Annotated in this window: 98 protein-coding genes (1 of these 98 only partly in view); 58 read left to right on the top strand and 40 right to left on the bottom strand. The window is 72.2% G+C overall.

Annotation, left to right across the window (positions count from 1 at the left end; all coding sequences use genetic code 11):
• Positions 1-738 carry the 3' portion of a glycosyl hydrolase family 18 protein gene (locus tag ACGF3I_RS14460; RefSeq protein WP_393131692.1) on the top strand. 324 nt of this gene lie to the left of the window's left edge, so 738 of the gene's 1,062 nt are visible here — the last part of the coding sequence; the start codon falls outside the window, past its left edge; its stop codon occupies positions 736-738.
• A 7-nt stretch (positions 739-745) separates the two neighbouring features.
• On the opposite strand, the gene ACGF3I_RS14455 is transcribed toward ACGF3I_RS14460, so the two are convergent.
• Genes ACGF3I_RS14455 through ACGF3I_RS14440 form a run of 4 tightly spaced genes read right to left on the bottom strand, consistent with a single transcriptional unit; the run spans position 746 to position 4,589 of the window.
• The gene (locus ACGF3I_RS14455; RefSeq protein ID WP_393131690.1) at positions 746-1,516 is read right to left on the bottom strand and encodes a succinate dehydrogenase/fumarate reductase iron-sulfur subunit; all 771 of its coding nucleotides are present in this window, start codon (positions 1,514-1,516) and stop codon (positions 746-748) included.
• Entirely contained in the window at positions 1,513-3,441 is a 1,929-nt protein-coding gene (locus ACGF3I_RS14450; protein WP_393131688.1) for a fumarate reductase/succinate dehydrogenase flavoprotein subunit, read from the bottom strand. The genes ACGF3I_RS14455 and ACGF3I_RS14450 overlap by 4 nt, the downstream gene beginning before the upstream one ends.
• Positions 3,442-3,443: 2 nt before the next feature.
• Positions 3,444-4,274, bottom strand: coding sequence for a hypothetical protein (locus tag ACGF3I_RS14445; protein ID WP_393131686.1), 831 nt, complete (start codon positions 4,272-4,274; stop codon positions 3,444-3,446).
• An 18-nt stretch (positions 4,275-4,292) separates the two neighbouring features.
• Positions 4,293-4,589 carry a hypothetical protein gene (locus ACGF3I_RS14440; RefSeq protein ID WP_393131684.1) on the bottom strand — a complete coding sequence of 99 codons (297 nt, stop codon included), beginning with the start codon at positions 4,587-4,589 and terminating at the stop codon, positions 4,293-4,295.
• Positions 4,590-4,956: 367 nt separating this feature from the next.
• Between ACGF3I_RS14440 and ACGF3I_RS14435 the strand changes: the two genes are divergently transcribed.
• The 12 genes from ACGF3I_RS14435 (at position 4,957) to ACGF3I_RS14380 (ending at position 21,637) form a co-directional block, all read left to right on the top strand.
• Entirely contained in the window at positions 4,957-7,290 is a 2,334-nt protein-coding gene (locus ACGF3I_RS14435) for an ABC transporter substrate-binding protein (RefSeq protein WP_393131682.1), read from the top strand.
• Positions 7,291-7,600: 310 nt separating this feature from the next.
• Positions 7,601-9,508 (top strand): translational GTPase TypA, encoded by a 1,908-nt coding sequence (typA, locus tag ACGF3I_RS14430; protein WP_393131680.1) that lies wholly within the window; start codon positions 7,601-7,603, stop codon positions 9,506-9,508.
• A 502-nt stretch (positions 9,509-10,010) separates the two neighbouring features.
• Positions 10,011-11,642, top strand: a complete 1,632-nt coding sequence (locus ACGF3I_RS14425; RefSeq protein WP_393131678.1) for an ABC transporter substrate-binding protein — start codon at positions 10,011-10,013, stop codon at positions 11,640-11,642.
• 135 nt (positions 11,643-11,777) lie between these two features.
• Positions 11,778-12,704 carry an ABC transporter permease gene (locus ACGF3I_RS14420; protein ID WP_393131676.1) on the top strand — a complete coding sequence of 309 codons (927 nt, stop codon included), beginning with the start codon at positions 11,778-11,780 and terminating at the stop codon, positions 12,702-12,704.
• Positions 12,697-13,632, top strand: coding sequence for an ABC transporter permease (locus ACGF3I_RS14415; protein WP_393131674.1), 936 nt, complete (start codon positions 12,697-12,699; stop codon positions 13,630-13,632). The genes ACGF3I_RS14420 and ACGF3I_RS14415 overlap by 8 nt, the downstream gene beginning before the upstream one ends.
• Positions 13,633-13,643: 11 nt before the next feature.
• On the top strand, positions 13,644-14,702 hold the full coding sequence (locus tag ACGF3I_RS14410; protein ID WP_393131672.1) for an ABC transporter ATP-binding protein: 1,059 nt from the start codon (positions 13,644-13,646) through the stop codon (positions 14,700-14,702).
• A complete protein-coding gene (locus ACGF3I_RS14405; protein ID WP_393131670.1) occupies positions 14,695-15,843 on the top strand; it encodes an ABC transporter ATP-binding protein in 1,149 nt (382 codons plus the stop codon). Before ACGF3I_RS14410 ends, ACGF3I_RS14405 begins: the two co-directional genes overlap by 8 nt.
• Positions 15,844-16,022: 179 nt before the next feature.
• Positions 16,023-17,651, top strand: a complete 1,629-nt coding sequence (locus tag ACGF3I_RS14400) for an ABC transporter substrate-binding protein (protein ID WP_393131668.1) — start codon at positions 16,023-16,025, stop codon at positions 17,649-17,651.
• Positions 17,652-17,733: 82 nt separating this feature from the next.
• Positions 17,734-18,657, top strand: a complete 924-nt coding sequence (locus ACGF3I_RS14395; RefSeq protein ID WP_393131666.1) for an ABC transporter permease — start codon at positions 17,734-17,736, stop codon at positions 18,655-18,657.
• Entirely contained in the window at positions 18,650-19,624 is a 975-nt protein-coding gene (locus ACGF3I_RS14390; RefSeq protein WP_393131664.1) for an ABC transporter permease, read from the top strand. The genes ACGF3I_RS14395 and ACGF3I_RS14390 overlap by 8 nt, the downstream gene beginning before the upstream one ends.
• 11 nt (positions 19,625-19,635) lie before the next feature.
• Positions 19,636-20,610 (top strand): ABC transporter ATP-binding protein, encoded by a 975-nt coding sequence (locus tag ACGF3I_RS14385; protein WP_393131662.1) that lies wholly within the window; start codon positions 19,636-19,638, stop codon positions 20,608-20,610.
• On the top strand, positions 20,603-21,637 hold the full coding sequence (locus tag ACGF3I_RS14380) for an ABC transporter ATP-binding protein (protein WP_393131660.1): 1,035 nt from the start codon (positions 20,603-20,605) through the stop codon (positions 21,635-21,637). Before ACGF3I_RS14385 ends, ACGF3I_RS14380 begins: the two co-directional genes overlap by 8 nt.
• 336 nt (positions 21,638-21,973) lie before the next feature.
• Here ACGF3I_RS14380 and ACGF3I_RS14375 read toward each other — a convergent pair whose 3' ends face one another.
• From ACGF3I_RS14375 to ACGF3I_RS14350, 6 genes are all read right to left on the bottom strand, one after another.
• The gene (locus ACGF3I_RS14375) at positions 21,974-23,068 is read right to left on the bottom strand and encodes an ABC transporter ATP-binding protein (RefSeq protein WP_393131658.1); all 1,095 of its coding nucleotides are present in this window, start codon (positions 23,066-23,068) and stop codon (positions 21,974-21,976) included.
• 20 nt (positions 23,069-23,088) lie between these two features.
• Positions 23,089-24,165 (bottom strand): ABC transporter ATP-binding protein, encoded by a 1,077-nt coding sequence (locus ACGF3I_RS14370; RefSeq protein ID WP_393131656.1) that lies wholly within the window; start codon positions 24,163-24,165, stop codon positions 23,089-23,091.
• Positions 24,166-24,193: 28 nt separating this feature from the next.
• Positions 24,194-25,171, bottom strand: a complete 978-nt coding sequence (locus ACGF3I_RS14365; RefSeq protein WP_393131654.1) for an ABC transporter permease — start codon at positions 25,169-25,171, stop codon at positions 24,194-24,196.
• Positions 25,172-25,240: 69 nt separating this feature from the next.
• Positions 25,241-27,022, bottom strand: a complete 1,782-nt coding sequence (locus tag ACGF3I_RS14360) for an ABC transporter substrate-binding protein (protein WP_393131652.1) — start codon at positions 27,020-27,022, stop codon at positions 25,241-25,243.
• 29 nt (positions 27,023-27,051) lie between these two features.
• Positions 27,052-28,089 carry an ABC transporter permease gene (locus ACGF3I_RS14355; RefSeq protein WP_393131650.1) on the bottom strand — a complete coding sequence of 346 codons (1,038 nt, stop codon included), beginning with the start codon at positions 28,087-28,089 and terminating at the stop codon, positions 27,052-27,054.
• Between the two features lie 228 nt (positions 28,090-28,317).
• On the bottom strand, positions 28,318-30,489 hold the full coding sequence (locus ACGF3I_RS14350; protein WP_393131648.1) for a prolyl oligopeptidase family serine peptidase: 2,172 nt from the start codon (positions 30,487-30,489) through the stop codon (positions 28,318-28,320).
• Between the two features lie 191 nt (positions 30,490-30,680).
• On the opposite strand from ACGF3I_RS14350, the gene ACGF3I_RS14345 reads away from it, so the two are divergent.
• The 8 genes from ACGF3I_RS14345 (at position 30,681) to ACGF3I_RS14310 (ending at position 38,297) form a co-directional block, all read left to right on the top strand.
• Complete coding sequence (locus ACGF3I_RS14345; protein ID WP_120721566.1) at positions 30,681-30,875, top strand: hypothetical protein; 195 nt, start codon at positions 30,681-30,683, stop codon at positions 30,873-30,875.
• Between the two features lie 82 nt (positions 30,876-30,957).
• Positions 30,958-31,845 (top strand): N-acetyl-1-D-myo-inositol-2-amino-2-deoxy-alpha-D-glucopyranoside deacetylase, encoded by an 888-nt coding sequence (gene mshB / locus ACGF3I_RS14340; RefSeq protein WP_393131646.1) that lies wholly within the window; start codon positions 30,958-30,960, stop codon positions 31,843-31,845.
• A complete protein-coding gene (locus ACGF3I_RS14335; RefSeq protein ID WP_393131644.1) occupies positions 31,842-32,252 on the top strand; it encodes a DUF6113 family protein in 411 nt (136 codons plus the stop codon). Before mshB ends, ACGF3I_RS14335 begins: the two co-directional genes overlap by 4 nt.
• A 168-nt stretch (positions 32,253-32,420) precedes the next feature.
• Positions 32,421-34,505 (top strand): hypothetical protein, encoded by a 2,085-nt coding sequence (locus ACGF3I_RS14330; protein ID WP_393131642.1) that lies wholly within the window; start codon positions 32,421-32,423, stop codon positions 34,503-34,505.
• A gap of 309 nt (positions 34,506-34,814) precedes the next feature.
• The gene (locus ACGF3I_RS14325; protein WP_393131640.1) at positions 34,815-35,753 is read left to right on the top strand and encodes an ABC transporter ATP-binding protein; all 939 of its coding nucleotides are present in this window, start codon (positions 34,815-34,817) and stop codon (positions 35,751-35,753) included.
• Positions 35,750-36,490 (top strand): ABC transporter permease, encoded by a 741-nt coding sequence (locus ACGF3I_RS14320; protein WP_393131638.1) that lies wholly within the window; start codon positions 35,750-35,752, stop codon positions 36,488-36,490. The genes ACGF3I_RS14325 and ACGF3I_RS14320 overlap by 4 nt, the downstream gene beginning before the upstream one ends.
• Positions 36,491-36,561: 71 nt before the next feature.
• Positions 36,562-37,695 carry a sensor histidine kinase gene (locus tag ACGF3I_RS14315; protein WP_393131778.1) on the top strand — a complete coding sequence of 378 codons (1,134 nt, stop codon included), beginning with the start codon at positions 36,562-36,564 and terminating at the stop codon, positions 37,693-37,695.
• Positions 37,692-38,297 (top strand): response regulator, encoded by a 606-nt coding sequence (locus tag ACGF3I_RS14310; RefSeq protein WP_393131636.1) that lies wholly within the window; start codon positions 37,692-37,694, stop codon positions 38,295-38,297. The genes ACGF3I_RS14315 and ACGF3I_RS14310 overlap by 4 nt, the downstream gene beginning before the upstream one ends.
• A gap of 42 nt (positions 38,298-38,339) precedes the next feature.
• On the opposite strand, the gene ACGF3I_RS14305 is transcribed toward ACGF3I_RS14310, so the two are convergent.
• The 3 genes from ACGF3I_RS14305 to ACGF3I_RS14295 all read right to left on the bottom strand — a co-directional run bounded on the left by ACGF3I_RS14305 (position 38,340) and on the right by ACGF3I_RS14295 (position 41,208).
• Positions 38,340-38,831, bottom strand: a complete 492-nt coding sequence (locus ACGF3I_RS14305; RefSeq protein ID WP_393131634.1) for a hypothetical protein — start codon at positions 38,829-38,831, stop codon at positions 38,340-38,342.
• 540 nt (positions 38,832-39,371) lie between these two features.
• Positions 39,372-40,202, bottom strand: coding sequence for a tetratricopeptide repeat protein (locus ACGF3I_RS14300; protein WP_393131632.1), 831 nt, complete (start codon positions 40,200-40,202; stop codon positions 39,372-39,374).
• Positions 40,192-41,208, bottom strand: coding sequence for a GNAT family N-acetyltransferase (locus ACGF3I_RS14295; protein WP_393131630.1), 1,017 nt, complete (start codon positions 41,206-41,208; stop codon positions 40,192-40,194). Before ACGF3I_RS14295 ends, ACGF3I_RS14300 begins: the two co-directional genes overlap by 11 nt.
• A 141-nt stretch (positions 41,209-41,349) precedes the next feature.
• On the opposite strand from ACGF3I_RS14295, the gene fdxA reads away from it, so the two are divergent.
• A complete protein-coding gene (gene fdxA, locus ACGF3I_RS14290) occupies positions 41,350-41,670 on the top strand; it encodes a ferredoxin (RefSeq protein ID WP_018845645.1) in 321 nt (106 codons plus the stop codon).
• Between the two features lie 104 nt (positions 41,671-41,774).
• Positions 41,775-42,875, top strand: coding sequence for a succinyldiaminopimelate transaminase (gene dapC / locus ACGF3I_RS14285; RefSeq protein WP_393131628.1), 1,101 nt, complete (start codon positions 41,775-41,777; stop codon positions 42,873-42,875).
• A gap of 72 nt (positions 42,876-42,947) precedes the next feature.
• Here the strand turns inward: dapC and ACGF3I_RS14280 are convergent, their stop codons facing one another.
• Both ACGF3I_RS14280 and ACGF3I_RS14275 read right to left on the bottom strand, forming a co-directional pair.
• Positions 42,948-43,400: an ATP-binding protein gene (locus tag ACGF3I_RS14280; RefSeq protein ID WP_393131626.1), complete on the bottom strand. Its 453-nt coding sequence runs from the start codon at positions 43,398-43,400 to the stop codon at positions 42,948-42,950.
• Between the two features lie 314 nt (positions 43,401-43,714).
• Positions 43,715-44,671: a hypothetical protein gene (locus tag ACGF3I_RS14275; protein WP_393131624.1), complete on the bottom strand. Its 957-nt coding sequence runs from the start codon at positions 44,669-44,671 to the stop codon at positions 43,715-43,717.
• Positions 44,672-44,729: 58 nt separating this feature from the next.
• Between ACGF3I_RS14275 and dapE the strand changes: the two genes are divergently transcribed.
• Positions 44,730-45,809 (top strand): succinyl-diaminopimelate desuccinylase, encoded by a 1,080-nt coding sequence (gene dapE, locus ACGF3I_RS14270; protein WP_393131622.1) that lies wholly within the window; start codon positions 44,730-44,732, stop codon positions 45,807-45,809.
• Between the two features lie 146 nt (positions 45,810-45,955).
• Complete coding sequence (locus ACGF3I_RS14265) at positions 45,956-46,717, top strand: TIGR00730 family Rossman fold protein (RefSeq protein WP_393131620.1); 762 nt, start codon at positions 45,956-45,958, stop codon at positions 46,715-46,717.
• A 19-nt stretch (positions 46,718-46,736) separates the two neighbouring features.
• Here the strand turns inward: ACGF3I_RS14265 and folP are convergent, their stop codons facing one another.
• The gene (gene folP / locus ACGF3I_RS14260) at positions 46,737-47,621 is read right to left on the bottom strand and encodes a dihydropteroate synthase (protein ID WP_393131618.1); all 885 of its coding nucleotides are present in this window, start codon (positions 47,619-47,621) and stop codon (positions 46,737-46,739) included.
• A gap of 110 nt (positions 47,622-47,731) precedes the next feature.
• Here folP and ACGF3I_RS14255 point away from each other — a divergent pair, with 110 nt between their 5' ends.
• Positions 47,732-48,220, top strand: coding sequence for a cell division protein DivIVA (locus tag ACGF3I_RS14255; RefSeq protein ID WP_393131616.1), 489 nt, complete (start codon positions 47,732-47,734; stop codon positions 48,218-48,220).
• Positions 48,217-48,798: a DNA-3-methyladenine glycosylase I gene (locus ACGF3I_RS14250; protein WP_393131614.1), complete on the top strand. Its 582-nt coding sequence runs from the start codon at positions 48,217-48,219 to the stop codon at positions 48,796-48,798. Before ACGF3I_RS14255 ends, ACGF3I_RS14250 begins: the two co-directional genes overlap by 4 nt.
• A 24-nt stretch (positions 48,799-48,822) precedes the next feature.
• On the opposite strand, the gene ACGF3I_RS14245 is transcribed toward ACGF3I_RS14250, so the two are convergent.
• Positions 48,823-49,623 carry an enoyl-CoA hydratase/isomerase family protein gene (locus ACGF3I_RS14245; RefSeq protein ID WP_393131612.1) on the bottom strand — a complete coding sequence of 267 codons (801 nt, stop codon included), beginning with the start codon at positions 49,621-49,623 and terminating at the stop codon, positions 48,823-48,825.
• Positions 49,624-49,942: 319 nt separating this feature from the next.
• Here ACGF3I_RS14245 and ACGF3I_RS14240 point away from each other — a divergent pair, with 319 nt between their 5' ends.
• The gene (locus ACGF3I_RS14240; RefSeq protein ID WP_003966491.1) at positions 49,943-50,110 is read left to right on the top strand and encodes a DUF3117 domain-containing protein; all 168 of its coding nucleotides are present in this window, start codon (positions 49,943-49,945) and stop codon (positions 50,108-50,110) included.
• Positions 50,111-50,264: 154 nt separating this feature from the next.
• Here ACGF3I_RS14240 and ACGF3I_RS14235 read toward each other — a convergent pair whose 3' ends face one another.
• The gene (locus ACGF3I_RS14235; RefSeq protein ID WP_393131610.1) at positions 50,265-50,930 is read right to left on the bottom strand and encodes an O-methyltransferase; all 666 of its coding nucleotides are present in this window, start codon (positions 50,928-50,930) and stop codon (positions 50,265-50,267) included.
• A 162-nt stretch (positions 50,931-51,092) separates the two neighbouring features.
• On the opposite strand from ACGF3I_RS14235, the gene sigE reads away from it, so the two are divergent.
• The 5 genes from sigE to ACGF3I_RS14210 all read left to right on the top strand — a co-directional run bounded on the left by sigE (position 51,093) and on the right by ACGF3I_RS14210 (position 56,232).
• Complete coding sequence (gene sigE / locus ACGF3I_RS14230) at positions 51,093-51,869, top strand: RNA polymerase sigma factor SigE (protein WP_382598511.1); 777 nt, start codon at positions 51,093-51,095, stop codon at positions 51,867-51,869.
• The gene (locus tag ACGF3I_RS14225; protein WP_393131608.1) at positions 51,866-52,834 is read left to right on the top strand and encodes an anti-sigma factor family protein; all 969 of its coding nucleotides are present in this window, start codon (positions 51,866-51,868) and stop codon (positions 52,832-52,834) included. The genes sigE and ACGF3I_RS14225 overlap by 4 nt, the downstream gene beginning before the upstream one ends.
• A gap of 196 nt (positions 52,835-53,030) precedes the next feature.
• A complete protein-coding gene (locus ACGF3I_RS14220) occupies positions 53,031-54,800 on the top strand; it encodes a trypsin-like peptidase domain-containing protein (protein WP_393131606.1) in 1,770 nt (589 codons plus the stop codon).
• Positions 54,801-54,958: 158 nt separating this feature from the next.
• Positions 54,959-55,408, top strand: a complete 450-nt coding sequence (locus tag ACGF3I_RS14215) for a sec-independent translocase (RefSeq protein WP_393131604.1) — start codon at positions 54,959-54,961, stop codon at positions 55,406-55,408.
• Between the two features lie 143 nt (positions 55,409-55,551).
• Entirely contained in the window at positions 55,552-56,232 is a 681-nt protein-coding gene (locus ACGF3I_RS14210; RefSeq protein ID WP_393131602.1) for a hypothetical protein, read from the top strand.
• 123 nt (positions 56,233-56,355) lie between these two features.
• On the opposite strand, the gene ACGF3I_RS14205 is transcribed toward ACGF3I_RS14210, so the two are convergent.
• The 3 genes from ACGF3I_RS14205 to ACGF3I_RS14195 are packed head-to-tail and all read right to left on the bottom strand — an operon-like array spanning position 56,356 to position 59,373.
• On the bottom strand, positions 56,356-57,489 hold the full coding sequence (locus ACGF3I_RS14205; protein ID WP_393131600.1) for an Mrp/NBP35 family ATP-binding protein: 1,134 nt from the start codon (positions 57,487-57,489) through the stop codon (positions 56,356-56,358).
• 44 nt (positions 57,490-57,533) lie between these two features.
• Positions 57,534-58,109, bottom strand: coding sequence for a DUF1003 domain-containing protein (locus tag ACGF3I_RS14200; RefSeq protein ID WP_393131598.1), 576 nt, complete (start codon positions 58,107-58,109; stop codon positions 57,534-57,536).
• Positions 58,096-59,373, bottom strand: a complete 1,278-nt coding sequence (locus tag ACGF3I_RS14195) for a magnesium transporter MgtE N-terminal domain-containing protein (RefSeq protein ID WP_393131596.1) — start codon at positions 59,371-59,373, stop codon at positions 58,096-58,098. The genes ACGF3I_RS14200 and ACGF3I_RS14195 overlap by 14 nt, the downstream gene beginning before the upstream one ends.
• Before the next feature lie 193 nt (positions 59,374-59,566).
• On the opposite strand from ACGF3I_RS14195, the gene ACGF3I_RS14190 reads away from it, so the two are divergent.
• Positions 59,567-60,313, top strand: a complete 747-nt coding sequence (locus tag ACGF3I_RS14190) for a hypothetical protein (protein WP_393131594.1) — start codon at positions 59,567-59,569, stop codon at positions 60,311-60,313.
• An 87-nt stretch (positions 60,314-60,400) separates the two neighbouring features.
• On the opposite strand, the gene ACGF3I_RS14185 is transcribed toward ACGF3I_RS14190, so the two are convergent.
• A complete protein-coding gene (locus ACGF3I_RS14185) occupies positions 60,401-60,928 on the bottom strand; it encodes a hypothetical protein (protein ID WP_393131592.1) in 528 nt (175 codons plus the stop codon).
• A 68-nt stretch (positions 60,929-60,996) separates the two neighbouring features.
• Here ACGF3I_RS14185 and ACGF3I_RS14180 point away from each other — a divergent pair, with 68 nt between their 5' ends.
• The gene (locus tag ACGF3I_RS14180; protein ID WP_393131590.1) at positions 60,997-61,902 is read left to right on the top strand and encodes a DMT family transporter; all 906 of its coding nucleotides are present in this window, start codon (positions 60,997-60,999) and stop codon (positions 61,900-61,902) included.
• A 4-nt stretch (positions 61,903-61,906) separates the two neighbouring features.
• On the opposite strand, the gene ACGF3I_RS14175 is transcribed toward ACGF3I_RS14180, so the two are convergent.
• On the bottom strand, positions 61,907-63,031 hold the full coding sequence (locus ACGF3I_RS14175; RefSeq protein ID WP_393131588.1) for a magnesium and cobalt transport protein CorA: 1,125 nt from the start codon (positions 63,029-63,031) through the stop codon (positions 61,907-61,909).
• A 507-nt stretch (positions 63,032-63,538) separates the two neighbouring features.
• Between ACGF3I_RS14175 and ACGF3I_RS14170 the strand changes: the two genes are divergently transcribed.
• Positions 63,539-64,123 carry a suppressor of fused domain protein gene (locus tag ACGF3I_RS14170; RefSeq protein WP_393131586.1) on the top strand — a complete coding sequence of 195 codons (585 nt, stop codon included), beginning with the start codon at positions 63,539-63,541 and terminating at the stop codon, positions 64,121-64,123.
• A 284-nt stretch (positions 64,124-64,407) separates the two neighbouring features.
• On the opposite strand, the gene ACGF3I_RS14165 is transcribed toward ACGF3I_RS14170, so the two are convergent.
• Entirely contained in the window at positions 64,408-65,649 is a 1,242-nt protein-coding gene (locus ACGF3I_RS14165) for an MFS transporter (protein ID WP_393131584.1), read from the bottom strand.
• Between the two features lie 236 nt (positions 65,650-65,885).
• Between ACGF3I_RS14165 and ACGF3I_RS14160 the strand changes: the two genes are divergently transcribed.
• From ACGF3I_RS14160 to ACGF3I_RS14150, 3 genes are all read left to right on the top strand, one after another.
• Positions 65,886-66,524 carry a DUF6758 family protein gene (locus ACGF3I_RS14160; RefSeq protein WP_393131582.1) on the top strand — a complete coding sequence of 213 codons (639 nt, stop codon included), beginning with the start codon at positions 65,886-65,888 and terminating at the stop codon, positions 66,522-66,524.
• Between the two features lie 66 nt (positions 66,525-66,590).
• Positions 66,591-67,457, top strand: coding sequence for a PHP domain-containing protein (locus ACGF3I_RS14155; RefSeq protein ID WP_393131580.1), 867 nt, complete (start codon positions 66,591-66,593; stop codon positions 67,455-67,457).
• Between the two features lie 159 nt (positions 67,458-67,616).
• Positions 67,617-68,222: a MarC family protein gene (locus ACGF3I_RS14150; protein ID WP_393131578.1), complete on the top strand. Its 606-nt coding sequence runs from the start codon at positions 67,617-67,619 to the stop codon at positions 68,220-68,222.
• A 131-nt stretch (positions 68,223-68,353) separates the two neighbouring features.
• Here the strand turns inward: ACGF3I_RS14150 and ACGF3I_RS14145 are convergent, their stop codons facing one another.
• A complete protein-coding gene (locus ACGF3I_RS14145; protein WP_393131576.1) occupies positions 68,354-68,506 on the bottom strand; it encodes a hypothetical protein in 153 nt (50 codons plus the stop codon).
• Positions 68,507-68,781: 275 nt separating this feature from the next.
• Between ACGF3I_RS14145 and ACGF3I_RS14140 the strand changes: the two genes are divergently transcribed.
• Entirely contained in the window at positions 68,782-69,708 is a 927-nt protein-coding gene (locus ACGF3I_RS14140; RefSeq protein ID WP_393131574.1) for an NYN domain-containing protein, read from the top strand.
• Between the two features lie 37 nt (positions 69,709-69,745).
• Here ACGF3I_RS14140 and ACGF3I_RS14135 read toward each other — a convergent pair whose 3' ends face one another.
• The gene (locus ACGF3I_RS14135; protein WP_393131572.1) at positions 69,746-70,600 is read right to left on the bottom strand and encodes an alpha/beta fold hydrolase; all 855 of its coding nucleotides are present in this window, start codon (positions 70,598-70,600) and stop codon (positions 69,746-69,748) included.
• Between the two features lie 396 nt (positions 70,601-70,996).
• Entirely contained in the window at positions 70,997-73,558 is a 2,562-nt protein-coding gene (locus ACGF3I_RS14130) for a DEAD/DEAH box helicase (RefSeq protein ID WP_393131776.1), read from the bottom strand.
• A 306-nt stretch (positions 73,559-73,864) separates the two neighbouring features.
• On the opposite strand from ACGF3I_RS14130, the gene ACGF3I_RS14125 reads away from it, so the two are divergent.
• On the top strand, positions 73,865-74,626 hold the full coding sequence (locus ACGF3I_RS14125; RefSeq protein ID WP_393131570.1) for a ferritin-like fold-containing protein: 762 nt from the start codon (positions 73,865-73,867) through the stop codon (positions 74,624-74,626).
• A gap of 37 nt (positions 74,627-74,663) precedes the next feature.
• Here the strand turns inward: ACGF3I_RS14125 and ACGF3I_RS14120 are convergent, their stop codons facing one another.
• From ACGF3I_RS14120 to ACGF3I_RS14105, 4 genes are all read right to left on the bottom strand, one after another.
• A complete protein-coding gene (locus ACGF3I_RS14120; RefSeq protein WP_393131774.1) occupies positions 74,664-74,927 on the bottom strand; it encodes a hypothetical protein in 264 nt (87 codons plus the stop codon).
• A gap of 200 nt (positions 74,928-75,127) precedes the next feature.
• On the bottom strand, positions 75,128-75,355 hold the full coding sequence (locus ACGF3I_RS14115; protein WP_393131568.1) for a DUF3107 domain-containing protein: 228 nt from the start codon (positions 75,353-75,355) through the stop codon (positions 75,128-75,130).
• A 141-nt stretch (positions 75,356-75,496) separates the two neighbouring features.
• The gene (locus ACGF3I_RS14110) at positions 75,497-76,138 is read right to left on the bottom strand and encodes a TetR/AcrR family transcriptional regulator (RefSeq protein ID WP_114038889.1); all 642 of its coding nucleotides are present in this window, start codon (positions 76,136-76,138) and stop codon (positions 75,497-75,499) included.
• A gap of 145 nt (positions 76,139-76,283) precedes the next feature.
• A complete protein-coding gene (locus ACGF3I_RS14105) occupies positions 76,284-76,505 on the bottom strand; it encodes a hypothetical protein (RefSeq protein WP_393131566.1) in 222 nt (73 codons plus the stop codon).
• 135 nt (positions 76,506-76,640) lie between these two features.
• Here ACGF3I_RS14105 and ACGF3I_RS14100 point away from each other — a divergent pair, with 135 nt between their 5' ends.
• The 7 genes from ACGF3I_RS14100 to moeZ all read left to right on the top strand — a co-directional run bounded on the left by ACGF3I_RS14100 (position 76,641) and on the right by moeZ (position 85,200).
• Entirely contained in the window at positions 76,641-77,636 is a 996-nt protein-coding gene (locus ACGF3I_RS14100; RefSeq protein WP_393131564.1) for an alpha/beta fold hydrolase, read from the top strand.
• Positions 77,637-77,644: 8 nt separating this feature from the next.
• The gene (locus ACGF3I_RS14095; protein ID WP_393131562.1) at positions 77,645-78,907 is read left to right on the top strand and encodes a DUF3152 domain-containing protein; all 1,263 of its coding nucleotides are present in this window, start codon (positions 77,645-77,647) and stop codon (positions 78,905-78,907) included.
• A 307-nt stretch (positions 78,908-79,214) separates the two neighbouring features.
• The gene (locus ACGF3I_RS14090; RefSeq protein WP_393131560.1) at positions 79,215-80,927 is read left to right on the top strand and encodes a DUF3492 domain-containing protein; all 1,713 of its coding nucleotides are present in this window, start codon (positions 79,215-79,217) and stop codon (positions 80,925-80,927) included.
• Positions 80,924-82,081, top strand: coding sequence for a hypothetical protein (locus ACGF3I_RS14085; RefSeq protein WP_393131558.1), 1,158 nt, complete (start codon positions 80,924-80,926; stop codon positions 82,079-82,081). The genes ACGF3I_RS14090 and ACGF3I_RS14085 overlap by 4 nt, the downstream gene beginning before the upstream one ends.
• 144 nt (positions 82,082-82,225) lie before the next feature.
• Positions 82,226-83,194 carry an NAD-dependent epimerase/dehydratase family protein gene (locus ACGF3I_RS14080; RefSeq protein ID WP_393131556.1) on the top strand — a complete coding sequence of 323 codons (969 nt, stop codon included), beginning with the start codon at positions 82,226-82,228 and terminating at the stop codon, positions 83,192-83,194.
• Positions 83,182-83,958, top strand: coding sequence for a spherulation-specific family 4 protein (locus tag ACGF3I_RS14075; protein WP_393131554.1), 777 nt, complete (start codon positions 83,182-83,184; stop codon positions 83,956-83,958). Before ACGF3I_RS14080 ends, ACGF3I_RS14075 begins: the two co-directional genes overlap by 13 nt.
• 63 nt (positions 83,959-84,021) lie before the next feature.
• Complete coding sequence (gene moeZ / locus ACGF3I_RS14070) at positions 84,022-85,200, top strand: adenylyltransferase/sulfurtransferase MoeZ (protein WP_393131552.1); 1,179 nt, start codon at positions 84,022-84,024, stop codon at positions 85,198-85,200.
• Between the two features lie 120 nt (positions 85,201-85,320).
• Here the strand turns inward: moeZ and ACGF3I_RS14065 are convergent, their stop codons facing one another.
• The 7 genes from ACGF3I_RS14065 to ACGF3I_RS14035 form a co-directional block, all read right to left on the bottom strand.
• The gene (locus tag ACGF3I_RS14065) at positions 85,321-86,910 is read right to left on the bottom strand and encodes an alpha/beta hydrolase (protein ID WP_393131550.1); all 1,590 of its coding nucleotides are present in this window, start codon (positions 86,908-86,910) and stop codon (positions 85,321-85,323) included.
• 118 nt (positions 86,911-87,028) lie between these two features.
• Complete coding sequence (gene hemG, locus ACGF3I_RS14060; protein WP_393131548.1) at positions 87,029-88,465, bottom strand: protoporphyrinogen oxidase; 1,437 nt, start codon at positions 88,463-88,465, stop codon at positions 87,029-87,031.
• Positions 88,462-89,640, bottom strand: coding sequence for a TIGR04053 family radical SAM/SPASM domain-containing protein (locus tag ACGF3I_RS14055; protein WP_393131546.1), 1,179 nt, complete (start codon positions 89,638-89,640; stop codon positions 88,462-88,464). The genes hemG and ACGF3I_RS14055 overlap by 4 nt, the downstream gene beginning before the upstream one ends.
• Entirely contained in the window at positions 89,637-90,362 is a 726-nt protein-coding gene (gene narI, locus ACGF3I_RS14050) for a respiratory nitrate reductase subunit gamma (protein WP_393131544.1), read from the bottom strand. The genes ACGF3I_RS14055 and narI overlap by 4 nt, the downstream gene beginning before the upstream one ends.
• Positions 90,362-91,024, bottom strand: coding sequence for a nitrate reductase molybdenum cofactor assembly chaperone (narJ, locus tag ACGF3I_RS14045; protein ID WP_393131542.1), 663 nt, complete (start codon positions 91,022-91,024; stop codon positions 90,362-90,364). Before narJ ends, narI begins: the two co-directional genes overlap by 1 nt.
• Positions 91,021-92,541, bottom strand: a complete 1,521-nt coding sequence (gene narH / locus ACGF3I_RS14040) for a nitrate reductase subunit beta (RefSeq protein ID WP_393131540.1) — start codon at positions 92,539-92,541, stop codon at positions 91,021-91,023. The genes narJ and narH overlap by 4 nt, the downstream gene beginning before the upstream one ends.
• Position 92,542: 1 nt before the next feature.
• Positions 92,543-96,160 carry a nitrate reductase subunit alpha gene (locus tag ACGF3I_RS14035; protein WP_393131772.1) on the bottom strand — a complete coding sequence of 1,206 codons (3,618 nt, stop codon included), beginning with the start codon at positions 96,158-96,160 and terminating at the stop codon, positions 92,543-92,545.
• A gap of 342 nt (positions 96,161-96,502) precedes the next feature.
• On the opposite strand from ACGF3I_RS14035, the gene ACGF3I_RS14030 reads away from it, so the two are divergent.
• Entirely contained in the window at positions 96,503-97,255 is a 753-nt protein-coding gene (locus tag ACGF3I_RS14030; RefSeq protein ID WP_393131538.1) for a YwiC-like family protein, read from the top strand.
• A 19-nt stretch (positions 97,256-97,274) separates the two neighbouring features.
• Here ACGF3I_RS14030 and ACGF3I_RS14025 read toward each other — a convergent pair whose 3' ends face one another.
• Positions 97,275-100,190, bottom strand: a complete 2,916-nt coding sequence (locus ACGF3I_RS14025; protein ID WP_393131536.1) for a flippase-like domain-containing protein — start codon at positions 100,188-100,190, stop codon at positions 97,275-97,277.
• A gap of 194 nt (positions 100,191-100,384) precedes the next feature.
• On the opposite strand from ACGF3I_RS14025, the gene ACGF3I_RS14020 reads away from it, so the two are divergent.
• The 5 genes from ACGF3I_RS14020 to nudC all read left to right on the top strand — a co-directional run bounded on the left by ACGF3I_RS14020 (position 100,385) and on the right by nudC (position 110,919).
• Positions 100,385-100,843 carry an MGMT family protein gene (locus ACGF3I_RS14020; RefSeq protein ID WP_393131534.1) on the top strand — a complete coding sequence of 153 codons (459 nt, stop codon included), beginning with the start codon at positions 100,385-100,387 and terminating at the stop codon, positions 100,841-100,843.
• Between the two features lie 161 nt (positions 100,844-101,004).
• A complete protein-coding gene (locus tag ACGF3I_RS14015) occupies positions 101,005-104,343 on the top strand; it encodes an ATP-dependent helicase (RefSeq protein ID WP_393131532.1) in 3,339 nt (1,112 codons plus the stop codon).
• 636 nt (positions 104,344-104,979) lie between these two features.
• Entirely contained in the window at positions 104,980-108,453 is a 3,474-nt protein-coding gene (locus ACGF3I_RS14010; RefSeq protein WP_393131530.1) for a UvrD-helicase domain-containing protein, read from the top strand.
• Between the two features lie 10 nt (positions 108,454-108,463).
• Positions 108,464-109,891 (top strand): dipeptidase, encoded by a 1,428-nt coding sequence (locus ACGF3I_RS14005; protein ID WP_393131528.1) that lies wholly within the window; start codon positions 108,464-108,466, stop codon positions 109,889-109,891.
• A 47-nt stretch (positions 109,892-109,938) separates the two neighbouring features.
• On the top strand, positions 109,939-110,919 hold the full coding sequence (nudC, locus tag ACGF3I_RS14000; protein ID WP_393131526.1) for an NAD(+) diphosphatase: 981 nt from the start codon (positions 109,939-109,941) through the stop codon (positions 110,917-110,919).
• Positions 110,920-111,101: 182 nt separating this feature from the next.
• Here nudC and ACGF3I_RS13995 read toward each other — a convergent pair whose 3' ends face one another.
• A complete protein-coding gene (locus ACGF3I_RS13995; RefSeq protein ID WP_018535132.1) occupies positions 111,102-111,344 on the bottom strand; it encodes a mycoredoxin in 243 nt (80 codons plus the stop codon).
• A 262-nt stretch (positions 111,345-111,606) separates the two neighbouring features.
• Between ACGF3I_RS13995 and ACGF3I_RS13990 the strand changes: the two genes are divergently transcribed.
• From ACGF3I_RS13990 to ACGF3I_RS13975, 4 genes are all read left to right on the top strand, one after another.
• Positions 111,607-113,790: an ATP-dependent DNA helicase UvrD2 gene (locus ACGF3I_RS13990; protein ID WP_393131524.1), complete on the top strand. Its 2,184-nt coding sequence runs from the start codon at positions 111,607-111,609 to the stop codon at positions 113,788-113,790.
• A 179-nt stretch (positions 113,791-113,969) separates the two neighbouring features.
• Complete coding sequence (locus tag ACGF3I_RS13985; RefSeq protein ID WP_393131522.1) at positions 113,970-114,323, top strand: hypothetical protein; 354 nt, start codon at positions 113,970-113,972, stop codon at positions 114,321-114,323.
• A 163-nt stretch (positions 114,324-114,486) separates the two neighbouring features.
• On the top strand, positions 114,487-114,855 hold the full coding sequence (locus ACGF3I_RS13980; protein WP_393131520.1) for a WhiB family transcriptional regulator: 369 nt from the start codon (positions 114,487-114,489) through the stop codon (positions 114,853-114,855).
• Positions 114,852-115,175: a hypothetical protein gene (locus ACGF3I_RS13975; protein ID WP_388976766.1), complete on the top strand. Its 324-nt coding sequence runs from the start codon at positions 114,852-114,854 to the stop codon at positions 115,173-115,175. The genes ACGF3I_RS13980 and ACGF3I_RS13975 overlap by 4 nt, the downstream gene beginning before the upstream one ends.
• Positions 115,176-115,343: the final 168 nt, after the last annotated feature.

Genomic DNA, 115,343 nt, shown 5'->3' with positions numbered 1-115,343 from the left:
GGCACCCTCTCCGCCGCCCGCTACCCCAGGGCCGCGTGGCTGGTGGCCGGGGTGCACCGCAGGCTGCCGGGGGTGCGCGTACAGGCCTGGCTGGGCGACCAGTTGGCGAGCGAGGGCCCGGTGGGGCTGCGGCTGGAGGACCCCGGGACCCGCACCGCCGTGGTCACCACCGCCCGCCAGGTCCTGGACCGCGCCCGCTTCGACGGCGTCCACTTCGACCTGGAGCCCCTGCCCTCGGGCGATCGGAACTACCTCGCGCTGCTCGACGCCCTGCACGCCCTGACCCGGCAGCGCGGCGCCCTCCTCTCGGTCGCCGCGCACCAGATAGACCCGCTGCCCGCCCTGCACTCCGTCGCCGACTCGCTGACGGGGCACGGCAAATGGTGGTCGCAGTCCTACTTCGGGCAGGTGGCCCGCCGGGTCGACCAGATCGCCGTGATGTCGTACGACACGGCCATGCCCGTGCAGAGCATGTACGGCGGCTACGTCGCGCGCCAGACCGCGCTCGCCCTGCAGGTCACGCCCGAGCGGACCGACCTGCTCATGGGGCTGCCGTTCTACGACGACGAGAGCATGTCCCACCACGGCGGCGCCGAGACCGTGGAGGCGGCCGTGCGCGGCGCCCGGCTGGGCCTGGCCCGCACCGACCGCCGCCGGCAGAACTTCGGCGTCGCCCTGTACGTCGACTTCGCGGAGCGCGACGAGGACTGGGCGGCCTATCGGGCGGGCTGGAGCTGACGGAGCGTCAACTCGGCCTGCGGTGAATCTTGTTGCCCAGCCACACCAGCGGGTCGTACTTGCGGTCCACCGCCCGCTCCTTCAGCGGGATCAGCGCGTTGTCGGTGATCCTGATGTGCTCGGGGCACACCTCCGTACAGCACTTGGTGATGTTGCAGAGGCCGAGTCCGTGCTCGTCCTGGGCGGTGCGTTTGCGGTCGAGGCCCTCCTCGGACGCGGCGTCCAGCGGGTGCATGTCGAGCTCGGCCACGCGCATCAGGAAGCGCGGGCCCGCGAAGGCCGCCTTGTTCTCCTCGTGGTCGCGCACCACGTGGCAGGTGTCCTGGCACAGGAAGCACTCGATGCACTTGCGGAACTCCTGCGAGCGCTCCACGTCGACCTGCGCCATCCGGTACTCGCCGGGCGCCACTCCCCGGGGAGGCACGAACGCCGGGACCTCGCGCGCCTTCGCGTAGTTGAAGGACACGTCCGTGACGAGGTCGCGCACCACCGGGAACGCCCGCAGCGGAGTGACGGTGATGACGTCCGCCGGGTCGAACACCGACATGCGCGTCATGCACATCAGCCGCGGCCGGCCGTTGATCTCCGCGCTGCACGAACCGCACTTGCCCGCCTTGCAGTTCCAGCGGACCGCGAGGTCGGGGGCCTGGGTGGCCTGGAGGCGGTGGACGATGTCGAGGACCACCTCGCCGTCGTTCACCTCGACCGTGAAGTCGGTGAGCTCACCGCCGCCGGTGTCGCCGCGCCAGATCCGGAAGCTCGCATCGTACGTACTCAACTCTTGAGCTCCTCTTCGGCGAGGTACTTCACCAGCTCCTCCTTCTCGAAGAGGGAGAGCAGATCGGCACGGACGGGGTCGGTCTCCTCGCGCACCAGCCGGATCTGGCCGCGCTCCGACTCGGGCGGCGCGAGGCCGTCGGTGGGGTCGGCCAGCCGGCACAGCAGGTTCACGCGACGCCAGGAGCGGTCCATCGCGGGCCAGTCCTCCCGGGTGTGGCCGCCGCGGCTCTCGGTGCGCTCCAGGGCGGACCGCGCCACGCACTCGCTCACCAGGAGCATGTTGCGCAGGTCGAGCGCGAGGTGCCAGCCCGGGTTGAACTGGCGGTGCCCCTCGACCCCGGCCCGCCGGGCCCGGGCGCGCAGATCGGCGAGCCGGTGCAGCGCCTGGCGCATCTCGCCCTCCCGGCGGATGATGCCGACCAGGTCGTTCATGGCCTGCTGGAGTTCCTGGTGCAGGGTGTACGGGTTCTCCGCGGGTGCGCCGTCCTCGGGGCTCTCCGCGCTGAACGGGCGCAGTGCCTCGGCCGCGGCCGTGTCGATCTGCATCTCGTCCACGGCGGGGCGCACGGCGAGCGAGTCGGCGTACGCGGCGGCGTGCAGCCCGGCCCGCCGGCCGAACACCAGGAGGTCGGAGAGCGAGTTGCCGCCGAGCCGGTTCGAGCCGTGCATGCCGCCGGCCACCTCGCCGGCCGCGAACAGACCCGGCACGCCGCGGGCCGCCGCCGAGTCGGAGTCGACCGCGATGCCGCCCATCACGTAGTGGCAGGTGGGCCCGACCTCCATCGCCTCGGCCGTGATGTCGACGTCCGCCAGCTCCTTGAACTGGTGGTACATCGACGGCAGTCGGCGCCGGATCACCTCGGCCGGCATCCGAGTCGACACATCGAGGAAGACGCCGCCGTGCGGGGTGCCGCGGCCGGCCTTGACCTCGGCGTTGATGGCGCGGGCGACCTCGTCGCGGGGCAGCAGTTCGGGCGGCCGGCGGTTGTGGTCCGGGTCCTCGTACCAGCGGTCGCCCTCCTCCTCGGACTCCGCGTACTTCTCCTTGAAGACGTCCGGCACGTAGTCGAACATGAACCGCTTGCCCTCGGAGTTCCTGAGCACCCCGCCGTCGCCACGCACCGACTCGGTGACCAGGATGCCCTTGACCGACGGCGGCCAGACCATGCCGGTGGGGTGGAACTGCACGAACTCCATGTTCAGGAGCGGCGCCCCGGCCAGCAGTGCGAGGGCGTGTCCGTCGCCGGTGTACTCCCAGGAGTTGGAGGTCACCTTGAAGGACTTGCCGATCCCGCCGGTGGCCAGCACCACCGCGGGTGCCTCAAGGACGAAGAACCGTCCGCTCTCGCGCTCGTAGCAGAACGTGCCGCTGACGCGCTCGCCGTCCTTCAACACCCGTGTGACGGTGCACTCCTGAAAGACCTTCAGGCGCGCTTCGTAGTCCCCGAACTCCCGCTTGTCCTCCTGCTGGAGGCTCACGATCTTCTGCTGGAGGGTGCGGATCAGTTCGAGCCCGGTGCGGTCGCCGACGTGCGCGAGCCTTGGGTATTCGTGACCGCCGAAGTTGCGCTGCGAGATCCGGCCGTCGGGGGTGCGGTCGAACAGCGCGCCCCAGGTCTCCAACTCCCAGACGCGCTCGGGTGCTTCACGTGCGTGCAGCTCCGCCATGCGCCACTGGTTGAGGAACTTGCCGCCGCGCATCGTGTCGCGGAAGTGGACCTGCCAGTTGTCGCCGGAGTTCACATTGCCCATCGAGGCCGCGATGCCGCCCTCGGCCATGACGGTGTGCGCCTTGCCGAAGAGGGACTTGCAGATCACCGCCGTGCGCCTGCCCCGCTCCCGCGCCTCGATCGCGGCCCGCAGGCCGGCGCCGCCCGCGCCCACCACGACGACGTCCCACTGCTGCCGTTCGAGTTGTGTCATGTCTAGAAGAACCTCGGATCGTCGAACGTCCCGGTGGCGAGCAGGTACACGTAGAAGTCGGCCAGCGCGACACTGATCAACGACGCCCAGGCCAGCAGCATGTGACGCTCATTCAGTTTTCCGACCCAGCCCCACAGCCGGTAGCGCACCGGATGCCGCGAGAAGTGCCGCAGCCGGCCGCCGACGATGTGCCGGCAGGAGTGGCAGGACAGGGTGTACGTCCAGATCAGCGCGATGTTGACCAGGAACAGGAGGCTGCCCAGCCCCATGTGGCCCCACCGGTAGTGCTCGTCGCGGAACGACAGCACGGTGTCGTACGTCAGGATCCCGGCGACCAGGACCGCGAAGTAGAAGAAGTACCGGTGGGCGTTCTGCAGGATCAGCGGGAAGCGGGTCTCGCCCGAGTACCGCCGGTGCGGCTCGGCCACCGCGCAGGCGGGCGGTGAGGCCCAGAAGCCCCGGTAGTACGCCTTGCGGTAGTAGTAGCAGGTCAGCCGGAAGCCGAGCGGGAAGATCAGGATGAGCAGCGCGGGGGACAGGCTCCACCAGCTGCCGAAGACGTCCGCGTTCGGACCGTGCCGCATCGGCGCGCAGTTGTCGGCGAGGCACGGGCTGTAGAACGGCGAGACGTAGGGCGCGTGGTAGTAGTCCGCGTTCGCGAACGCGCGCCAGGTCGAGTACACGACGAAGGCGAGCAGCCCCGCCGCGGTCACGGCCGGCGCCAGCCACCACCGGTCGGTGCGCAGATGGCGGGGGCCGATCGCGGCGCGCGAGGCGTCGTGGACGCCGGTGCCGCCCCCCGCCGGGGGAGAGGGTTCCGTACCTGTGGCCAAGAGTGGCTCCAGAGGAGGTCAGGGGGTGCGCCGGCCGCGGGACCTGGTGCTCCCGAGCCCTTCGTCGTCCGAGTCGGTCCACAGCGAGGCGTCATAGGGGGTGTCGGGAATGGTGACGAGGTCGGGCCCGGCCGGTGCCGCGCCGGGCGGTGCCGCAGCGCGCAGCAGGGCGAGGCTCTCGCGCAGATGGTCGGTGTCGGTGCGTACCCGGCGGATGTCCAGGCCGGGCCCGACCTGTTGCTCCAGCCGTCCGACGGTGCGCACCAGGTCGTCCAGACAGCGCTGAGCCGTCGTCAACTCATCGTGCAGGGACATGACTTGCCTGCCTTTCGCCGGAGCGGGGGGCAATGTTCATGCGCCTGAGAGTGTCGCGCCTCCTATGCGCGGTTGTGAAGGTGCGTGCACGGGGTTGTGGGGTCGCGCGGTGGCGGTGCGCCCCCTGCGGCAAGCGGGCGCGCCGCAGGGCGCGCCGCAGGGCGGGGCGCCGGGCGCGGTACCGGGCGGCCGGGCCGGCGGGGGCGTTCGCCCGCACGGGTGGGGTTCGGCCGCACGGGTGGGGTTCGGGGGGCGCTGCGCCGTGTCGCCGCCGGGGCGCGGAGGTCGTCCTCTTCAGTGGCTGGGATAGGTGTGATCATCGCGAAATGGCACCAAGCCCCATAAATCTGACGAAGAGGTACACGCCATGTCCTACGTCGGTGACCAGAACGGGAGGGCGTCCCGGATCGTCGCGGCGATCCGGACCGCGGCCTCCCTCCGGTCTCGCTCCGTCGCGCTCCTGACCACCGGGGTGCTCGCGCTCCCCGTCCTGACCGGCTGCGGCTCCTCCGGCGGCGGGGCCGAGGCGGACGCCGCGCCCCAGGACATCGGGGCCGCGGCGCGGGAGAACGTCGCCGACGGGGGCACCCTGAAGTGGGCCGTCGACGCGATGCCCGAGACGCTCAACACCTTCCAGGCCGACGCCGACAACGCGACCCAGCGCGTCGCCCAGGCGGTGCTGCCCGCGCTGTTCACGCTGGACGAGCACGGCCGGCCCCGGCGCAACGCCGACTACCTGGAGTCCGCCGAGATCGTCCAGCGCGAGCCCAAGCAGGTCGTCCTGTACAAGCTCAACCAGAAGGCGGTGTGGAGCGACGGCCGCGAGATCGGCGCGCCGGACTTCGTCGCCCAGTGGCGGGCGCTCAGCGGCAAGGACGCGGCCTACTGGACCGCCCGCAACGCCGGGTACGAGCGCATCGAGAAGATCGAGAGGGGCGCCAACAACCTGGAGGTCAAGGTCACCTTCGCCAAGCCCTACGCGGACTGGCGCGCCCTGTTCAGCCCGCTCTACCCGAAGGACGTCACCGGCACCCCCGACGCCTTCAACGACGGCGCCCGCAGCCGGCTGAAGGCGACCGCCGGCGCCTTCCGGATCAAGGAGGCCGACCGCGCCAAGGGCGCCGTCACCCTGGAGCGCAACCCGCGCTGGTGGGGCCGCCCCGCCAAGCTCGACACCCTCGTGCTCCAGGCCGTGCCCCGCGACAAACGGGCCGCCGCGCTCGCCGACGGCACCGTCGACCTCGCCGAGATCGACCGCGCGGACGCCGACCGCATCACCCTGGCCGAACGCGACAAGGGCCAGGCCGTCGCCCACGGGCCGGCCGCCGCCATCACCCCCGCCTCCGCGCTGCGCTCCTGGGCCCTCGCCCACAGCGGTGAGGACGACAAGGCCGAGGCCGAGCAGGAGGCCCGCAGGGCGAGCCGGGCCGCCGTCGAGAAGTACGCCAAGGAGCAGGCCGGGCTGCGCGGCCTCGCGATCCGCAAGACCCTGGAGCCCGCCTACACCCAGCTCGCCCTCAACGGCGCCTCCGGGCCGCTCTCCGACGAGCGCGTGCGCCGCGCGGTGGCCCGCGCGCTGAACCGCCAGGAGATCGCCGAGGCCGTCCTCAAGCCGCTGGGCCTGCCCGCCCAGCCTCCCGGCAGCCACCTCGCCCTGATCGGCCAGGACGCGTACGCCGACAGCAGTGACGCGCTCGGCAGCCAGGACGAGAAGGAGGCCAGGGCGCTGCTCGCGGACGCCGGCTGGACGGTCGGCGGGGCCCGCCAGAAGCCCAAGCAGGAGGCTCCCAAGGCGGGCAGCAGGGCCGACGGCGAGCAGGAGTCCGAGGACGGCAAGCGGCAGGCGGCGGGCAACCACCCCGACGACGAGGGCACCTACATCGTCGGCGACGACAAGCCCGGCCGCTCCGGCTCCGGCGCCTCCTCGGCGGTCCACGTGCTCGCCCCCGCCCGCACCGCCGCCCTCCAGCGGGCCGCGCTGCGCGAGCAGGCCGCGCTCTTCGACGCCGAGCCGGCCGAGCAGGCGCGCAAGGCCGAGCGGAACACCAAGACCGAGGCCCGCCTCAAGGGCGGCGCCCCCGGCGCCTACGCGCCCAAGGGCACGGCGGCCCCGGCTCCCCAGGGCGGCCCGCTCGGCAAGGACGGCAAGCCCCTGACCCTGCGCTTCGTGCTGCCCTCGGGCCCCGGATCACAGTCGCTGCGCAGCGTCGGCGACAAGATCGCGGCCATGCTGAAGGACGTCGGCATCAACACCGAGATCGTCAAGGTCGCCGACGACAGCTACTTCAAGGACCACATCGCCTCCGGCGACTTCGACCTGGCCCTGTACTCGTGGCCCGGCACCGCCTACCCGGCCACCGACGACCGGCCCATCTTCGCCAAGCCGGAACCGGCCGCCGACGGCTCGCTGCTCGTCGAACAGAACTACAGCCGGGTCGGCACCGACCACATCGACCAGCTCTTCGAGCAGGCGGCCGGGGAGCTCGACGAGGACGAGGCCCGCGATCTCGTGCGCAAGGCGGACGCCAGGATCTGGGCGGCGGCCGGCTCCATCCCGCTCTTCCAGCGCCCGCAGCTGGTCGCGGTCAAGCCCAATGTCGCCAATGCCGGCGCCTTCGGCTTCGCGGCCCCGAACTTCGAGGACATCGGGTTCAAGAAGCCGCAAACGGGATCCGACGGATCGGCGAACACCAAGAAGTAGCAGACGAACAACCAGCAGGAGAAAAGCAAACCAGCAGGTCAGAGCCGTGGACCCAATGCGGCCCCAAGCTCAGAACCTGCTCAAGTCCCTTGCCCGCCGGCCCCGCCGGCGGGCAAGGTCGTAGACGCCCCTGACCCAGGCTCAAGCACGACGCACACCCCTGCACGAGATCGATGGAAACGGCCCGGGAGGCCGTCGGCGCGGCGGCCCCGTACCATGGGGGGAGCCGTGGCCTGTCTGCCCGGCGGGCGGACGAGGACTCGACCGCGTCAGACGCCTGATCCCACGATCGAGAGAAGCGCCAGTCAGTATGCCCACGCGCCACGACATCCGTAACGTCGCCATCGTCGCCCACGTCGACCACGGCAAGACCACCCTGGTCGACGCCATGCTCAAGCAGGCCGGTGCCTTCGCCGCGCACGCCGCCGAGTCGCTCGACGACCGCATGATGGACAGCAACGACCTGGAGCGTGAGAAGGGCATCACGATCCTGGCCAAGAACACGGCCGTCAAGTACCACCCCAAGGATGGCGGCGACGTCATCACCATCAACATCATCGACACCCCCGGCCACGCCGACTTCGGTGGCGAGGTCGAGCGCGGCCTGTCGATGGTGGACGCGGTCGTGCTGCTCGTGGACGCCTCCGAGGGCCCCCTGCCGCAGACCCGCTTCGTGCTGCGCAAGGCGCTCCAGCAGCGGCTGCCCGTCATCCTGTGCATCAACAAGACGGACCGCCCGGACTCCCGGATCGACGAGGTCGTCAACGAGACGTACGACCTCTTCCTCGACCTGGACGCGGACGAGGACCAGATCGAGTTCCCGATCGTCTACGCCTGCGCCCGTGACGGCGTCGCCTCGCTGACCAAGCCGGAGGACGGCACCGTCCCGGCCGACAGCGAGAACCTGGAGCCGTTCTTCTCGACGATCCTCTCCAGCGTCCCGGCCCCCGAGTACGACGAGAGCGCCCCGCTCCAGGCGCACGTCACCAACCTCGACGCCGACAACTTCCTCGGCCGCATCGCGCTCCTGCGCGTCGAGCAGGGCGAGCTGCGCAAGGGCCAGACGGTCGCGTGGATCAAGCGGGACGGCACGATCTCCAACGTCCGCATCACCGAGCTGATGATGACCGAGGCGCTCACCCGCAAGCCGGCCGAGGTCGCGGGCCCCGGTGACATCTGCGCCGTCGCCGGCATCCCCGACATCATGATCGGCGAGACCCTGGCCGACCCGGAGAACCCGATCGCGCTGCCGCTGATCACGGTCGACCAGCCGGCCATCTCCATGACCATCGGCACCAACACCTCGCCGCTCGTCGGCCGCGGTGGTTCCGGCAAGGGCGCGGACGCCAAGGCGACCGTCAAGGACCGCAAGGTCACCGCCCGCCAGGTCAAGGACCGCCTCGACCGCGAGCTCATCGGCAACGTCTCGCTCCGCGTGCTCGACACCGAGCGTCCCGACGCCTGGGAGGTCCAGGGCCGTGGTGAGCTCGCGCTCGCCATCCTGGTCGAGCAGATGCGCCGCGAGGGCTTCGAGCTGACCATCGGCAAGCCGCAGGTGGTCACCAAGCAGGTCGACGGCAAGACCCACGAGCCCGTCGAGCGCCTCACGGTGGACGTGCCCGAGGAGCACATGGGCGCGGTCACGCAGCTCATGGGCGTGCGCAAGGGCCGCATGGACAACATGTCGAACCACGGCTCCGGCTGGGTCCGCATGGAGTTCGTGGTCCCCTCCCGCGGCCTCATCGGCTTCCGTACGGAGTTCCTCACGAACACCCGCGGCACCGGCATCGCCCACTCGATCCACGAGGGCCACGAGCCCTGGTTCGGCACCCTGACGACCCGTAACAACGGCTCGCTCGTGGCCGACCGCGCGGGTTCGGTGACCCCCTTCGCCATGATCAACCTGCAGGAGCGCGGTGTGCTGTTCACCGAGCCCGGCACCGAGGTCTACGAGGGCATGATCGTCGGCGAGAACTCCCGCGCCGACGACATGGACGTGAACATCACCAAGGAGAAGAAGCTCACCAACATGCGTGCGGCTTCCGCCGACAACACCGAGAACGTGGTGCCGGCGCGCAAGCTCTCCCTGGAGCAGTCCCTGGAGTTCTGCCGCGACGACGAGTGCGTCGAGGTGACCCCGGAGGCCGTGCGCATCCGCAAGGTCGTCCTGGACGCCAAGGAGCGCGGCCGCACCGCCTCCCGTGCCAAGCGCAACTGACGTACCCCGTACGCCTCGAAGGCCCGGCCCCGCGCAGTCCGCGGGGCCGGGCCTTCGGCGTGCCGCGGGAGGTTTGGACGGCGGCGTACGCACGCACGGGCGATCAAGTACAAAGGACTGTCAAAGAGGCCCCTGGAGGGCCGCCGCGGGGCTCTACGGTCAAGTTGTTTTAAGGGGCATCCTGTTCGGATATCGACCGTCGCTCTCCGGAAGATGTGTTAACGGTCCGTTTCGGGGGTGTCTGTCTGTGCTCATTTTGTCCGGATTTCGGGCCGTTGACCTATACCGATGTTGTCAAAACGAGACCCTTTAAGTGTGGTTTACAGCCCGGCCGTACTTAATAGTTGGCTCCATTGAGCTCGGGTCAATGGGTCACGCACTGTGGGGAGTGCCGACTCACGAGCACACTCGGGGTACTTGGCGTAGAAGCGCTGTCAGGGGTGTCAGCGCGCGTAGAAGTACCCCTCTTGTAGTGACAAGTGGACTCATGAGGAGGAAACCCATGCGTGGTGCTACGAGCGCCAAGTGGGTCGCGGGAGCGGCAATCATCGCCCTGGGCGTCACCGCTTGCGGCGGTGGCGATGGCAAGGGATCCGATGCGAAGGCAGAGGTGGACGCCAACGCCGTCTACAGCTACCAGAGCACCGAGCCGCAGCACCCGCTGCAGCCGGCCAACGCCATGGAGGTCGGTGGCGGACGCATCGTCAAGAACCTGTTCCGCGGCCTGACGGACTACGACCCGGCGACGGGCAAGCTGCGGAACCAGGTGGCCGAGAAGATCGAGACCACTGACTCCCAGCACTACAAGATCACCATCAAGTCCGGGTGGACCTTCCACGACGGCACCCCGGTGACCGCGTCGTCCTTCGTGGACTCGTGGAACTGGTCGGCCGACGTCGCGAACAACCAGGTGAACTCCAACTGGTTCTCGGACATCGCCGGTTACACCGACGTGCACCCCGAGAAGGGTCAGTCGTCGGTCCACAAGATGTCCGGTCTGAAGGCGATCGACGACAAGACGATCCAGATCGACCTCGTCCAGCCGGTGTCGTACTTCACGTACAAGCTCGGCTACACCGCCTTCTCGCCGCTGCCCAAGGGCTTCTTCGCGGACCCGAAGAAGTACGGCGAGCACCCGATCGGCAACGGCCCGTACCAGTTCGTGAGCTGGGAGCACAACAAGGCCGTCACGCTGAAGACGTACGCCAACTACAAGGGCGAGGACAAGCCGAAGAACGGCGGCATCGTCTTCAAGAACTACACCCAGGCCGAGGCTGCCTACAAGGAGCTCACCTCGGACACCCTGGACGTTCTCGACCAGGTCGACCCGACCGACCTGCCGAAGTACAAGGCCGACCTCGGCAACCGCGCCGTGGACCAGCCGATGGGTGGCATCACCACCATCTCCTTCGCCATGTACGACGCGGCGTGGAAGGCCCCCGAGAAGGCCAAGGTCCGCCAGGGTCTGTCGATGGCCATCGACCGTGACACCATCACCAAGACGGTGCTCCAGGGTTCGCGCCAGCCCGCCGACAGCTGGGTCGCCCCGGGCGTCGCCGGCTACAAGCAGGGCACCTGTGGCGAGTCCTGCACGTACAACCCGGCCAAGGCCAAGCAGCTCATCCAGGAGGGCGGCGGCGCTCCGAACAACAAGGTCACCATCCTCTACAACGCCGATGGCGGTCACAAGGAGTGGGTGGACGCGGTCTGCAACTCCATCCGCCAGGCCACCGGCGTCGAGTGCACCGGCGACCCGAAGCCCGACTTCAAGACCGCCCGTGACCTGATCGACGGTCACAAGGTCGCCAGCATCATGCGGTCCGGCTGGCAGCAGGACTACCCGCTGAACGCCAACTTCCTGCGCGACCTGTACAGCACGGGTGCCTCGGCGAACGACTCGCAGTACTCCAGCCCGGAGTTCGACAAGCTCGCCAAGGACGCCGACAAGGCGACCAGCGTCGACCAGACCACCTCGCTGTACCAGCAGACCGAGGCCGTGCTGGCCAAGGACATGCCGGTCATCCCGCTGTGGTACTACAAGACCAACGCCGGCTGGTCGAACAACGTCCAGAACGTGAAGTACGACTCCTTCGGTGACCCGGTCTTCACGCAGGTCGAGGTCAAGAAGAAGTAACCAGGTCGGCATCCGGCCCACCCCCAAGCTCCGCAATCGCGGGGCAGGCACAGTGAAGACGCGGCCGGACGCTCCCCCCTACTCTCGGGGGAGCGGTCCGGCCGCCGTCGCGCCGACCCCATCTATGGAGGCACCATGGGGCGTTATGTCGCGAGGCGACTGCTCCAGATGATCCCGGTATTCCTCGGGACGACCCTGCTCATCTTCCTGATGGTGTACGCCCTGCCGGGCGACCCCGTCAGAGCCATGTGGGGCGACAAGGCGGCAGACCCCGCCCAGCTCGCCGCCATCAGGCACCAACTGGGCCTTGACCAGCCGCTGTGGAAGCAGTACTGGGACTACATCACCAACCTGGTCCAGCTCGACTTCGGCAACACGATGTCGGGCCGCAAGGTCACGGACGTGATGAGCGAGGCACTGCCGGTCACCATCCGGCTCGCCCTCATGGCGTTCAGCATCGAGCTCGTCCTCGGCGTTCTGCTGGGCGTGCTCTCGGGCCTGCGCCGCAACAAGCTCATGGACAAGCTCGTCCTGGTCATCACCCTGCTGGTGATCTCCGTGCCGATCTTCGTCCTGGCCTACATCTTCCAGGCGATCTTCGCGGACGGCCTCGGATGGGTCACGCCGACCGTCCAGAACTCCATGGACCTCGGCCAGTTGCTGCTGCCGGCCATCGTCCTCGGCTCGCTGTCGCTCGCGTACGTGGCACGGCTCTCGCGCACCTCCATCGTGGAGAACCTGCGCGCGGACTACATCCGCACCGCCGTCGCCAAGGGTCTGCCCAAGCGCCGGATCATCACCCGCCACCTGCTGCGCAACTCGCTCATCCCGGTGGTCACCTTCCTCGGCACCGACCTCGGCGCCCTGATGGGCGGCGCGATCGTCACCGAGGGCATCTTCAACGTGCAGGGTGTCGGAAACGCGCTCTACCGCGCCATCAACGGCAAGGAGGGTGCGACGGTGGTCGGTTTCGTGACCGTCCTGGTCGTCGTCTACCTCCTCTCCAGCCTGATCGTCGACCTGCTCTACGCGGTCCTGGACCCGAGGATCCGGTATGCCTGACACCATCGAGAAGACCTCGGTCCCCGGAGCGGCGACCGTGACCGCCCCGGCCGGCCAGGTCGACAAGCCGCGCAGCCTCTGGTCGGACGCGTGGGGCGATCTGCGCCGCCGCCCGGTCTTCATCCTCTCGGCGCTGCTCATCCTGCTGCTGATCGCCATCTCCATCGCGCCGAGCCTGTTCACCTCGGTGGACCCGCGCGCCGGCGATCTGCGCAACCACTACCTGACCACCCCCAGTTGGGGTCACGTCTTCCAGCCGGACTGGTTCGGCTACGACGGTCAGGGCCGCAGCATCTACGCCCGTACGCTCTACGGCGCCCGGGCCTCGATCACGGTCGGCATCTGCGTGACCGCCGCGGTCACCCTCATCGGTGGCATCACCGGCATGGTGGCCGGCTACTTCGGCGGCTGGGTCGACACCCTGATCTCCCGCGTCACCGACATCTTCTTCGGCATCCCGCTGCTGCTCGGCGCGCTGGTCCTGCTCAGCGCGTTCACCAACCGCACCGTGTGGACCGTGGTGTTCGCCCTCGGTGTGCTCGGCTGGACGCAGATGACCCGTGTCATGCGCGGCGCCGTGATCACCGCCAAGGCGGCCGACTACGTCACCGCGGCCAGGGCGCTCGGCGCCAGCACGTTCCGGATCATGCTGCGGCACATCCTGCCGAACGCGGTCGCCCCGGTGATCGTGGTCGCCACGATCGCGCTCGGCGGCTACATCGGCGCCGAGGCGACGCTGAGCTACCTCGGCATCGGCCTTCAGGACCCGACGATCAGCTGGGGCATCGACATCTCCTCGGCCAAGAACGTGATCCGTACGGCCCCGCACGCGCTGTTCTTCCCGGCGGCCATGCTGAGCCTCACCGTGCTCGCGTTCATCATGCTCGGCGACGCGGTGCGCGACGCCCTCGACCCCAAGCTGCGCTGAGGAGGGCGTACGTGACCACTATCGACAAGACCCTCGACGTCCCGGCACAGCGTCCCGGTGGGGACGAATCCGCGGCGCTGCTCGAAGTCCGTGACCTGCACGTGGAGTTCCACACCCGTGAGGGTGTGGCCAAGGCGGTCAACGGTGTCAACTACTCGGTGAACGCGGGCGAGACGCTCGCCGTGCTCGGCGAGTCCGGCTCCGGCAAGTCCGTGACCGCTCAGGCGATCATGGGCATCCTCGACATGCCGCCGGGGAAGATCCCGCAGGGCGAGATCCTCTTCCACGGCCGGGACATGCTCAAGATGTCCAACGAGGAGCGCCGCAAGATCCGCGGCCGGAAGATCGCGATGATCTTCCAGGACGCGCTCTCCGCGCTCAACCCGGTGCTCAACGTCGGCTACCAGCTCGGCGAGATGTTCCAGGTGCACCAGGGGCTGTCCCGCAAGGACGCCAAGCTCAAGGCCATCGAGCTGATGGACAAGGTCAAGATCCCGGCCGCCAAGGCCCGGGTCAGCGACTACCCCCACCAGTTCTCCGGCGGTATGCGCCAGCGCATCATGATCGCGATGGCGCTCGCCCTGGAGCCCGACCTGATCATCGCGGACGAGCCGACCACCGCGCTGGACGTGACCGTCCAGGCCCAGGTCATGGACCTGCTCGCGGAGCTCCAGCGCGAGTACAACATGGGCCTGATCCTGATCACCCACGACCTCGGCGTGGTCGCCGACGTCGCGGACAAGATCGCGGTCATGTACGCGGGCCGGATCGTCGAGCAGGCGCCGGTCCACGAGATCTACAAGCGGCCCGCGCACCCCTACACCAAGGGTCTGCTGGAGTCGATCCCGCGCCTGGACCAGAAGGGCCAGGAGCTGTACGCGATCAAGGGCCTGCCGCCCAACCTGCTCAAGATCCCGTCGGGTTGCGCCTTCAACCCGCGCTGCCCGCAGGCGCAGGACATCTGCCGCGAGGAGGTCCCGCCCCTGCTGCCGGTGACCGAGCAGGACGGCACCGATCTGGTCGGCCGCGGCAGCGCCTGCCACTTCTGGAAGGAGACGATCCATGGCTGAGCTCGACAAGAAGGACGAGGCCGTGGACGCCACTCCCAACGTCACCGACGTCGTCAAGGCGGACGCCTCCACGACCACCGAGGTCGAGGCCATCCTCGACGCTCCGGTCGACCGGGGCGAGCCGATCCTCCAGGTCCGCAATCTGGTCAAGCACTTCCCGCTGACCAGCGGCATCCTGTTCCGCAAGCAGGTCGGTGCGGTCAAGGCCGTCGACGGCGTCTCCTTCGACCTGTACCAGGGCGAGACGCTCGGCATCGTGGGCGAGTCCGGCTGTGGCAAGTCCACCGTCGCCCGGCTCCTGATGACGCTGGAGCGGGCGACCGCCGGCGAGGTCTTCTACAAGGGCCAGGACATCACCAAGCTGTCCGGGCGCGCGCTGAAGGCGGTCCGCCGCAACATCCAGATGGTGTTCCAGGACCCGTACACCTCGCTGAACCCGCGCATGACGGTCGGCGACATCATCGGGGAGCCCTTCGACATCCACCCCGAGGTGGCCCCGAAGGGCGACCGGCGGCGCAAGGTCGAGGAACTCCTGGACGTCGTCGGCCTCAACCCGGAGTACATCAACCGCTACCCGCACCAGTTCTCCGGCGGTCAGCGCCAGCGCATCGGCATCGCCCGCGGCCTGGCCCTGAACCCCGAGATCATCATCTGCGACGAGCCGGTCTCCGCTCTGGACGTGTCCGTCCAGGCCCAGGTCATCAACCTGATGGAGAAGCTCCAGAACGAGTTCAACCTGTCGTACGTGTTCATCGCGCACGACCTGTCGATCGTTCGGCACATCTCGGACCGCGTGGGCGTGATGTACCTCGGCAAGATGGCCGAGATCGGCACCGACCAGCAGATCTACGAGCACCCGACGCACCCCTACACCCAGGCGCTGCTCTCCGCCGTCCCGGTCCCCGACCCGGACGCGCGCGAGCACCGCGAGCGGATCATCCTCACCGGAGACGTCCCCTCGCCCGCCAACCCGCCGTCGGGCTGCCGCTTCCGCACCCGCTGCTGGAAGGCGGAGGAGCGCTGCGCCACCGAGGTCCCGCTGCTGGCGATCCCGGAGCGCTTCCAGGGCCTGGACAGCCCGGTCGCGCACGAATCGGCGTGCCACTTCGCCGAGGAGAAGGACGTCGTCGGCGCCGCCTGACGACCCGTACGAACGGGTGGGCCCGCGACTTCCGAGCGAAGTCGCGGGCCCACCCGTTTGCCGTTCCGGTGCGCCGGGGCGCTCGTACGGCGCTGGTAAAGGTGCGACCCGTCCGCTTCTGGGGTGATATTTGGGCCTAAGTGAGACTTGGGACTCGAATGGGACTCTAGGAGGACTCCATGCGCGGAGCCACGCACGCCAAGTGGGCCGCAGGTGCGGTGATCGTCGCCCTCGCGGCGACGGCCTGCGGTGGAGGGGGGAGCAGCGGCGGTGGTGGTGCCGACGGCGTGGTCAGCTCCTCGTGGGGCGACCCGCAGAACCCGCTGGAGCCCGCCAACACCAACGAGGTCCAGGGCGGCAAGGTCCTCGACATGCTGATGCGCGGGCTCAAGCGGTACGACCCGAAGACCGGCGAGGCCAAGGACATGCTCGCCCAGAGCATCGAGACCTCGGACTCGCAGAACTTCAAGGTGACCCTCAAGGACGGCTGGACGTTCTCCAACGGCGAGAAGGTCACCGCCAAGTCCTTCGTGGACGCCTGGAACTACGGCGCCAACCTGAAGAACAACCAGAAGAACGCGTCGATGTTCGGCTACATCGAGGGCTACGACCAGGTCCACCCCAAGGAGGGGAGCGCGTCGGCGGACACCATGTCCGGGCTCAAGGTCGTCGACGACAAGACCTTCACGGTCAAGCTCAACCAGAAGTTCTCCACCTGGCCCGACACCCTCGGCTACCCGGCCTTCGCGCCGCTGCCCCGGTCGTTCTTCGACAACCACGCGGCCTGGCTGTCCAAGCCCGTCGGCAACGGCCCGTACACGGTCGACTCGTACACCAAGGGCTCCAAGCTGTCGATGCGCAAGTGGGACGGCTACATGGGCTCGGACAAGGCCCAGAACGGCGGCATCGACCTCAAGGTCTACACCGACAACAACACCGCCTACACCGATCTGACGGCCGGCAACCTCGACCTCGTGGACGACGTGCCCGCCTCCCAGCTCAAGAACGTGAAGGCCGACCTCGGCGACCGGTACATCAACACCCCGGCCGGCATCATCCAGACCCTCGCCTTCCCGTACTACGACGCGGTCTGGAACACCCCGGACGCGGTCAAGGTCCGCAAGGGCATCTCGATGGCGATCAACCGCCAACAGATCACCGACACCATCTTCCAGAAGACCCGCACCCCCGCCACCGACTGGACCTCACCGGTCCTCGGCGAGGCGGGCGGCTACAAGGCCGGGCTCTGCGGGGACGGCTGCACCTACAACCCCACCGAGGCCAAGAAGCTGATCACCGAGGGCGGCGGCATCCCCGGCGGCCAGCTGAAGATCGCGTACAACGCGGACACCGGCTCGCACAAGGAGTGGGTCGACGCCGTCTGCAACAGCATCAACAACGCGCTGGGCAACGACAAGGCGTGCGTCGGCGGTCCCGTCGGCACCTTCGCCGACTTCCGCAGCCAGATCACCCAGTCCAAGATGACCGGCCCCTTCCGGGCCGGCTGGCAGATGGACTACCCGCTGATCCAGAACTTCCTCCAGCCGCTGTACTACACCGGCGCCTCCTCCAACGACGGCAAGTGGACCAACGCCGAGTTCGACAAGCTGGTCAACCAGGCCAACGCCGACACCGACAAGACGAAGGCCGTCGCCGACTTCCAGGCGGCCGAGGGCGTCGTACGGGACCAGATGGCGGCCATCCCGCTCTGGTACCAGAACGGCAGCGCCGGCTACTCGGACCGCATCAGCAATGTCTCGCTGAACCCGTTCAGCGTCCCCGTCTACGACCAGATCAAGGTCAAGTGACGCCCTAGGGCACACGGTCCGGTGCGCCGTACGCGCCGCCGGACCGTGGCCCGGACGGTTCTGACGACCCCCGGAGGGCCTCATGGGACGGTATGTGCTCCGGCGTCTGCTCCAGATGATCCCGGTCTTCTTCGGGGCGACGCTGCTGATCTTCCTGATGGTGAACGTGATGGGCGACCCCATCGCGGGGCTGTGCGGCGACAAGGCGTGCGACGCGTCCACCGCGGCCCAGCTCAAGAAGGAGTTCGGCCTCGACAAGCCGGTGTGGCAGCAGTACCTGACGTACATGGGGAACGTGTTCACCGGCGACTTCGGGACCGCGTTCAACGGGCAGAAGGTCACCGAGCTGATGTCGACCGCCTTCCCCGTCACCATCCGGCTGACGATCGTGGCGGTCCTCTTCGAGATCGTCATCGGCATCAGCCTCGGCGTGGTCACCGGGCTGCGCCGCGGCCGTCCCGTCGACACCGTCGTGCTGATGCTGACCCTGATCGTCATCGCGATCCCCGTCTTCGTCACCGGACTGCTGCTCCAGCTGCTCCTCGGCGTGGAGTGGGGGGTCATCAGACCCACGGTCTCGTCGGAGGCCCCGTTCAACGAACTCCTCATCCCCGGGCTCGTGCTGGCGTCGGTCTCGCTGGCCTACGTCACGCGTCTGACCCGCACCTCGATCGCCGAGAACTCCCGCGCCGACTACGTGCGCACCGCGATCGCCAAGGGCCTGCCGCGCCGGCGGGTGATCACCAAGCACCTGCTGCGCAACTCGCTGATCCCGGTGGTCACCTTCATCGGCACCGATGTGGGCGCCCTGATGGGCGGCGCCATCGTCACCGAGCGGATCTTCAACATCCACGGCGTCGGCTACCAGCTCTACCAGGGCATCCTGCGCCAGAGCACCCAGACCGTCGTCGGCTTCGTGACCGTGCTCGTCCTGGTCTTCCTCGTCGCCAACCTCATCGTCGACCTCCTGTACGCCGTACTCGACCCGAGGATCCGCTATGCCTGAGCCGTACGACGAAGGAGCGATCGCCGGTACGGGGGCGGGCGGGGCGATGGACCTCGCCGCGAGCGAGGCGACGACGCTGGAGCGCACCCCGGGCGGACCGCAGGGCACGGGCCCCGCCGAGAAGGCGCGCTCGTTGTGGTCGGACGCCTGGCGCGACCTGCGGCGCAACCCGGTCTTCATCATCTCCGGGCTCGTCATCCTCTTCCTGGTCGTCATCTCCATCTGGCCCTCGCTGATCGCGAGCGGCAACCCGCTCCAGTGCGACCTCGCCAAGGCCCAGGAGGGCTCCCAGCCGGGCCACCCCTTCGGCTTCAACGGGCAGGGCTGCGACGTGTACACGCGGACCGTCTACGGCGCCCGCACCTCGGTCACCGTCGGCGTGTGCACCACCCTCGGCGTCGCCCTGTTCGGCTCGTTGGTGGGCGGGCTCGCCGGGTTCTTCGGCGGCGGCTGGGACGCGCTGCTCTCCCGCGTCACCGACATCTTCTTCGGCATCCCGGTCGTCCTCGGCGGCCTGGTCTTCCTCTCGGTGGTCACCTCCTCCACCGTCTGGCCGGTCATCGGCTTCATGATCCTGCTGGGCTGGCCGCAGATCGCCCGCATCGCGCGCGGCTCGGTCATCACCGCCAAGCAGAACGACTACGTCCAGGCGGCCCGCGCGCTCGGCGCCTCCAACTCCCGCATGCTGCTGCGCCACATCGCGCCGAACGCGGTCGCCCCGGTGATCGTCGTGGCGACGATCGCGCTCGGTACGTACATCGCGCTCGAAGCGACGCTGTCCTACCTCGGCGTCGGCCTCAAGCCGCCCACCGTGTCGTGGGGCATCGACATTTCGTCCGCGTCCCAGTACATCCGCAACGCCCCGCACATGATGCTCTGGCCGGCCGGCGCGCTGGCGATCACGGTGCTCGCGTTCATCATGCTCGGCGACGCGGTGCGCGACGCCCTCGACCCCAAGCTGCGGTGAGGAGAGGGACCATGCTGCTCGAAGTACGCGATCTCCAGGTGGAGTTCAGGACGCGCGACGGGGTCGCCAAGGCGGTCAACGGGGTCAACTACTCGGTGGACGCGGGCGAGACGCTGGCCGTGCTCGGCGAATCGGGCTCCGGCAAGTCCGTGACCGCTCAGGCGGTCATGGGCATCCTCGACATGCCTCCGGGGAAGATCGCGGGCGGCGAGATCGTCTTCCGGGGCAGGGACCTGCTCACGCTCAAGGAGGACGAGCGGCGCAAGATCCGCGGCTCCGAGATGGCGATGATCTTCCAGGACGCGCTGTCGTCCCTGAACCCGGTGCTCAGCGTCGGCGACCAGCTCTCGGAGATGTTCACCGTCCACCGCGGCATGTCCCGCAAGGACGGCAGGGCGCGGGCCGTCGAGCTGATGGACCGGGTGCGCATCCCGGCGGCGAAGGAGCGGGTGGGGCAGTACCCCCACCAGTTCTCCGGCGGTATGCGCCAGCGCATCATGATCGCCATGGCGATGGCCCTGGAGCCCGCCCTGATCATCGCCGACGAGCCGACCACCGCGCTGGACGTCACCGTCCAGGCCCAAGTCATGGACCTGCTGGCCGAGTTGCAGCGCGAGCTCAACATGGGGCTCATCCTGATCACCCACGACCTCGGCGTGGTCGCCGACGTCGCGGACAAGATCGCGGTCATGTACGCGGGCCGGATCGTCGAGCAGGCGCCGGTCCACGAGATCTACCAGCGCCCCGCGCACCCCTACACCAAGGGTCTGCTCGAATCGATCCCGCGCCTGGACCAGAAGGGCCAGGAGCTGTACGCGATCAAGGGCCTGCCGCCCAACCTGATGCACATCCCGCCGGGCTGCGCCTTCAACCCGCGCTGCCCGATGGCCCAGGACATCTGCCGCACCGAGGTGCCGCCCCTGTTCGACGTGGGCCCCGCCCGGCAGAGCGCGTGCTTCTTCTGGAAGGAGACCCTCGATGGCTGAGGCCATTCTGGAGGTCAGGGATCTGGTCAAGCACTACCCGCTGACGCAGGGCATCCTCTTCAAGAAGCACGTCGGCGCGGTCAAGGCGGTCGACGGGGTCTCCTTCGGTCTCGCGGCGGGTGAGACGCTCGGCATCGTGGGGGAGTCCGGCTGCGGCAAGTCGACGGTTGCCAAGATGCTGGTCAACCTGGAGCGGCCGACCTCCGGGCAGATCCTGTACAAGGGCGAGGACATCACGCGGATGTCGGGCCGGGCGCTCAAGGCGGTCCGCCGCAACATCCAGATGGTGTTCCAGGACCCGTACACCTCGCTGAACCCGCGCATGACGGTCGGCGACATCATCGGGGAGCCGTACGAGATCCACCCCGAGGTGGCACCGAAGGGGGACCGGCGCCGCAAGGTCCAGGACCTGCTCGACGTGGTCGGGCTCAACCCCGAGTACATCAACCGGTACCCGCACCAGTTCTCCGGCGGTCAGCGCCAGCGCATCGGCATCGCCCGGGGGCTGGCGCTGCGGCCCGAGGTCATCGTGGCGGACGAGCCGGTCTCGGCGCTGGACGTGTCGGTCCAGGCGCAGGTGGTGAACCTGCTCGACCGCCTCCAGAGCGAGTTCTCCCTCTCGTACGTGTTCATCGCCCACGACCTGTCGATCGTGCGGCACATCTCCGACCGGGTGGGGGTGATGTATCTCGGGCGGATCGTGGAGATCGGGCGGGACGAGGAGATCTACGACCACCCCACCCACCCCTACACCCAGGCGCTGCTCTCCGCCGTGCCGGTGCCCGACCCCGCGGCGCGGGTCTCCCGCGAGCGGATCATCCTCTCCGGGGACGTGCCGTCGCCCGCCAACCCCCCTTCGGGGTGCCGGTTCCGTACGCGGTGCTGGAAGGCGCGGGAGCGGTGTGCCCAGGAGGTGCCTGCGCTGGCCGTGCCGGCCGAGTTCCGGCTCGGGGCCGGGCCGGCGCGGCATCCTTCGGCGTGCCACTTCGCCGAGGAGAAGCGAGTGCTCCCCCCGGAACGCCCTTAGCCCCGGCACCCCCTCCGCGGGGTTCCCCGCGCCCCTCGACCCCTGGGCGCGTCCGTGCCGGGGCCCTTTTGCGCAGTTCCCCGCGCCCCTGGGGCGGTGGCTGTGCGCGGGCCGGCGGGGGCTGGCCGCGCAGTTCCTCGCGCCCCCAACCCCCTTGTCGGGTGCGGGTTGTGGTCGCTTCTCGCGCAGTTCCCCGCGCCCCTGGCGGGGCTGGGGGCGATGGCGTAGCCGAGCCTTCAGGGGCGCGGGGAACTGCGCGGGTGCGCCAGCACGGTCTGCGGGTGGGCGATCAGGGGCGCGGGGAACTGCGCGGGCTGGGCGGCACCATCGGGGGGTCTAGGGGCGCGGGGAACTGCGCGGGTGCGTCGGCGCGGGCTGGGGGTAGTGGCAGGCCGTGAGGTGACCCTCTGCGGCGTCGGGCAGGCGCACCAGCGCCGGCACCTCGGAGGCGCACCGCTCCCGCGCCTTCCAGCACCGCGTACGGAACCGGCACCCCGAGGGCGGGTTCACGGGCGAGGGCACGTCCCCCGCGAGCCGGATCCGCTCCCGCCCCGCAGCCCCCTCGTCCACCACCGCCTCCGGCACCGCGGAGAGCAGCGCGTGCGTGTACGGGTGCCGAGGGCGCCGGTAGATCGACTCGCGGTCGCCGACCTCCACGATCCGGCCCAGATACATCACCGCCACCCGCTGCGAGAAGTGCCGTACGACGGCCAGGTCGTGGGCGATGAAGAGGAAGGCGATGTCCAGCTCGCGCTGGAGCTCCTGGAGCAGATTGACCACCTGTGCCTGGATGGACACGTCCAGCGCCGAGACCGGCTCGTCCGCCACGATCAGCTTCGGCTCCATCCCCAACGCCCGCGCCACGCCGATGCGTTGGCGCTGGCCCCCGGAGAACTCGTGCGGGAAGCGGTTGTAGTGCTCGGGGTTGAGCCCGACGATCTCCAGGAGTTCGCGCACCCGCCGCTCCACCCCGCCCGGCGGTCTGATGCGGTTGACCTCCATGGGGTTGGCGATGATGTCGCCCACCGTCTGGCGCGGGTTGAGCGAGGCGTACGGGTCCTGGAAGATCATCTGGATCTGGGACCTGATGGGCGCCAGGGCGCGGCGCGAGGCGTGCGTGATGTCCTGGCCCGCGTACGCGATGGTGCCGGCGCTCGGTTCGAGGAGCCGGGTCACCAGGCGCCCCGTGGTCGACTTGCCGCAGCCGGACTCGCCGACCAGGCCCAGCGTCTCCCCCCGCCCGACGGCGAAGTCGATGCCGTCCACGGCGCGCACGTCCCCGACGTGCCGCTTGACGAGGAAGCCCGTGTGGATCGGGAAGTACTTGACGAGACCGGTCACTTCGAGCAGCGGGCCGGAGCCCGGACCGGGGGAGCCGGCGCCCGGGGAGGCGGCGCCGGGCTTGACGAGACGGGTGGCGTTCTCACTCATGGCGATGTCCCGCATCCTTGTCAGCGCAGCCGGGGGCGGATCTGCTCGGTGAAGACGGCTTCCTTCTGCTCGGCCGTCAGGTGGCAGGCCGCGCCCGACCGTCCCTCTTCGCGCGGCTCCGGCAGCTGCGGCCGTACGGTCCGGCAGGCGTCGCCCGGCACCTGCCCGGTGAACCGGCACCGGGGATGGAAGGGGCAGCCGGGCGGCGGGGCGAGCAGACTGGGCGGGGCGCCGGGGATCGGCACGAGCGGGACCTCCACCGCGGAGTCCAGGCGTGGCACCGAACTCAACAGGCCCCAACTGTAGGGGTGTTGGGGCCGACGCATGACCTCGGTGACGGTCCCGCGCTCCACGCACCGGCCCGCGTACATCACCATCACCTGGTCCGCGGTCTTGGCGATCACCCCGAGGTCGTGCGTGATGATGATGATCGCCGCGCCGGTCTCCTGCTGGAGGTCCTTGAGGAGGTCGAGGATCTGCGCCTGGACGGTCACGTCGAGCGCGGTGGTGGGCTCGTCCGCGATCACCAGGTCGGGGTCGCAGACCAGCGCCATCGCGATCATGGCGCGCTGGCGCATGCCGCCGGAGAACTGGTGCGGATAGTCGTCCACGCGCAGCTCGGGCTGGGGGATGCCGACCTTGCGCAGCATCTCCACGGCCCGGGCCCGGGCCTCGCGCCGGGAGGCGCCGGTGTGCTTCATCAAGGGCTCCGCGATCTGGCGGCCCACCGTGTAGAACGGCGAGAGCGCGGCCAGCGAGTCCTGGAAGATCATCGCCATCTTCTTGCCGCGCAGCCGGTTCAGCTGCCGCTCGCTCGCCCCGGTCAACTCCTGTCCGTCGAGCAGGATTTCACCCCGGATCGTGGTGTTGCGCGGGTTGTGGAGGCCCAGGACGGCGAGGTTGGTCACCGACTTGCCGGAGCCCGACTCGCCGACGATGCCGAGCGTGGAGCCGCGTTCCAGGTCGAAGGAGAGTCCGTCGACGGCCTTGACGGTGCCGTCCTCGGTGGCGAAGTGCACGTACAGGTCACGCACCGACAGGAAGGGGTGCGCCGGTGCGGTGGCGGACCCGGCGGCGGTCTGGCTCAGGGTGGACACGGAGGGGTCTCCTGGAGGTCTGCGGGCGTCAGGCGAGCCTGATCCGGGGGTCGATGAAGGCGTACGCCAGATCCACGACGATGTTGCAGACGACGATCAGGGTGGCGCCGATGAGCATCACGGCCATTTCCAGGGGCAGATCGCTGCGCAGCACCGCCTGCACCGAGAGCAGCCCGAGGCCGTGCAGCCCGAAGGTCACCTCGGTGATGATCGCGCCGCCGAGCACCGCGCTGAGGTCCACGCCGAAGATGGTGACGATGGTGGCCATCGCGCCGCGCAGCGCGTACCGCAGGAAGACGTAGCGCGACGACATGCCCTTGGCGCGGGCCGCCCTGATGTGGTCCTCCGAGAGCTGCTCCACCATCAACGACCGTGTCTGGCGGCTGTAGTTGGACCAGAAGATCACCGAAAGGACCAGGCACGGCAGCACCATCCCGGTGAACGAACCCCAGGCGTCGTGGCGCCAGTCCACGTCGTGGCCCCGGTCGAGCCAGCCCAGTTTCGTGGAGAAGAGCAGGATCGCGAGCGGGCCGATGAAATAGATCTGCACCGACTGGCCGAGCAGTGAGGTGGCGCTGGCGACGCGGTCGAAGACGGTGCCCTGGCGCCAGGCGGAGACCAGACCGAGCGAGACGCCGACGGTCAGGAAGACCGCGGCGCCGCCGACCGCGAGGGTCAGCGTCGTCGGATAACTGTCGGCGATCGTGCCCCAGACCGGTTGTTGATTGGCGAAGGAATAGCCGAAACAGGGTGCGGGGCATTCGCCGATGGGCAGATGGCGGCCGGCGAATATGCCGACCATGTAATGCCAGTACTGAGTCCAGACCGGCAGATCGAGCCCGAGGTTCTTGCGGATCAGGGCGACGTTCTGGGGGTCGCACTGTTTTCCGCAGGAAAGCAGCGCGGGATCGGAGGGCAGGGCGAAGAAGAGGAAATAGGTGATCATGCTGATCAGTAGCAGGATGACCACGGCACCGAGCACGCGGCGCACCAGGAAACGGAACATGGGATGGCTCTTCCGTCGCTATGCGGTTTCCCCGGCCCGGTCGGGGCCGGGGAAACCGGACCGCACGTGCTACTGCTTCACGAAGACCGAGTTCGGATTGATCGTTCCGTACACCTGGTTGTAGGTGACGCCACCGAGTCCGGAGCCGTGCAGGTTGAAGTACTTGTCGAAGATGAACGGAATCTGCGCGGTGTCCGTCTGGAGGGAGTATTCGGCGAGCTGGTCCCAGGCGGTGGCCTGCTGCGACAGATCCGTGATCTGGTTGATGCGGTCGATCTCCGCATTGATCTTCGGGTCGTCGAGGAACGCGTAGTTGTTGGTGCCGTCCGCCAGATTGCGCCCGTCCATGGTCGGCGGGACCACGGTGGAGCCGTTCGGCCAGTCGGCGCCCCAGCCGGTGCGGTACATGTCGTACGGAGTGTCGACCTTGCCGACCACCGTGTAGTACGAGGTTGGGTCGATGGCCTTGCGCTCGACCTTGAAGCCGGCCTTCTCCAGCGCCTTCTGGATGGTCAGGGTCACGCTGTCCCAGCGCGGGGTGTTCGCGTACGCCAGCGAGATCTTGTACGGGGTGCTCACGCCGGCGTCCTTGAGGAGCTGCTGCGCCTTCTGCGGGTCGCCCATCGGCTTGGCGAGCTTGCCGAACGGGTCGAACTTCTTCCAGCCGGCCACCGTCGGGCTCAGCAGCGTGGTGCCGAGGTCACCCTGCGCGCCGCCGCCGAAGGCCTGCTGCACCTGCTGCATCGGGAACGCGTACATCACCGCCTGGCGGACCTTGGGGTCCTTGATCCGCCTGGTGTTGAGGTTGAACGCCTCGACGTAGGGCTGGTACTCGTTGACCGTCCGGTCCTTGTACTGCGGGTCCGAGGTCAGCGACTGCATCTTCGACGGGTCGGCCGAGCCCGACATGTTGATGGCGAACCGGTCGGTCCCGGTGTCGGCCGCGAGCCGGTTGGTGAGGCCCGGCTCCGCGATCCCCAGCTGGAACTGCCACTTGTCGGGGTAGGCGTTGCGGATCGGGTCGGTCTTCGGGTCCCAGTTGGGGTTGCGCACGAAGGTCAGCGACTTGCCCGGCTGATAGCTCGCGATCTTGTACGGGCCGGTCGCGACCGGGTGGTTGTTGTACTTCTGCTGGTCGTCCTTGGCCTTGGGCACCGGCGAGATGTTGGGCATCGCCATCGCGTACGGGGTGTCCGCGTGCGGCGCGAGGAAGTGGAAGACGAGCGTCCTGGCGTCCGGCGTGGCGATCTGCGCGTCCGGAATCGACCGGCCGCCGTAGGGGCCCGCGTACTTCTTGCGGTAGTCGGTGCCGAACAGCCACTTCTGGACGTACTGGGGACCTTGCGTCTCGTAGTCGGCGAAGAGCCGCTCGATGCCGTACTTGACGTCCTGGGCGGTGACCGGGGTGCCGTCCTCGAACTTGATCCCGTCCTTGAGGGTGTACGTCCAGGTCTTCGAGCCGTCGGACGGGGTGCCGGTGTCCGTGGCGAGGTCGCCCACGACGATCGTCCTGCCGGTCTTCGGGTCGATCTTGTAGCCGGTCAGCGAGCGGTTGTAGAGCAGCTGCACCGAGAGCTGGTCGCTCACGTACTGCTGGCCCGGGTCGAGGTAGTCGAAGCCGGACTGGTCCAGGCTGTAGGCGGTGCCGCCGTTCTTGGCGCCGTCGACCGCCACGGCCGGTCCCGTGGAATCGGCCTTGGTGCCCACGCCGAAGTTCTGCACCGCGGCCTTCTTGCCCGCGTCCGGGCCCTTGCCGCCGTCACTCGCTCCGCCGCTGCTGCACGCGGCGGTCAGCGCCAGGGCCCCGACCGCGAGGACCGCGGACACCTGGCGCGCCTTGTCTCTTCTCATGGGTTCCTGCCTGTCGGGAGGATCGGACGTCAGCGCACGGTCTTGGGGTCGAGGGCGTCCCGGACCGCATCCCCGAGCAGGTTGAACGCGACGACGAAGACGACCATCGCGATGCCGGGGAAGAACATGAAGGTGAGATCGGAGTCGTAGTAGGTGGCGCCCGACTGGAAGAGCAGGCCCCAGTCCGGCGTGGGGCTGTGCACCCCGACGCCGAGGTAGGACAGGCCCGCCTCCGCGGTCACGTTGACCGGGAGCAGCAGGGTCGACTGCACGAGGACCGTCGACCAGATGTTGGGCAGCAGCTCCTTGCGGATGATCCGCCACCCCGAGGCCCCGCTGAGCCGGGCCGCCTCGATGAACTCCCGCTCGCGCAGCGACAGGACCTGGGCCCTGATGAGCCGGCCGACCGTCATCCAGCCGAGGATCAGCTGCACCAGGATCAGGGCCACCACGCGGACGTAGGTCGGCTCCTCCTCGGTGGGCGAGACGAACAGGGCGACGATCACCGGGGTGAAGGCGATGAAGAACAGCTGCTGCGGGAACGACAGCATCAGGTCCGAGAACCGGCCGAGGAAGTAGTCGGCCCGGCCGCCCAGATAGCCCTGCACCAGGCCCACCAGGACGCCGATGACCACCGCGACCACGGTGACCGCGAGTGCGATGAGCAGGGAGGTGCGGATGCCGTAGATCAACAGCGTGAACACGTCGCGGCCGAGGTTCGGTTCGATGCCGAACCAGAAGTCCTTGTCGATTCCGCCGTTGGGTTTCAAGGGAATGCCGTAGCTGTTGAGAAGACCCCGGTCCTGGCCGTAGAGCTGATAGGGATCTTTGCCGTAGAGCCGGGAGATGAGCGGAGCGGCCAGGGCGACCAGAATGAATCCGAGAACCGTGCAGGCGCACAGGATTCCCACCTTGTCGCGCCTGAACCGGATCCAAGCGAGGCGTCCCGGGGAACGCCCGACGAGCTCACTCGTCGTGATGTCCGAACCATCGGAAGGACCCGGAGTCCGGCCCTCTTCGGGGACCGGATCCGATGGCTCCATGGCAGCTCTTGTGGAACTCGTCATTTCGCATTGCCCTCCGCACAGGAAGGATTCAGCGGGCGCCGGTGCGTGATTTGTTGACCGGAACATTCATGCGTGCGGAGACGGCAGTCAAGGGGTTGGTGGCGGCCGGGAGAAACTCATCGGAACACTTGGCCCAAGATTGCACGCTTCGGTGCGGCGGCGTGCTTGACAGGCGCCTTCCTTATCCGGAATCTCACGCTAAATGGCCATCGTCTCCCGGCTCGGCCGTCAGGGCTTCGAAAGGCCCAACGACCGCCTCAGGAAGTCGACTTGGAGCAGCAGCAGGTTCTCGGCGACCTGTTCCTGGGGCGTCATGTGCGTCACGCCCGTCAGCGGAAGCACCTCGTGGGGGTGGCCCGCGGCGAGCAGGGCGGAGGAGAGCCGCAGCGAGTGCGCCACCACCACGTTGTCGTCCGCCATGCCGTGGATGACCATCAGGGGCCGGGCGGGCTCGGCGGACCGCGTCAACTGCCCTTGCTGGACGAGTGAGTTGGCGGCGTAGACGTGCGGGCTCTGGGCCGGGTCGCCCAGATAGCGTTCCGTGTAGTGCGTGTCGTACAGCTCCCAGTCCGTGACCGGCGCGCCCGCGATGCCCGCGTGGAAGACGTCCGGCCGGCGCAGCACCGCGAGGGCCGAGAGGTAGCCGCCGAAGGACCAGCCGCGCATCGCCACCCGGCCGAGGTCCAGCGGATGGGCGCCCGCCAGGCCGTGCAGCGCCTCGATCTGGTCGTCGAGGGCGAGCGTGAAGTCCTCGCGGATCGCCTTCTCCCAGCGGGGGGAGCGGCCCGGGGTGCCGCGGCCGTCCGCGACGACCACCGCGAAGCCCTGGTCGGCGAACCACTGCGAGGTGAGGTGCGCGTTGTGCGCGGCCACCACACGCTGTCCGTGCGGGCCGCCGTACGGATCCATGAGTACGGGCAGCGGACCGTCCGACTCGCGGTAGTGGGACGGGAGCAGCACGGCGCACGGGATGCGCTGTGCGCCCCCTTCGGTCAGCCGCAGCCGCACCGGAAGCCCCGGGGTGGCGGCATATGACGCGATCTTGGCCAGTTCCCTGCCGTCCCGCAGGACCCGGACGTCCGTGCCGGGCCGGTCGGGCCGGGCGGAGCTGAGCACCGTGACGTCCCCGGACCGCACCGCCGAGTGCACTCCCGCGCCGTCCGAGACGCGTTCCGTACCCAGCTCGTTGACGCGGTACACATGGATCTCACCGGTCCCGGAAGCACTGTCCCCGCCCGACGGGGCCGCCGTGCCCGCCGACGCCGAGACGAGCACATCGCCCGCACCGATGTCGAGCACCGCCCTGACGTGCAGCTGAGGCCCGGTCAGAGTCCGGTCGCCCACGGCGAGGACCCGCGCCCCGCCCTCGTCGGCGATCCGCACGAGCCGGCCGTCGGGTGCCCACGCCGGGACGCCCGGCAGGAGTTCGAGCCAGTCGGCGTCCTCGTCCACGTGCACGGTGCGGGTGGTGCCCGTCGCCGGGTCCACCACGAGGTGGGACTGGGTGCGCTGGTCCCGGGACTGCACGAGCAGCAGCGGGGAGCCGTCCGGCGACCAGTGCACCCGGGCCAGGTAGGGATGGCGGGCCCGGTCCCAGACCACCTCGACGCGGGTGCCGTCCAGCGCGTAGAGGAACAGCCGCACCTCGGCGTTGGGGGTGCCCGCCGCCGGATAGGCGACCCGGGCCGGCTCCTGGCCGGGGTTGGCCGGGTCGGCGATCCACCAGCGCCGCACCGGCGTCTCGTCGGCGCGGGCCACCAGGACGCGGTCCGAACCGGGGCTCCACCAGTGGCCGCGCGACCGCGACATCTCCTCCGCCGCGATGAACTCGGCGAGCCCGTACGTCACTTCGGCCGACTCGGGCTCGGCGAGGGCCCGGTCGTCCTGGCCCTCGGCGCCCACCACCCGCAGCGCACCCCGCGTCACATAGGCCACCCACCGCCCGTCGGGGGAGGGGCGGGGGTCGAGGACCGGGCCCGGCACCGGGAGTTCGCGGGCGGTGCCGGCCCGCAGCCCGGCGGTGAACAGCCGCCCGGACAGGGCGAAGGCGGCGAGCTCCACGGCCGCGTCGGTGGCGTAGCCGACGATTCCGGCCGACCCCTCGCGACTGCGTTCGCGGCGCGCCCGCTCCTGCGCCGAGAGACGTTCCTCGGTGCCGTCGAGCAGGGCGGCGGGGTCCGCCGCGATCCGCTCGGCGCCGCCGCGTACCAGGTCGAGCACCCACAGCCGGTTGCTGCGTTCCGTACCCGAGGGCGAGCGCAGGAAGACGACCCGCTCGCCGTCGGGGGACACGGTGAACGCGCGGGGCGCACCGAGCGTGAAGCGCTGGGTGCGTGCGGAGTGCCGGGGGAAGGAGAGCTGCCCCGGGTCCTCTGGGTGCCTGGATGCGGTGGTCGTCATGAGGGGAACCTAGTCGCACGCCGCCGGACCCGCTCGGGCGCGGACCATGTGCGCCCCTTGTGCGCCCGTGCCCCGATCAATGCGTTCCCACGGATAGTTATGATCCGTAGCGCTCAGTGGGTAGGAACCCGCTGGCTGTCCACACGCTGTTGGGTCCGTCCGCCCACCGGAACAGATGGAGGTGAACCGCCGTGGCACTCTCGATTTCGGCGGTGGTGCTGCTGGCGATCGTCGTCTTCCTGCTGGTCCGGAAATCCGGGCTGAAGGGCGGACACGCGGCGATCTGCATCCTGCTCGGCTTCTATCTGGCGAGCTCGTCCATCGCCCCCACGATCAGCCAAGTGACCAGCAACGTGGCGGGGATGATCGGCGGCATCAAGTTCTAGCGGGCGGGTGGCGCCCGCCCCGCACCCGTGCGCACCCCGGAGCCAGGCGCGGCCCCGGGGTGCGGCCTCGTAGGCTTGGCGCATGTCGGAACCACCCGCCCGCCGTCTCCTCCTGGTGCACGCGCACCCGGACGACGAGTCGATCAACAACGGCGCCACCATGGCCAAGTACGCCGCCGAAGGCGCGCATGTCGCCCTGGTGACCTGCACACAGGGCGAGGAGGGCGAGGTCATCCCGCCCGGCCTGGCTCATCTCGCACCCGACCGGGACGGCGGCCTCGGGCCGTACCGGGCCGGTGAACTGGCCGCCGCGATGAAGGAACTGGGCGTCACCGACCACCGCTTCCTCGGCGGCCCGGGCCGCTTCCGCGACTCCGGGATGATGGGCGTCGAGCAGAACCACCGGCCGGGCGCGTTCTGGAACGCGGACGTGGACGACGCCGCCGGGTACCTCGTAGAGGTGATCCGCGCGCTGCGCCCCCAGGTCCTCATCACCTACGACCCGGACGGCGGCTACGGCCATCCCGACCACATCCAGGCCCACCGCGTCGCGACCCGGGCCGCCGAACTCGCCGCCGAGGAGGGGTACCGCCCCGGCCTGGGCGGGGCGCACACGATCGCCAAGGTCTACTGGAACCGCGTGCCGCGTCCGGTCGCCGAGGCCGCCTTCGACGGGCTGCGCGCCGCGCACACGGACTTCCCCGGCATCGCGGCCATCGACGACGTCCCGGGCGTCACGGACGAGTCCGACATCACGGCCGAGATCGACGGCAGCGCGTACGCCGCCGCCAAGGCCGCCGCGATGCGCGCCCACGAGACCCAGATCACCGTCCAGGGGCCCCACTTCGCGCTCTCCAACGACCTGGGCCAGCCGCTCTTCACCACCGAGTACTACCAATTGGCGGCCGGCACCCCGGGCGTCGCGGCGGGGCGGCGCGAGCACGACCTGTTTGAAGGGGTGGCCGAATGAGTACGCGTACACCCATGGACGACTCCCCGGCGCCGGGTTCCCGGGCCGCGCGCATCGCGCTGTACGCGCTGCTCTTCGTGCTCGGCGCGCTCGTCGCCACCGCCGGGGCGCTGGTCCAGACGGCCTGGTTCCCGGGCGGCCTGATCCTGTCGCTCGCGGGCGCCGTCGGCCTCTTCTGCGCGGGCACGCAACTGATGGGCGGCCGGGGCGGAGTGGGCGCGCCCGCGGCCGGATGGCTCGTCACCGTCGTCCTGCTGACCGCCTCGCGGCCCGAGGGCGACTTCGTCTTCGGCGCCGGAGCGGGCTCGTACGTCTTCCTCCTCGGAGGGATGGTCGCCGCTGTGATCTGCGCCACGATCGGCGGATTCACGCAACCCGGCGGCCCCGCCGCCCGACTTGGCAAGTGACGTGCGCGGGCGCCACGACGCAGTAGAAGAGGACGGGGCACGCCTTCTCCGGGCCGCCCCGTACGCAAGGGCGTCGGCCAGTATGGTGGTGCGCGCCGCCGAGCCGCCCGTACAGAGGCACCACAAGAACGAGACCGGGTGGCGGAGCCAATCGGGAGAGAACCAGCCTTGAGTCGTGAAACTGACAGTGCGTCCTTCGGCCCCCAGGGACGGGGCTCAGCCGGGTACCCCTCGGGCACCCCGCCGTACGGGACCCCGTCGTCCGCCGCGGGCCAGGACGCTCCTGAGGCCGCCGCCGAGCCGGACGAGCCGAAGACCGAGACCACGCTGACGACGCGGATCCGGATCAACATCCCCGGCTCGCGCCCCATTCCGCCGGTCGTGATGCGGACGCCGATGAGCGACACCGCCAAACCGGCGGACGCGGACGGCGTCAGCGAACGCACCGGGTCGGTGCCCAGGCCCGAGGCCCCCGAGGCGGAGCCCGCCGAGCCGGCCGGCGACGACCGCCCGGCCAGCGACTGGTTCGCCCCGCGCAAGTCCCCGGCGGCGCCCGCCCCTTCGGCCACCCCGGCCGGCGGCACCCCGCGCCCCGACCTGCCGTACTTCTCGGACGGACCGGACGCCCAGGGCGCCCCGAACTCGTCGCCCGGCCCCGAAGGGGCGCGCCCGGGACAGCCGTCGGGCCCCACCACCGGGCCCGTCACCGGCAACGCGGCGCTCCCCGTGCGCCCGGTCGCCAACCGGGGCGGCCAGGGGGCCGGCCTCGGGCCGCGCCCCGGCGAGCCCTCGCTCTTCGGTGCGGCGCCGGGCCGGCCGGGCGGTCAACACCCCGGTCAGGAGCCCGACATGGGCCGCGGCCCGGGGGAGGGGCCGCGTGCGGCGGCCGACCCCGGGTTCGACCGCAACCCGCTCCAGGGCCCCGGGCCCGTCGGCGACCCGTTCGCGCCCGGCGCCCACGGCCCGGTACCGGTCCTGTCCGACGACACGGCGGTGCTCACCCCGCAGCCCCCGGCGCCGAGCCCGCTCACCCACACCGTGGGCAACCCGCTCGCGAACCCGCAGGTCAATCCCGCGGCGCCCGCGCCGGGCGAGCACGTCTCCGGCGACACCCTCACCAGCGGCATCCCCGTGGTCCCGCCGGAGCACCGGGGCGGCTCCTTCCCGGCCGGGCCCGCCACCTCGCCCGGCGGCCCCACCCTGACGCCGCCCCCGCCCGGCGGACTCGACGAGGCCGCGCCCGCGGCCCCGCCCGAGCGCACCGGGCCGCCCGCCAAGGCCGCCAAGTCCGCCGCCAAGCCGGCGAAGAAGAAGGGCCGCTCCAAGCCGGCGCTGCTCGGCGGCGCCGTGGTCGTCCTGGCCGGAGTCGCGTACGGCGCCGGTCTGGTCCTGAACCACTCCGAGGTTCCCAAGGGCACCACCGTCCTCGGCGTCGACATCGGCGGCGGCACCAAGGAGGCGGCCGTCTCCAAGCTCGACCAGACCCTCGGCAAGCGCGCCAACCAGCCGCTGCACCTCACGGTCGACGGCAAGCAGGAGCAGCTGAGGCCGGAGATCGCGGGCCTGTCCCTGGACAGCCAGGCCACCGTGCGGGCCGCGGCGGGCAGCGACTACAACCCGGTGTCCGTGATCGGCTCCCTGTTCGGCGGCAAGCGGGTCGCCGAACCGGTCATCCCGGTCGACGAGGAGAAGCTCGGCGTCGCGCTGACCGACCTCGCCGGGGCCTCCGGCTCGGCGACGGAGGGCACGATCAAGTTCGTACCGGGCAAGGCGGTGGCCGTGCCGGGCAAGGCGGGCAAGTCGCTCGACGTGAACCGCTCGATGATCGCGGTCAAGGACGCGTACCGGACGCTGGTGCAGACCGGCAAGGCAGATCCGGTGGCGCTGCCCGTCGCGGTCCGTCAACCCACCATCAGCCAGGCCGAGATCGACCGGGCGATGAACGAGTTCGCCAAGCCCGCGATGTCCGCGAACGTCACGATCAAGGCGGGCGGCAGGTCGCTGCCCTTCGGGCCCCTGAAGTCGCTGCCCAAGATCCTTTCGATGAAGGCGGAGAACGGGAAGCTGGTCGAGGTCTACGACAAGAGCGCCGTCACCGAACTGATCGGCAGCACGTTCAAGGGGGTCATGGTCACCAAGGGCGGGCAGAAGCACGAGGTGTCCGCCGATGACGTCGTCGTCGCCATGCAGGGGGCGTTGCGGGGGCGGACTGCTGCGCAGCGCACCGGGACGATCGAGCTCAACCAGGGGTGAGGCCGGGGTGCCCCGCGCCCTCGGGGGGTGCGGGGCCGCCCCCGGCCCGCCTTTTGCGCAGTTCCCCGCGCCCCCAACTGCGCTGTCGGGTGCGGGCCGTGGTCGCTATTTGCGCAGTTCCCCGCGCCCCTGACCCCGTTGTCGTGTGCGGGTCGTGGGCGCTTTTCGCGCAGTTCCCCGCGCCCCTGACCCCGTTGTCGCCTCGCGCCCCTGAAACCCCCCGCCGGGGGGCCGGTATGACATCTGTCATGGCGGAGTCACGACGGGCGGCACTGCCGGGGCACCCCGGCGCCGAGCCACTCTGGGGACATGACGCAGACAGCCCACGCCCCCGCCGAGCGGACCGCCCAGTCCGTGGTGAGCTTCGAGAACGTGAACAAGAACTACGGCGACGTCCGCGCCGTGGCCGACCTGTCGCTGCGGCTGCACCCGGGTGAGACGGTCGCCCTGCTCGGCCCCAACGGCGCCGGCAAGTCCTCCACGCTCGACCTGCTGCTCGGTCTGCGCAACGCCGACTCCGGCACGGTCAGCCTCTTCGGGATGACGCCCGCGCAGGCGATCAACGCCGGCAAGGTCGGCGCGATGCTGCAGAGCGGCGGCCTGATGGAGGACGTGACCGTGCGCGAGCTGGTCAAGCTCGGCTGCGACCTGCATCCCAAGCCGCACCCGGTGGCCGAGGTCATGGACCGCGCGGGCATCACCCAGATCGCCGACCGCAAGGTCAACAAGCTCTCCGGCGGCCAGGAGCAGCGCGTGCGCTTCGCCCTCGCGACGGCCGGCGCCAACGACCTGATCGTGCTCGACGAGCCGACCACCGGCATGGACGTCACCGCCCGCCAGGCGTTCTGGGCGACGATGCGCGAGCAGGCGGCCCAGGGCCGTACGGTCCTGTTCGCCACGCACTACCTGGAAGAGGCCGACGCGATCGCCGACCGGGTGCTGGTCCTGCACAAGGGCCGCCTCCTCGCCGACGGCACCGCCGCCGAGATCAAGGCCAAGGCGGGCGCCCGCCGGGTCAGCTTCGACCTGGAGGGCCCCATCGACGAGGCCGCCCTGCGCGAGCTGCCCTTCCTGTCCACCATCGACATCTCGGGCCGCACGGTCCGCATCCAGTCGCACGACGCCGACGCCACGATGCACGCGGTGTACGGGCTCGGCCTCTACCCGCGCAACCTCGAAGTCGCGGGCCTCGGCCTGGAGCAGGCCTTCGTCGCCATCACCTCGGCCGAGGAGGCCAACGCACGATGAACACGCTGATCAAGCTCGAAATCACCCGCACCCTGCGGAACAAGAAGTTCATGTTCTTCTCCGTGATCTACCCCTCGGCGCTCTACCTGCTCTTCGCGGCCTCCCAGAACGGCACCGACAAGGTCAAGGGCACCGACCTCACCTTCCCCGCCCTGTACATGGTCTCGATGGCGTCCTTCGGCGCGATCACCGCCGTCCTCATGGGCAACAGCGAGAAGATCGCCAAGGAGCGCGAGAAGGGCTGGGTGCGCCAGCTGCGCCTGACCACCCTGCCCGGCCGCGGCTACGTCCTCGCGAAGATCGCCAGCGCCGCCGTGGTGACCCTGCCGTGCATCGTCGTCGTCTTCCTGGTGGCCGCGGGCGTCAAGGGCGTACGGTTCGACGCCTGGCAGTGGGGCGCCCTGACCCTCGCCATCTGGGCGGGATCGCTCTGCTTCGCCGCGCTCGGCGTGGCCATCGGCTACCTCGCCAGCGGTGACGCGGTCCGTCCGATCACGATGATCATCTACTTCGGCATGTCGATCCTGGGCGGCCTGTGGATGCCCAGCACCGTCTTCCCGCAGTGGCTGCAGAACATCGCGGAGTGGCTGCCCACCCACGCGTACGCTGCTCTCGGACAGGCCATCGAGCTGGGCGACGCCCCGCACGGCAAGGACCTCGCCATCCTCGTCGTCTACTTCCTGCTCTTCGCGGGCGGCGCGGCATGGCTGTACCGGAAGGACACCCTGAAGGCGTGACTCCCCTGAACCAGGGCGGCGACGGGGCACCGGCGGTGCGGATCGGCCTGAGCCCCGAGACGCGCCGCCAGATGCTGCAGAAGCTGATGTGGGTCGGCATCTGGCTCGCCTTCATGGGCGCTCCGATCGGCGACCTGCTCGACCACCACCACGCGGCGCCGGCCACCGTGCTCGGCTGGCTCGGCCTCGCGGGGTTCGTGACCGTCTACCTGGCCCTGGTCCTGCGGCACACCGCAAGCCCCCTGGCCAGCGCCACCGTCTACAGCCTCCTCGGTTTCCTCGCGGCGCTGGCCGTCACGCTCTCGCTCACCCTCGGCGGCGCGTGGCTCGTGCTGTTCGTCTACGTGTCCGTGTCCTGCGGGGCGACGCTGCCACTGGCGCTCGCCACCTGGGCGATCCTCGTGAGCACGGCGGGCATGACGGTGATCGGCACCCGTGTCACCGACGTCGGCGACGTGGTGCCGGGGCTCGTCATCCCCGCGCTGCTCGGCGGGTTCGCGATGACCGGCGTACGCCATCTGATCCGTACCTCCGTCGAGTTGCGCGAGGCCCGGGCCACGGTGGCCCAACTGGCCGCGAACGAGGAGCGGTTGAGGATGGCGCGCGATCTGCACGACCTGCTCGGCCACTCCCTCTCGCTCATCACGCTCAAGAGCGAGCTGGCCGGGCGGATGCTGCCGGACTACCCCGGGCAGGCGGCCCGCCAGGTGGCCGACATCGAACAGGTCAGCCGCCAGGCCCTCGTGGACGTACGGGCCGCCGTGAGCGGCTACCGCAGGGCCACGCTGCCCGCCGAACTCGCGGGTGCCCGCACCATGCTGAACGCGGCGGGCATCCGGGCCGACGTGCCGTCCGGGGCGCCGGACGAACTGCCCGCGGCCGAGGAGGAAGTGCTGGCCTGGGTGCTGCGGGAGGCGGCCACCAACGTGGTGCGCCACAGCGGCGCCCGGCACTGCACGGTCACCCTGGAGGAGCGCCAGACCCTGGACGGCCGGTTCCTCGAACTGCGCGTCCACGACGACGGCAAGCCGCGGCCCGGCAGTGCGGCGCCGGTCGCGGGCAACGGTCTGACCGGGCTCGCCGAGCGCCTGGAGAAGGTGTCCGGCGTCCTGGAGACGGAGGCGGGCCGCGCGGGCTTCACGCTGACGGCCCGGGTCCCGCTGATTCCTGGCCCGTCCGAAATCCCTCTAGTATCCGGCCCATGATCAGACTTCTCCTGGCCGAAGACCAGTCCATGGTCCGCGAGGCCCTCGCGGCGCTGCTGGGCCTGGAACCGGACATGGAGGTGGTGGCGCAGGCCGCCCGCGGCGACGAGGTGCTCGCCGCGGCCCGCGCCCACCCGGTCGACGTCGCGCTGCTCGACATCGAGATGCCGGGCCGTACCGGAATCGAGGCGGCGGCCGAACTGCGCCGCGCGCTGCCGGCCGTCAAGATCGTCATCCTGACCACGTTCGGACGTCCGGGCTATCTGCGCAGCGCCATGGAGTCGGGCGCGGACGCCTTCCTCGTCAAGGACGCACCGGCGGCCCAACTCGCCACCGCCGTACGGAAGGTGCTCGCGGGGGAGCGGGTCATCGACCCCACCCTCGCGGCGGCGGCCCTGGCCGAGGGAGCCAACCCGCTGACCGACCGGGAGCGGGACGTGCTGCGCGCGGCGCAGGACGGTGCGACCAACGCGGAACTCGCCGCCGCGCTCTGCCTCTCGCAGGGCACGGTCCGCAACTACCTGTCCATGGCGATCCAGAAACTGGCCGCCCGCAACCGGGCGGAGGCGGTGCGCCTGGCCCGCGAGAAGGGCTGGCTGTAGGGCGGCCGGCGGGCCTTCGTCCCCGCCGGCCGGTACGGTCCCTCAGCAGCTCACCAGGAGCAGGGTGAGGACCGAACAGACGTGGACCGCCGCGTTGTTGCCGGGGTCGGGGTCGATGGGGTTCAGATCGACCAGGGCGGCGGTGACCGGGAGGTTGCCGCTCATCGTCAGGAGACCGGCGTGCAGCGTCAGCTTCCTGGTGACGGTGGCGCCGGACGGGATCGCGCCGAGCGCGCAGACGGCGGTCCGGTTGGCCTTGTCGAGCGTGCAGCCGGACGCGGAGGGCGCGGTGAACCCGGCGGGGTAGCTGAACCACACCCGGCCCGCGCTGACGGCCGAGGGCCCGTCGTTGGTGATGCTCGCGGTGAAGGTGGCGGCGTTGATGCCGAGCCCCTTGGGGGTGACGTCCAGCGACACGGCCAGATCGGCCTGGCCGCCGTCGGCGGCGGCGGGGCCGGCGGCCGTGCCGAGGGCGAGGAGGGGCAGGAGGAGGGCGGGGGCGAGGCGGGTGGCTATCGGTCTGAGGCGTGACACGGTGACTCCCGGCGGGTCGAGGGAACAGGGCGGCGCGCCCCGCCGTGGGCCGTGGCTCACGCCCGGTCGAGGTCACGCCCACAGATTGTGACGGCTGCGCGCCCCGTCGGCAGCGCTTTGCCCCACCCCCGCCACTTTGGCCAAATGCCGCCCCTGGGGGGTTTGCCCACCCGCCCGCCCGTGCAGGGGGTTGGATTGGCCCGGCCCCCTGGGGCTGCGCCCCAGACCCCCTGAGGGGCTCCGCCCCTCGAACCCCGGCGGGGACTGCGTCCCCTGCACCCCTTTCGGGGGCTGCGCCCCCGGACCCCCCATCGCGCCTGAACGGCGCTCGTCCTCAATCGCCGGACGGGCTGAGGTGCCCGATGCGGGCCAGCACCATGCCGCTAAGGGGCGCGGGGAACTGCGCGAGCAAGCCAGCACGGCCCGCAGATGGCCGGGGGTTGGGGGCGCGGGGAATTGCGCGAGGGGCAGCCGGGCTTGGGGGACTTCGGGGGGCTTCGGGGGGAGGGGGTTGCCCCCGCCCCCCGCACCGGCCCCCCGCTAATTCAGCCTGGCCCGCGCGGCGAACGCCCGGCGGCGTATGTCCGTCGCCGTGGTCGGGTCCACGGGGGCCAGGACGTCCGCGTACTCCTCCAGAGCCGCCGCCCCCGCCAGGAACTCGCCCCGGCGCACCAGCAGTTCCGCCCGTTCGAAGCGGAGGTGGGCGGGGTGGGAGGGCAGGAGGAGGGCGAGGTCCAGGGCCCACAGGGCGACGGCGCTGTGTTCCGGGCGGGCCATGGCCCAGGCGCGGATGTTGTTCAGGACGCGCAGCACCGTCTCCAGCGGCGCCGCCGGACTCAGCATCGATTCCTCGAGCCCCGCCCCCGTCGCCCCGGCCACCAGGAGTTCCGCGTCCGCGCCGGTCAGCAGGCGCCCGCCGTCGAACGGGTCGACCAGCACCCGGTCACCGCCCGTGCCGAAGCCCACCACGAAGTGGCCCGGCAGCGCGACCCCGTACACCGGTGCCCCGGCCCGCCGGGCCACCTCGATCCACACCACCGAGAGCAGGATCGGCAGCCCGCGCCGGCGGCGCAGCACCTCGGGGAGGAGGGAGGACTCCAGGCGTTCGTAGTCGGCCGGGGTGCCGTGGAACCCGCAGGCGGCGCCGAGGAGTTCGGCCGTGGCCTCGGCCCAGGAGCGGGGAGTGGTGAGGCCGTGGGGGAGGAGGCCGGTCAGCCGGTCCAGTTCGATCTGGACCCCGTCGATGCCCGGCCCGCCGAGCGAGGGGTCGGCGACCGCGCCGATGAGCAGGCAGAGCATCACCGGATCGGGGCGCTCCGAGCGGGCCTCCTCGGCGAACTCCCGCCGCCAGTCGGTGACTTCAGGATCCATGGCCGGAGTGCGGGCCGGGCCGGAAGTGGTGGTAGCTGTGGTGGGTCGCGAAGCCGAGACCGTCGTACAGGGCGCGGGCCCCCTCGTTGTCCGCCTCCACCTGGAGCCAGGCCGCCGACGCCCCTTCGTCCAGCGCCCGGCCGGCCAGCGCCGCCATCACCGCCGTCGCCAGGCCCTGCCGGCGGTGCGCCGGGTCCACCTCGACGGCCATGAACCCCGCCCAGCGTCCGTCCACCACGCAGCGCCCGATCGCCGCGGGCGCGTCCCCCTCCCCGGGCACCGACGCGAACCACACCGAGGGCCCGCTGCCCAGGACCGTGAGGACGTGGTCGCCCGGGGTCCCGAACCGCTGGTAGCGGCCGAGCCAGGCCGCGTCCACGTGCCGGGCGAGGCGCACCCGGGACGCGTCGGCCGCCAGGTCGCCGAGCGGGGCGAGCGCCGCGACGCGGACCTCGGCGCTCACCTCCCGCTCCCAGCCCGCCCGTTCGAGCTCCGCGCAGAGCCGCTCCTGGGTGCCCTCGGCGCCGGTCGACGGCTGGATGTAGGCGGGCAGGCCGCGGGCCGCGTACCAGTCGCGCACGCGGGTCAGGGCGTCCGGCAGGGCCAGGCCCGGGTCGCCCAGCGGCAGCGCCGAGTTCGCGCGCCGGGTGAAGCCTGCCGCGGCCCGCAGCGTCCAGTCGCCGAGCCGTTCGCTCTCCACCGGCTGCCAGGCGCGGGCCAGGACGGGCGCGAGTTCCGCGAACGAGGCGGCCGGACCGCGGCGGCGCGCCGGGGCGGACGGCACGACCTTGCCCGCCACGAGACTCGCCGCGTCGACGCGAACGGTCTCACCGCTCTTTCGTGTGATCGACAACACATCGCCGTCCCACGATGTGAGCACGCCGACCGTGTCCGTGAACAGGGAGCCCGGAGTTCCGCTGGAGTCCCGACGCCGGACTGATACGCGTTTGCCCGTATCGGCCGGTGTAATTCGGACCTCAAGCCGCCCGCCGGTGGTGAATTCCACAGGTCTCTCCGCCCCTCCTGTTCGGATCGTGCCCCGAACCGGAGATACTAGGTGCGGGCATCGACGACGCCGCGCTCCCGCGCGCCACGTGGACGGAGCCGCAGATCGGCCCGCCGCGCCCTATCGAGGAGGAACGACAGCGTGACCTACGTCATCGCGCAGCCTTGTGTCGACGTCAAGGACAAGGCGTGTATCGAAGAGTGCCCGGTCGACTGCATCTACGAGGGCTCCCGGTCCTTGTACATCCACCCGGATGAGTGCGTCGACTGTGGTGCCTGCGAGCCGGTGTGCCCGGTCGAGGCGATCTTCTACGAGGACGACACCCCGGACGAGTGGAAGGACTACTACAAGGCGAACGTGGAGTTCTTCGACGAGCTCGGCTCGCCCGGTGGCGCCTCCAAGCTCGGCCTGATCGAGCGGGACCACCCCTTCATCGCAGCGCTGCCGCCGCAGAACGGCTGAGCGCGCTTCCCCGGTCCCCGTACGGCTCAGCTGCCGTACGGGGCCGTGGTGTTTCCCGGCGCGCCCGCCCGCGACACCGTACGTACGAGAAAGTGAGCACCTCCGTGAGCGCAGTCTCCTCACGCCTTCCCGTCTTTCCGTGGGACAAGCTGGAGCCGTACAAGGCGACGGCCGCGGCCCACCCGGACGGCATCGTGGACCTGTCCGTCGGCACGCCGGTCGACCCGGTCCCGGCGTTCGTGCGCGAGGCCCTGAGCGCTGCCGCCGACTCTCCCGGCTATCCCACGGTGTGGGGCACGCCGGCGCTGCGGGACGCGATCAAGGGGTGGCTGGAGAAGCGCCTCGGCGCGCGCTCGGTCGAGCACGCCAACGTCCTGCCGGTGGTCGGCTCCAAGGAGCTGGTGGCCTGGCTGCCCACCCAGCTCGGTCTGGGCGCCGGCGACCAGGTGGCCTTCCCGAGCCTGGCCTACCCGACCTACGAGATCGGCGCCCGGCTGTGCGGCGCGGAGCCGGTCGTCTACGGCGACGACCCCACCGCCCTCGACCCCGCCCGTCTGAAGCTCCTGTGGCTCAACTCGCCGTCCAACCCGACCGGCCGGGTGCTGGCCAAGGACGAGCTGGTCCGCATCGTGGCGTGGGCCCGTGAGCACGGCGTGCTCGTCGTCTCCGACGAGTGCTACCTGGAGCTGGGCTGGGAGGCGGAGCCGGTCTCGGTGCTGCACCCGGACGTGTGCGGCGGCGGCTTCGAGGGTCTGGTGGCCGTCCACTCGCTCTCCAAGCGCTCCAACCTGGCCGGCTACCGGGCCGCGTTCATCGCCGGTGACGCGGACGTGCTCGGCGAGCTGCTCGCCATCCGCAAGCACGGCGGCATGATGACCGCGGCGCCCGTACAGGCGGCGACCGTCGCGGCCCTGGGTGACGACACCCACGTCCAGGAGCAGCGCGCGCGGTACGCGGCGCGGCGCCGGGTGCTGCGCGAGGCGCTGGAGCGGCACGGCTTCCGCATCGAGCACAGCGAGGCCAGCCTCTACCTGTGGGCGACCCGCGACGAGGACTGCTGGGCGACCGTGGGCCATCTGGCCGGGCTCGGCATCCTGGTGGCACCCGGCGACTTCTACGGCGAGGCGGGCGCCCGGTTCGTACGGGTCGCCTTCACGGCGACCGACGAGCGCGTCGAGGCCGCCGTCAAGCGCCTGGCGCGGTAACCCCGCGCAACACGCGGAGGGGCCCGGGGAGTCGAGCACTCCCCGGGCCCCTTCGCATCACCCGCGCCCCGGTCAGCCGAGGGGCAGGCCCTTCAGGGGGAGCTGGTCGGTGCTCGGCAGGCCCTGGGTGGGCAGGCTGCCCGCGGGGGACAGGCCGCTCTGGGTCGCGGTCTTGGCGGTCGTACCGAGGATGTCGCCCGCGCTGCCCGCCGCGTCGCCGGCCGCCTTCTGCGCGGCCGGGGTGGCCACCTTGCCCGTCTGGCCGACCGTCCTGCCCGCGGCGGGGACGGCCTTCTTGACGGCGTCGGCGCCGGTGCTCCCGGCCATGCCGGTGGTCTTCTGGGTCACTCCGTCCACGGCGTTGCTCACCGAGCTCGGGTCCATCTGGGTCAGACCGCCGAGGTTCGGCGCGGTCTGGGGGAGTTCCACGGCGCTTGCGGAGCCGGCCGCACCGACCACGGGCGCTGCACCTGCCGCGATGAGCAGCGCGGCGCGGGCGATCCGACGGGTCAGGGGGAGGGACATGATGCTCCTTCAGACGGGTTGGAAATGTGTCGCTGTCCGGCGTTCGGACGCAGTGACAACCGCCGGGAGGGGAGGGGAGGTTGCGGTGGGCCCTCGTAAAGAGTTTGCAATGCGTCGCATTATCTACTCTGGCGAAAAGCGGGCAAATGAAGCGGGTCGCTGTTAGATGACGGGTCGTCAGATCCCTTTATTGGCAAGGGAATTGACGGTTCTCCGGGTGGCGGCCCGGACGTGGGTGCGAAACCGTGGACCCGGAAGTCCGGGCTCATCAGGTCGAGTGTCCGGCCGAACGGCTGACCGGGCGCGGGTCGGCCCTAGGACGCGACGGTGATCCGCACCTCGTGCGCGGCGCCGCCCGCGGCGCCCGCCGAGGTCTGCGGGCCCGGTGCGGCCGAGACGGGGTCGGCGGTCCAGCCCTCGTCCGAGTCGTCCGCGCTCCAGGTGCGGCCCGCGTAGCTGACCCGCGCGATGTGCAGCGTCTCGGCCCGGGCCACCGCCCAGTGCGCGAGGGCCCAGCCGCGCTGCCCGGGCCCGCCGCCCGCGGCGCCCGACGGGCCGGCGGCCCGCACCGGCACGGCCACGTCCTGCCCCGCGCCGGCCGGCTGTTGAGCGGGGACCACGCCGGCGCCGAACGCCTTCGTCAGGTCCTCCCGCACCCGCACCGGGTCGCCCGGCCGCACGCTGCGGGCCACCGTGCAGGTCAGGCCGGCGGGCTCGCGGCCGGTCAGGGCGGCCATGAGCACCGTGGCGTCCGGCTCGTGCTTGGCGTACGCCTGCGGGAAGGCGCTGCGCTGCACCCGCTGCGCGGCCTCGGTCAGCGGAAGCCGCGAGTAGCCGGGCACCTCGGCGAGGTGCTGGTAGAACTTCCCGGCCGCGTACACCGGGTCCATGATCTGCGCCGCGGTGCCCCAGCCCATCGAGGGGCGCTGCTGGAAGAGGCCGAGCGAGTCGCGGTCGCCGTGGTCCAGGTTGCGCAGCCCCGATTCCTGGAGGGCGGTGGCCAGCGCGATCGTGACGGCCCGCTCGGGCATGCCCTGGGTGATGCCCACGGCCGTGATCGTCGCCGCGTTGCCGGCCTGCTCCGGGCTCATCCCGAAGGCGGAGCCCTCCCCTCCGTCCGACGCCGCCACGCACCGGGGCGCGCCCGGGCCCCCGCTGGCGTACTGCACCACCAGATATCCGGCGATCGCCAGGAGCACGGCGAAGGCCGCCCCGACACGCAGGAGGCGGCCGCGTCGGGAGGGGCGCGGGAGGTCGGTGGGCTCGGACACGGTGCATACCGTACTGGAGCGCGAAGGCGCTCCCGGTGGTGGCGCTAGGGTCGGAGCCATGGCCCAAACCACCCTGGATCTCACCGCGGACGCGCCCGCACTGACCGCCCGGCTCGTCGACTTCGCCTCCGTGAGCGGCGACGAGGAGCCGCTCGCCGACGCCATCGAGCGCGAACTGCGCAAACTGGCGCACCTCACGGTCGACCGGTACGGCAACAACGTCGTGGCGCGGACGAACCTGGGCCGGGCCGAGCGGATCATCCTGGCCGGGCACATCGACACCGTGCCGATCGCCGACAACGTGCCCTCCCGGCTCGACGAGCACGGCGTGCTCTGGGGCTGCGGCACGAGCGACATGAAGTCGGGCGTGGCCGTCCAGCTGCGCATCGCCCAGACGGTGACCGAGCCCAACCGTGACCTGACCTTCGTGTTCTACGACAACGAGGAGGTCGCCGCCCACCTCAACGGCCTCGGCAGGATCGCCGAGGCCCGCCCCGAATGGCTCGCGGGCGACTTCGCGGTGCTGCTCGAACCCTCCGACACCGAGGTCGAGGGCGGCTGCCAGGGCACGCTCAGGGTGCTCCTGAGGACCAGCGGCGAGCGCGCCCACTCCGCCCGCAGCTGGATGGGCTCCAACGCCATCCACAAGGCTGCCCCGATCCTCGCGAAGCTGGCCGCCTACGAGCCGCGCCGCCCGGTGATCGACGGCCTCGAATACCACGAGGGCCTCAACGCGGTACGCGTCGAAGGGGGCGTGGCCGGCAATGTGATCCCGGACGTCTGCACGGTCGTCGTCAACTACCGCTACGCGCCCGACCTCAGCGGCGAGCAGGCGCTCGCGCACGTCCGCGAGGTCTTCGCGGACTGCGACATCGCCGAGTTCGTCGTCGACGACCACTCGGGGGCCGCGCTGCCCGGCCTCTCGCACCCGGCCGCCGCCGCCTTCATGGCCGCGGTGGGCGGCACCGCGCGCCCCAAGTTCGGCTGGACGGACGTCTCGCGCTTCGGCGACCTCGGCATCCCCGCGGTCAACTACGGGCCCGGCGACGCGCTCCTGGCCCACAAGCGCGACGAGCACGTCGTGGTCGAGCGGATCACGCGGTGCGAGGAGCGGCTGCGGGCCTGGCTCACCGGCTGAGGACGCCTTCACGGGCCCGCCCGCGCCGGGCGGGCCACACCGCGGCCGCCGGCCACGGTGTGGCCCGCCGCAATTCCGCCCTTCGTCATGGCCGCCGACCTACCCTGGCTGAGCACGTGCAACATCGTCAGCGGAGGGAGCACGGCATGGCCAACCCCGAGGGAACTCCATTTCCGGCGGAGCAGCGGCTCGAACAGCGGCTCGGGCCGGTGCTGCGCCGCCGTGACCAGGTCCAGGCCGGTACCACCGATCAGCGTCTGCTCGACTCCGAGGGCGACTCCCAGTGGGTGCACACCGACCCGTGGCGGGTCATGCGCATCCAGTCCGAGTTCGTCGAGGGCTTCGGCGCGCTGGCCGAACTGCCCAGCGCCATCAGCGTGTTCGGCTCGGCCCGCACCCCGGCGGACTCGCCCGACTACGAGGCGGGCGTACGGATCGGGCGGGCCCTGGTGGACGCCGGCTTCGCGGTGATCACCGGCGGCGGACCCGGCGCCATGGAGGCCGCCAACCGGGGCGCGAGAGAGGGCAACGGCATCTCCGTCGGCCTCGGCATCGAGCTCCCCTTCGAGCAGGGGCTCAACCCGCACGTCGACATCGGGATCAACTTCCGCTACTTCTTCGTGCGCAAGACCATGTTCGTCAAGTACGCCCAGGGCTTCGTGGTGCTGCCGGGCGGGCTCGGCACCCTGGACGAGCTGTTCGAGGCGCTCACCCTGGTGCAGACCCGCAAGGTCACCCGCTTCCCGATCGTGCTGTTCGGCACGGAGTACTGGGGCGGGCTCGTGGACTGGCTGCGCAACACGGTGATCGCCCAGGGCAAGGCGTCCGAGAACGACCTGCTGCTCTTCCACGTCACCGACGACGTGGACGAGGCCATCGCCCTGGTCACCAAGGAAGCAGGGCGCTGACGAGGCCTCAGGGCACGCCCTAGGCGAGCCCCCGGCGGGCCACCGCCGGGGGCCGGTGGCCCGCGATGGAGGCCACCATGTCGAGGACCTGACGGGTCTCGGCCACCTCGTGCACCCGGTAGACCCGGGCGCCGAGCCAGGCGGACACCGCGGTCGTCGCGAGCGTTCCGATCACCCGCTCCTTGACCGGCCGGTCGAGGGTCTCGCCCACGAAGTCCTTGTTGGACAGGGAGACCAGGACCGGCCAGCCCGTGGCCGTCATCTCGTCGAGGCGCCGGGTCGCCTCCAGGCTGTGCCGGGTGTTCTTCCCGAAGTCGTGCCCGGGGTCGATCATGATCCCGTCCGGCCGCACGCCCAGTCCGACGGCCCGCTCGGCAAGGCCCACGGTGACCCGCAGGATGTCCGCCATCACGTCGTCGTACGCGATCCGGTGCGGCCGGGTGCGCGGTTCGACACCGCCCGCGTGGGTGCAGACCAGGCCCGCGCCGTAGCGCGCCGCGACCTCGGCCAGCTTCGGATCGACGCCGCCCCAGGCGTCGTTGAGGACATCGGCCCCCGCCTCGCACACCGCCGCGCCCACGTCGTGCCGCCAGGTGTCGACGCTGATGACGACGTCGGGGAAGCGCCTGCGCACCTCGGCCACGAAGCCGACCGTGCGCCGCGCCTCCTCCTCGGCGGTGACCTCCTCGCCGGGGCCCGCCTTGACCCCGCCGATGTCGATGATCGCGGCGCCCTCGGCCACCGCCTGCTCCACGCGCACCAGCGCGGGCTCGTCCAGGAACGTGGCGCCCTGGTCGTAGAAGGAGTCGGGGGTCCGGTTCACGATGGCCATGATCACCGGCTCGTCCGCGCCGAATTCGCGCCGGCCGAGCCGCAGCGTGCCGCGGTCCGTTCCGCTGTGCATCCCCTGAGTCCTTTGCTGTGGTCCGGGCCGTTGTCCGCCTGCGACCCTAACCGTCGGTGCCGCATGGCACGATCGGACCCGACAGTTTCCGGCGTCGGGAAGGCTCGCTCGTGTTCTGGTTCTTGCTGATCGCGATGGTCGTCGTGGTCACCGCCGTGACCCTCGCCGTGGTGGGCGGCGGCGGGGACGACGCCGGCGGTGCCGCGGACGTCGAGCCGGAGCACCTGGTGGACCCGCTGCCCGAACACCGCCCGGTCACCCGGGCCGATGTGGAGGCGCTGCGCATCCCGGTGGTGCTGCGGGGCTACCGGATGGCGGACGTCGACGACGTGCTGAGCCGGCTCGGCGCCGAGCTCGCCGAGCGGGACGCGCGGATCGCCGAGCTCCACGCGGCGCTGGGCCCGGTGACCCGCGACCGCCAGGCGCCCCCGGCCGGGCCGGACGCGGTCGAGGCCGCGGCGCCCGCCCGGCCGGACCCGGCGGCGCCCGGCGCCCGCGCGGACGTCCCCACGGACGACCCCGCCGCGGACCACGAGCGGGAGGACCTGGCGACGCCCCGTCGGCCGGGCGGCGCGACCGACGAGGAGACCCGGCGATGAGTGACGCGATCCCCGGCCCCGACGGCCGTCCGCGCTGTCCCTGGGGCCTGTCCGCCGAGGACTACGTGACGTACCACGACACCGAGTGGGGCCGCCCGGTCCACGGCGACGACGCGCTGTACGAGCGGCTCTGCCTGGAGGCCTTCCAGTCGGGTCTCTCCTGGATCACGATCCTGCGCCGCCGCGAGGGCTTCCGGCGCGCCTTCGCCGGCTTCCGGATCGAGGCGGTGGCCCGGTTCACCGAGGCCGACGAGGAACGGCTGCTCGGCGACGCGGGCATCATCCGCAACCGCCTCAAGATCGAGGCGACGGTCGCCAACGCCCAGACCCTCGCCACCTGGTCACCCGGTGAGCTCGACGCCCTGATCTGGTCGTACGCGCCGGACCCGGCCACCCGCCCGGCGCCCCGCACGCTCGCCGAGGTCCCGGCGGTGACCGACGAGTCCACGGCGCTGTCCAAGGCCCTCAAGAAGCGCGGCCTGCGCTTCATCGGGCCGACCACGGCCTACGCCCTGATGCAGGCCTGCGGCCTGGTGGACGACCACCTCGCGGACTGCGTGGCACGGGGCGGCGCCTGAGCACCGCCCCGCCCCGGGCCGTGCTCAGCGGCCCACGTACTTCGGCTTCTCCTTGGCGAGGAACGCGGCCACCGCGATGGCGTGGTCCTCGGAGGCGCCGGCCATCGCCTGGAGCTCCTCCTCCTTGGCCAGCGTCTCGGCGAGCGGGTGCCCCGCGCCGTACGCGAGGGACGCCTTCAGGGCGCCGTACGCCACCGTCGGGCCCCCGGCCAGGGTGCGGGCCACCGCGAGGGCCTGCGCGGCCAGCTCGTCGGCCGGTACGACCTTGTTGACCAGGCCGATCGCATACGCCTCCGCCGCGGAGATCGAGCGCGGGAACAGGAGCAGATCGGCGGCGCGCGACTGGCCGATCAGCCGCGGCAGCGTCCACGAGACGCCCGAGTCGGCGGTCAGGGCGACCCCCGCGAACGAGGTGTTGAACGTGGCCGTGTCCGCGACCACCCGGTAGTCCGCGGCCAGCGCGAAGCCGAGCCCGGCGCCCGCCGCCACCCCGTTGACGCCGGCCACCACGGGCTTGGGCATCTCGGCCAGCGCGGTCAGGATCGGGTTGTAGTGCTCGCGGACCGTGCTCATGGTCTCGCCGGTGCCCGCCTCGCGGTCCGCGGCCAGCGAGGCCACGTGCTCCTTGAGGTCCTGGCCCACGCAGAACGCGCGGCCGGTCGCGGTCAGCAGGACGGCCCGCACGTCCGGGTCCGCGGCCGCCGAGCGCACCGCTTCCCGCAGCGCGACCTTCGCCTCGGTGTTCATGGCGTTCATGGCCTCGGGCCGGTTGATCGTGATCGTCGCGAGCCCGTCGCTCACCTCGTACAGGACGCTGTCGGCCATGGTGGATCCCCTCCGTCGCGGATGCTTCTCGGTCGTCGTATCCGCTCAGCATGGCGGAGATCACCAGCGGTGGGCATGTGACCTGCGTCAAACAATCGGGGCACCGGAGCCGACCGGCGGCGGCGAAGTATCGCAGGCGGATCGCCGAATTGAGTGGTTTTGATAGAGCGCGTTGCCCAAGCGATGCGGACCGATGTTGGTCATCGGGTCCTGCCATGCGGGATAATGACCTGGAAGCAATGTGTTCGATGCCGTGACGCGTGCCCAATCCCGGGGGCCGTCGGCTGACGATGAGCTGGTTTCAGGAAGGGGAACGAGCATGGCGGCCATGAAGCCGCGGACGGGCGACGGCCCGCTCGAGGTGACCAAGGAGGGGCGGGGCATTGTCATGCGCGTTCCGCTCGAAGGCGGCGGTCGGCTTGTCGTCGAGCTGACGCCGGACGAGGCCGACGCCCTCGGCGATGCCCTGAAGAAGGTCGTCGGCTGAGTCGACCGGTTCGACCCCGACTCTTCACCGCCCCGGTGGAGCAGGCATGCGAGTGCCTGCCCCACCGGGGCGGTGTCGCGTTACGGGGCGGTGCCCGGGGTCGTCGCCCCTGAGCGCGGGCGGCCCGGTCGCGGCGGTCGCGCCGGCTGCGCCGTCAGCCGCGGCGGACCGCGCAGAGCAGTCCGTCGCCGACCGGCAGCAAGGAGGCGAGCAGTTCGGTGCTCTCCCGCACCGCACGCAGCAGTTCGCGCAGTCGCAGCACCTCGGCCGGCTGGGCCGCCGAGTCGACCGTACGTCCGTCCGCGAAGACGCCCTCGAAGCAGACGATGCCGCCGGGCCGCAGCAGGCGCAACGATTCAGCGAGCACGTCGAGGGATTCCAGCGGATCGCCGTCGCAGAACACCAGGTCGTAACCGCCGTCCGCGAGACGGGGCAGGACGTCGAGGGCCCGCCCCGGAATGAACCGGGCCCGGTTGGCGGCGAAGCCGGCGGCGCGGAAGGCCTGTTTGGCGAACTGCTGGCGGTCCGGCTCCGGGTCGACCGTGGTCAGCACCCCGTCCGGGCGCAGGCCCTGGAGCAGGTAGATGCCGGAGACCCCGGTGCCGGTGCCGATCTCCGCGACGGCCTTCGCGTCCGCCGTGGCAGCGAGCAGCCGCAGCGCGGCGCCTGTCCCCGGGGACACCGAACGCAGGCCTGCCTCCCGGGACCGGTCACGGGCCCAGCGCAGCGCGTCGTCCTCGGCGACAAAGGCGTCGGCGAACGCCCAGCTCGTCTGCCGGTTGGCGGTAATGGCCCTCTCCTGTCCCCTTGGTTGGCGCAACGGTGACTGTATCCGCTGGAGTCGGGAACCCGCAGATGGGACCGCGCGTTATGAAGACAGGGGAACGCGGGGGAGCACATGGACACGATCACGGACGAGCGACGGAAGCCCGTCCCAAATGCACGTAAAGATTCTTATCCGGAACTAACGGGCGAGGTGGCTATGGTAGGGGCTCCACTGGACACCACCAGAGCCGACAGGGGAGGTGCGGCTGCGCCTGTGGATCGGGGAGGAGTGCTGCGGCGCTTTCTCAGGTCGGCGGGTGAGCCGAAATCCGTGACCAACATTGCTGACCGTTCCCGCGCTACCAGCTCCGCAACTACCGCGACCTTCGCCGACGCGGATTCCCAGGCGTGGACTCCTCCTACCTGGGAGGAGATCGTCAGCACGCACAGCGGCCGGGTCTACCGCCTCGCCTACCGCCTGACGGGAAACCAGCACGACGCCGAGGACCTCACGCAAGAGGTGTTCGTCCGCGTCTTCCGCTCCCTGTCGACGTACACGCCGGGCACGTTCGAGGGCTGGCTGCACCGCATCACCACCAACCTCTTCCTGGACATGGTCCGGCGCCGCCAGCGCATCCGGTTCGACGCGCTCGGCGACGACGCGGCGGAGCGCCTCCCCAGCCGCGAGCCCAACCCGCAACAGGTCTTCAACGACGCCCACTTCGACGCCGACGTGCAGCAGGCGCTGGACACGCTGGCGCCCGAGTTCCGCGCGGCCGTGGTCCTCTGCGACATCGAGGGCCTCTCCTACGAGGAGATCGCGGCCACCCTCGGGGTGAAGCTCGGCACCGTCCGCAGCCGTATCCACCGCGGGCGTTCGCATCTGCGCAAGGCCCTCCAGCACCGTTCGCCCGAAGCCCGCGCCGAGCAGCAGCGCGCGCTGGCCGGGGTGGCGCCGGGAGCGCTCGGGGTGGCCGGAGAGGGGATGGCGTGAGTGGTCCGAGTCCCACCCCGGCGGAACAGCACCTCGGGGACCGGCTCGCGGCGCTGGTCGACGGCGAGCTGAACCACGACGCCCGCGAGCGCGTCCTGTCCCATCTGGCGACCTGCGCCAAGTGCAAGGCGGAGGCCGACGCCCAGCGCAACCTCAAGAACGTCTTCGCCCGGGCGGCCCCGCCGCCGCCCTCCGAGGGATTCCTCGCCCGTCTCCAGGGCCTGCCCGGCGGGCCGGCCGCCGGAGGCGACGACGACGGGCCGGGCCCCTTCGGCGGGGGCCGCCAGGTCGACGGGATCTTCGGCGGGTTCGGCGTGCTGGACCCCGCCGACGCCCCGGACGCGGACGCTCCAGGGCCGGGCGGCTTCGGCTACGCCCCGGTCGGTTCCCACGCCCCCGTACTGCCCGGCGGTCTCGGCGGCGGCTTCCGTATCCACGAGGTCGGCAGACCCGAGCAGGACCGTGCGGGCGCGGCCCGGCGCGGCCGCAGGTTCGCCTTCGCGGCGGCCAGTGCGGTCTCGCTCGCGGCCATCGCGCTCGGCGGCACCCTGCCCCTCGGCTCCACCTCGGGCGCCCGGGCCGCCGGCGGCACCAATGTCGTGCCGATGCGGTCCAACAGTCCGGTGCAGAGCGGCAGTTCGGCCGAGGACCGGCGCCGGGGTGCCGCGGCGGCCGGGTTCCTCTCGGCCATGTCGGCACAGTCGGCGGCGCCGGTCGCACCGGGTGCGCGCCTGCTGAGCGGCATGCCCGCGCAGAACGGCCCGGTCCGGCCGCTGGGCGGCCCGTTCCCCGCGGCCCGCCTCAACGGCTCGTCCCTGCCCCCGCTGATACGGCCGGTCGTGGCCACGCTCGCGCTCACCACGTCGGACCTGAGGACCCCGGTGCGGATCGCCCCCTCGGCGGACGCCCCGCAGCACCTGGCGTCCCCGATCGCCCCCAACCTCCCCCTGGCCGCCCGCCGCTGACCGCGCGCCACCTGGCCCGGGGGGCCGGGGGCCGGCCCGGGGCCGCTCGGCGCGGCCCCGCTGAGCGCCGCCGGGCCACCGGCGACCGCGCTCTGCCGCCGCCCCGGGAGACCTGGTTGAATCCGGGGGAGGGTGCTCGCCGGAGCACGCGGATGCCGGCGCGGATGCCGGCGCGGAACGCAGTTGCGGGGAGAGCATGAACGAGCAGAAGCCCACCGGGCCGAAGCCGAGGTGGTGGAGCCGTCCGCAGAGCGACCGCCTCCCCACCGACGAACCCGGTCCCGCCGCACCCCAAACGCCAAGTCCCCCGGCACACCCGGCTCTTGACGGCACGTCAGCAACTGGCGCCCCGGAGCCGCAGGACACACGCCCGGCCTCGCCGCCGCCCCCCTCACCCGAAGCCGGGGCGGCCCGGCAGGAGCCGCCCACGGAAACGGGCCCCGCCGAGCAGGCAGCCTCTGCGCCCGGGGTGGACGAGGATGCCGCGGCCCCGGCAGGTCACGCCGACCCGGCCTGCACCGTGCCGGCGGCCGCCCTGCCCCGTCAGCCCCTGCACGCCCCCGACCCCTACGGCACCCCGCCCTACGGCGGACCCGGCCCCTGGGCGCCCGCCCCGCCCGTGCAGCGCCCCGTACCGGCCCAGCACGGAGGACCGCAGCCCGCCTCAGCCGCGCCGCAGCCGCCCGTACCGGACCACCACCCCGCACCACAGGCACCCGGCGGACCAGCCCACCCCGCACCACAGGCACCCGGACCAGCCCACCCCGCGCCGCAGGCCCCCACCCCTTCGCAGTGGCTTCAGTACGACCCCTGGGCCGTGCCCGCCGAGCCGTTCAGCCGGGTGGGGGTGCCTGCTCGGCGGCGGCGGGGTGGGGGGCTGCTCGTGGGGGCGGTGGTGCTCGCCCTCGTCGCGGCGGCGATCGGGGGCGGCGTGGGCGCGTACGTCGAGCGCACCGGCGGGCTCAGCGGCGTCACGCTGCCGCAGGCCGGCAAGGAGCCGCCGGGCAGGGCGCCCGACAGCGTCGCCGGGATCGCCGCGAGCGCGCTGCCGAGCGTGGTCACCATCCATGTCACCGGCGCCGCCGAATCCGGCACCGGCACCGGCTTCGTGCTGGACAACGCCGGGCACATCCTGACCAACAACCACGTCGTCAAGGCGGGCGGCGGCTCCGGCAAGATCTCCGTCACGTTCAGCGGCGGCGAGAGCGTGGCCGGTGAGGTGGTCGGCCGGGACAGCGGGTACGACCTCGCGGTGGTGCGGGTCAGTGGCGTCTCGGGGATGAAGCCCCTGCCGCTCGGCAACTCCGACAACGTCGCGGTCGGCGACCCGGTGGTCGCGATCGGCGCCCCCTTCGACCTCTCCAACACCGTCACGTCCGGCATCATCAGCGCCAAGGAGCGCCCGATCACGGCGGGCGGCGAGGACGGCGACGGCACCGACGTCAGCTACGTCGACGCGCTCCAGACCGACGCCCCGATCAACCCGGGCAACTCCGGCGGTCCGCTGGTGGACTCCAGGGCCCGGGTGATCGGGATCAACAGTGCGATCAGGTCGGCCGGGAGCGGCGGCACCGACGGCGGCGGCGGGCAGGCCGGCTCGATAGGGCTCGGCTTCGCCATACCGATCAACCAGGCCAAGCGGGTCGCCGAGGAGCTGATCAACACGGGCCGGGCCACGCATCCCGTGATCGGTGTCACCCTCGACATGAAGTTCACCGGCGACGGCGCGCGCGTCGCCGACAAGGCCACCGACGGCACCTCGTCCGTCACCGCCGGCGGCCCCGGCGACACGGCGGGGATCGAGCCGCGGGACGTGATCACCAAGGTGGACGGCCAGCGGGTGCACGGCGGCGAGGAGTTGATCGTCAGGATCCGCGCGCACCGCCCCGGCGACCGGCTCGCGCTGACGCTCACACGGGACGGCGAGGAGCGGCGGTTCACCCTGACCCTCGGCTCCTCGTCCTAGGGGAGCGGCGCGGGCCGGCCCCGTACCGATGCCCAAAGGTCACCCCTTGGGTACCGCCGCGTCGGCTCCGCCGGGTACCGTGGAGCGGTCCATGACCGGACGCGGGGCTGACTGGCAAGCGGCGGGATCGCCGGCACTGAGAACACGAGGAGCAGCGGGTGTTCAACGACATCGGGCCCATGGAGCTGGTCACACTCGTGGTCCTCGCCGTGCTGATCTTCGGCCCGGACAAGCTGCCCAAGCTGATCCAGGACGTCTCGAACATCATCCGCAAGGTGCGCAGCTTCTCCGAGAGCGCCAAGCAGGACATCCGGGCCGAGCTCGGCCCCGAGTTCAAGGACTTCGAGTTCGAGGACCTCAACCCCAAGACGTTCGTCCGCAAGCAGCTGATGGACAACGACGACCTGGGGCTCAAGGAGATCCGCAACAGCTTCGACCTGCGCAAGGACATGGAGGAGGTCGCGGACGCGGTGCACGGCCGCGAATCCGCCCCCGCCACGACCGCCGCGGGCGGCTCCGTGAACGGCTCGGGCACCCCCGACCTGCTGAAGAAGCGCGAGAAGCTGGACCCGGGCGAGCGCCCTCCGTTCGACGCCGACGCGACCTGATCGCCACCCGGTACACGCCAATCCCACATGGGCTTTTCCGGCGAGCCCTGCTGAGGTGGCTATCCTCCATCTGTCCGGCAGCCAGGACGCCCGCGGGGGGCGGGCCGCTGCGGACGCTACAGATCTAGGAGGCGGCCGGGCAGATGGAGACGACAAGCCGGGCAGCGGGACAGTCCCCGCACGAAGCGCCCGAGGGCGCGAAGGCCACACCGGAGGGAGTGCCGGGTGCCCGGCGTACGGTCGACGGCTATCTGCGCGCCCCCTTCCCCTGGTACGGCCTGGACGAGGCGTACACCGGGCCGCGCTGGCTGATGCAGGTGGCGCTCGCCGCGGACGGCACGGTCCAGCACGGGTCGGTCGGGCACGGCGACGAGCCGTCGATACGGCCGGAGGCGGCGGGCGGTCCCGAGCGCGAGCGGTTCGCGGTGGTCGTGAGCGTCCCCGCCAGCCCGGTGCGGCGCAGCGGCGACGGCACGGGCGTCCTGGAGGCCACCTCGGTCTCCTCGGCGGCCTGGCTGGCCGGCTCGGGACTGCTGTCCTTCACCTGGCCCGCGCAGATGGACCACGTGCTGCGCGGTGACTGGCTCGACCAGCAGACCGAGACGGCCTGGGAGCTCGCCGACGACCTGGCGGGCGACGACTGGTCGACGCTCTCGCTGCCTGTGGACGGCGTGCCGACCGACTTCCACTACCGCGAGTCCCCGTTCGGCTGGGTTCTGGCGGGCTCGGCGCGCAGCGGCGTGCACATCGGCGCGTACGGCCGCGGCCTGAGCGCCTACGGGCTCGGCTTCTCGGTGGTCGAGGACATCACGTCGTACGCGTGAGGAGGCGCCGGTACGCCACGGCGCCGTCAGGCTGAGCTCCTGCCGGTACGCGTAAGGGACGCCCGCCATTGCGGGCGCCCCTTACGGCTGTGCGGGGAACGGGCCGACCGGCCCATTCCCGGCCTAGAACTTGTTGCGCGGGGTGATCCCGAGGGACATGCCCGACAGGCCGCGGGCGCGCCCGCCCAGCTTGCCCGCGATGGCGCGCAGGGCGGCGCCCGCGGGGGAGTCCGGGTTGGACAGGACGACCGGGCGGCCGTCGTCGCCGCCCTCGCGCAGACGCACGTCGATCGGGATGGACCCGAGCACCGGCACGGTGGCGCCGGTCGTCTTCGTCAGGCCGTCGGCCACCTTCTGGCCGCCGCCGGTGCCGAACACGTCGACCATCTCGTCGCAGTGCGGGCAGGGCAGGCCCGCCATGTTCTCGACCACGCCGACGATCTTCTGGTGGGTCTGCACGGCGATGGAGCCGGCCCGCTCGGCGACCTCGGCCGCGGCCTGCTGCGGGGTGGTCACCACCAGGATCTCGGCATTGGGCACCAGCTGCGCCACGGAGATCGCGATGTCACCGGTGCCCGGCGGCAGGTCGAGCAGCAGCACGTCCAGGTCGCCCCAGTAGACGTCCGCGAGGAACTGCTGGAGGGCGCGGTGCAGCATCGGGCCGCGCCACACGACCGGTGCGTTGCCGGGCGTGAACATGCCGATGGAGATGACCTTCACGCCGTTCGCGGACGGCGGCATGATCATGTTCTCGACCTGGGTGGGCTTCCCGTCGGCGCCCAGCATGCGCGGTACGGAGTGGCCGTAGATGTCGGCGTCCACGACGCCGACCTTCAGGCCGTCCGCGGCCATCGCGGCCGCCAGGTTGACCGTCACGGAGGACTTTCCGACGCCGCCCTTGCCGGAGGCGACCGCGTACACGCGGGTCAGCGAGCCGGGCTGGGCGAAGGGCACCTCGCGCTCTGCGGTGCCGCCGCGCAGCGCGGACGCCAGGTCCTTGCGCTGCTCGTCGCTCATCACGTCGAGCGTCACCTCGACGCGGCTGACGCCCTCGACCCGCTCGACGGCCTCCGTCACGTTCTTCGTGATGGTCTCGCGCATCGGGCAGCCGGAGACGGTCAGGTACACCGTGACGGCGACCGCCCCGTCCTCGCCGATCTGCACCGATTTGACCATGCCGAGCTCAGTGATCGGTCGGTGGATCTCGGGGTCGTTCACCGTCGCCAGTGCCTCAAGCACCGCGTCTTCCGTAGCCATACCGACGATGGTACGGCGCTTACCGCACGGTACGGAAAGCCCTGTCAGCGGTCGCCTTCGTCACGTCCGTGCGGGCGCTCGGCCGGGAATACGTTCTGGCGCTCCTCCATCTCCTTGACCAGGTCCTGGAGTTCGGAGCGGATCCAGTCGCGGGTGGCCACCTCGCCGAGGCCCATCCGCAGGGCCGCGATCTCCCGGGTGAGGTACTCGGTGTCGGCGATGGAGCGCTCGTTCTGCTTGCGGTCCTGTTCGTGGGTGACCCGGTCGCGGTCGTCCTGCCGGTTCTGCGCGAGCAGGATCAGCGGGGCCGCGTACGAGGCCTGGAGGGACAGGGCGAGCGTGAGGAAGATGAAGGGGTAGTTGTCGAAGCGCAGATGGCTCGGCGCGAAGATGTTCCAGGCGACCCACAGGATGATGATCAGGGTCATCCAGACGATGAACCGCCCGGTGCCGAGGAAGCGGGCGATGCGCTCGCTGACCCGGCCGAACGCCTCCGGGTCCCACTCGGGCAGCAGCCGCACGCGCGGGGCCTTCGGCTGGTCGAGGCGGTTGCGGCCGCGCGGCGCCGCGCTCGCGCCGCTCGCCCGGGTGCGCTCATCGGACCGGTCAGTGCTGCCCATCGGGCACCCCCTCGGGCCCGTGGAACTCCGTCTCGCGCCAGTCGTCCGGCAGCAGGTGGTCGAGCACGTCGTCCACCGTCACCGCGCCGAGCAGCGACCCGCTCGCGTCCACCACGGGCGCGGCCACCATGTTGTACGCGGCGAGGAAGCTGGTCACCGAGGGCAGCGAGGCGTTGGGCGGCAGCGGCTTCAGATCGCTGTCCACCACCGAGCTGACCAGGGTGAACGGCGGCTCGCGCAGCAGCCGCTGGAAGTGCACCATGCCGAGGTACTTGCCGGTCGGCGTCTCGTCGGGCGGGCGGCACACATAGACCTGGGCGGCGAGCGCGGGGGAGAGGTCCTGCTGGCGCACCCGGGCCAGGGCGTCGGCCACCGTGGCATCGGGGCGCAGCACGATGGGCTCGGTCGTCATCAGACCGCCCGCGGTGCGCTCCTCGTAGGAGAGCAGCCGGCGCACATCGGCCGCGTCGTCGGGCTGCATCAGGGTCAGGAGGCGCTCCTTGTCCTCCTCCGGCAGCTCCGACAGCAGGTCGGCCGCGTCGTCCGGGTCCATCGCCTCCAGGACGTCGGCGGCCCGCTCGTCCTTCAGCTTGCCGAGGATCTCCACCTGGTCGTCGTCGGGCAGCTCCTCCAGGACGTCCGCGAGCCGGTCGTCGTCGAGGGCCGCGGCCACCTCGGCGCGGCGCTTGGGCGACAGGTGGTGCATGACGTTGGCGAGGTCGGCCGGGCGCAGCTGCTCGAAGGTGGCGACCAGGTTCTCGGCGCCCTGCCCGTGCTCCTCCAGGGAGAAGCCGGTGACGGCCGACCACTCCACGGTCAGCGTCTCGCCCTTGCGGCGCAGCGCGCCCGACTTCCCCCGGCGCACGAAGACCTTGTCGATCTCCCAGTCGCGGCGGGCCGGCAGCTGCTGGATCGCCACGTCGAGCACGGTCACCTGCTCACCGTCCTCGACCAGCGTGACCCGGCGGTCCAGCAGTTCGCCGAGGACGAGGCGCTCGGTGGGGCGCTGCGCGAAGCGCCGCAGGTTGACCACGCCGGTGGTGATGACCTGGCCCGACTCCACCCCGGTGACCCGGGTCATGGGCAGGAAGATGAGCCGGCGGCTCGCGACCTCGACGACGATGCCGAGCAGCCGGGGGGGCCTGCGGCCGACCCGCAGCATCGCCACGAGGTCCCGCACGCGGCCGACCTGGTCGCCGTTGGGGTCGAAGACGGCGACGCCGGAGAGGTGTGAGACGAAGACCCGGGGGGCGCCTGCCGCCATACGAGCGCCTCCTTACTGTTCAGGGTTGCTCCGCACCACCGCGATCGCTGCGGGACAAGGGCTTCAGGCTAGCCGCTGACGGAGCGGTACGCCCTTGCGGGTCGTCCGTCCGGAGCTCTGCCGGACAGCGTAGGCAGTGCGGGTAGGGTGCGGTCTGCCGACCCCCTACATCGATGTGAGAGGCAGTGCGCAGGTGACCTCATCCCCCTTGGCCGTGCGGGTATGGGCCCGCCGGGCCGCTCTGCCCGTGGCGCTGTGCGCGGGGCTCGCCGCGGCGCTCACCGGGTGCGGTTCGGATCCTGACGAGGGGACCAACGGCGTCGGCAAGCTGTCCGCCACCGAGATCGAGAACAAGGCCCGGTCGGCGGCCGACGGGGCCGACGCGGTGCGCCTGTCGGGCACGCTGGTCAGCAAGGGCGGCTCGTACCGGATCGACATGCGGCTCAAGGGCAGCGGCGGCACCGGCACGGTCACCTCGCAGAAGAGCACGTTCGGGCTGCTGCGGGTGGGGGACGACCTGTTCCTCAAGGCGGACGCCGGCTTCTGGTCGCACAGCGGGTCGGGCGACGCGACCGCGGCGGCGGGCAAGCTCGACGACAAGTACGTCAAGGTGCCCTCGGGCGATCCGGCCTACCAGCAACTGCGCGGCTTCACCGAGAAGTCGGTCCTGCTCAAGGGGATGCTGGGCCTCCAGGGCGCACTGTCCAAGGGCGACCGCTCGGAGGTCGGCACGGTCCGTACGGTACGGATCGAGGCGGGCAAGGACGGCGAGGGCGGCACCCTGGACGTCTCCCTCCAGGGCACGCCCTACCCGCTGCGCTTCGAGCGGGCCGGCGGCGCCGGAGTGCTCGAACTGGCCGACTGGAACAAGGACTTCGCGCTCGCGGCGCCCGCGAAGGACGCCACGGTCGACTACGGCCGCCAGCTCCCGGCGACGTAGCGGGACGCGCTGGCCGGACGGCCCAGCCGGACGATCCGACCCGGCGGCCTGATCCGGCGACCTGATCCGGCGACCTGGCCCGACGGGCTAAGCCGTCTTCCCCGCCCGGCGCCCGCGGCGCTTCAGGAGCAGCTTGGGCAGGCCGGCCGGTACCGGGTGGCGGGTGGTGGCCGGGGAGGCCGGGGGCGCCGCGGCGAGCGAGCCGTCGGGGGCCGGCTCCAGGGGGCCGGCCGGCGTCAGGCGCAGCAGGCGGCACTGCGCCGCCCAGCGCGCGGGCATCGCCTCGCCGTCGGGGGCGTTCAGGCGCTTGCCCTTCAGCTCGGCGACCGCCGTGTCCCACGCCTCGCAGCCCGCGGGGATCTCGGACACCGACGCCGTCCACGCGACGAGCCGGCCGCCCTTGTCCTTGGAGCGGACCGTCACCAGCGCGGTGCCGCCGTCCGCCAGGCCGTCCAGGGGCTGTTCACCCGGGCCGCCGCCGACCACGTACGCGGCGCCGTCGAGCCACGCGTGCCACAGGGCCCGCTCGGCGCCCTGGGTGCCGCGCACCCAGATGAGCCCGGACTTCTTCGTGGCCTCCTCGACAAGGGCCTGGTCGAGCAACGTCTGCGTCATGGGACCACAGTAGAGGTCCAGGGGAATAGTCAGTTCCGTAATCCGGCCATGCCCCTTACGCTGCCGCCGTGACCACTGCCACCACCCCCGCGCCCACCGCGACGGCCGCCCCGCGCGTCGACGTCGTGCTGCTCGCCGTCGCCATCGCCGGCGTCTCCCTGTCCGCGCCGCTGATCGCGGCCACCGCGGCGCCCGCGCTCGCCATCGCGTTCTGGCGCAACGCGCTCGCGGTCGGCGCGCTCACCCCGGTGGCATGGCTGCGCCACCGCACCCGGCTGCGCGCGCTGACCCGGCGCGAGGTGGCCCTGACGATCGGCGCGGGCGCCCTGCTCGCGCTGCACTTCGGGCTGTGGCTGCCGAGCCTGAGCATGACGTCGGTCGCCTCCTCGACCGCGCTGAGCACCACCACGCCGATCTGGGCCACCATCGCGCTGCGCCTGCGCGGCCACCGCCCGCCGGCCCTGGTGTGGACCGGCACGCTGACCGCCTGCGTCGGGGTGGTGCTGCTCACCGGCGTCGACCTCAGCCTGTCGCCGACGGCGCTCGCGGGCGACGCGCTCGCGCTCGGCGGTGGGCTCGCCGCGGCCGGGTACGTGCTGCTCGGCGCCGAGGCCCGCAAGAGCGTGGACACGGTGCCGTACACCTACCTCTGCTACGCCACGGCCGCCATCGGACTGCTCGCCGCCTGCCTCGTCTCCGGGGCCCAACTCGCCTCGTACGACGCGGGGGCCTGGCTGAAGCTGGCCGTGCTCACGCTCACCGCCCAGCTGATCGGCCACTCCCTGCTCAACCGGGTGGTGGCGAGCCTCGGCCCCTCGGTCACCTCCACCGCGATCCTGCTGGAGACCCCCGGCGCGGCCGTGATCGCCGCGCTCTGGCTCGGCCAGCAGCCCCCCGCCCTCGCCTATCCGGCGCTCGCGGTGATCCTGGTCGGACTCGCCCTCGTCGTACGGGCGGGCCGGCGCGCCGACTGACCCGTCAGAGCCATCCGTTGCGCTTGAGGGTGCGGTGGATGACGAAGCAGGCCACGGCCACGAGCCCCATCGAGATCGGGTAGCCGTACCTCCAGTGCAGCTCCGGCATGTGGTCGAAGTTCATGCCGTACACACCGCACACCATCGTCGGTACGGCGATGATCGCCGCCCAGGACGTGATCTTGCGCATGTCCTCGTTCTGGGCGACGGAGGCCTGGGCGAGGTTGGCCTGGAGGATGGAGTTGAGCAGCTCGTCGAAGCCGACGACCTGCTCCTGCACCCGGGCCAGGTGGTCGGCCACGTCCCGGAAGTACTTCTGGATGTCGGGGTCGACCAGGCGCATCGGACGCTCGCTCAGCAGCTGCATCGGGCGCAGCAGCGGGGAGACGGCGCGCTTGAACTCCAGTACCTCGCGCTTGAGTTGGTAGATCCGCCCGGCGTCCACCCCGCGCGGGCTGCCCTTGGCCGGGGCGGAGAACACCTCGATCTCGACCTCGTCGATGTCGTCCTGCACCGCGTCCACGACGGCCAGATAGCCGTCGACCACCTGGTCGGCGATGGCGTGCAGGACGGCGGACGGCCCCTTGGCGAGGAGCTCCGGGTCGCTCTGGAGGCGGGTGCGCAGGGCGCGCAGCGAGCCCTGGCCGCCGTGCCGGACGGTGATGACGAAGTCCCGGCCGGTGAAGCACATCACCTCGCCGGTCTCCACGACCTCGCTGGTCGCGGTGAGTTCGGCGTGCTCCACGTAGTGGATCGTCTTGAAGACGGTGAACAGGGTGTCGTCGTAGCGCTCCAGCTTCGGCCGCTGGTGGGCGTGGACCGCGTCCTCCACGGCGAGCGGGTGCAGCCCGAACTCGGCGGCGATACCGGCGAATTCGGCCTCGGTCGGCTCGTGCAGACCGATCCACACGAAGCCCCCGCCGTCGCGCACCCGGCGCATCGCCTCACGCGGCGCCAGACAGGTGGTGTCCTCGACGGCCCGCACGCGCTGCCCGTCGCGGTAGACCGCGCAGTCCACGACGGCGCTGCTCGCCGACGGGTCGCGGGTGGTGTCGTAGCCGTTGTACGGGGTGCTGGGCTTGCGCAGGGCGGGCCGGACCACGGCGCGCAGGTCACGGATCATCGACATGGCAGGACTCCTTCACGGAGAGGCCGTCGGGGGCGTGACGCTCTGGAACTGCCCGGAGAGCGGCGTTCTGCGACGAGAGGGGGCCGCCGGGGGCCTGATCGACCCCGGGGGATCCCGGACCGGCCCCGAGGGGCGTTCATCGCACACGTTCACACAGCGGGCGGCACCACAGGGGCACGCGCGGACGGCGTTCGCTACTGAAACGGACTGGGCGAAGCGATGTGCTCTTCCGTTGGGCGAAACGCCATGAGGCTCAGGTGTTTCCGGGCGCGGAGGCCGGGTATGCAGGCTCTCGGATCGGGGAGAGTCAGATCACCGGGAACAACGCAGCCGTGCGGAAGAGCGGTTGGTACTGCCAGGCCGACTTCGATCCATCGCAGCCCCACCTCCTCCAGCCGGTCCCCCGTGGGGAACTTCCTGCTGTCCCGAACAGCGGCCAAGACTATCAGCCCACCGCCACGTCAAGCCCCGTCTTTGCCGCTTGCATACGCCTTCTATGCTCGGCCCATGGTTGATGTTCTTCCTCTGGTCGAGGCCCGGCTGCGCACCGCGCTGGGCGAGCCGGACGCGCGCGCGGCGGTCACCTTCCTCGGTACGGACCGCATCGAGGTGCTGCGGTTCACCGAGGGCGACATCGTGCGGTACGCGACCCTCGGCATGTCCGCCCAGCCGATGGCCGATCCCACCGCGGCGCTGGCCGATCCGGTGAAGGGGCCGCGCGCCGAGCTGATCCTGTCCGTACGGGCCGGGCGCGCCGACACCGACAAGGTGCTCCGCCCGCTGGCGGTGCTCGCCGCGTCGCCCCAGGTGGAGGGCCTCGTGGTGGCCCCGGGCGCCTCGCTCGACCTCGGTGAACCCCTGTGGCCCGGCGCCGCGTTCGGCTCGGTGCTGGTGGCGGAGCCCGGCGGGCTGGTCGAGGACCTGGAACTGGACGCCCCGCTCGACCCGGTGCGCTTCCTGCCGCTGCTGCCGATGACCGCGAACGAGGCGGCGTGGAAGCGGGTGCGGGGGGCTGCGGAGCTGGAGGAGCGCTGGTTGTCCCACGGCACGGACCTCCGCGACCCCCTCCGCGGCTCCGTCCCCCTGTCCTGAGCCCCCCACCCCGGGGCTCCGCCCCAGACCCCGTTCGCGCCTGAACGGCGCTCGTCCTCAATCGCCGGACGGGCTGAGGTGCCCTGATGCGGGCCGGCGCGGTCCTGCCCAAGGGGCGCGGGGAACTGCGCGAGCAACCACGCACCACCCGCACCCGAAGCCCCGGACGACAGGCCGAGCATGCCGATGCGGGCCGGTACCGGTGTGGCTAAGGGGCGCGGGGAACTGCGCGGGCAACCCCGCACGCCCCGCACCCCAAGAGCCCAACTCACCCGCGCGAACGGTCAGTTCGCAAAGACGGACACCCCGTCCTCGGCGGCATGCGAGGGCTGAAGCTCCGCCACCTCACGCACCAGCACCCCCCGCCGCACCCACACGACCCCGGCCCCCACCACCGCCGCCACCGCAGCCACCACGAACGGCATGTGGATGTCGCTCCACTCCTCGATCTTCGGAGCGAAGTACGGCGCCGCCGCCGCCGCGAACCACCGGACGAAGTTGTAGCCCGCGCTCGCCACCGGCCGGGGCGCGTCCGAGACGCCCAGCGCCAGTTCCGTGTACACGGTGTTGTTGAGGCCGATGAACGCACCGGACGCCACCGTCGCGGCGACCGCCGTGGTGTGGTTGCCGTAGCCGAGGACGAGCAGGTCCGCCGCGAGCAGCACCAGCGACCCCCCGAGCACCTTCAGGGAGCCGAACCGCTCCTGGAGCCGCGGCGCGACGAGCACCGAGAACACCGCGAGCAGCACGCCCCAGGCGAAGAACACCCCGCCCGACTTGTACGGCGACATGTTCAGCACGAACGGCGTGAAGGCCAGGACCGTGAAGAACGCGTAGTTGTAGAAGAACGCGGAGGCCGCCGCCGAGGCGAGGCCGCCGTGGCCCAGCGCCTTGAGGGGGTCGAGCAGCGACGTCTTGCGCGCCGGCTTCGGCTGTTCCTTCAGGAACGCGGTGATCGCGAGGAAGCCGATCGCCATGAGGGCGGCCGTGCCGAAGAAGGGGTAGCGCCACTTCATGTCGCCGAGCACCGCGCCGAGCAGCGGCCCGCACGCCATGCCGAGCCCGAGCGCGGACTCGTAGAGCAGGATCGCCGCCGCGCTCCCGCCGGCCGCCGCTCCCACGATGACGGCGAGCGCGGTGGAGACGAACAGGGCGTTGCCGAGCCCCCAGCCGGCCCGGAAGCCGACGAGTTCCCCGACCGAGTTCGAGGTGCCCGCGAGCGCCGCGAAGACGACCACGAGGGCGAGCCCCACCAGCAGCGTCCGCTTGCCGCCGATCCGGCTGGAGACGAAGCCGGTGACCAGCATGGCGACGGCGGTGATCAGGAAGTACGAGGTGAAGAGCAGGGACACCTGGCTGGGCGTGGCGTCCAGGCCCTTGGCGATGGAGGGCAGGATCGGGTCGACCAGGCCGATGCCCATGAAGGCGACGACCGAGGCGCCCGCGGTCGCCCACACCGCCTTCGGCTGGCGCAGCAGACCGCCGGTTCCCGCGCCTTCGTCGAGAGGGTCCTTTCCTTGCCGCATGGCAGCTCCCGCTTCCCGTGGATGGCCCCGCAGAGGGGGACTCAAGATCGTTGTGCGATACACATAATAACTTAGCGAGCCTAATGAGTGCAAGATGAAACTACTTCCTGGCCCGGCGCCCCAGGGCCTCCCGGACCCCGGCCCCGGCGCCCCCGCCCGGCAGCGACGGGCGGGCCGGACTCCGGACGGGTGATCGTCCTTGACGGGGCGTCGGCCGTGGAGGACCGTGGGGCTCTATGAGGGGCGAACCCAGTTGCCCGAAGTGCGGAGGCCGGGTCAGGGCGCCCGGTCTCTTTGCCGACACCTGGCAGTGCGATGCGCACGGACCGGTGTATCCGCTCCAGCCCGTGGTCCCGCCCAGCGTGGAGGCCCTGGCGGTCGTCGTGCGCCGTACGCAGGTGCCGGCCTGGATGCCCTGGCCGCTGCCGGTCGGCTGGCTGTTCACCGGCGTCGCCTATGCGGGGGACGATCGCAGCGGCGGCCGGGCCACCGCCGTCGCCTGCTCGGGCCCCGGCCCGCTGGGCGGCATCGGCGAGCTGATCCTGGTCGCCGAGGAGCTGGGCGTGGGGCTCGGCGCCCGGTACGCGGGCATCGACGGGCCCGACCCCGGCCCCTTCATGGACGTCGGCAAACCCCCGCACACCAAGGTCCTCGCGGCCGGCCGCCCCACCCCGCTGTGGCACGTCAGCCGTACGCCCGACGACCGCGCGGTGTTCGCCGGCGAGGCGCGCGGCCTGTGGCTCTGGGCGATCGTGTGGCCCGAGCAGTCCGGGCTCCTGATGTACGACGAGCTGGTGCTCACCGATCTGCGGGACGCGGGCGCCGAGGTCGACCTCGTCCCGTGCGGGGCGCTCACCCCGCGCATCCTGTCCTAGCCCGGCGGGCGGGCGGTTATCCTTGACCGTCCCCTGATCCGTCCCTTATGCCCTGGAGTACGCGTCGTGCGCATCGATCTGCACACCCACTCCACGGCGTCGGACGGTACGGACACCCCCGCCGATCTGGTCCGCAACGCGGCCGCGGCCGGGCTCGACGTCGTCGCCCTGACCGACCACGACACCACGCGGGGCCATGCGCAGGCCGTCGCCGCGCTGCCCGCGGGGCTCACCCTGGTCACCGGCGCCGAGCTCTCCTGCCGCATCGACGGCATCGGCCTGCACATGCTGGCCTACCTCTTCGACCCGGAGGAGCCCGAGCTCTCGCGCGAGCGCGAACTCGTACGGGACGACCGGGTGCCGCGCGCCCAGGGCATGGTCGCCAAGCTCCAGGAGCTCGGCGTGCCCGTCACCTGGGAGCAGGTCGCGCGCATCGCGGGCGACGGCTCGGTCGGGCGCCCGCACGTGGCCGAGGCGCTCGTCGAACTCGGCGTGGTGGACAGCGTGTCCGACGCCTTCGTGCCGGACTGGCTGGCCGACGGCGGCCGGGCCTACGTCGGCAAGCACGAGCTCGACCCGTTCGACGCGATACGCCTGGTCAAGGCCGCGGGCGGAGTGACCGTCTTCGCCCACCCGCTCGCCGTCAAGCGCGGCCAGGTCGTGCCGGAGTCCGTGATCGGCGAACTCGCCGCCGCCGGACTCGACGGCCTGGAGGCCGACCACACCGACCACGACGGCGCCGCCCGGGACCGGCTGCGCGGCATCGCCCGCGACCTCGGCCTCCTCGTCACCGGCTCCAGCGACTACCACGGCAGCCGCAAGACGGTACGGCTCGGCGCGTACACCACCGACCCCGAGATCTACGGGGAGATCACCCGCCGCGCCACGGGGGCCTTCCCCGTGCCCGGTGCGGGCGGAAGCGCCCGCCCGTAGGGGAGCGCACACCCTCTCCGCCTCCGGGGGCACCGCCCCCGCGACTTCCGTCCTCGTACCCGCCCGGTCCTGCCGTGCGGGCCGCGCGGGCGGCCCGGCCCGCGCTCCGGCGCCCCGGCCCCCCTCTGCCTGTACACCCCTCACCTCGCAAGGCTCACCGTGTTCGACGCTGCCGTCTTCGGCTCCCTCTTCCTCACCCTGTTCGTCATCATGGATCCCCCCGGGATCACGCCGATCTTCCTCGCGCTGACCGCGGGCCGGGCCGCGAAGGTCCAGCGCAGGATGGCCTGGCAGGCCGCCGCCGTCGCGCTCGGAGTGATCACGCTCTTCGGCCTGGTCGGCCACCAGATCCTGACGTATCTGCACATCGACGTCCCGGCGCTGATGATCGCGGGCGGTCTGCTGCTGCTCCTGATCGCGCTCGACCTGCTCACCGGCAAGACCGACGAGCCGAAGCAGACCAAGGACGTCAACGTCGCGCTGGTGCCGCTCGGCATGCCGCTGCTCGCCGGGCCCGGCGCGATCGTGCAGGTGATCCTCGCCGTCCAGAACCACGACTCGCTGTCGGGGCAGGTCTCGGTCTGGGCGGCCATCATCGCCATCCACGTGGTGCTGTACGTGACGATGCGGTACTCGCTCCTGATCATCCGCGTCATCAAGGACGGCGGCGTCGTCCTGGTGACCCGGCTCGCGGGCATGATGCTCTCCGCGCTCGCGGTGCAGCAGATCATCAACGGCATCACGCAGGTCATCCACGGCAGCTGAGACCGGCCGCCGTACCCCGGCACGCCAAAGCGCCCCCGTACACATCTGTACGGGGGCGCTCGTCATCCAACGGCATCACACACACGGCACCCGCGGCCGTTCACCGGCTCGCGGGACGCGGATCCAAGGCGTTACGAGACTGCTGATTCGGTCGGGCGGATGTAGATGCGCTGGCCCATTGCGGCGGCCTGCTGCACGATCCGGTTGACGGAGGCGGCGTCCACGACGGTGCTGTCAACGGCGCTGCCGTCGACGTCGTCCAGGCGCATGATTTCGAAGCGCACGGCTTCTCCCTTCGTCTGATCCTCCTGCTAGGAGAACTACTGGTGCGGGGGGCTGTGAACAGCGTGCCCCCGCGAGGCGTCGGGGCGGTTGCCCGCCCGTTAAGAGTGGATTGCGTGACGCATGTGCAACGCGTTCCGTAGGGTTCAACGGGTTGCCTCCAGCAAACATTCCCTACGCTAAGGAAATTTTTCGATTCGCTAAGGACCGGGGTGCAGCGGCGACCCGACGTGCCCGGTTGTGCCCCCCGTGTCACGGCCTCGACAATGGACCGCGTATGGACGATTCCCAGGAACCTCAGCCGTCCCAGGCGCCTCACGACCCCGTGGCCCAGCTGGACCGCAAGCTCGACGCCACCAACGAGCTCCTCCAGCGCATGCTCGCGGAAGTCGCGAAGACGCCCTCCACGCACGCGATCTTCGTCGACGCGGGCTATGTCTACGCGGCCGCCGGGCTCCTCGTCACCGGCACCGAGGACCGCCGCTCCTTCGACCTCGACGCCGAGGGCTTCATCGAGGCGCTCATCGACAAGGCGCGCACGATCTTCGCGGACAGCCGGCTGCTGCGGGTCTACTGGTACGACGGCGCGCGCCGGCGCATCCACACCCCCGAACAGCAGTCGATCGCCGGGCTCCCCGACGTGAAGGTGCGGCTCGGCAACCTCAACGCCAACAACCAGCAGAAGGGCGTCGACTCGCTGATCCGCTCCGACCTGGAGTCCCTGGCCCGCCACCGCGCGATCAGCGACGCGGCGCTGATCGGCGGGGACGAGGACCTCGTCTCCGCGGTGGAGGCCGCGCAGGGGTACGGGGCGCGGGTCCACCTGTGGGGCATCGAGGCGGGGGAGGGGCGCAACCAGGCGGAGCCCCTGCTGTGGGAGGTCGACAGTCAGCGCACGTTCGACCTCGATTTCTGCAAGCCGTACGTCACGCGGCGGCCGGTCACGCTGTACGAGCAGGACGGGCCGGCGCCGAGCCGCGACGACGTGCGGTTCGTGGGGGCCCGGATCGCCGCGACGTGGCTCTCCGAGCGGGGGCGGGCGGCGCTGGCCGAGCTGCTGCCGGGGCACCCCTATCTGCCCGGGCCGGTGGATCAGGATCTGCTCATCGAGGCGGAGCGGTTGTTGCAGTACTCGTTGCGCGGGCACGCCGATCTTCGCCGCGCCCTGCGAGACGGGTTCTGGCACCACCTCCAGTCCCACTGACCCCGTCCGCCCGCGCCGGGCCGGGGCGCGGGTGTGGTCAGAGGGGGGACCAGAAGTCCGTCAGGGCCGCTGTCAGTTCCGCGGGGTGGGAGACGTTGGGGGAGTGGTCGGCGCCGGCGATCACGGTGTGCCGCGCCCCCACACTCCGCGCCATGTGCGCCAGCTCCCCCAGCTGCCACACCATCTCCCCGTCCCCGTACGCGACATGCAACGGCAGCGGCAACCGCGCAAGCCCCTCCGTACGGTCCGGCTCGACCCTCAACTGCCGCCCGGTGGCGATGAGTTGGGCCCGCTGTGTACGGAACCAGCGCCGTTCGAGGAACGCCACGATCTCGGGCGGATCGACGACATACGCCGGGTCGCGCCCATCGAGCCACTGCGTCACCGCCCACACCCACGACGGCGGCAGCACCGGCAGCGCCGTCCGGAGCATCCGGATCTTGGTGCGCTGATCGGGCCCGACCCGGCCGGGCCCCGAGGACAGCAGGGTCAGGGAACGGAAGGCGGAGGGGTCGAGCCGTGCCGCGGACCGGGCCACGAAGCCGCCGAAGGAGTGGCCCACCAGATGCACCGGCCCGTCGCCCAGCGCGGCGACCTGCGCGAGGACGTCACCCGCGAGGCTGCGCGGGCCGTACGCCGCGAGGCTGCGCGGGCCGGGGGACTCGTACTGGCCGCGCCCGTCGACCGCCACCGCCCGGTACCCCGCGTCGGCGAGCGGATCGAGGAGGGCGAGGAAGTCCTCCTTGCTCCCGGTGTAGCCGGGGATCAGCAGGACCGTGCCGCGCGCCCGCCCCTCGGGCCGCGAATCGAGCACGGCGAACTCCTGGCGCGGGGTGCCGAGCCGGTACGCACGCGTACGTGCCGGGAGGTCGAGGGAGCGCGGCTTACTCATGAGTAGAGCGTATCCGTCCACCCCGGGGCACCCCGCCGGGGGAACGGCGAGTGCCCCGCCAGGGGCACGGCGAGTGCCCCGCTCGCAGAGGGGCGCCCGGCCCGTGGAACGGCGAGCTTCCCCAGCTCGGGGAAGGTCGAGCGTCCGGGCTGCGGAACGGCGAGCGCCCCGCCCGGTAAGCGGCGAGTGCCCCCTGCGAAAGGGCGCGCACCCGGCCCGGGACACGGCGAGCGTCGCGCCCGCAGGGAGCACCCCGGCCCGCGCAACGACGAGCACTCTGGCCCAGGACCGGCGAGCACCCTGGCCCGCGCAACGCCGAGCACCCCCCCCCGGAACGGCGAACGGCCCGGCGCCCCCGAGGGGGAGCCGGGCCGTTTCAGGCGGGGCGGGTCATGCTCAGGCCTCGGGCGTGACCGCGGCCTTCTTCGCGCGGGTGCGGCGCGGCTTCGCCGGCGCCTCGGCCTCGGCCACCACGGCCTCGGCGACAGGCGCGGCCACCTTCTTGGCGCGGGTGCGCTTCGGCGCCGCCGGGGCCTCGGCCACGTCGGGGGCGGCTTCGGCGACCTTCTTGGCGCGGGTGCGGCGCGGCTTCGCCGGGGCTTCGGCCTCGACGACCGCCGCCGCCTCGACCGTCTCGGCCACGGCCTCGACCGCCTTCTTGGCGCGGGTGCGCTTCGGCGCCGCCGGTGCTTCGGCCGCCTCGGGGGCGGCTTCGGCGACCTTCTTGGCGCGGGTGCGGCGCGGCTTCGCCGGGGCTTCGGCCTCGACGACCGCCGCCGTCTCGACCGTCTCGGCGACAGGCGCGGCCGCCTTCTTGGCGCGGGTGCGCTTCGGTGCTGCCGGTGCTTCGGCCGCCTCGGGGGCCACCTCGGCGACCTTCTTGGCGCGGGTGCGGCGCGGCTTCGCCGGGGCCTCCGCCTCGACGGCCGGGGCGGGCACGGCCTCGACGACCGGGGCCGCCTCCACCGTCTCGACGACGGCCTCGGCCGCCTTCCTCGTCCGCGTGCGCTTCGGCTTCGCCGGGGTCTCGGCGGCCGGGGCCTCCGCGACCTCGGTCATCGCCGCGGTGGTCCTGGCCTTCGCGGCCCGGGCCAGCTCAAGGGCGGCCGACTCCGGCGTCATGAAACCGATCTCGGGCTCGGCCTTGCGCACCCGGCGACGACGCGCCTTCGGCTCGACCGGCGCCGAGGCCACCGCAGCGGCCGGGGCCGGCGCGGCCGAACGGCGGCGGGACTGGGCCCGCACCGCGGGCTCGGCCTTGGCCACGGGCTCGGCCGTGACGGCGGGCTCCGGCTTGACCACGGGGGTCACGGGCTCGGCGGCGGTCACCGGCGCGGCGGCCTGCGGCGCGGACGACGGCGCACCCACCCGGGTACGACGGCGGCGGCGCGGCGTGCGCGGCTCGGTCACCGACTCGGCGGTCTCGGGGGCCGGGGTCGCGGCCGGAGCGGGGACCGCGGCCTCCGCGCCCACCGGCTGTGCACCGTCCGGCTGCGAGCCGCCACGGGTGCGGCGGCGCTGACGCGGGGTGCGCGTGCGCTCCGGACGCTCCTCGGTGACGACGGGAGCCGCAGCCGCGGACCTGCGCCCGCGCCCACCGGTCTCGCCCAGGTCCTCGACCTCTTCGGCCGCCAGGCCCGCCCGGGTGCGCGCGCCGCGCGGCAGCACGCCCTTGGTGCCCGCCGGGATCTTCAGCTCCTCGAAGAGGTGCGGGGAGGTGGAGTACGTCTCGACCGGGTCGGGGAACTTCAGGCCGAGCGCCTTGTTGATCAGCTGCCAGCGCGGGATGTCGTCCCAGTCGACCAGCGTGATCGCGATGCCCTTCTTGCCCGCGCGGCCGGTGCGGCCGATGCGGTGGAGGTAGGTCTTCTCCTCCTCGGGCGACTGGTAGTTGATGACGTGCGTCACGCCGTCGACGTCGATGCCGCGGGCCGCGACGTCGGTGCAGACCAGCACGTCGACCTTGCCGTTGCGGAAGGCGCGCAGCGCCTGCTCGCGGGCGCCCTGGCCGAGGTCGCCGTGGACCGCGCCGGAGGCGAAGCCGCGCTTGGCGAGCTGCTCGGCGATGTCGGCGGCGGTCCGCTTCGTACGGCAGAAGATCATCGCGAGCCCGCGGCCCTCGGCCTGCAGGATGCGCGCGACCATCTCCGGCTTGTCCATGGAGTGGGCGCGGTAGACGAACTGCTCGGTGTTGGCGACCGTCGTGCCCTCGTCGTCCGGCGAAGTGGCGCGGATGTGCGTGGGCTGCGACATGTAGCGGCGGGCCAGGCCGATGACCGCGCCCGGCATGGTCGCCGAGAACAGCATCGTCTGGCGCTTCGGCGGGAGCAGCTGGATGATCTTCTCGACGTCGGGCAGGAAGCCCAGGTCGAGCATCTCGTCGGCCTCGTCGAGCACCAGGGTCTTGACGTGCGAGAGGTCGACCTTCTTCTGGCCGGCCAGGTCGAGCAGGCGGCCCGGGGTGCCGACGATCACGTCGACGCCCTTCTTGAGCGCCTCGACCTGCGGCTCGTAGGCACGGCCGCCGTAGATGGCGAGCACGCGCACGTTGCGGACCTTGCCCGCGGTGAGGAGGTCGTTGGTCACCTGCTGGCACAGCTCGCGCGTCGGGACGACGACGAGGGCCTGCGGGGTGTTGGTGAGCTGCGCGTTCGTGGCCCGGCCCGCTTCGACGTCGGCGGGGACGATGACGCGCTCCAGGATCGGCAGGCCGAACCCGAGGGTCTTGCCGGTGCCGGTCTTGGCCTGCCCGATGATGTCGGTGCCGGAGAGCGCGACGGGGAGCGTCAGCTCCTGGATGGGGAACGGGGACACGATGCCGACGGCTTCAAGGGCTTCGGCGGTCTCGGGAAGGATCCCGAGCTCTCGGAACGTAGTCAGGGTGCTGCCTCTTCTGTGAGACGCGGTACGGAGGCGAACGCGGCGGGTCTTACCGTGCCCATTTCGTCCGGCGAGGATCAGATTCGATCGTGTTGCCGGGTGGCGCGGGACCACTGCCGTCGCTCAAGCGCTCGTGCCGCTGAGGGATCCCTCTTCGGTGGCACGTACTGATACGCACCCCACGGAGGGCTGTCGGGTCGGAGCCGACCGGAGCAACCGACCGGGCATCCTCATTCGTGCGGCCCGTCGCAGATTACTCGCCGGGCGCATTACCACTGTACCCCGGATTCGCGCATGTGTGTCGGGCGAATTCACGGGACCGGTGGTAAGGGTGTGAGGAAGACGGCCCTTACAGCCCTCCCCGGGCGGGCTATTGTGCGGCTTATGGAGACGTCTGACAACGCCACTGCAGCCGAAGAAACCACCCCGGAGCCCGAGCGCACCGGGATCGCCGCCCAGGACTGGGCGGCGGCCTCCGCGGTCCCCCAGTACCGTGCGGCGGTCGTGGACCTCCTCGGCGCCCTCGCCTACGGCGAACTCGCCGCCTTCGAGCGGCTCGCCGACGACGCGAAGCTCGCCCCGACCCTCGGGGACAAGGCGGAGCTGGCGAAGATGGCGTCCGCCGAATTCCAGCACTTCGAGCAGTTGCGGGGCCGGCTCGCGCAGATCGACGCCGAGCCGACGGCCGCGATGGAGCCGTTCGCCAAGGCGCTGGACGACTTCCACCAGCAGACCGCCCCGTCGGACTGGCTGGAGGGCCTGGTCAAGGCGTACGTGGGCGACTCGATCGCGAGCGACTTCTACCGCGAGGTCGCCAACCACCTGGACTCCGACACCCGCTCGCTGGTCCTGTCGGTCCTCGACGACACCGGGCACGGCAATTTCGCGGTGGAGAAGGTGCGCGCCGCGATCGAGGCCGACCCGCGGGTGGGCGGGCGGCTCGCGCTGTGGGCGCGGCGTCTGATGGGCGAGGCGCTCTCCCAGGCCCAGCGCGTGGTGGCCGAGCGCGACGCGCTCTCCACGATGCTGGTCGGCGGGGTCGACGGCGTGGCCGCGGGCTTCGACCTGGCGGCGGTCGGCGAGATGTTCTCGCGGATCACCAAGGCCCACACCAAGCGGATGGCCGCCCTCGGCCTGGCCGCCTGACGTCTCGTCAACGGGGCGCGCGCCCCGGCAGTGCCGCCTACGCCGCGGACCGGCGCAGGCGGCGGGTGGGGCGCAGCAGCAGCGAGAGCGTGACGGACGCGACGAACGTGGCGCCGAGCACCGTGGTCACCCCGTGGCCCGGGCCGATCGCCGAGTGGGTCAGGAACGCGCCGAACAGACCGGCGAGCGGGCCGACACCGAGCACGGTGCGGCGGTCGGGCAGACGGTGGGACAACCGGGCGGCTGCGACCCACGCGAGAGCGAATCCGAGCAGTACGGAGCCAAGGGCTTCCAGCAGCATGTACGTCGCCTCCCAGGGTTCGGCCGGGACGGAATCGGTCACAGCCCGTCCTACCCGACCCTCGCGGAACGCAACCCTCCCCTCACCGGGAGGAAGCAACGGGCGAAGGGCGCGCGCGACGCGCAAAAGGGGTGTCCAGACGCACGGAAGGGGTGCCACCGGCGAGAGCCGGTGGCACCCCTTCCGCGGTGTGCCGGGTACTACAGCGCGCCGAAGCCCACGCGGCGGACCGCGGGCTCGCCGATCTCCACGTACGCGATCTTGTCGGCCGGTACCAGGATCCTGCGGCCCTTGTCGTCCGTGAGGCTGAGCAGCTGCGCCTTGCCGGCGAGGGCGTCGGATACCGCGCTCTCGACCTCTTCGGCGGACTGCCCGCTCTCCAGAACGATCTCCCGGGGTGCGTGCTGCACGCCGATCTTGACCTCCACGGCTATGTCCCTCCGACCTCGTGCGGTGCGCGGTCAGCCGCGCCGTACGCTGCACACATTAGCCCGGAGAGACGACCGGTCACGGCCGGTCGCCGAACGCCAGGAGCGAACAGGATCCGGGAATGACCGGCCCGCGGGCGTTCAGTGGCCTTCGGTGCCGTGCAGCGGGAAGCCCGCGATGCCGCGCCAGGCCAGCGAGGTGAGCAGCGCGACGGCCTTGTCGCGGGGGATCGTCGACTCGCTGGACAGCCAGTAGCGGGCCACCACCTGCGAGACACCGCCGAGGCCCACGGCCAGCAGCATCGACTCGTCCTTGGACAGGCCGGTGTCCTCGGCGATGACGTCCGAGATCGCCTCGGCGCACTGGAGGCTGACCCGGTCCACCCGCTCGCGGACGGCCGGCTCGTTGGTCAGGTCGGACTCGAAGACGAGCCGGAAGGCGCCGCCCTCGTCCTCGACGTAGGCGAAGTAGGCGTCCATCGTGGCGGCGACGCGGAGCTTGTTGTCCGAGGTGGACGCGAGCGCCGTGCGCACCGCGTGCAGCAGTGACTCGCAGTGCTGGTCGAGCAGGGCGAGGTAGAGCTCCAGCTTGCCGGGGAAGTGCTGGTAGAGCACCGGCTTCGAGACGCCCGCCCGCTCCGCGATGTCGTCCATGGCGGCCGCGTGGTAACCCTGCGCGACGAAGACTTCCTGGGCCGCGCCCAGCAGCTGATTGCGGCGGGCCCGGCGCGGCAGGCGCGTGCCCCGCGGGCGCGCCGCCTCGGTCTGCTCGATGGCTGTCACGCCGCCTCCCAAAGTTGTTCCGGTGCGCGATGTACGCGCGCCGCCATCGTACTTTTGGGTAACCCGGCTGTGCGCGGTGCGAACGCAGAATTTCACGGACCGGACGCGCTGGGTAGCCGCAGATACCCGAGGTAAACCGGGCAAATCACCGGTAGTCGTCCTCGTCCAGGGCGACCACTCGCGCCTGTTCGACCGCATCGGCCTCATTGGCGACGCCCGGGTCCACGCGGCTCAGGGGTTCGTCGCGGTCCTGGCGCACCTCGGCCTGCTGCTCGGCCGCGTCCGCCTCGGGGGTCTCCTCGGACAGTTCGGCGGTGTTCTCCGCCTCGGTGCGGAAGGTTTCCGGATCGCTGGGATCGACGGACATGACTGCTCCCTTTTCGGCCACTACGAGTGATTCGGGGGCTTGCTTACGAGCCTAGGAGTTCCCCGGGCGGGGCGCTATACGGCCTGTGACGGCGAACACATGAGCCACGGTGTGATCGTCTCGTAACATTGCCGCATGTCTTCGACCGAGCCGCCGGACACGCTTGCCGCCGCCGCCCCGGCGCCCCTGGTGAGCGCGGTCCAGGTCGCGGAGGGCGAGGAGCTGCGCTCCGTGAGCCTGCCCGGCCTCACCCTGAACGTCCGCTCCCGGCCGGGCACCCGCGCCGGCCTCGAACCCGCGCTGTACGTGCACGGGCTCGGCGGTTCGTCGCAGAACTGGTCGGCCCTGATGGCGCTGCTCGCCGACCGGGTCGAGGGCGAGGCGCCCGATCTGCCCGGCTTCGGTGACTCCCCGCCGCCGGACGACGGCAACTACTCGGTGACCGGGCACGCCCGCGCCGTGATCCGGATGCTCGACGCGGCGGGCCGCGGGCCGGTCCACCTCATCGGCAACTCGCTGGGCGGCGCCGTCTCCACCCGGGTCGCCGCCGTCCGCCCCGACCTGGTGCGCACCCTCACCCTCGTCTCGCCGGCCCTGCCGGAGATCCGGGTGCAGCGCAGCGCCTGGCCCACCGCGCTGGTCGCGCTGCCTGGCGTGGCCTCGCTCTTCGCCCGGCTCACCCGCGACTGGAGTGCCGAGGACCGCACCCGGGGCATGATGGCCCTCTGCTACGGCGACCCGGCCCGGGTCAGCGCCGAGGGCTTCGAGGCCGCCGTCAGGGAGATGGAGCGGCGCCTCCAACTGCCGTACTTCTGGGACGCGATGGCCCGCTCGGCGCGTGGCATCGTGGACGCGTACACCCTGGGCGGCCAGCACGGGCTCTGGCGGCAGGCCGAGCGGGTGCTCGCGCCGACGCTGCTCGTGTACGGGGCGCGGGACCAGCTCGTCTCGTACCGGATGGCCCGCCGGGCGGCGGCCGCCTTCCGGGACGCACGCCTGCTGACGCTGCCCGACGCCGGACACGTGGCGATGATGGAGTACCCCGAGACGGTCGCCAGGGCCGTACGGGAGCTGATGGACGACACCGGACGCGGCGGGCACCGCGGCGACGACCGAGACAACAGGAGCTGATCCGGGGCGTGGGACGACACAGCCGACCCAGGGGCTCCGCCGACGCGACGCCCATACCCGCGGCGCCCCCCGCCCCCGAGGCCGGGCAGGCCTCCGCCACCGGCAGCGGCCGGCGCAGACGAGAGGCCTGGGCGGGTGACGGCCCCGAGGGCCACCGCGGCGCGGGCACCCCCGCCTTCGGCGTCCCGCAGGTGCGCGGCGGCCACCCGCAGCACTCCGAGGACACTCCGGCGGGCGGCACCCGGGCCCGTTCCGGCGTCCGGCAGGGCGGGCCGCGTCCCGTGCCAACGGCTCCCCAGGGCGCGGCGCCCCGCATCCCCGGGCCTCGCCGCTCCTCCCTCGACGCCTTCGACGGGCCCACGGCGCCGGCCCAGGACCGGCCGCGTCCCTCCGGCATTGCGGTGCCCCTGCGTGAGGCCGGGCCCGCTGAGCACAAGACGAAGGTGAAGACGAAGACCAAGGCTTCCAAGGGGCGGACGTTCACCGGGATCGCCGCCGCCGCCGTGACCACCGTGCTCGCCGTCGTCGTCGCCGGACAGGTGACCTCCGACGGCACCCGGCACGATGCCGCGGGCCAGTCCGCGAAGGACAAGGCCCGTGCCGGGGACGACGGTTCGGCCTCGCGCGGCAGCGGCCGCGCCACGCCGCAGGCCGCCCCCGCGGTCCTGACGTACGACCAGAAGATGGCCCAGCAGTACCCGTTGGACCCCAAGCTCACCGGGGCGGGCACGTTCGAGACGGTCCCCGGCGCCGACGCGGCGCCCGGCAAGGGCCGCAAGTACCGCTACCGGGTGGACATCGAGCGCGGGCTCGGCCTGGACGGCGGCCTGTTCGCGGAGGCCGTGCAGAAGACGCTCAACGACGACCGCAGCTGGTCGCACGGCGGCGCGATGACCTTCGAGCGGATCTCCTCGGGCAAGCCGGACTTCGTGATCACCCTGGCGAGCCCCGGCACCACCGGTGTGTGGTGCGGCAAGTCCGGCCTGGACACCACGGAGGACAACGTCTCCTGCGACTCCGCCGCCACCGACCGCGTGATGATCAACGCCTTCCGCTGGGCGCAGGGCTCGGTGACGTTCGGCTGGGGCAAGGCGATGCTCGCCTACCGGCAGATGCTGATCAACCACGAGGTCGGACACCGGCTCGGACACAACCACGTGAGCTGCCGCACGCCCGGCGCGCTCGCCCCGGTGATGCAGCAGCAGACCAAGTCCCTGGACATCGACGGGATCGCGTGCCGGCCCAACCCGTGGGTGTATCCCGTGAGTTGAGGGTCGATGGAGGGCCGTGCGACGGCACGGCAGTGCCCGGGCGCCCCGGGCGGGCGCCGCGCCGCCCCGACGAGCCCCGGCAGTACCGCAGGCGCCAAGAAGCCGCCACGGCGTAGCCGTGTGTGATCGCGCCGACCCGTAGCGCGACCGAACGCCACCGGGTCGGGAAAGTTACGTGCATTCACCCCTTCCGGTGGCGCGACGGACAACCGTCCGTCGCGCCACCGGCATATCCGCATACGTTCTTCCCGCTGCGAGTCGCCGTGGTCAACGGCGGCCGCCCACAAGGGAGATCGGGGGTGCGCACATGAGGATCGGACTGCTGACGGACGGCGGATATCCGTACACGACCGGCGAGTCGAGGCTGTGGTGCGACCGGCTCGTGCGCGGGCTCGCGCGGCACGAGTTCGACATATTCGCGCTGAGCCGCAGCCGCGCCCAGGAGGAACAGGGCCTGGTCGAGCTGCCGCCGCAGGTGCGCCGGGTGCGCACCGCCCCGCTCTGGGCCGCGCCCGAGCGGCGCCCCGCGCACCGCCGCCGCGCCGGGCGCGCCTACGGGCGCCGCGAGCGCCGGGAGTTCGCCGCCCACTTCGGACGGCTCGCCACCGCCGTGTGCGGTACGGGAACCGAAGGGGCCGACGCGTTCGCCGAGGGGCTCTACGGTCTGGCCGACCTCGCCCGCGAGCAGGGCGGACTCGGTGGCGAGCTGCGCGGCGAGACGGCCGTGCGCACGCTGGAGGCCGCCTGCCGCGCGCCCGGCGCCAACCGCGCGGTCCAGGCCGCCCGGGTCCCCGACCACCTCGCCTTCGCGGACCTGCTCGACCGCGCCCTGGGCCCGCTCTCCCTCGACTGGTACGGCGACGACGCGCTCGGCGCCGTCGACCTCAGCCATGCCGCGTCCGGCGGCCGCGCCGCCCTGCCCGGGCTCCTGGCCAAACGCTTCTGCGGGGTCCCGCTCCTGGTCACCGAGTACGGAGTCCAGCTGCGCGCCCAGTACCTCGCCCATGCCCAACTCCCGGCCCCCGTAAGGGCGTTGCAGGCGGGCTTCGAGCGGCGCCTGGCCGCCGAGGTGTACGCGCGGGCCGAACTGGTGACCCCCGGAAACACCCACGCGCGCCGCTGGCAGGAGCGCTGCGGCGCCGACCGGGCCAAGCTGCGCACCGTCTACCCGGGCATGCCGGCCGACCGCTTCCACGCGGTGGGCGAGGGCGCCTACGGCGGGGACCCGCACACCCTGGTGTGGGTCGGGAGGATCGAGCCCGCCAAGGACCTCGTCGCCCTGCTGCACGCCTTCGCGGAGGTGCGCCGGGCGGAGCCCGAGGCGCGGCTGCGGCTCATCTCGGTGCCCGTGCGCGGCGCGGAGGCCGTGAGCTACCTCGCGCACTGCCGCAACCTCGCCGCCCAGCTCTTCCCCGACGAGGCCGCCGACGCCCACGCCGTCGGCGACAACCCCGTCTCCTTCGAGGAGATCGGCGGCGCCGAGGCCCCCGAACCCGCCGACGCCTATGCCGCCGGAAGCGTCGTCGTCCTGTCCAGCGTCGTGGAGGGCTTCCCGCTCAGCCTGGTCGAGGCCATGTTCTGCGGCCGGGCCACCGTCTCCACGGACACCGGAGCCGTCGTCGAGGTCATCGGCGGTACGGGCCTGGTGGTGCCGCCGCGCAACCCCCGCGCCCTCGCCGACGCCTGTGTGACGCTGCTGCGCGACCCCGAGCGGCGCGCGCGCCTGGGCGCCGCCGCCCGCGCCCGCGCGCTCGAACTGTTCACCGTCGAGCAGAACCTCGCGGCATTTCGCGGCATTTACCTGGAACTCATGTCGCACAACCCGGTCCACCGCGAGAACCCCGACGCGGCGACCGCCCCGCAACCCTTCGCGCACCCCGCCGAGGCCCATGTGCCCGGACGCTGGGCGGCCCCGACCGCGGCCCGTCTGACGTCCGCCGCGCCGCACCGGGCCGCCGGGCCGCTCGCCTTCCTGGCCCAGCAGCGCCTCGGCACCGCGGAAGAAGGTGCCGGCGCATGACCGACCTGCCCCCCGCCCCCGCCGACGGCCCGGCCCGCGAGGCCCTCTCCGACCAGCCCGCGCGCCGGACCGGCCCCGCCCCTGCCCGGACCGCTGCCGGTCCCACCCCTGCCCGGCGCGGTCCCGCCGACCCGGTCAAGGCGCTCATGCACCGCCACCGCGAACTCTGCGAACGCGCCGTCGACCCGCTGGAGATCGCGGCCGGCCTCGAAGCGCACGGTGTCACCGACCGGACCGCCGCGCGCTTCCGCCACCGCGACGTCTTCTCGCTGGCCGAGGAGCTCTACGCCCGCGTCCCCCGAGGCGCCGAAACCCCGGACGAGGCACGGGAGTTGGGGCATGCGCGGGCCGGATGGATTCTGTGGGCGCTGCTGCCCGGGCCGGTCTGCGCCTTTGCCGTCGCAGGCGTTCGGCTCACCGACGGCTGGGGCCGCCTCGCGGCCGGCGTGCTCGGCGCCGTCGTGCTCGCCGCGGTCCTGGTCCTGGCCCTGCGGCGCGGCCCGCTGCGGGCGGGCCCGGGTGACAGGACCGCCGCCCGCATCGCCGCCTGCTGCCTCCTCGCGTACGCCGTCGGCGGTGACGGCCTGCTCGCCGACGCCGTGCGCGGCGGACCGGACGGCGCCTGGCCGCTCGACGCGGCGGCGGCCACCGGCCTCGCCCTCGCCGTGGCGCCCGCGGCCGGATGCGCCCGGCTCTTCTCCGTACAGGCCCGCAGGAAGCTCGCCTCCAGCCGCGGCCTCGCCGAGTTCTCGGGCCGGTCGAGACCGCTGCTCCTGGCGACCGCGGCGCTCTTCCTCGCCGGTCTCGCGGCGTGCCTGACGCTCACTCAACTGCTGTACCACGACGGCCTGTTCGTGCCCGCGTGCGCTCTCGGCATGCTGCTCTGGCTCGCCCGCCTGCTCGCCGCGCACGGCTTCTCCGGCGCCGCCACCAAGGTGCTGGTCGTCGCCGCGTACGCCGAACTGGCCGCCCTGGCCTCCGTGTTCACCGCCCGGCTGCCCGGCTGCGCCCTCGTCGGGCGACCGGTCCACGCCGCCGTCCAGACCTGGGGGCCCGGGTCCGTGCCCGTGCTCGTGTGCGGAGCCGCCGCCCTCGCCCTGCTCGTCCGAGCCGCCGCCGTCCTGGCCCGCGCCTCGGCCCACTGTGACCAGTGAGGCGCCCGACCGACCGCGCCCACCCCACCGAAGCGCCGACCCCGCCCGTCCGCCCCAGGAACCGGCGGGAAGGCAATCGAAGGAGAACGACATCATGACCGCCCTGCCACCGGCCTCCCGCCGTCCGCACGGAAGGACCGCGCGATGAGGGTGCTGCTGCTCGGAGCCAACGGATACCTCGGCCGGTTCGTCGCCGACCGGCTGCTCGCCGACCCCGCCGTGCAGCTCACCGCCCTCGGGCGCGGCGACGACGCCGACGTACGGTTCGACCTCGCCACCGGCAGCCCGGGAGCCCTGACCCGCTTCCTGGACGCCGTGCACCCGGGGGTCGTCGTCAACTGCGCGGGGGCCACCCGCGGCGGCGCCCGCGAACTGACCCGGCACAACACCGTCGCCGTCGCCACCGTCTGCGAGGCCCTGCGGCGCAGCGGCTGCGGGGCGCGTCTGGTGCAGATCGGCTGCGCGTCGGAGTACGGGCCCTCGCAGCCCGGATCCTCCACCGCCGAGGACGCGGTGCCGCGGCCCGGCGGCCCGTACGGCGTCTCCAAGCTGGCCGCCACCGAACTCGTCCTCGGCTCCGGCCTCGACGCGATCGTGCTGCGCGTCTTCTCGCCCGTCGGGCCCGGCACCCCGGCCGGCTCCCCGCTGGGCCGGCTCGCCGAGGCGATGCGGCGGGCCATGCAGTCGGGGGACGGTGAACTCAAGCTCGGCGGGCTCGGCGTGCAGCGGGACTTCGTCGACGTACGCGATGTGGCGCGGGCCGTGCACGCCGCATCGCTCTCCGCCGCACAGGGCGTGGTCAACATCGGGACCGGCCGCTCGGTCAAACTGCGTGACGCGGCGGCCGTCCTGGCCAGGGTCGCCGGGTACGCGGGCGCCCTGCACGAGCTCGAGGGCCCGCCCGGTCTGCGGCCGGGTCTCATCGGCTCGCCGCGCTCCGGCGAGGCCGCTCTCGAACACCTCGCCGCCGCGCCCGCCCCCTACCCCGACGGCTGCGGCAGCTGGCAGCAGGCCGATGTGCGCACCGCCCGCGACCGGCTCGGCTGGCGGCCCCGGATCAATCTGGAGGAGTCGCTCGCCGACATCTGGATGGAGGCGGCATGCCGAATCTGACCCGGCTGCTCGGCCGGCGCGCGGCGACCGGCGCCGACCGGCTCGGCATCGGTGTCCCGGGCTATGCCCACCCCCTGGTCGCCCCCATGGAATGGGCCGAACTCACGCGCCCCGGAACGCCGTTGCACTGGGCCGTGCTCAATGTGTCCGGCGGCGCCGCGGGCGGCCCCGGCAGCCGGCCGGACCCGCACTGCCTCGAAGCCGTCGGCAAGCTGCGCAACGCGGGGATCCGGGTGCTCGGCCACCTCGACACGGCGTACGGGCAGCGCCCCTTCGGCGAGCAGGTCTCCGAGGCCCACCGCTATCTCGACTGGTACCGGGTCGACGGCTTCCTGCTCGACCGCTGTCCCACGGAGCGAGACGCGCTTCCCGCCATGCGGCGCACCGCCGAGACCCTCCGGGCCCTGCGCGAGGGCGCCCACCTGGTCTTCGGGCACGGCACCCATCCGCACCCGGGATACGCGGAGGCCGCCGACCAGTTGATCACGTACACCGGGCCGTGGCACGACTACCGCTGGTCGCAGGTGGCCGAATGGACCGCCGACTACCCGCCGGAGCGCTTCTGCCACTTCGTCCACGGGGTGCCACGGCCGCATCTGGAGGAGGCGCTGAGGATCGCCCGCTGGCAGGGCGCCGGCACGATCTACTTCACGGACCGCCTGGACCACGCCCGGTGCGGAAACGGACAGATCGACCCATTCGAGGCCCTGCCCGGCTACTGGGACGAAATCGTCTCGCGGATCGGACCTGGTATCTCGGAATGAGGAGGTGCGTGGCAGTGTTACGGAGAGAACAACCGTACTGACTTACCGACCGACGGAGTTTCCGTGTCGCTGCCACCCCTGGTCGAGCCAGCAGCTGAGCTCACCGTAGACGAGGTCCGCAGGTATTCGCGCCACCTGATCATCCCCGACGTCGGGATGGACGGGCAGAAGCGACTGAAGAACGCGAAGGTGCTCGCCGTGGGCGCCGGCGGGCTCGGCTCCCCGGCCCTGATGTACCTGGCCGCCGCCGGTGTCGGCACGCTCGGCATCGTGGAGTTCGACGAGGTCGACGAGTCGAACCTGCAGCGCCAGATCATCCACAGCCAGGCCGACATCGGCCGCTCGAAGGCCGAATCCGCCCGGGACACGGTCCAGGGCATCAATCCGTACGTGAACGTGATCCTCCACGAAGAGCGGCTCGAAGCCGAGAACGTGATGGAGATCTTCAGCCAGTACGACCTGATCGTCGACGGCACGGACAACTTCGCGACCCGCTACCTCGTCAATGACGCGTGCGTGCTGCTCAACAAGCCGTACGTGTGGGGCTCGATCTACCGCTTCGACGGCCAGGCCTCGGTGTTCTGGTCCGAGCACGGCCCCTGCTACCGCTGCCTCTACCCGGAGCCCCCGCCGCCGGGCATGGTCCCGAGCTGCGCCGAGGGCGGCGTCCTCGGCGTGCTCTGCGCCTCCATCGGCTCCATCCAGGTCAACGAGGCCATCAAGCTCCTCGCGGGCATCGGCGAGCCGCTGGTCGGCCGGCTGATGATCTACGACGCCCTGGAGATGCAGTACCGCCAGGTCAAGGTCCGCAAGGACCCGGACTGCGCGGTCTGCGGCGAGAACCCGACCGTCACCGAACTCATCGACTACGAGGCCTTCTGCGGCGTCGTGTCCGAGGAGGCCCAGGAAGCGGCCATGGGTTCGACGATCACTCCGCGGCAGCTCAAGGAGTGGATCGACGGGGACGAGAAGATCGAGATCATCGACGTCCGCGAGCCAAACGAGTACGAGATCGTCTCGATCCCGGGCGCGAAGCTGATCCCCAAGAACGAGTTCCTGATGGGCACGGCCCTCGAAGCCCTGCCCCAGGACAAGCGCATCGTCCTGCACTGCAAGACGGGCGTCCGTTCGGCGGAGGTCCTCGCGGTCCTCAAGTCGGCCGGCTTCTCGGACGCCGTCCACGTGGGCGGCGGCGTGATCGGCTGGGTCAACCAGATCGAACCGGAGAAGCCGATCTACTAGGCGCCGGACACGCACACCGCGGGCCGCCCACGAGCGCTCGCACGGTTCCCCGCGACCCCGCAAGGGGCGCGGGGAACTGCGCGAGCGGCCCCCGCCGGCCCGCGGCCGGACAGGCGCGCGCTACTGGCAGACGGCTCCGGCCGAAGGCACCTTTCCTTCCAGGAGGTAGCTGTTCACCGCGTTCTGCACGCACTTGTCGCCGCTGTTGTACGCCCCGTGCCCCTGCCCCTTGTACGTGAGCTCCACGCCCACGCCCGGGCCCAGCTTGTCGACCATGTTGCGGGCGCCCGCGTACGGCGTCGCGGGGTCACCGGTGTTGCCGACGACGACGATGGGGGCCGAGCCCGGCGCGCTCACGTCGGGCGTGGTCCACTGCCCGGCCACCGGCCACTGGGAGCAGCCCATCAGGCCCCAGCCCATGAAGTCGCCGAACACGCGCGAGGCCGCGCGGAACTCCGGCAGCTTGGCCTTGGTCTGCTCCAGTGAGTAACGCTGTTTGAAATCGGCGCAGTTGATGGCCGCGTTGGCCGCCTGGATGTTGCTGTACGTGCCGTCCTTGGCGCGCCCGTTCATCGCGTCCGACAGGACCAGGAGCAGCGCGCCGTCACCGCCCTCGGCCTCGTCCACGCCCTGTTCGAGCAGCGGCCAGTACTCCTTGGAGTACAGGGCCTGCGCGATGCCGTTGGTGGCCTGGGTCCGGGTGAGCGAGCGGCCGCTGTTGCCCGCGGGGATCGGCTTCTTGCCGAGCCGGGCGAGCAGTTGCACGACGACGTCCTCGACCTCCTTGACGTTGGCGCCGCGCAGCAGGCACTTGTCGCCCCGGTCCACGCAGTTCTGCGCGAAGTTGTCGAGGGCCAGCTGGAAGCCCTTGGCCTGGCCGATCGCGCCCTGCTCGACGTCGCTCGTCGGGTCGACGACCCCGTCGAACACGGCGCGTCCGACGTTCTGCGGGAACAGGTGCGCGTAGACACCGCCCAGTTCGGTGCCGTACGAGATGCCCATGTAGGACAGCTTCGGGTCGCCCAGGACCTGGCGCATCAGGTCCATGTCGCGGGCCGCGCTGGTGGTGCCCACATGGGGCAGCACCTTGCCGGAGTTGTCCTGGCAGGCGGTGGCGAACGACGCGAGCCCCTCGACGTACGCCTTCTCCTGGGCGGCGTCGTCGGGGGTGGCGTTCTGCGCGAAGTAGGTGTCGAGCTGGGAGTCGTTCTCGCACTGCACGGGTGCGCTCGCGCCGACGCCGCGCGGGTCGAAGCTGACCAGGTCGTACCGGGCGCGCAGCGCCTTGTAGTCGGTCGCCGCGGCGGGCAGCGTGGTGACGCCCGAGCCGCCGGGCCCGCCGAAGTTGAAGATGAGCGAGCCGATGCGGTGGGCCCGGTCGGTGGCCTCGGCGCGGATGAGGGCCAGGTCCAGCGTGCCGGCCTTGGGGTCCGCGTAGTCGAGCGGCACCTTCATGGTGGCGCACTTCCACTCGCCGCCGCCGGGCGGCGGCGAGGGCGCCGGGCCCGTGCCCTCGGCCGCGGTGGGGGCCCGGCACGCCTTCCAGTCCAGCTTCTGGCCGGCGAGCCCGGCCGGGTCGGCGTTGCCGGCGGTGAGCCCGCCGTCGTCCTTCGCCCCGGAGGAACAGCCCATGGCTGTGGCGAGCAGTACGGCGGCGCCGAACGCGGCGGCGGCCCGGGTCCGGGTGCGCGGGGCAGGGTGACGTTCCATGCCCCCCATCCTGGGCGGGGACGGCGGGCGGTGCGCGTGGGGCGCGGCGATGGGGGGAGCCCCCGCACCGCGCGCGGCATCCACGTCCGTGGCCGGGCTCCCGCGCCGGGCCGTCCGCTCAGCCCGCCGGCGCCACCCGCGCGCCCTCGCGCACGTCCTCGCCCGGCCCCCCGCTGTCCGGCGCGCCCAGGGCCTCCGCCACCCGGCGCGCCGCCGCGAACCCCGTCGCCACGCAGGCGGCGATGCCCACGCCCTCGTACGCCGCTCCGCACACCTCAAGGCCCGGCAGGCGTGCCACGTCCTCGCGGATGCGGGCCAGCCGTGCCGCGTGGCCCACGGTGTACTGGGGCAGACCGCGCTCCCAGCGGGTCACGCGGGCCGCCAGCGGCTCGCCCGTCGGGCCCGCCGCCAGGTGCAGGTCGTGCAGGGCGGTGCGCACGAGATGGCGGTCGGGGCGGTCCACCAGGTGCTCCTCGCCGGCCCGTCCGATCGAGGCGCGCAGCAGGAAGAGGTGCGGCGCGGCCTCGGCCTGCCAGCGCCATTTGCTGGAGAGGAAGGTGGCCGCCTTGACCGTGAGGCCGTCCACCGGCGGCACGAGGAAGCCGTTGCCGGAGGGCAGCGCGTGGGCGCCGGGCCGGTCGCGGACGAAGGCCATCGTCACCACGGCCGTGCTCGCGTACGGGATCGCGGACAGCGCGGTGTGGGCGGTCGGCGCGTGCGGGCGCAGCAGGGCCGCCGCCGCGAAGGCGGGCACCGCGAGGATGACGGCGTCGGCGGTGAGCAGCAGCGGGCCGTCGGCGGTCGCCGCGTGCACCCGCCAGGTCCCGGACGCGGTGCGTTCGAGGGACCGTACGGCCGTACCGGTCAGGACGCGCGCCCCGCTCGTCCGTGCGACGGCGAGCGGCAGCCGCTCGGTGCCGCCCGCGATGCCGCGCACGAAGGAGCCGCTGGGGCGCGGCCGGCCGCCGATGGCCGGGAGCAGGGGACCGCCGCGCGCGGCGAGCGCCGCGACGCCCGGCATCGCCGAGCGCAGCGACAGCGCGTCCGTGCTGCCCGCGTACACGCCGCCGAGCAGCGGCTCCACCAGGTGGTCCACCGCCTCGCGGCCGATGCGTCCGCTGAGGTAGGCGGAGATCGCGACGTCGTCGGTGACCGGCGGAGCCGGGCGGTCCGGCTCCGCGCGCAGGAAGGCGAGGCCCTCCTCGGAGAGCAGACCCGTACCGGCGAGCGCCGCCGGATCGGACGGGATGCCGAGGAGGTGCCCGGGCGGCATCGGGCGCAGCGCCCCCCTGGTCCACACGGTCACCGGCGCGGGCGCCGGGTCGCTCAGCGCGTCGCCGAGCCCGACCGCCTCGGCGAGCTCGACGGCCTCCGGGCGCAGCGCCATCACGGACTCCGCGCCCTCGTCGACGGCCACCCCGGCCAGCCGCCCGGTGCGCAGCTTGCCGCCGATGCGCGCCTGGCTCTCCAGGACGGTGACCTCGGCGCGTCCCCGCAGCTGCCAGGCGGCGGCGAGGCCGCTGATGCCGCCGCCGACGACGATGACCGATCTCATGGTGCCACCTCGCGGAGGTCGTCCTGATGGGGGAAGCCGCCGGGCTCGTACGCGCACCACGGGTCGGCGGCGAGCACGTCGCCGGTCAGCCCGTACGCCCGTGAACGGGAGCCGCCGCAGACGGAGTTGAACTCGCAGCGCCCGCACTTGCCGCGCAGCAGCGCCGGATCGCGCAGGGTGGTGAACAGGGCCGAGCCGCGGTAGATGTCGGCCAGCGGGTGGTGCCGCACATTGCCCGCGGACAGGGGCAGGAAGCCGCTGGGGTGGACCTCGCCGGTGTGCGAGACGAAGACGAAGCCGCGGCCCGACGACACGTCCATCGGAGGCCTGCGCACCGCACGGCCCGGGCCCTCGAAGAACCCCAACTCGCCCGCCCGCGCCATCAGTTGGCCGTACAGCGGCCCGACGGCGGGCTGTTGGCCGTGGCGGGCCAGGATCGCGCGCTGGAGGGCGACGCGGCGGAAGTGGTGGCCCTCGGTCGTCTTGGTGGCGATCACCGAGCCGCAGTCGTACAGGAAGTGCAGGACGTCCTCGATCTCGTCCGGCGTCAGCGCGTCCAGGTGCGCGCCGCGGCCGGTCGGCACCAGGACGAAGCCGGACCACAGCATCGCGCCCTCGCGTCGGACCAGCGCCGCGATGTCGGCGAGGTCGGGCAGGGCGGTGCGGGTCACGGTGGTGTTGATCTGCACCTTGAGGCCGAGTTCGCGGGCCGTGCGCCAGCCGTCCAGGGTCCAGTCGAAGACGCCGTCCACGCCCCGGAAGGAGTCGTGGCGGGCGGCCGTCGAGCCGTCCAGGGACAGCGAGAGCGCCACCGCGCCCGCGTCCCGAACGGCCGTGAGGTTCGCGCGGTTCAGGGTCGGGGTGCCGGACGGCGACACGGCGACCCTCAGACCCAGCGAAGTCCCGTACGCCACCAGGTCGTTGAGGTCGGGCCGCTGGAAGGGGTCGCCTCCGGTGATGACGAACAGCGGGCCGGGTGTGCCGAACGCGGCGACCTGGTCCATCAGCCGGCGGGCGTCCACCCCGCCCAGCTCGCCCGGGTCGCGGTCCGGCCGCGCCTCGGCCCGGCAGTGCGCACAGGCGAGCGGGCAGGCCCGGGTGGCCTCCCAGATGACGATGAAGGGCCGCTCCGCCACGGCGTGGCGGGGCCGGCGCACGAGCGTCCGCCCGCTCATCGCACCTTCTCCCAGCCGCGCCGCTCCGCCCGGTTGGCGGTCAGTGACGGGTCGCGGCGCCGGTAGACGACGTAGGGGCGGAACAGGTACTGGACCGGCGCGCTGAACAGGTGCACCAGACGGGAGTAGGGGATCAGCGCGAACAGCGTGAAGCCGAACAGGACGTGCAGCTGGAAGACCAGCGGGGCCGCGCCCATCAGGTGGTGGTCCGGCTGCAAGGTGAACAGGGAGCGGAACCAGAGGGAGACGCCCTCGCGGTAGTCGTAGTCGCCGGTCGCGCCCACCGAACTCATCATCGTCGCCGTCAGGCCGAGGAAGAGCGCGCCCAGCAGGAAGGTGTACATCAGGTGGTCGCTGCGCAGCGTCGCCCGGCGCACGGCCGCCACCGTGCAGCGGCGGTACACCAGGATCGCGATGCCGCAGGCCGCCGCCACCCCGGCGACCGCGCCGGTGGACAGGGCCACCAGGTGGTAGGTGTGGTCGCTGACGCCCGCCGCGTCCGTCCAGCTCTGCGGGACGAGCAGGCCCACCACGTGGCCGAGCACGACGAAGAGCATCCCGAAGTGGAAGAGCGGCGAGCCGATGCGCAGCAGCCTCGACTCGTGGACCTGACTGGAACGGGTGGTCCAGCCGAACCGGTCGTAGCGGGCCCGCCACAGGGTGCCCGCGATGAGCAGGGCGATCGACACATAGGGCAGTACGCCCCACAGGATCAGGTCCATCAGAATGCCTTCCTCTCGGGGAAGCCGGGCCAGGGCAGCTCGACGCCGGGGCCGGGCGGTCCGGCGCCCGGCCCGAGCGGTTCGAGGCCCACGCTCTCCCGGGGCGGGCCCGCCTTGGCCAGCGCCTTGGCCTCGGCCTTCGTGGCGGGTGAGGTGCCCGGCAGGGTCGCGCACACCGCTTCGAGGACATCGGCGTACGGGGTGCCGGTCTCGGTCAGGGCGAGCCGCAGCAGTTCAAGACCGGCGCGGTGCTCCTGGAGCAGCTCGGTGCCCGGCTCCTCGTGCCGGCCCGCGAACTCCAGCACCGCGGGCAGGAAGTCGGGCAGTTCCTGGCCGCCGAACTCCAGGCCGTGGTCGCGGTAGAGCCGCTTGAGCCCGACCAGCGAGAGACCGCGGCGCCGGGTGTCGCCGTCGGTCCACCACGTCAGGTACAGGCAGCGCCGGTTGCGGGTGTCGAAGGTGGACGTGTAGTGCGCGGCCAGATCCAGGGGTTCGGTGACGGCCGCCACGTCGAGGAAGGCCTGGAGCCGCTCGGCCGCGGAGTCCGTACTGCCGTCCAACGCGGCGTTCAGGAGCGGCAGTTGTGCGTACAGCTCCTCGTCGGGGTAGCGCAGGCAGCGGGCCGCGACCAGACGCAGGACGGCCGGGTTCTCGGGGGTCATGCGCTCCTCCGGGTGGGCGAGAGGTTCAACAGGACGCGCCCCGGGGCCGGTTCGCCGACCGGGCAGGTGTCGTCGAGCGGATGCGAGTCGGCCAGGGCCTCGGCGTCGGCGCGGGCCGCGCTCGGCACCACGTACCGGTCCTCGTACTTGGCGATGGCGAGCAGCCGGAACAGGTCCTCCATCTCGGTGCCGGTCAGACCGACGGCGGTGGCGATGGACTCGTCGCGCTCCTCGCCGAGATTGACGCGCCGCATGTAGGCGCGCATCGCGGCCATCCGGCGCAGCACCGCCTCCACGGGGTAGGGGTCGCCCGCGGTGAGGAGTTCGGCCAGGTACTCCACCGGGATCCGCAGCGCGTCGATCGCGCCGAACAGGTTCCCCGCGTCCTCGCCGTCGTGCCCGCTCGCGGCGACCGCCTCGACGACCGGCGAGAGCGGCGGCACGTACCAGACCATCGGCATGGTGCGGTACTCCGGATGCAGGGGCAGCGCCACCTGGTAGGTGGCGATCAGGTCGTACACGGGGGAGCGGCGGGCCGCCTCGATCCAGTCGTCGGTGATGCCCGAGGCCCGCGCGGCGGCGGCGACCGCCGGGTCCGCGGGGTCGAGGAAGCACTCCAACTGGCTGGGATACAGGTCGTGTTCGTCCTCGACGGCGGCGGCCTCGGCCACCTTGTCGGCGTCGTACAGCATCACACCGAGGTAGCGCATCCGGCCCACGCAGGTCTCCGCGCAGACGGTGGGCAGGCCCACCTCGACGCGCGGGAAGCAGAAGGTGCACTTCTCGGCCTTGCCGGTGGAGTGGTTGAAGTACACCTTCTTGTACGGGCAGCCCGTCACGCACATCCGCCAGCCGCGGCAGTCGTCCTGGTCCACCAGGACGATGCCGTCCTCCTCGCGCTTGTACATCGCGCCGGACGGGCACGAGGAGACGCACGCGGGGTTCAGACAGTGCTCGCACACCCGCGGCAGATAGAACATGAAGCTCTGCTCGAACTCGAAGCGGATCTTCTCGCCCACCTCGTCGCGGATCTTCTCCACGAGCGGGTCGAGCGGGGCGTTGCGGGGGGCGCCACCCAGGTTGTCGTCCCAGTTCGGGCCCCACGCGATGGTGTCGAGGGGCTCGCCGGTCAGGCCGGACACGGGCCGGGCCACCGGCAGGTCGTCGCCCGCGGGGGCGTCGATCAGGTTCTTGTACTCGTAGGTCCACGGCTGGTAGTAGTCGTCGATCTCCGGGAGTTCGGGGTTGGCGAAGACCTGGCCGAGCCGCTTGAGGCGGCTGCCGGCGCGCAGCCGCAGCCTGCCCGAGCGGGTGCGCTCCCAGCCGCCCTTCCACTTCTCCTGGTCCTCCCAGCGGCGCGGATAGCCCTGGCCGGGGAGGGTCTCGACGTTGTTGAACCAGACGTACTCGGTGCCCTGCCGGTTGGTCCACGCCTGCTTGCAGGTGACCGAGCAGGTGTGACAGCCGATGCACTTGTCGAGGTTCATGACCATGGCGATCTGGGCCAGGACGCGCATGTCAGAACTCCACCTTCTGGTCGCGGCGGCGGATGACGGTGACCTCGTCGCGCTGGTTGCCGGTCGGGCCGAGGTAGTTGAAGGCCCAGGTCAACTGGGCGTAGCCGCCCACCAGATGGGTGGGCTTGAGCATGATCCGGGTGAGTGAGTTGTGGATGCCGCCGCGTCTGCCGGTCTTCTCGGTCTTCGGCACGCCGACCGTGCGCTCCTGCGCGTGGTTCATGTAGACCGTGCCGGCGGGCATCTTGTGCGAGACGATCGCGCGGGCGGTGACCACGCCGTTGCGGTTGACCGCCTCGATCCAGTCGTTGTCGTCCACGCCGATCGCCGCGGCGTCCTGCGGGGACATCCAGATCGTCTGACCGCCGCGGCCCAGCGTCATCATGTAGAGGTTGTCCTGGTACTGGCTGTGGATCGCCCACTTGTTGTGCGGCGTGAGATAGCGGACGGCGACCTGCCTGCCGTCCGTCGAGCCGAGCTCCGGCTCCCCGTACAGGCGGTGCATGTCCAGCGGTGGCTTGTAGACGGGCAGCGCCTCGCCGACCTCGTGGATCCAGTCGTGGTCGAGGAAGAAGTGCTGACGACCCGTCAGGGTGTGCCAGGGCTTGAGGTGTTCGGTGTTCACGGTGAACGCGGTGTAGCGCCGTCCGCCCGACTCGCTGCCCGACCACTCCGGTGAGGTGATCACCGGTTCGGGCCGGGCCTGGGTGTCCGCGAAGGTGATGCGCCTGCCTTCGGCCTCGGCGGCCAGCTGGGCCATGGGCTGCCCGGTCTTCTTCTCCAGGGTCTCGAAACCCTGCATGGCCAGACGGCCGTTGGAGGTACCGGAGAGCGAGAGGATCGCCTCGCAGGCCCGCTGCGCGGTGTCGAGCCGCGGCCTGCCGCGCGCCGCGCCCGAGCGCACCAACCCGTTCTTCCGCCCCAGGTACGCGACCTCGTCCGCCACGTCGAAGGTGACCGCCTTCGTGGTCACACCCAGCTCGTCCACCAGCGGGCCGAGCGCGGCGAACTTCTCGCCGACGGCGCCGTAGTCCCGCTCCACGACCGTCAGGTTGTACATGGTGCGCCCCGGCACCGGCTCGCACTCACCCTTGGACCAGTCGAGCGCGACACCGCCGGGCTGCGCCATCTCGCCGCCCGGGGTGTCGTGCTGGAGCGCGGTCGCGACCACGTCCCGGCGCACCCCGAGGTGCGCGCCGGCCAGTTCGCCGAAGCGCCGGGCGATGGCGTGGAAGGCGTCGTAGTCCGAGCGGGCCTGCCACGGCGGGTCCACGGCCGGGGTGAAGGCGTGCAGGAAGGGGTGCATGTCGGTGGAGGACAGATCGTGCTTCTCGTACCAGGTGGCGGCCGGCAGCACCACGTCGCTGAGCAGCGTCGTGGACGTCATCCGGAAGTCCATGGCGAGCAGCAGGTCGAGCTTGCCCTCGACGTCCTCGGGGTGCCAGGCCACGTCCCGCGGGGCACACCGCGGTCCGTCGTCGGGGAGGTTGGAATGGGTGCCCAGCAGGTGCTTGAGGAAGTACTCGTTGCCCTTGGAGGACGAGCCGAGCAGATTGGCGCGCCAGACGTTCAGGACGCGCGGCCAGTTGCGCGGCGCGTCCGGGTCCTCGCCCGCGAAACCGAGCCGCCCCGCGGTGAGTTCGTCCACCACGTGCTGGACGGGGTCGGCGGCCTCGCCGAGTTCGAGCGGGTTGCGGTCGAAGGTCGGGTAGGACGGCATCCAGCCCATGCGGGCCGAAGCGGCCAGGCAGTCGGCGCCGGTCATCCCCTCGAAACGACCCTCGGCGAGCGGCGAGGCCAGCGACTCGGCGGGCAGCGTGTCGTAGCGCCACTGGTCGGTGTGGAGGTAGAACCAGCCCGCGCCGATCATGTGCCGGGGCGGCCGGGTCCAGTCGGAGGCGCTCGCCAGGGTGGCCCAGCCGGTGACCGGGCGGCACTTCTCCTGCCCGACGTAGTGGCCCCAGCCGCCGCCGTTGCGGCCCTGGCAGCCGGTCAGGGTGAGCAGGGCGAGGAAGGCCCGGTAGATGGTCTCGGAATGGAACCAGTGGTTGGTGCCGGCCCCCATGAGGATCATGCAGCGGCCCCCGGACTTCTCGGCCGTCTCGGCGAACTCCCTTGCTATGCGTACCACTTGGGCGGCCGGGACGGAGGTGAGGGTCTCCTGCCAGCCGGGCGTGCCCGGCGTCGCCGCGTCCTCGTACGAGGCGGGCCAGTCCCCGGGCAGGCCCGGGCGGCCCACGCCGTACTGGGCCAGCATCAGGTCGAACACCGTGGTGACGGGCCGGCCGCCGATCCGGCGGACCGGAACGCCGCGGCGCACCACGCCCCGGGCCTCGCTGCCGGTCTCCTCGAAACGGGGCAGCACGATCTCGGCGCGCTCGCCGCCCGGCTCGTCGAGCAGGGTGAGGCGGGGCACGGTGTCGCCCAGGTCCAGGTTCCACTCGGGCGTCGTGCCCCAGCGGTGGCCCAACGTGCCGTTGGGGACGACCGGTTCCCCCGTCGTGTCGTCGATGAGGACCGTCTTGAACCGGGCGTTCTCGGTGTCGTCGCCGAGGTCGGCCGCCGTCACGAACTTGTGCGGCACGAGCCCGTCGTCCGTTTCCCGCAGGGAGACCAGGAACGGCAGATCGGTATAGGTGCGGACGTAGTCGGTGAAGAAAGGCGTCGGCCGGTCGACGAAGAATTCCTTGAGCACGACATGGCCCATGGCGAGTGCCAGCGCGCCGTCCGTTCCGGGGTGCGGATGCATCCATTCGTCGGCGAACTTGGTGTTGTCCGCGTAATCCGGGGAAACGGTGACGACCTTCTGGCCGCGATAGCGGGCCTCGGTCATCCAGTGGGCGTCGGGGGTGCGGGTGACGGGGACGTTGGAGCCCCACATCATCAGATACGCCGCGTCCCACCAGTCCCCGGACTCGGGCACGTCGGTCTGGTCGCCGAACACCTGCGGGGAGGCCACCGGCAGGTCCGCGTACCAGTCGTAGAACGACAGCATCGGGGCGCCGATGAGCGAGTGGAAGCGGGCGCCGGCGGCGTGCGAGGCCATCGACATGGCGGGGATCGGCGAGAACCCGGCGACCCGGTCGGGGCCGTGCTCCTTGATGGTGTGGACGTGGGCGGCCGCGACGATCTCGACGGCCTCCTCCCAACTCGCCCGCACGAGGCCCCCCTTGCCGCGCGCCCTCTGGTAGCGGCGGCGGCGCTCGGGGTCGCCCTGGATGTCGGCCCAGGCCAGGACCGGGTCGCCCAGGCGGGCCCTGGCCTCGCGGTACATCTTCAGGAGCTCGCCGCGCACGTGCGGGTACCGGAGGCGGGTGGGGGAGTAGCTGTACCAGGAGAAGGAGGCGCCGCGGGGGCAGCCGCGGGGCTCGTACTCGGGACGGTCGGGGCCGACGGAGGGGTAGTCGGTGGCCTGGGTCTCCCAGGTGATGATCCCGTCCTTGACGTACACCTTCCAGCGGCACGAACCGGTGCAGTTCACGCCGTGCGTCGAGTACACGACCTTGTCGTGGCTCCAGCGGTCCCGGTAGAAGGACTCGGCCCGGCGGCCGCCGGTGCGGTGCACGGTGCGCAGATCGGCGGAGACCTCGGCGCGGGTGAAGAAGCTGCCCGCCCGCACGAGGGCGTCGGCGACACCGGTCCGGCCTTCGCCGCCGCTTTCGTGCTGTGCCTTCTGGTGCGGCCTCTTGTGCACGGGAAACTCCTTGGGCCCGGAAAAAGAATGTGAGCGGGCCTTTCCGGACGGACTGTCGGGAAAAGCGGACGCCTCCGGACGGCCACCAACGACCTTACGCCCGCCATTTCTTGCCACCCGGGGACTTAGGTCCCGGTGGACGGTGACCTAATTCCGCAAATGTCCCGGCGCGGTGCTGAGAAACTGGGAAAAGCGCCGCGCTCGCACGGCGTCCCGTACTTTTGGTCATTTCGAGGGGGAATCGAGGGGGAGGGGAAGGTGGGCGTCATGAGCGGCGGTCGCGGAGCTGCCCGGAGCCGTTGGCTGCCGAACCAGCACGGGGCGTGGGCGATGCTCGCCGTGCCCTTCCTCGCCGGTACGTTCCTGGGCCGGCCGCGCTGGGCGCATCTGCCGCTGCTCGCGACCTGGCTGCTCGGCTATCTCGCGGTGTACCACGGCCAGCAGTGGCTGCGGCTGCGCGTGAACTCCCGCAACCCGAACGCACCGGGACGCCATGTGCGCCCGGCGCTCTGCTGCGGCGCGGGGGCGGCGCTGTGCGGCCTTCCGCTCGCGGTGGCGTACCCGTGGCTGCTGCTCGCGGCGGCGTGCGCCGCGCCGTTCCTCGCCGTCAACACCCGCTACGCGTACCGCAATCGGGAGCGGGCCCTGCTCAACGGCCTTGCCGCGGTGGTCCCGGCGTGCGGGATGCTGCTGGTGGCGCTGCGGCTGGGCGGCGGGTCGTGGGGCGCGGGGGTGGCTCCGGCGGTGGCCTGTCTGCTGTACTTCGGCGGGACCGTGCCGTATGTGAAGACCATGATCAGGGAGCGCAACTCCCGCGCGTACTACCGGGGTTCGGTTGCCTACCACGTGCTGGCCCTGATTCTTGCGGCCTGCCTGGACCCGTGGCTGGCGCTGCCCTTCACGGCGTACGCGCTGCGCGCCGCGGCGCTGCCGGGGCGGGGCCTGAGGGTGGGGGTGGTGGGCGCGGTGGAGGTGCTGGCCTCGCTGGCCCTGCTGGGGACGGTGCCGGCGGGGTTCTGAGGGCGGGGGCCGGGTGGCCCTACAACTGGCCCTTCCGTGTGAGGTAGTTGAAGCACAGCCAGCCCGGCAGCACGGGGAGCCAGAACGTCAGCAGGCGGTACAGGAGGACCGCCGACGTCGCCGTCTCGGCCGTCATGCCGGCGATCGTCAGCGCCGTGGACAGCGCCAGCTCGACCGCGCCGACGCCGCCCGGTGTCGGCGCGGCCGAGCCGAGCGCGTTCGCCGTCAGGAAGACGACCGCCACGCTCGCGTAGCTCAGCGTGTGGTCGCTGCCCGTCCCGAACGCCCGGATCGAGGCGTCGAGGCACATCACGAACACGCCCGTCAGGAGCAGCATCCCGCCGATCCCGGTCACCAGCTTCTGCGGTCGCTGGAGCACGTCCAGCATGCGCGGCACGACCCCGGCGAACAGCGAGCGCACCCGGCTCACCACGAACTTCCGCAGGAACGGGACGGCGGTGACGACCAGGATCAGGACCGCCGCCGTGAGCAGGCCCGCGATCACCGTGCGGGACGGCGACAGTTCGGAGGTCTGCTCCGTTCCGGTCACATAGCCGAAGATCAGCAGCAGCGAGATGTGCGAGGCGAGCCCGAAGAGCTGGGACGCGCCCACGCTCGCCACCGCGAGCCCCGGCCGCACCCCCGCGCGCTGGAGGAACCGCGTGTTGAGGGCGACACCGCCGACCGCGGCCGGCGCCACCAGCTTCACGAACGAGCCCGCCACCTGCGCGACGACCGCCCGCCAGAACGGCACCCGCTCGGGCACGAAGCCGAGCAGGCTGGCCGCGGCGGCGGGGTAGGAGAGCGCCGAGAACAGCACGGCCGCCGCGACCCAGCCCCACTGCGCGTTGGCGACCAGATCGCCGAACTTGATGTTGGTGAGCTGCACCAGCAGGAAGTATGCGGCGAACGCGCCCGCCACGAAGCTGATCAGCGTCTTCACCTTGATGCGTTCCAGGCGTACCGGCTCGACCGGGGCCTGCGGGCGGATCAGCAGCACCTGGTGGCGGATCTGGGTGAGCAGATCGTCCTCGTGCGCCTCGTCGAGGGCCTCGTCGATGGCCAGCTTCTCGGCCTTCTTCTCCGCCTTGACCGCCTTGCGGCCGTCCGGCGCCGCGGCGACCGCCTCGGGGTGCGCCGCCGCCTCCTTGGCCGCGGCCGCCTCCGCGGCCTTCGCCTCCCGGGCCGCGTCCGACGCGTCGAGGACCGCCTCGCGCTCGCGCTGGGCCTGTTCGCGGCCGAGCTTGCGCAGGGTCGAGCGGGTGGAGCGGCTCAGCGCGATGGGCTGGAGGAGGGGGAGGCTGTCGGCGACCGCGTCGGGGCCGAGCACGTCGAGGGCCGAGGCGACCGCGCGCTCGGCGCCGACGCGCAGGCCGAGCGTGGTGAGCAGCTGGGCCACGTCCATCCGGAGCACGAGGTCGCCGGCCGCGATCTCGCCGCCGCGCAGGTCGGTCACGATGACCCTGCCAAAACGATCCACCAGGATCGCGTCACCGGCCAGCCTGCGGTGCGCGATGCGGCGGGACTGGAGCGCCTCCACCTGCCGCCACGTCTCGCGCAGCAGCCCGTCGGTGATCTCCTCGTCGTCGAGCGAGTCCAGGGAGCGGCCCCCGGTGTGCTCGTACACCAGCATCACGGCGTCCGGGCCCAGCTCGGAGGTGGCGATGAGCTTCGGCGCGTTCGCCCCGGCCGCGATGGCCGCGTACGCGAGGAGCGCCTCCTGTTCGAGGGCCTGTCTGAGGGACTGGATCGAACGGCGGGTGGTGATGGAGCGCAGGGTCAGCCGGCGCCACACCCGGTAGAAGAAGCCCTGCGCCTGCTGTTCGCGGTCGACGACCGTGACGTCCAGGGGCGGGCCGTCCTTGAGGGTGACCAGATAGCGCCGGCCGCGCTCGCCCTGCTCCATCGAGTCGGGCACGTCCTCGGCGCGCAGCGCGCTCACCGGGTTGAAGCCGACGTGCCGCAGCCCCGCGAGCAGGGTCTGGCCGGTGGGCCGCACATTGGGCGAGCCGACCGCGTAGAGCGTGCCGTACGCGACGGTCCAGCCGATCAGGATCGTCACGATGATCGAGAACGGGGTGGTCTGCCGGCCGACCAGGACCGCGAAGGAGTTGAGCAGCAGCACCACCCACAGCGCGACCCGCCAGCGAGGTCTGCGCGCCATGCCGACGGCCGTCATGTAGGCGATGACGGGCGCCAGATAGCCGTGCACCGGGTCGGTGAGCCCGCCGGCCGGGAGCTGACGGGTCAGCGCCTCGGTGATCGATCCCGGCGCCGACTTGGCGACCCACAGGTCGGTGGCGAGCGCCACACCGTGTGCGAGCACCGCGGCCAGGACGCCGTCCGCGATGCGCAGTCCGTCGCGTTTGATCAGCCGCTCGATGGCGAAGGCGACCGGCAGGACGAGGACGGCGATGCTGGAGGCGAGCCCCGCGAGGCGGATCAGGACGTCCGGGGTGCCGGTCGTGCCCTTGGTGATGTCGTCTTCCAGGCCGGACGTGGTGCCGTGGGCGAACGCCGCGACGGCCAGCACGACGGCGATGGCGAGCACACCGGTGAGCAGCCGGAGCAGGTCCGAGGGGCGGTGCACGCGGGCGGGCAGGAGTGGCTCGTCCACGGAGACCCGCTCGACCGGCCCGGAGCCGTCGTCGCACAGGGCGCCGTTGCGCCCGTCCCCTTCACCGCATCCGGCGGAGCCCGGCGCTTCGGGGGCCGCGGGCTCCGCGTCGCCGGGGTGGCCGGGGTGGCCGAGCGGCTCGTGGTCCTCGGTGCGGGCCGGATCTCCGGGGCGTCCGGGAGCGGGGGTGCCGGTGTGCGCGGCCTCGTCCGTCGGCCCGGCCGGTTCGGACGAGGCGGACCGGCGCCCCGGATCAGGGGTGCTGTCTGCCGCCGCCTCGGGTGGCTGCACGCCCCGCTCCTTCGCTGGCTCGTCCATCTTGTCTTGGTCTCGTATCACCGCTCACCGCCCGCACGATGGTGGCATGTCCAGAGATCCCAGGGGGGCATCAGGGTGCATTGCCGAGGCGTGCGCGGTGTGAGTTGCGCCCCTTCGGCGCCGCGCGACCGCCCCGCGCCCACGACGCGGCCGGCCCGGGACGACTGTCGGTGGCGTGCGGCAGGATGGAGCGGATGAGCCAGCAACAGCGGGACCGGAGTGAGGCGCCGCCGGAGCTTCCCGAGTACGCGGAACGGGTGCTCGACGTCGCGGAGCAGATCCCACCCGGCCGGGTGATGACCTACGGGGACATGGCCGAGTGGCTCGGCGAGGGAGGCCCGCGCCAGGTCGGCCGGGTCATGGCGCTCTACGGCGGCGCGGTGCCGTGGTGGCGCGTGGTCCGGTCGGACGGCGTGCTGCTGCCCGGGCACGAACTGCGCGCCCTCGGGCACTACCGCGACGAGAGCACGCCCCTGCGCGAGGCGTCCCGCACCGCCGAGGGCCATCTGCCGCGGCTCGACATGCGCCGGGCCCGCTGGGACGGCACGGGGGGCGACGGCGGCACCGGAAACGTCACCGGCGGCACCGGAATCGGCACCGGCGCCGGCACTGACACCGGCGGCGCGGTCGGTGGCGGGGCGGCTCATACCTGACAGCTTCCGCCATCCCCGGCCGTCCGGGGCGGCCGGAGGACCGTACGGATGACCCGCCGCACGGCGGACGCGGTTCGGCGTACCGTCGAGGGTCTGCGCCGGCCGCGCAGGCCCCGTAAGCACCATCACGATCAGCACACCCACCAGGACCGGCGATCCACGTGAGCTCCTCCTTCTCCACCGGGCGTACGGCGTACCCACAGGCACGCCGGGCGACCCCCGGCGCGTACCGGCTGGTGCGAACCCCGCCGGCCCCGGTGGACCCCCCTCTCCTTGACGCACCCCAGCGCAGGGTGGTTGACCACCGCTCGGGTCCTCTTCTGGTGCTCGCGGGGCCCGGCACCGGCAAGACGACCACCCTGGTCGAGGCGGTCGCGGCGCGGGTCGAGGCGGGTACGGACCCCGAGCGCGTCCTGGTGCTCACCTTCAGCCGCAAGGCCGCCGTCGAGCTGCGCGACCGGATGGCGCTGCGGCTCGGCGCCGGCGCGAAGAGCCCGCAGGCCACCACGTTCCACTCGTACTGCTACGCCCTGGTCCGCGCGCACCAGGAGGCCGGGCTTTTCCGTGAGCCCCTGCGCCTGCTGTCGGGTCCGGAACAGGACGTGGCCGTACGCGACCTGCTGGCCGGGCAGATCGGGCTCCAGCGCAGCGGGCTCGCGCATGTGCGCTGGCCCGACGAGCTGCGCGCCTGCCTGACCACCCGCGGCTTCGCCGACGAGGTGCGCGCGGTGCTGGCCCGCAGCCGCGAGCTGGGCCTCGGCCCCGACGCGCTGGCCCGCTTCGCCGAGCGCGCGGGCCGGCCCGACTGGAAGGCGGCCTCCGCGTTCCTCGCCGAGTACCTCGACGTGCTCGACCTCCAGGGCGTCCTCGACTACGCGGAGCTGGTCCACCGCGCGGTGCTGCTCGCCGGGCGCGTGGAGCTGCCGGCCTACGACGCGGTGTTCGTCGACGAGTACCAGGACACCGACCCGGCGCAGGTCCGGCTGCTCCAGGCGCTGGCGGGCGGCGGGCGCACCCTGGTCGCGTTCGGCGACCCCGACCAGTCGATCTACACCTTCCGCGGCGCCGACATCAACGGCATACTCGACTTCCCGGACGCCTTCCCGCGCAACGGCGGAACGCCCGCGCCGGTCGAGGTGCTCACCACCTCGCGCCGCTCCGGCAGCGCGCTCCTGGACGCCACCCGCCTGCTCACCCGCCGCATGCCGCTGCCGCGCCTGCCCGCCGAACAGGTCCGCGCGCACCGCGAGCTGCGGCCCACCCGCACCGGCGGCCGGGTCGAGGCGTACACCTACCCCACGGCCTCCACCGAGCTGGACAACATCGCGGACCTGCTGCGCCGCGCCCACCTCGAAGAGGGCGTGCCCTGGCAGGAGATGGCGGTCCTGGTCCGCGCGGGCACCCGCGCGATCCCGGTACTGCGCCGCGCCCTGACGGCGGCCGGCGTCCCCGTCGACACCTCGGGCGCCGACATCGCGCTGCGCGACGAACCGGCGGTGGGGCCGCTCCTGACGGCGCTGCGGGTCGTGGCCGAGGCCGCGCTGGGGCGCGCCGCGGGCCGGACGCCGGGGCCCGGCCCCGCGCGGGTCAGCCTCGTCCACCCGGGCAGGCCCGCGCCCGCCACCGCGCCGCTCGACCCCGAGACCGCGCACACGCTGCTCACCTCGCCGCTCGGCGGCATGGACACCGCCGATCTGCGCCGGCTCGGGCGGGCCCTGCGCGACGAGGAGCGGGCCGCGGGCGCCCGCGTCCCGGCCCCGTCCGACGTGCTGCTCGCGCGCGCCCTCGCCGAACCCGAACGGCTCGTCGCCCATGACCCCGCGTACGCCCGCGGCGCCCAGCGGCTCGCGGCGCTGCTGCGCAAGGCCCGCGAACTCCTCGAAGGCGGCGGCACCGCGGCCGAGGCGCTGTGGGAGCTGTGGAGCGGCACGCCCTGGCCGCAGCGCCTGGAGCGCGCGGCGCTGCGCGGCGGCGCGGGCGGCCGGGCCGCCGACCGGGACCTGGACGCGGTCTGCGCCCTGTTCGACACCGCGGCCCGCGCCGAGGAGCGCACCGGCGGCAGGGGCGCGCTCAACTTCCTCGAAGAGGTCGACGCCCAGGACATAGCGGCCGACACCCTCACCCGCCGGGCCGTGCGCCCCGACGCGGTCCGCGTGATGACCGCCCACCGCTCCAAGGGCCTGGAGTGGAGCCTCGTCGTGGTCGCGGGCGTCCAGGAGGGGCTCTGGCCCGATCTGCGCCGCCGCGGCTCGCTCCTCGAAGCCGACCGCATCGGACGCGACGGGCTCGCCGAACCGCTCACCCCGGGCGCGCTGCTCGCCGAGGAGCGGCGGCTGTTCTACGTGGCCGCCACCCGGGCCCGCGACCGTCTGATCGTGACCGCCGTCAAGGCCCCGGCCGACGACGGCGACCAGCCGTCCCGCTTCCTCACCGAGCTGGGCGTCGAGCCCCGCGACACCACCGGCCGCCCCCGCCGCCCGCTCGCGGTCGCGGCGCTGGTGGCCGAGCTGCGCGCCACCACCGTCGACCCGGCGGCCTCCGACGCGCTGCGCGAGGCCGCCGCCGAACGCCTGGGCCGGCTGGCCGCGCTCAGCGACGAGGAGGGCCAGCCGCTCGTCCCGGCCGCGCATCCGCACCGCTGGTGGGGCCTTGACGAGCCGACCCGCTCCGAAGTGCCGCTGCGCGACCGGGAGTTGCCCCTCGCGCTGTCCGGCAGCGCCCTGGACCAGCTCGCCAACACCTGCTCCCTCCAGTGGTTCCTGGGCCGCGAGGTCAAGGCGGACGCGCCCGCCACGGCCGCCCAGGGCTTCGGCAACGTGGTGCACGTCCTGGCCGACGAGGTGGCCTCCGGGCGTACGCCCGCGGACCTGGCCGTCCTGATGGAACGCCTCGACTCCGTCTGGGACGCGCTCGCCTTCGACGCGCCCTGGAAGTCGGTCCAGGAGAAGCAGAACGCGCGGGACGCCCTGGAGCGCTTCCTGCGCTGGCACACCCTGGACCGGGCGGGCCGCACCGCCGTCGCCACGGAACACGGCTTCGACGTCACCCTGGAGGCCGGGGAGTACGCGGTGCGCATCCGGGGCTCCATGGACCGCGTCGAGCAGGACGTCGAGGGCCGGGCGTACGTGGTCGACTTCAAGACGGGCAAGCAGGCGCCCACCGCGGCGGAGGTCGCCTCCCACCCCCAGCTGGCGGTCTACCAGCTGGCGGTCAGGGAGGGCGCCCTGGACGAGGTCTTCGACGGGCGCCGCCCCGAGCCGGGCGGCGCCGAACTGGTCCACCTGCGCCAGAGCGCCCCCAAGCGTGAGGGCGGCGACGCGTTCCCCAAGGTCCAGGCCCAGGGGGCGCTCGAGGGGGAGTGGGTGGGGGATCTTCTCGCCACGGCGGCGGGGCGTGTCCTGGACGAGCGCTTCACTCCGGCGCCGGGGGGGCACTGTGCGCACTGCGCGTTCAGGGCGTCGTGCACGGCCCAGCCCGAGGGCAAACAAATCCTGGAGTAGCGACTGCCCAAGCCCCCGACCCCGCCCGCCCCCGCGGCCCGCAGTCGCGCAGTTCCCCGCGCCCCTGAACCCGCTTTCGTGTGCGGGCCGCGGGTGGCTGGTCGCGCAGTTCCCCGCGCCCCTGAACCCGTTTTCGTCTGCGGCCTGCGGTCGCTTCTCGCGCAGTTCCCCGTGCCCCTGAACCCGTTTTCGTGTGCGGGCCGTGGTCGCTTCTTGCGCAGTTCCCCGCGCCCCTGAAACCCCCGATCGTGTGCGGGCCGCGGGTGGCTGGTCGCGCAGTTCCCCGCGCCCCTGAACCCGCTTTCGTGTGCGGGCCGTGGTCGCTTCTCGCGCCGTTCCTCGCGCCCCTCAGGGCGCCGAGCGGAGCCGCCCTGCGACCGCCCGGTGCCGCCGGGAGCGGCCGTCCTAGGGGCGCGGGGAACTGCGCGACCAGCCCCTACGGTCCGCGGACGAAGGCTGGGGTCGGGGCGGAGCCCCGTCGAGGGTCCGGCCGCCATGCCCCGGCCGCCATGCCCCGGCCGCCACGCCCCCGCCCCCCCCACGCCCCCGGAGGGTCTCGGGGAGGGGCGGGGTGGGGGAGACCCCCCGACCTGCACAAAGGCCCCATTGTCAGCACCCCCCACTACCCTTCCACACGTGCCCACCCCCCTCACCGACCCCGAGCAGCTCAAGGAGCTCCTCGGCATCCCCTTCACCCCGGAGCAGACGGCGTGCATCACCGCCCCGCCCGCCCCGCAGGTCATCGTGGCCGGAGCCGGCTCGGGGAAGACGACCGTCATGGCGGCCCGCGTCGTGTGGCTGGTGGGCACCGGCCAGGTCGCACCCGCGCAGGTCCTCGGCCTGACCTTCACCAACAAGGCCGCCGGCGAGCTCGCCGAGCGCGTACGCACCGCCCTGATCAGGGCCGGCATCACCGACCCGGAGTCGGCCGAGCCCGAGCAGGGCGAGCCCGGCATCTCGACGTACCACGCCTTCGCGGGCCGTCTGCTCACCGACCACGGCCTGCGCATAGGCCTGGAGCCCACCTCCCGCCTGCTCGCCGACGCCACCCGCTTCCAGCTCGCCGCCAGGGTGCTGCGCGAGGCCCCGGGCCCCTACCCCGCGCTGACCAAGTCGTTCGCCGCCCTGGTGAGCGACCTCCTCGCCCTGGACGCCGAGCTCGCGGAACACCTCGTACGCCCGGAGCGCCTGGCCGCGTACGACCAGGACCTGCTGCGCACCCTGGCCGGCGCCAAGCTGAGCAACGCCGAGCTGCGCAAGGTGCCGGAGGCCGCCGCAGCCCGGCTCGAACTGCTCGACCTCACCACCCGCTACCGGGCCGCCAAGAAGAGCCGCGACCTGCTCGACTTCGGTGACCAGATCGCGCTGTCCGCCGAGCTCGCCCTCACCCACCCCGAGGTCGGCCGGATCCTGCGCGACGAGTACCGGGTGGTGCTCCTGGACGAGTACCAGGACACCTCCGTCGCCCAGCGCCGACTGCTGGCCGCGCTCTTCGGCGGCGGAACGGGGCACGCGGTGACCGCCGTCGGCGACCCCTGCCAGGCCATCTACGGCTGGCGCGGCGCCTCGGTGGCCAACCTCGACGACTTCCCCCGCCATTTCCCCCACGGCGACGGCCGCCCCGCCACCCGGTACGCGCTCTCCGAGAACCGCCGCAGCGGCGGACGCCTCCTCGACCTCGCCAACTCCCTTGCCGCGCCGCTGCGTTCGATGCACGAAGGGGTCGAGGCGCTGCGTCCGGCGCCCGGCGCCGAGCGCGACGGCAGCGTGCGCATCGCCCTGCACGAGACCCACCAGGAGGAGATCGAGTGGCTGGCCGACTCGATCGCCCACCTCGTGCGCACCGGAAAGGCGCCCGGTGAGATCGCCGTCCTGTGCCGCACGGCCGGTGACTTCCCGCAGATCCAGGGCGCGCTGGTGGCGCGGGACGTCCCCGTCGAGGTCGTCGGCCTCTCCGGGCTGCTCCATCTGCCCGAGGTCGCCGACCTGGTCGCGGTCTGCGAAGTCCTCCAGGACCCGGGGGCCAACGCCTCCCTGGTCCGGATCCTGACCGGTCCCCGCTGGCGCATCGGCCCCCGCGACCTGGCCCTGCTCGGCCGGCGCGCCCGCGATCTCGTACGCCGCGCCACCGGCGGGACCGACGATCCCGACCAGCGCCTCGCCGACGCCGTCGAAGGGGTCGACCCGGCCGAGGTGGTCTCGCTCGCCGACGCCCTGGACACCTTCCTGGAAGGCGCCGAGGACGACGGCCTGCCGTTCTCCGGCGAGGCCCGCGTCCGCTTCGCCCGCCTCGCCGCCGAGCTGCGCGACCTGCGCCGGTCGCTCGCCGATCCGCTGATGGACGTCCTGCACCGCGTCCTGACCGTCACCGGCCTGGAGGTCGAACTCTCGGCGTCCCCGCACGCGTTGGCGGCCCGGCGGCGCGAGACGCTCTCCGGCTTCCTCGACCTGGCGGCCGGTTTCGCGGCGCTCGACGGCGAGGCGTCCCTGCTCGCCTTCCTCGGCTTCCTGCGGACCGCCGCGCAGTACGAGAAGGGCCTGGACAACGCGCTGCCCGGCGGCGAGAACACCGTGAAGGTCCTCACCGCGCACAAGTCCAAGGGCCTCGAATGGGACGTCGTGGCGGTGCCAGGACTGGTCACCGGCGCGTTCCCGTCCACCCGCTCGCGCGAATCCTGGACGTCGCAGGCGCAGGTCCTGCCGCACGCGCTGCGCGGCGACGCCCCGACCCTGCCGGCCGTGGCGGAGTGGGACGCGAAGGGGCTCAAGTCCTTCAAGGAGGAGATGAAGGACCACCAGCACACGGAGGAACTCCGCCTGGGATACGTCACGTTCACCCGGCCCCGCTCCCTGCTGCTCGGCTCGGGCCACTGGTGGGGGCCCAGCCAGAAGAAGCCGCGCGGCCCCTCCGCCTTCCTGCGCGCCCTGTACGAGCACTGCGCGGCGGGGCACGGTGAGATCGAGGCCTGGGCGGACGAACCGGCCGAGGACGCCGAGAACCCCGCCCTCCACGAGTCGGCCACCATCCACGCCTGGCCGCTCCCGCTCGACGCCCGCTCCCTGGCCCGCCGCCGCGCCGCCGCCGAACGCGTCCTGGCCCACCTGGCGACCCCGGCCCCGCCGCAGGAGCCGCAGGAATCGTACGAGCCGCAGGAGCCGTACGAGCCGTATGAGCAGGAGTCGTACCCGGGTTCCCTGCACGAGCAAGAGCCTTATGAGGACGGGGAGTTCGCCCTCCCCGAGGATTTCGCGGCCGACGACTGGGACCTGCTGCCCACCGCCCGCCCGGCCGCCGCGCCCTCAGCCGCCGAGCCCCCGCCCACCGAGCCCGCCCCCATCGAGCCCGCCCCCGCGATCCCCGCCCAGCGCCTCACCCCCGAGGACCGCCGCACCCTGCACTCCTGGGACCGCGACCTGGAGGCGCTCACCACCGAGCTGCGCCGGGCCCGGGCCACCACCCGCGAGGTCGCGGTGCCGGGCTCGCTCACCGCGTCCGAGCTGCTGCGCCTCGCCGCCGATCCCGACGGCTTCGCCCGCGAGCTCGCCCGCCCCATGCCGCAGCGCCCGCAGCCCGCGGCCCGCCGGGGCACCCGCTTCCACGCCTGGGTGGAGTCCCGGTTCGAGGAGCTTCCGCTGCCCCTGCTCGGCCCCGACGAGCTCCCGGGTTCCGACGACAGCGAGGCCGACATCGCCGACGAGCGCGACCTCGCCGCCCTCAAGGAGGCCTTCGAGCGCACCCCGTACGCGACGCGCACACCGTTCCGCACCGAGGCCGCCATCCAGCTCACCCTCGCGGGCCGGGTGATCCGGGGCCGGATCGACGCCGTCTACAAGGAGGGCGACGGCGCGCTCGCCACGTACGAGATCGTCGACTGGAAGACCGGGCGCGAAGCCTCCGCCGACCCCCTCCAGCTGGCGGTCTACCGGGTGGCCTGGGCCGAGCAGATGGGCGTGCCGCCGGAGTCGGTGCGGGCCGCGTTCGTGTACGTACGCACAGGTGAGACGGTCCGTCCGGCCCATCTGCCGGACCGTGCGGAGCTGGCGGCGATCCTGCTCGGGCACCGTCCGCAGGGCGGACCGGCCGACCGGCCACCTCTCCCGGGCGGATAGGCTCAGGGGCATGAGCACGACCCCGGACAGCGCCGTCCAGACCACCAGCGCACAGGTGCGCGCGTACATCGAGCAGCACCGCGCCGCCTTCCTCGACGACCTCGCGCAGTGGCTGCGCATCCCGTCCGTCTCGGCCCAGCCCGAGCACGCGGCCGACGTGCGCCGCAGTGCCCAGTGGCTGGCCGACAAGCTGCGCGGGACGGGCTTCCCGGTCGCCGAGGTCCTGGACACCCCGGGCGCCCCCGCCGTCTACGCGGAGTGGCCCTCGGGCGAGCCGGGCGCGCCCACCGTCCTGGTGTACGGCCACCACGACGTGCAGCCCGCCGCCCGCGAGGACGGCTGGCACACCGATCCGTTCGAGCCGGTGATCGCCGACGGCCGGATGTACGGACGCGGCGCCGCCGACGACAAGGGCCAGGTGTTCTTCCACACCCTGGGCGTGCGGGCGCACCTCGCCGCCACCGGCCGCACCGCCCCCGCCGTCAATCTGAAGCTCCTGATCGAGGGTGAGGAGGAGTCCGGTTCGCCGCACTTCCGCGCCCTGGTGGAGGAGCACGCCGAGCGCTTCGCGGCGGACGTCGTGATCGTGTCCGACACCGGCATGTGGTCCGAGGACACGCCCACCGTGTGCACGGGGATGCGCGGCCTCGCCGAGTGCGAGATCCAGCTGCACGGGCCCGACCAGGACATCCACTCCGGATCCTTCGGCGGCGCCGTCCCCAACCCGGCGACGGCCGCGGCCCGCCTGGTCGCCGCGCTGCACGACGACGACCGGCGCGTCACCGTGCCCGGCTTCTACGACGGCATCGCCGAGCTCACCGACGCCGAGCGCGAGCTGTTCGCCGAGCTGCCCTTCGACGAGGCCGAGTGGCTGCGCACCGCCAAGTCGCGGGCGGCCCACGGCGAGGCCGGCTTCTCCACCCTGGAGCGGATCTGGGCCCGTCCGACCGCCGAGGTCAACGGCATCGGCGGCGGCTACCAGGGCCCCGGCGGCAAGACGATCATCCCCGCCTCGGCCATGGTGAAGCTGTCGTTCCGCCTGGTGGCGGGGCAGGACCCGCAGCACATCGAGAAGCTCGTCACCGACTGGGTCGCGAGCCGCGTCCCGGCCGGGATCCGGCACCGGGTCACCTGGAGCGCGGGCACCAGGCCGTGCCTCACCCCGCTCGGCCACCCGGCGCTCAAGGCCGTCGTGCGCGCGATGGGCGAGGCCTTCGGCACCAAGATCCGCTTCACCCGTGAGGGCGGTTCGGGGCCGGCCGCCGACCTCCAGGACGTCCTCGCGGCACCCGTCCTCTTCCTGGGGATCTCGGTCCCCTCCGACGGCTGGCACGCGCCGAACGAGAAGGTCGAGCTCGACCTGCTCCTCAAGGGCGTCGAGACCACGGCCCACCTGTGGAGCGACCTCGCCGCCACCACGGCCCACGCCGCCGGCTGACAGAAATCGCTGAACACACCATCCACCCGGGGGAGTTGGAAGCACCTGTGAGCACCACCAGCAGTGAAGCCTTCACGGACCGGCCGATCGGGCTCGCCACGCCCATCGGCCTCACCGAGCCGAGCGGCATCGACCGGGCGGCCCACCACCGCCTGGACGAGGCCTGGCTCGCGGCCGCCTGGAGCCACCCGACGACCCGGGTCTTCGTGGTCTCCGGCGGCCAGGTCCTGATCGACGAGCCCGCGGACGGCCCGGACGGCGCCGAAGGGCGCACCGAGCTCGTCATGACGCCGGCCTTCGAGGCCCCGGTCACCGAGACCCACCGCTACTTCCTGGGCACCGACGAGGACGGCGTCAGCTACTTCGCGCTCCAGAAGGACGCGCTGCCCGGCCGCATGGACCAGTCGGCGAGGCCCGCCGGGCTGCGCGAGGCGGGCCTCCTGCTCTCCCCGCGCGAGGCGAGCCTGGTCACGCACGCCGTGGCCCTGGAGAACTGGCAGCGGCTGCACCGCTTCTGTTCGCGCTGCGGGGAGCGCACCGTGATCGCGGCGGCCGGCCACATCCGCCGCTGCCAGGCCTGCGGCGCCGAGCACTACCCGCGCACCGATCCGGCCGTGATCATGCTGGTGACCGACGAGCAGGACCGGGCGCTGCTCGGCCGCCAGGTGCACTGGCCCGAGGGCCGCTTCTCCACCCTGGCCGGCTTCGTCGAGCCGGGAGAGTCCATCGAGCAGTCGGTGCGCCGCGAGGTCTTCGAGGAGGCCGGCGTCACGGTCGGGCCGGTCGAGTACGTCGCGAGCCAGCCCTGGCCGTTCCCGTCCAGCCTGATGCTCGGCTTCATGGCCAAGGCCACCTCGTCCGAGATCAACGTGGACGGCGAGGAGATCCACGAGGCCCGCTGGTTCTCCCGCGAGGACCTGGCCGCCGCCTTCGAGTCCGGCGAGGTGCTGCCTCCGTACGGGATCTCGATCGCGGCCCGCCTGATCGAGCTCTGGTACGGCAAGCCGCTGCCGAAGGCGTCCCACTGAACCGTCCCGCCGACCCGCGGCCGGGCCCCGCACGGGGCTTCCGGTCGCGCCCGGGCACGAGGAAGGCCCCCGTCCGATCGTGGACGGGGGCCCTGCTCGTGGTCCGGACCCGGACCCGGTCCGAAAGCCGGACTCGGATCCAGTGCGAAAGCCGGACCCGGATCTGGTCCGAGACCCCGGTCTCAGACGCCGATCTTCTGCTTGACCTGCGCCAGCGAGGGGTTGGTGAGCGTGGAGCCGTCGTCGAAGAGCACCGTCGGAACCGTCTGGTTGCCGCCGTTGGCCTTCTCCACGAACGCCGCCGACTCCGGGTCGTGCTCGATGTTGACCTCGGTGTACGCGATGCCCTCGCGGTCCATCTGCTTCTTCAGCCGCTGGCAGTAGCCGCACCAGGTGGTGCTGTACATCGTCACAGTGCCCGGCATGTGTCTCGCGCTCCTCTGTATCGCTGACTGGCGTGCGCGCCCCGCCGAATGCGGTTCCGCAGGCAGTGGAACGTACGGGGGGCGACCGCCATTCCCGCACGGGCGGCGCATGTGACCAAATCGGCGGGGCCGCCGTCACCGCCGGGCGTGACCAGGCGGGACCCGGGGGACGGCGGGCGCGACGGGCGTATTAGTACGACAACGGGCGTCGCCTGTGGACAACGCGGCACAGCGGTCCCGGGGGACCTGGCAGCATGGCGGGGTGACATCAGCAACGCACTCCTCCCTCTTCCCGCAGGCCCCCGACTCGGCGGACGCGGTGCTCGACGGGCTCGACCCCGAGCAGCGCGAGGTCGCGACGGCCCTGCACGGTCCGGTGTGCGTGCTGGCGGGCGCGGGGACGGGCAAGACCCGCGCGATCACCCACCGGATCGCCTACGGGGTGCGCTCCGGCATCCTGCCCCCGGCCGGTGTCATGGCCGTCACCTTCACCAACCGGGCGGCGGCCGAGATGCGCGGACGGTTGCGCGAGCTCGGCGTCAGCAGCGTCCAGGCGCGCACCTTCCACGCGGCGGCCCTGCGCCAGCTCCAGCACTTCTGGCCCCGGGCGGTCGGCGGCCCGTATCCGCCCCGGCTCGTCGAGCGCAAGGTCCAGCTGGTCGCCGAGGCGGCGGCCCGCAGCGGCCTGCGTCTGGACCGCAACGAACTGCGGGACGTGACGGGGGAGATCGAGTGGGCCAAGGTCACCCAGACGGTGCCCGCCGACTACCCGGCCGCCGTCGCCAAGTCCCACCGCGAGCCGCCGCGCGACCCGGCGGAGATCGCCCAGATCTACCGCACGTACGAGCAGCTCAAGCAGGACCGGGTGGTGATCGACTTCGAGGACGTGCTGCTCCTGATGGTGGGCGTGCTCCAGTACCGCGAGGACATCGCCCAGGAGATCCGCCGCCAGTACCAGCACTTCGTGGTGGACGAGTACCAGGACGTCAGCCCCCTCCAGCAGCGCCTGCTCGACCTGTGGCTCGGCGACCGCGACAGCCTGTGCGTGGTGGGAGACGCGAGCCAGACCATCTACTCCTTCACCGGCGCGACCCCGGACTACCTGCTCGACTTCCGCACCCGCCACCCGAACGCGACGCTGGTCAAACTGGTCCGCGACTACCGCTCCACCCCCCAGGTCGTGCACCTGGCCAACGGCCTGCTCAACCAGGCCAAGGGCCGAGCCGCCGACCACCGGCTCGAACTCGTCTCCCAGCGCCCGGCGGGCCCCGAGCCCGTCTACACCGAGTACGGCGACGAGCCCGCCGAGGCGGAGGGCGTGGCCCAGCGCATCCGCGACCTCGTCCGGTCCGGGGTCCCGGCCGGCGAGATCGCGATCCTGTATCGCATCAACGCCCAGTCCGAGATCTACGAGCAGGCCCTGGCGGACGTGGGCGTCCCCTACCAGCTGCGCGGCGCCGAGCGGTTCTTCGAGCGCCCCGAGGTCCGCGAGGCGCTGACCGCCCTCGGCGGCGCCTCGCTCGCCGGCCGCAACGACGCACTGCTCGACGACGCGGATGTGCCCTCTCAGGTGCGCGCCGTGCTCGGCACCAAGGGCTGGACGGCGGTGCCCCCGACCGGCTCCGGCGCGGTGCGCGACCGGTGGGAGTCGCTGGCCGCCGTGGTGCGCCTGGCCGAGGACTTCGTTCAGGCACGGCCCGATGCGGGCCTGTCCGATCTGGTGGCCGAGCTGCGCGCCCGGGAGGCGGCCCAGCACGCCCCGACGGTCCAGGGCGTCACGCTCGCCTCGCTGCACGCGGCCAAGGGCCTGGAGTGGGACGCGGTGTTCGTCGTCGGCCTCACCGAAGGCATGCTGCCCATCACCTACGCCAAGACGGACGAGCAGATCGAGGAGGAGCGGCGGCTGCTCTACGTCGGGGTCACCCGGGCCCGGCAGCACCTCGGTCTGTCGTGGTCGCTCTCGCGCTCGCCGGGCGGCCGGGCCAACCGCCGCCCGAGCCACTTCCTGAACGGCCTGCGCCCGGGCTCCGGCTCCCGCTCGGCCAGGGTCGCCGGCGGCGGCGCGGGAGGCATCGAGCGCGGCCCGGCCGCCCGCAAGCGCACCCGCAGGGGCCCGGTGCTGTGCCGGGTCTGCGGCAAGACGCTGACCGAGGCCGGCGAGATGAAGCTGATGCGCTGCGAGGACTGCCCCTCGGACATGGACGAGGGCCTGTACGAGCGGCTGCGCGACTGGCGCGCCCACCAGGCGCGGGAGCTCGGCATGCCGCCGTACGTCGTCTTCACGGACAAGACCCTCATGGCGATCGCGGAGGCGGTGCCGTCGTGCGGTCCGGAGCTCGCGGTGATCGCCGGCGTGGGCGCTCGCAAGCTGGACCGGTTCGGCACCGATGTTCTGGCCATCTGCGCAGGTGAAGAGCCTGGCGGAGCAGATGGGACGGGTTCGTGAAAACTCGTCGAGAAAATAGTTTGCGCCCGCCAGGGGAAGCCCCATAGGTTCTTAACCACGGAAACACGAGCTTCTCCGAAGCCGGGTCTCCGTGCTGTACTTAGCTGTACTCATCCGAATAAGCATGGGATCAGGCCGCGAGGCCGAAGTCCCCGAGACGCCGAGAGGAGGCGAGACCAGTGGCCAGCTACATCGAGAACACCACCAGCTTCATCAGCACCAAAGTGACGGACCGCTCGGTCGCCGCCACCTGCACGCTCGGCTCCTCGTTCCAGGGCACCGGTCTGTCCGCCGGCGTCTCCGGTCTCGTCGGCATTCTTGCCGCCGCCCCGGCCTCCCTGGCGAGCCTCCCCGTGCGTGATGAGCGCAATGAGCGACCGATCCAGGCGCCGGGAGCAGCAGCAGCGAAGGGACGGGCCCAGGCCCACACCTTCGCGGCGACCGGTGCCGGAGCCGAGAAGCAGACGAAGAAGTACCAGCACCACATGATGTGGGCCTTCCGTGGGCTCGAACCCTGGAGTGATCCAGCCTGATTCAGATCAGGCAGGCGCCTTCAGGGCCGCGGAACCCCATCAGGGATCCGCGGCCCTTCTGTTTGTCCCGAACGGGACGGACGGAGTGAAGGGGGCCTCGGTACCAGCCGACACCCGGCCGACCCGGCCGGACCGACACCGACATGACGAGGAAGAAAACACCGTGCAACTCGAAGCGCACGCCCCGTCCGTACCGCCCGCCCCGACTCTCCCCCCGCCCGGTCTCACGGAGGACCCCGCCTTGACTCCCCTCACCGCGCTCACCGCGCTCGACGACGCCATCGAGAACCTCGGCGTACCCGTCCCCTGCCGCTCCTTCGACCCGGAGGTCTTCTTCGCCGAGTCCCCGGCCGATGTCGAGTACGCCAAGTCGCTCTGCCGCACCTGCCCTCTGATGGCCGCCTGCCTCGCGGGTGCCAAGGAGCGGCGTGAGCCGTGGGGCGTCTGGGGCGGGGAGCTCTTCGTCCAGGGTGTGGTCGTGGCCCGCAAGCGGCCGCGTGGTCGCCCGCGCAAGAACCCGGTCTCCGCATGAACCGCCCGGGAACCATCGACCACCCCCGAACGAACGACCCCCAGAAGCAGGCCCCGATGACGACGTCCGCAAGCGAGCCCACCGGCTCCGCGACCCCAGACTTCACCACCACCGGCGCGAACAAGTCGCGTCAGAACAGGACCCTCGAAATGCAACTCATGCCAGAAGCCCTGGCCCGTGCGCATATGCATCAGCGGCTGCAGGAAGCCGAGGTGGAGCGCCAGGCGGTACGCATGGTCGCCGCCCGGCGTATGCAGCGGCGCGCGGAGCGCGCGTCGATGCGCGCCCGCCGTGCCCTCGCCATGGCCGTCATGCACTGACGGCCGCAGCGGTCGGTACGACCAGGTAACACGAAGCGAGAAGCGGGGGGCGGTCCGAACGGACCCGCCCCCCCGGGGGGGTGTGGTGGCGCGCGGCCCCGCCCGGCGGGATAGTCGCCAGGTGGGCGACCACCATAGGCCGCTGGCCGGAACCAAAGGTTGGGCCCC

Source organism: Streptomyces sp. NPDC048111, assembly GCF_043202815.1.
Classification (GTDB): Bacteria; Actinomycetota; Actinomycetes; order Streptomycetales; family Streptomycetaceae; genus Streptomyces.
Note: the sequence above shows the minus strand (reverse complement) of the source record. Positions and strands in the feature narration are given on the sequence as shown.

Coding starts and splice junctions, on each gene's coding strand:
- ACGF3I_RS14450 (WP_393131688.1), bottom strand. CDS start 3,441: ATGACACAACTCGAACGGCAGCAGTGGGACGTCGTCGTGGTGGGCGCG.
- ACGF3I_RS14440 (WP_393131684.1), bottom strand. CDS start 4,589: ATGTCCCTGCACGATGAGTTGACGACGGCTCAGCGCTGTCTGGACGAC.
- ACGF3I_RS14435 (WP_393131682.1), top strand. CDS start 4,957: ATGTCCTACGTCGGTGACCAGAACGGGAGGGCGTCCCGGATCGTCGCG.
- typA (WP_393131680.1), top strand. CDS start 7,601: ATGCCCACGCGCCACGACATCCGTAACGTCGCCATCGTCGCCCACGTC.
- ACGF3I_RS14425 (WP_393131678.1), top strand. CDS start 10,011: ATGCGTGGTGCTACGAGCGCCAAGTGGGTCGCGGGAGCGGCAATCATC.
- ACGF3I_RS14420 (WP_393131676.1), top strand. CDS start 11,778: ATGGGGCGTTATGTCGCGAGGCGACTGCTCCAGATGATCCCGGTATTC.
- ACGF3I_RS14415 (WP_393131674.1), top strand. CDS start 12,697: ATGCCTGACACCATCGAGAAGACCTCGGTCCCCGGAGCGGCGACCGTG.
- ACGF3I_RS14405 (WP_393131670.1), top strand. CDS start 14,695: ATGGCTGAGCTCGACAAGAAGGACGAGGCCGTGGACGCCACTCCCAAC.
- ACGF3I_RS14400 (WP_393131668.1), top strand. CDS start 16,023: ATGCGCGGAGCCACGCACGCCAAGTGGGCCGCAGGTGCGGTGATCGTC.
- ACGF3I_RS14395 (WP_393131666.1), top strand. CDS start 17,734: ATGGGACGGTATGTGCTCCGGCGTCTGCTCCAGATGATCCCGGTCTTC.
- ACGF3I_RS14390 (WP_393131664.1), top strand. CDS start 18,650: ATGCCTGAGCCGTACGACGAAGGAGCGATCGCCGGTACGGGGGCGGGC.
- ACGF3I_RS14385 (WP_393131662.1), top strand. CDS start 19,636: ATGCTGCTCGAAGTACGCGATCTCCAGGTGGAGTTCAGGACGCGCGAC.
- ACGF3I_RS14380 (WP_393131660.1), top strand. CDS start 20,603: ATGGCTGAGGCCATTCTGGAGGTCAGGGATCTGGTCAAGCACTACCCG.
- ACGF3I_RS14375 (WP_393131658.1), bottom strand. CDS start 23,068: ATGAGTGAGAACGCCACCCGTCTCGTCAAGCCCGGCGCCGCCTCCCCG.
- ACGF3I_RS14365 (WP_393131654.1), bottom strand. CDS start 25,171: ATGTTCCGTTTCCTGGTGCGCCGCGTGCTCGGTGCCGTGGTCATCCTG.
- ACGF3I_RS14360 (WP_393131652.1), bottom strand. CDS start 27,022: ATGAGAAGAGACAAGGCGCGCCAGGTGTCCGCGGTCCTCGCGGTCGGG.
- ACGF3I_RS14355 (WP_393131650.1), bottom strand. CDS start 28,089: ATGACGAGTTCCACAAGAGCTGCCATGGAGCCATCGGATCCGGTCCCC.
- ACGF3I_RS14350 (WP_393131648.1), bottom strand. CDS start 30,489: ATGACGACCACCGCATCCAGGCACCCAGAGGACCCGGGGCAGCTCTCC.
- mshB (WP_393131646.1), top strand. CDS start 30,958: ATGTCGGAACCACCCGCCCGCCGTCTCCTCCTGGTGCACGCGCACCCG.
- ACGF3I_RS14335 (WP_393131644.1), top strand. CDS start 31,842: ATGAGTACGCGTACACCCATGGACGACTCCCCGGCGCCGGGTTCCCGG.
- ACGF3I_RS14325 (WP_393131640.1), top strand. CDS start 34,815: ATGACGCAGACAGCCCACGCCCCCGCCGAGCGGACCGCCCAGTCCGTG.
- ACGF3I_RS14320 (WP_393131638.1), top strand. CDS start 35,750: ATGAACACGCTGATCAAGCTCGAAATCACCCGCACCCTGCGGAACAAG.
- ACGF3I_RS14315 (WP_393131778.1), top strand. CDS start 36,562: ATGCTGCAGAAGCTGATGTGGGTCGGCATCTGGCTCGCCTTCATGGGC.
- ACGF3I_RS14310 (WP_393131636.1), top strand. CDS start 37,692: ATGATCAGACTTCTCCTGGCCGAAGACCAGTCCATGGTCCGCGAGGCC.
- ACGF3I_RS14300 (WP_393131632.1), bottom strand. CDS start 40,202: ATGGATCCTGAAGTCACCGACTGGCGGCGGGAGTTCGCCGAGGAGGCC.
- ACGF3I_RS14280 (WP_393131626.1), bottom strand. CDS start 43,400: ATGTCCCTCCCCCTGACCCGTCGGATCGCCCGCGCCGCGCTGCTCATC.
- dapE (WP_393131622.1), top strand. CDS start 44,730: ATGGCCCAAACCACCCTGGATCTCACCGCGGACGCGCCCGCACTGACC.
- ACGF3I_RS14265 (WP_393131620.1), top strand. CDS start 45,956: ATGGCCAACCCCGAGGGAACTCCATTTCCGGCGGAGCAGCGGCTCGAA.
- folP (WP_393131618.1), bottom strand. CDS start 47,621: ATGCACAGCGGAACGGACCGCGGCACGCTGCGGCTCGGCCGGCGCGAA.
- ACGF3I_RS14250 (WP_393131614.1), top strand. CDS start 48,217: ATGAGTGACGCGATCCCCGGCCCCGACGGCCGTCCGCGCTGTCCCTGG.
- ACGF3I_RS14245 (WP_393131612.1), bottom strand. CDS start 49,623: ATGGCCGACAGCGTCCTGTACGAGGTGAGCGACGGGCTCGCGACGATC.
- ACGF3I_RS14240 (WP_003966491.1), top strand. CDS start 49,943: ATGGCGGCCATGAAGCCGCGGACGGGCGACGGCCCGCTCGAGGTGACC.
- sigE (WP_382598511.1), top strand. CDS start 51,093: ATGGTAGGGGCTCCACTGGACACCACCAGAGCCGACAGGGGAGGTGCG.
- ACGF3I_RS14220 (WP_393131606.1), top strand. CDS start 53,031: ATGAACGAGCAGAAGCCCACCGGGCCGAAGCCGAGGTGGTGGAGCCGT.
- ACGF3I_RS14210 (WP_393131602.1), top strand. CDS start 55,552: ATGGAGACGACAAGCCGGGCAGCGGGACAGTCCCCGCACGAAGCGCCC.
- ACGF3I_RS14205 (WP_393131600.1), bottom strand. CDS start 57,489: ATGGCTACGGAAGACGCGGTGCTTGAGGCACTGGCGACGGTGAACGAC.
- ACGF3I_RS14200 (WP_393131598.1), bottom strand. CDS start 58,109: ATGGGCAGCACTGACCGGTCCGATGAGCGCACCCGGGCGAGCGGCGCG.
- ACGF3I_RS14195 (WP_393131596.1), bottom strand. CDS start 59,373: ATGGCGGCAGGCGCCCCCCGGGTCTTCGTCTCACACCTCTCCGGCGTC.
- ACGF3I_RS14185 (WP_393131592.1), bottom strand. CDS start 60,928: ATGACGCAGACGTTGCTCGACCAGGCCCTTGTCGAGGAGGCCACGAAG.
- ACGF3I_RS14175 (WP_393131588.1), bottom strand. CDS start 63,031: ATGTCGATGATCCGTGACCTGCGCGCCGTGGTCCGGCCCGCCCTGCGC.
- ACGF3I_RS14170 (WP_393131586.1), top strand. CDS start 63,539: ATGGTTGATGTTCTTCCTCTGGTCGAGGCCCGGCTGCGCACCGCGCTG.
- ACGF3I_RS14165 (WP_393131584.1), bottom strand. CDS start 65,649: ATGCGGCAAGGAAAGGACCCTCTCGACGAAGGCGCGGGAACCGGCGGT.
- ACGF3I_RS14160 (WP_393131582.1), top strand. CDS start 65,886: ATGAGGGGCGAACCCAGTTGCCCGAAGTGCGGAGGCCGGGTCAGGGCG.
- ACGF3I_RS14140 (WP_393131574.1), top strand. CDS start 68,782: ATGGACGATTCCCAGGAACCTCAGCCGTCCCAGGCGCCTCACGACCCC.
- ACGF3I_RS14135 (WP_393131572.1), bottom strand. CDS start 70,600: ATGAGTAAGCCGCGCTCCCTCGACCTCCCGGCACGTACGCGTGCGTAC.
- ACGF3I_RS14125 (WP_393131570.1), top strand. CDS start 73,865: ATGGAGACGTCTGACAACGCCACTGCAGCCGAAGAAACCACCCCGGAG.
- ACGF3I_RS14120 (WP_393131774.1), bottom strand. CDS start 74,927: ATGCTGCTGGAAGCCCTTGGCTCCGTACTGCTCGGATTCGCTCTCGCG.
- ACGF3I_RS14105 (WP_393131566.1), bottom strand. CDS start 76,505: ATGTCCGTCGATCCCAGCGATCCGGAAACCTTCCGCACCGAGGCGGAG.
- ACGF3I_RS14100 (WP_393131564.1), top strand. CDS start 76,641: ATGTCTTCGACCGAGCCGCCGGACACGCTTGCCGCCGCCGCCCCGGCG.
- ACGF3I_RS14090 (WP_393131560.1), top strand. CDS start 79,215: ATGAGGATCGGACTGCTGACGGACGGCGGATATCCGTACACGACCGGC.
- ACGF3I_RS14085 (WP_393131558.1), top strand. CDS start 80,924: ATGACCGACCTGCCCCCCGCCCCCGCCGACGGCCCGGCCCGCGAGGCC.
- ACGF3I_RS14080 (WP_393131556.1), top strand. CDS start 82,226: ATGAGGGTGCTGCTGCTCGGAGCCAACGGATACCTCGGCCGGTTCGTC.
- ACGF3I_RS14075 (WP_393131554.1), top strand. CDS start 83,182: ATGCCGAATCTGACCCGGCTGCTCGGCCGGCGCGCGGCGACCGGCGCC.
- ACGF3I_RS14065 (WP_393131550.1), bottom strand. CDS start 86,910: ATGGAACGTCACCCTGCCCCGCGCACCCGGACCCGGGCCGCCGCCGCG.
- hemG (WP_393131548.1), bottom strand. CDS start 88,465: ATGAGATCGGTCATCGTCGTCGGCGGCGGCATCAGCGGCCTCGCCGCC.
- ACGF3I_RS14055 (WP_393131546.1), bottom strand. CDS start 89,640: ATGAGCGGGCGGACGCTCGTGCGCCGGCCCCGCCACGCCGTGGCGGAG.
- narI (WP_393131544.1), bottom strand. CDS start 90,362: ATGGACCTGATCCTGTGGGGCGTACTGCCCTATGTGTCGATCGCCCTG.
- narJ (WP_393131542.1), bottom strand. CDS start 91,024: ATGACCCCCGAGAACCCGGCCGTCCTGCGTCTGGTCGCGGCCCGCTGC.
- narH (WP_393131540.1), bottom strand. CDS start 92,541: ATGCGCGTCCTGGCCCAGATCGCCATGGTCATGAACCTCGACAAGTGC.
- ACGF3I_RS14030 (WP_393131538.1), top strand. CDS start 96,503: ATGAGCGGCGGTCGCGGAGCTGCCCGGAGCCGTTGGCTGCCGAACCAG.
- ACGF3I_RS14025 (WP_393131536.1), bottom strand. CDS start 100,190: ATGGACGAGCCAGCGAAGGAGCGGGGCGTGCAGCCACCCGAGGCGGCG.
- ACGF3I_RS14020 (WP_393131534.1), top strand. CDS start 100,385: ATGAGCCAGCAACAGCGGGACCGGAGTGAGGCGCCGCCGGAGCTTCCC.
- ACGF3I_RS14005 (WP_393131528.1), top strand. CDS start 108,464: ATGAGCACGACCCCGGACAGCGCCGTCCAGACCACCAGCGCACAGGTG.
- ACGF3I_RS13995 (WP_018535132.1), bottom strand. CDS start 111,344: ATGCCGGGCACTGTGACGATGTACAGCACCACCTGGTGCGGCTACTGC.
- ACGF3I_RS13975 (WP_388976766.1), top strand. CDS start 114,852: ATGAACCGCCCGGGAACCATCGACCACCCCCGAACGAACGACCCCCAG.